Annotated in this window: 87 protein-coding genes and 2 riboswitches (1 of these 89 cut by a window edge); of the genes, 60 read left to right on the top strand and 27 right to left on the bottom strand. The window is 57.4% G+C overall.

The window, feature by feature from the left end; translation table 11 throughout:
* The 6 genes from IE151_RS14875 to IE151_RS14900 all read left to right on the top strand — a co-directional run.
* Window positions 1–247, top strand: the final stretch of a protein-coding gene (locus tag IE151_RS14875) for an Ldh family oxidoreductase (protein WP_189491855.1). It extends 761 nt beyond the left edge of the window; 247 of the gene's 1,008 nt are visible here — the last part of the coding sequence; its start codon lies beyond the left edge, outside the window; the stop codon is at window positions 245–247.
* Between the two features lie 178 nt (window positions 248–425).
* Window positions 426–1,391: a branched-chain amino acid ABC transporter permease gene (locus IE151_RS14880; RefSeq protein WP_244636806.1), complete on the top strand. Its 966-nt coding sequence runs from the start codon at window positions 426–428 to the stop codon at window positions 1,389–1,391.
* The gene (locus IE151_RS14885) at window positions 1,391–3,187 is read left to right on the top strand and encodes a branched-chain amino acid ABC transporter ATP-binding protein/permease (protein WP_244636808.1); all 1,797 of its coding nucleotides are present in this window, start codon (window positions 1,391–1,393) and stop codon (window positions 3,185–3,187) included. Before IE151_RS14880 ends, IE151_RS14885 begins: the two co-directional genes overlap by 1 nt.
* Complete coding sequence (locus IE151_RS14890) at window positions 3,180–3,887, top strand: ABC transporter ATP-binding protein (protein ID WP_189491858.1); 708 nt, start codon at window positions 3,180–3,182, stop codon at window positions 3,885–3,887. Before IE151_RS14885 ends, IE151_RS14890 begins: the two co-directional genes overlap by 8 nt.
* A gap of 45 nt (window positions 3,888–3,932) precedes the next feature.
* On the top strand, window positions 3,933–5,186 hold the full coding sequence (locus IE151_RS14895) for an ABC transporter substrate-binding protein (RefSeq protein ID WP_189491861.1): 1,254 nt from the start codon (window positions 3,933–3,935) through the stop codon (window positions 5,184–5,186).
* Window positions 5,187–5,255: 69 nt separating this feature from the next.
* Window positions 5,256–6,140, top strand: a complete 885-nt coding sequence (locus IE151_RS14900) for an SMP-30/gluconolactonase/LRE family protein (protein WP_189491864.1) — start codon at window positions 5,256–5,258, stop codon at window positions 6,138–6,140.
* Here IE151_RS14900 and IE151_RS14905 read toward each other — a convergent pair whose 3' ends face one another.
* The 5 genes from IE151_RS14905 to IE151_RS14925 are packed head-to-tail and all read right to left on the bottom strand — an operon-like array spanning window position 6,141 to window position 10,389.
* Window positions 6,141–6,560, bottom strand: coding sequence for a Zn-ribbon domain-containing OB-fold protein (locus tag IE151_RS14905; RefSeq protein ID WP_189491867.1), 420 nt, complete (start codon window positions 6,558–6,560; stop codon window positions 6,141–6,143).
* Window positions 6,561–6,605: 45 nt separating this feature from the next.
* Complete coding sequence (locus IE151_RS14910; RefSeq protein WP_189491868.1) at window positions 6,606–7,769, bottom strand: thiolase C-terminal domain-containing protein; 1,164 nt, start codon at window positions 7,767–7,769, stop codon at window positions 6,606–6,608.
* 12 nt (window positions 7,770–7,781) lie between these two features.
* The gene (locus IE151_RS14915; RefSeq protein WP_189491871.1) at window positions 7,782–8,825 is read right to left on the bottom strand and encodes a quinone oxidoreductase family protein; all 1,044 of its coding nucleotides are present in this window, start codon (window positions 8,823–8,825) and stop codon (window positions 7,782–7,784) included.
* Window positions 8,822–9,259, bottom strand: a complete 438-nt coding sequence (locus IE151_RS14920; protein ID WP_189491874.1) for a Zn-ribbon domain-containing OB-fold protein — start codon at window positions 9,257–9,259, stop codon at window positions 8,822–8,824. Before IE151_RS14920 ends, IE151_RS14915 begins: the two co-directional genes overlap by 4 nt.
* Window positions 9,256–10,389 (bottom strand): thiolase family protein, encoded by a 1,134-nt coding sequence (locus IE151_RS14925; protein WP_189491877.1) that lies wholly within the window; start codon window positions 10,387–10,389, stop codon window positions 9,256–9,258. Before IE151_RS14925 ends, IE151_RS14920 begins: the two co-directional genes overlap by 4 nt.
* 157 nt (window positions 10,390–10,546) lie before the next feature.
* Here IE151_RS14925 and IE151_RS14930 point away from each other — a divergent pair, with 157 nt between their 5' ends.
* On the top strand, window positions 10,547–11,383 hold the full coding sequence (locus IE151_RS14930; protein ID WP_189491880.1) for an HTD2 family dehydratase: 837 nt from the start codon (window positions 10,547–10,549) through the stop codon (window positions 11,381–11,383).
* 6 nt (window positions 11,384–11,389) lie between these two features.
* Here IE151_RS14930 and IE151_RS14935 read toward each other — a convergent pair whose 3' ends face one another.
* Complete coding sequence (locus IE151_RS14935; RefSeq protein ID WP_189491885.1) at window positions 11,390–12,571, bottom strand: CaiB/BaiF CoA transferase family protein; 1,182 nt, start codon at window positions 12,569–12,571, stop codon at window positions 11,390–11,392.
* On the bottom strand, window positions 12,568–13,932 hold the full coding sequence (locus IE151_RS14940) for an MmgE/PrpD family protein (RefSeq protein WP_189491888.1): 1,365 nt from the start codon (window positions 13,930–13,932) through the stop codon (window positions 12,568–12,570). Before IE151_RS14940 ends, IE151_RS14935 begins: the two co-directional genes overlap by 4 nt.
* Before the next feature lie 195 nt (window positions 13,933–14,127).
* Here IE151_RS14940 and IE151_RS14945 point away from each other — a divergent pair, with 195 nt between their 5' ends.
* Genes IE151_RS14945 through IE151_RS14980 form a run of 8 tightly spaced genes read left to right on the top strand, consistent with a single transcriptional unit; the run spans window position 14,128 to window position 22,604 of the window.
* Window positions 14,128–15,366 carry a CoA transferase gene (locus IE151_RS14945; protein WP_189491891.1) on the top strand — a complete coding sequence of 413 codons (1,239 nt, stop codon included), beginning with the start codon at window positions 14,128–14,130 and terminating at the stop codon, window positions 15,364–15,366.
* A 10-nt stretch (window positions 15,367–15,376) separates the two neighbouring features.
* Window positions 15,377–17,047, top strand: coding sequence for an acyl-CoA dehydrogenase family protein (locus tag IE151_RS14950; protein WP_189491894.1), 1,671 nt, complete (start codon window positions 15,377–15,379; stop codon window positions 17,045–17,047).
* Window positions 17,047–18,198: a CaiB/BaiF CoA transferase family protein gene (locus tag IE151_RS14955; RefSeq protein ID WP_210310900.1), complete on the top strand. Its 1,152-nt coding sequence runs from the start codon at window positions 17,047–17,049 to the stop codon at window positions 18,196–18,198. Before IE151_RS14950 ends, IE151_RS14955 begins: the two co-directional genes overlap by 1 nt.
* Window positions 18,195–19,661, top strand: coding sequence for an aldehyde dehydrogenase (locus IE151_RS14960; RefSeq protein WP_189491897.1), 1,467 nt, complete (start codon window positions 18,195–18,197; stop codon window positions 19,659–19,661). The genes IE151_RS14955 and IE151_RS14960 overlap by 4 nt, the downstream gene beginning before the upstream one ends.
* A complete protein-coding gene (locus tag IE151_RS14965; RefSeq protein ID WP_189491900.1) occupies window positions 19,658–20,455 on the top strand; it encodes an HpcH/HpaI aldolase/citrate lyase family protein in 798 nt (265 codons plus the stop codon). Before IE151_RS14960 ends, IE151_RS14965 begins: the two co-directional genes overlap by 4 nt.
* Window positions 20,456–20,485: 30 nt before the next feature.
* Window positions 20,486–20,869, top strand: coding sequence for a carboxymuconolactone decarboxylase family protein (locus tag IE151_RS14970; RefSeq protein ID WP_189491904.1), 384 nt, complete (start codon window positions 20,486–20,488; stop codon window positions 20,867–20,869).
* A 28-nt stretch (window positions 20,870–20,897) separates the two neighbouring features.
* The gene (locus tag IE151_RS14975) at window positions 20,898–21,800 is read left to right on the top strand and encodes an NAD(P)-dependent oxidoreductase (protein WP_189491907.1); all 903 of its coding nucleotides are present in this window, start codon (window positions 20,898–20,900) and stop codon (window positions 21,798–21,800) included.
* A gap of 9 nt (window positions 21,801–21,809) precedes the next feature.
* Window positions 21,810–22,604, top strand: coding sequence for an N-acyl homoserine lactonase family protein (locus IE151_RS14980; RefSeq protein WP_189491910.1), 795 nt, complete (start codon window positions 21,810–21,812; stop codon window positions 22,602–22,604).
* A gap of 55 nt (window positions 22,605–22,659) precedes the next feature.
* On the opposite strand, the gene IE151_RS14985 is transcribed toward IE151_RS14980, so the two are convergent.
* Window positions 22,660–23,823 carry an acyl-CoA dehydrogenase family protein gene (locus tag IE151_RS14985; protein WP_189491913.1) on the bottom strand — a complete coding sequence of 388 codons (1,164 nt, stop codon included), beginning with the start codon at window positions 23,821–23,823 and terminating at the stop codon, window positions 22,660–22,662.
* A gap of 202 nt (window positions 23,824–24,025) precedes the next feature.
* Here IE151_RS14985 and IE151_RS14990 point away from each other — a divergent pair, with 202 nt between their 5' ends.
* The 3 genes from IE151_RS14990 to IE151_RS15000 all read left to right on the top strand — a co-directional run bounded on the left by IE151_RS14990 (window position 24,026) and on the right by IE151_RS15000 (window position 27,779).
* Entirely contained in the window at window positions 24,026–25,042 is a 1,017-nt protein-coding gene (locus IE151_RS14990) for a LysR substrate-binding domain-containing protein (RefSeq protein ID WP_189491916.1), read from the top strand.
* Window positions 25,043–25,217: 175 nt separating this feature from the next.
* A complete protein-coding gene (locus IE151_RS14995) occupies window positions 25,218–26,195 on the top strand; it encodes an amidohydrolase family protein (RefSeq protein WP_189491919.1) in 978 nt (325 codons plus the stop codon).
* Window positions 26,196–26,198: 3 nt separating this feature from the next.
* Window positions 26,199–27,779 carry a class I adenylate-forming enzyme family protein gene (locus IE151_RS15000; protein ID WP_189491923.1) on the top strand — a complete coding sequence of 527 codons (1,581 nt, stop codon included), beginning with the start codon at window positions 26,199–26,201 and terminating at the stop codon, window positions 27,777–27,779.
* A 62-nt stretch (window positions 27,780–27,841) separates the two neighbouring features.
* Here the strand turns inward: IE151_RS15000 and IE151_RS15005 are convergent, their stop codons facing one another.
* Window positions 27,842–28,558 carry a fumarylacetoacetate hydrolase family protein gene (locus IE151_RS15005; protein WP_189492108.1) on the bottom strand — a complete coding sequence of 239 codons (717 nt, stop codon included), beginning with the start codon at window positions 28,556–28,558 and terminating at the stop codon, window positions 27,842–27,844.
* 158 nt (window positions 28,559–28,716) lie between these two features.
* Between IE151_RS15005 and IE151_RS15010 the strand changes: the two genes are divergently transcribed.
* The 6 genes from IE151_RS15010 to IE151_RS15035 all read left to right on the top strand — a co-directional run bounded on the left by IE151_RS15010 (window position 28,717) and on the right by IE151_RS15035 (window position 34,636).
* Entirely contained in the window at window positions 28,717–29,727 is a 1,011-nt protein-coding gene (locus IE151_RS15010; protein ID WP_244636810.1) for an ABC transporter substrate-binding protein, read from the top strand.
* Window positions 29,724–30,533 (top strand): ABC transporter ATP-binding protein, encoded by an 810-nt coding sequence (locus IE151_RS15015; RefSeq protein ID WP_189491926.1) that lies wholly within the window; start codon window positions 29,724–29,726, stop codon window positions 30,531–30,533. The genes IE151_RS15010 and IE151_RS15015 overlap by 4 nt, the downstream gene beginning before the upstream one ends.
* Window positions 30,530–31,396 (top strand): ABC transporter permease, encoded by an 867-nt coding sequence (locus tag IE151_RS15020; protein WP_189491929.1) that lies wholly within the window; start codon window positions 30,530–30,532, stop codon window positions 31,394–31,396. Before IE151_RS15015 ends, IE151_RS15020 begins: the two co-directional genes overlap by 4 nt.
* Window positions 31,397–31,433: 37 nt before the next feature.
* A complete protein-coding gene (locus IE151_RS15025; protein ID WP_189491932.1) occupies window positions 31,434–32,156 on the top strand; it encodes a GntR family transcriptional regulator in 723 nt (240 codons plus the stop codon).
* A gap of 3 nt (window positions 32,157–32,159) precedes the next feature.
* Window positions 32,160–33,752 carry a gamma-glutamyltransferase family protein gene (locus IE151_RS15030; protein ID WP_189491935.1) on the top strand — a complete coding sequence of 531 codons (1,593 nt, stop codon included), beginning with the start codon at window positions 32,160–32,162 and terminating at the stop codon, window positions 33,750–33,752.
* Window positions 33,753–34,495: 743 nt separating this feature from the next.
* Window positions 34,496–34,636, top strand: a complete 141-nt coding sequence (locus tag IE151_RS15035) for a DUF1127 domain-containing protein (protein ID WP_189489797.1) — start codon at window positions 34,496–34,498, stop codon at window positions 34,634–34,636.
* A gap of 179 nt (window positions 34,637–34,815) precedes the next feature.
* On the opposite strand, the gene IE151_RS15040 is transcribed toward IE151_RS15035, so the two are convergent.
* Window positions 34,816–35,553 carry an IclR family transcriptional regulator gene (locus IE151_RS15040; RefSeq protein WP_189491938.1) on the bottom strand — a complete coding sequence of 246 codons (738 nt, stop codon included), beginning with the start codon at window positions 35,551–35,553 and terminating at the stop codon, window positions 34,816–34,818.
* A 230-nt stretch (window positions 35,554–35,783) separates the two neighbouring features.
* Between IE151_RS15040 and IE151_RS15045 the strand changes: the two genes are divergently transcribed.
* The 7 genes from IE151_RS15045 (at window position 35,784) to IE151_RS15075 (ending at window position 45,494) form a co-directional block, all read left to right on the top strand.
* Window positions 35,784–39,617 (top strand): hydantoinase B/oxoprolinase family protein, encoded by a 3,834-nt coding sequence (locus tag IE151_RS15045; protein WP_189491941.1) that lies wholly within the window; start codon window positions 35,784–35,786, stop codon window positions 39,615–39,617.
* A gap of 70 nt (window positions 39,618–39,687) precedes the next feature.
* Window positions 39,688–41,244: an ABC transporter substrate-binding protein gene (locus IE151_RS15050; RefSeq protein ID WP_189491944.1), complete on the top strand. Its 1,557-nt coding sequence runs from the start codon at window positions 39,688–39,690 to the stop codon at window positions 41,242–41,244.
* Window positions 41,245–41,304: 60 nt separating this feature from the next.
* Window positions 41,305–42,312 carry an ABC transporter permease gene (locus tag IE151_RS15055; protein WP_189491947.1) on the top strand — a complete coding sequence of 336 codons (1,008 nt, stop codon included), beginning with the start codon at window positions 41,305–41,307 and terminating at the stop codon, window positions 42,310–42,312.
* Window positions 42,309–43,205: an ABC transporter permease gene (locus IE151_RS15060; RefSeq protein ID WP_189491950.1), complete on the top strand. Its 897-nt coding sequence runs from the start codon at window positions 42,309–42,311 to the stop codon at window positions 43,203–43,205. Before IE151_RS15055 ends, IE151_RS15060 begins: the two co-directional genes overlap by 4 nt.
* An 11-nt stretch (window positions 43,206–43,216) precedes the next feature.
* A complete protein-coding gene (locus tag IE151_RS15065) occupies window positions 43,217–44,104 on the top strand; it encodes an ABC transporter ATP-binding protein (protein WP_189491953.1) in 888 nt (295 codons plus the stop codon).
* On the top strand, window positions 44,101–44,928 hold the full coding sequence (locus tag IE151_RS15070) for an ATP-binding cassette domain-containing protein (RefSeq protein WP_189491956.1): 828 nt from the start codon (window positions 44,101–44,103) through the stop codon (window positions 44,926–44,928). The genes IE151_RS15065 and IE151_RS15070 overlap by 4 nt, the downstream gene beginning before the upstream one ends.
* 386 nt (window positions 44,929–45,314) lie before the next feature.
* The gene (locus IE151_RS15075) at window positions 45,315–45,494 is read left to right on the top strand and encodes a helix-turn-helix domain-containing protein (protein ID WP_189491959.1); all 180 of its coding nucleotides are present in this window, start codon (window positions 45,315–45,317) and stop codon (window positions 45,492–45,494) included.
* A gap of 139 nt (window positions 45,495–45,633) precedes the next feature.
* On the opposite strand, the gene IE151_RS15080 is transcribed toward IE151_RS15075, so the two are convergent.
* On the bottom strand, window positions 45,634–46,380 hold the full coding sequence (locus tag IE151_RS15080; protein WP_189491962.1) for an SDR family NAD(P)-dependent oxidoreductase: 747 nt from the start codon (window positions 46,378–46,380) through the stop codon (window positions 45,634–45,636).
* A 98-nt stretch (window positions 46,381–46,478) separates the two neighbouring features.
* Between IE151_RS15080 and IE151_RS15085 the strand changes: the two genes are divergently transcribed.
* A complete protein-coding gene (locus IE151_RS15085) occupies window positions 46,479–46,844 on the top strand; it encodes a winged helix-turn-helix transcriptional regulator (protein ID WP_189491965.1) in 366 nt (121 codons plus the stop codon).
* 347 nt (window positions 46,845–47,191) lie between these two features.
* Here the strand turns inward: IE151_RS15085 and IE151_RS15090 are convergent, their stop codons facing one another.
* Window positions 47,192–48,592 carry a helix-turn-helix domain-containing protein gene (locus tag IE151_RS15090; protein WP_189491967.1) on the bottom strand — a complete coding sequence of 467 codons (1,401 nt, stop codon included), beginning with the start codon at window positions 48,590–48,592 and terminating at the stop codon, window positions 47,192–47,194.
* Window positions 48,593–48,709: 117 nt separating this feature from the next.
* On the opposite strand from IE151_RS15090, the gene IE151_RS15095 reads away from it, so the two are divergent.
* The 3 genes from IE151_RS15095 to scpA all read left to right on the top strand — a co-directional run bounded on the left by IE151_RS15095 (window position 48,710) and on the right by scpA (window position 54,568).
* Window positions 48,710–50,242 (top strand): acyl-CoA carboxylase subunit beta, encoded by a 1,533-nt coding sequence (locus IE151_RS15095; protein ID WP_189491969.1) that lies wholly within the window; start codon window positions 48,710–48,712, stop codon window positions 50,240–50,242.
* 144 nt (window positions 50,243–50,386) lie between these two features.
* Window positions 50,387–52,393 carry an acetyl-CoA carboxylase biotin carboxylase subunit gene (locus tag IE151_RS15100; protein WP_189491972.1) on the top strand — a complete coding sequence of 669 codons (2,007 nt, stop codon included), beginning with the start codon at window positions 50,387–50,389 and terminating at the stop codon, window positions 52,391–52,393.
* 39 nt (window positions 52,394–52,432) lie between these two features.
* Entirely contained in the window at window positions 52,433–54,568 is a 2,136-nt protein-coding gene (gene scpA, locus IE151_RS15105) for a methylmalonyl-CoA mutase (protein ID WP_189491973.1), read from the top strand.
* A gap of 24 nt (window positions 54,569–54,592) precedes the next feature.
* Here scpA and IE151_RS15110 read toward each other — a convergent pair whose 3' ends face one another.
* The 3 genes from IE151_RS15110 to hglS form a co-directional block, all read right to left on the bottom strand.
* Window positions 54,593–55,825, bottom strand: a complete 1,233-nt coding sequence (locus tag IE151_RS15110; RefSeq protein WP_189491976.1) for a pyridoxal phosphate-dependent aminotransferase — start codon at window positions 55,823–55,825, stop codon at window positions 54,593–54,595.
* Between the two features lie 12 nt (window positions 55,826–55,837).
* Window positions 55,838–57,364: an L-piperidine-6-carboxylate dehydrogenase gene (gene amaB / locus IE151_RS15115; RefSeq protein WP_382345009.1), complete on the bottom strand. Its 1,527-nt coding sequence runs from the start codon at window positions 57,362–57,364 to the stop codon at window positions 55,838–55,840.
* Window positions 57,365–57,522: 158 nt separating this feature from the next.
* Window positions 57,523–58,920: a 2-oxoadipate dioxygenase/decarboxylase HglS gene (gene hglS / locus IE151_RS15120; RefSeq protein ID WP_189491981.1), complete on the bottom strand. Its 1,398-nt coding sequence runs from the start codon at window positions 58,918–58,920 to the stop codon at window positions 57,523–57,525.
* Between the two features lie 104 nt (window positions 58,921–59,024).
* Here hglS and IE151_RS15125 point away from each other — a divergent pair, with 104 nt between their 5' ends.
* The 4 genes from IE151_RS15125 to sdhD all read left to right on the top strand — a co-directional run bounded on the left by IE151_RS15125 (window position 59,025) and on the right by sdhD (window position 61,337).
* Entirely contained in the window at window positions 59,025–59,927 is a 903-nt protein-coding gene (locus tag IE151_RS15125; protein ID WP_189491984.1) for a LysR family transcriptional regulator, read from the top strand.
* Between the two features lie 299 nt (window positions 59,928–60,226).
* A complete protein-coding gene (locus tag IE151_RS15130; RefSeq protein WP_189491987.1) occupies window positions 60,227–60,742 on the top strand; it encodes a ferritin-like domain-containing protein in 516 nt (171 codons plus the stop codon).
* A gap of 41 nt (window positions 60,743–60,783) precedes the next feature.
* The gene (locus tag IE151_RS15135) at window positions 60,784–60,963 is read left to right on the top strand and encodes a hypothetical protein (protein ID WP_382345014.1); all 180 of its coding nucleotides are present in this window, start codon (window positions 60,784–60,786) and stop codon (window positions 60,961–60,963) included.
* Window positions 60,960–61,337 (top strand): succinate dehydrogenase, hydrophobic membrane anchor protein, encoded by a 378-nt coding sequence (sdhD, locus tag IE151_RS15140; protein ID WP_189491993.1) that lies wholly within the window; start codon window positions 60,960–60,962, stop codon window positions 61,335–61,337. Before IE151_RS15135 ends, sdhD begins: the two co-directional genes overlap by 4 nt.
* A gap of 26 nt (window positions 61,338–61,363) precedes the next feature.
* Here sdhD and IE151_RS15145 read toward each other — a convergent pair whose 3' ends face one another.
* Both IE151_RS15145 and cobD read right to left on the bottom strand, forming a co-directional pair.
* Entirely contained in the window at window positions 61,364–61,921 is a 558-nt protein-coding gene (locus tag IE151_RS15145) for a tyrosine phosphatase family protein (protein WP_244636812.1), read from the bottom strand.
* Window positions 61,888–62,910: a threonine-phosphate decarboxylase CobD gene (cobD, locus tag IE151_RS15150; protein ID WP_244636814.1), complete on the bottom strand. Its 1,023-nt coding sequence runs from the start codon at window positions 62,908–62,910 to the stop codon at window positions 61,888–61,890. The genes IE151_RS15145 and cobD overlap by 34 nt, the downstream gene beginning before the upstream one ends.
* Between cobD and cbiB the strand changes: the two genes are divergently transcribed.
* Both cbiB and IE151_RS15160 read left to right on the top strand, forming a co-directional pair.
* Window positions 62,903–63,868 carry an adenosylcobinamide-phosphate synthase CbiB gene (cbiB, locus tag IE151_RS15155; RefSeq protein ID WP_189491996.1) on the top strand — a complete coding sequence of 322 codons (966 nt, stop codon included), beginning with the start codon at window positions 62,903–62,905 and terminating at the stop codon, window positions 63,866–63,868. The genes cobD and cbiB overlap by 8 nt on opposite strands.
* A gap of 486 nt (window positions 63,869–64,354) precedes the next feature.
* On the top strand, window positions 64,355–66,016 hold the full coding sequence (locus tag IE151_RS15160) for an MFS transporter (protein WP_244636815.1): 1,662 nt from the start codon (window positions 64,355–64,357) through the stop codon (window positions 66,014–66,016).
* Here IE151_RS15160 and IE151_RS15165 read toward each other — a convergent pair whose 3' ends face one another.
* Entirely contained in the window at window positions 66,017–67,018 is a 1,002-nt protein-coding gene (locus IE151_RS15165; RefSeq protein ID WP_189491999.1) for an AbrB family transcriptional regulator, read from the bottom strand.
* A 370-nt stretch (window positions 67,019–67,388) separates the two neighbouring features.
* On the opposite strand from IE151_RS15165, the gene IE151_RS15170 reads away from it, so the two are divergent.
* On the top strand, window positions 67,389–68,534 hold the full coding sequence (locus IE151_RS15170) for an AI-2E family transporter (RefSeq protein WP_244636817.1): 1,146 nt from the start codon (window positions 67,389–67,391) through the stop codon (window positions 68,532–68,534).
* A gap of 11 nt (window positions 68,535–68,545) precedes the next feature.
* Here the strand turns inward: IE151_RS15170 and IE151_RS15175 are convergent, their stop codons facing one another.
* Genes IE151_RS15175 through cobU form a run of 3 tightly spaced genes read right to left on the bottom strand, consistent with a single transcriptional unit; the run spans window position 68,546 to window position 71,151 of the window.
* Entirely contained in the window at window positions 68,546–70,012 is a 1,467-nt protein-coding gene (locus IE151_RS15175) for a cobyric acid synthase (RefSeq protein ID WP_189492005.1), read from the bottom strand.
* On the bottom strand, window positions 70,012–70,626 hold the full coding sequence (cobO, locus tag IE151_RS15180; RefSeq protein WP_189492007.1) for a cob(I)yrinic acid a,c-diamide adenosyltransferase: 615 nt from the start codon (window positions 70,624–70,626) through the stop codon (window positions 70,012–70,014). The genes IE151_RS15175 and cobO overlap by 1 nt, the downstream gene beginning before the upstream one ends.
* A 12-nt stretch (window positions 70,627–70,638) precedes the next feature.
* Window positions 70,639–71,151 carry a bifunctional adenosylcobinamide kinase/adenosylcobinamide-phosphate guanylyltransferase gene (gene cobU, locus IE151_RS15185; RefSeq protein ID WP_189492010.1) on the bottom strand — a complete coding sequence of 171 codons (513 nt, stop codon included), beginning with the start codon at window positions 71,149–71,151 and terminating at the stop codon, window positions 70,639–70,641.
* Window positions 71,152–71,299: 148 nt separating this feature from the next.
* A riboswitch (cobalamin riboswitch) is annotated at window positions 71,300–71,513 on the bottom strand.
* A gap of 136 nt (window positions 71,514–71,649) precedes the next feature.
* Window positions 71,650–71,860, top strand: a riboswitch (cobalamin riboswitch).
* A 118-nt stretch (window positions 71,861–71,978) separates the two neighbouring features.
* Between cobU and IE151_RS15190 the strand changes: the two genes are divergently transcribed.
* Genes IE151_RS15190 through IE151_RS15220 form a run of 7 tightly spaced genes read left to right on the top strand, consistent with a single transcriptional unit; the run spans window position 71,979 to window position 80,183 of the window.
* Window positions 71,979–72,398, top strand: a complete 420-nt coding sequence (locus IE151_RS15190; RefSeq protein WP_189492013.1) for a DUF1636 family protein — start codon at window positions 71,979–71,981, stop codon at window positions 72,396–72,398.
* Window positions 72,395–73,450 carry a cobalamin biosynthesis protein CobW gene (gene cobW, locus IE151_RS15195; protein ID WP_189492015.1) on the top strand — a complete coding sequence of 352 codons (1,056 nt, stop codon included), beginning with the start codon at window positions 72,395–72,397 and terminating at the stop codon, window positions 73,448–73,450. Before IE151_RS15190 ends, cobW begins: the two co-directional genes overlap by 4 nt.
* 7 nt (window positions 73,451–73,457) lie before the next feature.
* Window positions 73,458–76,790, top strand: coding sequence for a cobaltochelatase subunit CobN (gene cobN / locus IE151_RS15200; RefSeq protein WP_189492020.1), 3,333 nt, complete (start codon window positions 73,458–73,460; stop codon window positions 76,788–76,790).
* Window positions 76,783–78,048, top strand: coding sequence for a hypothetical protein (locus tag IE151_RS15205; RefSeq protein ID WP_189492023.1), 1,266 nt, complete (start codon window positions 76,783–76,785; stop codon window positions 78,046–78,048). The genes cobN and IE151_RS15205 overlap by 8 nt, the downstream gene beginning before the upstream one ends.
* A gap of 1 nt (window position 78,049) precedes the next feature.
* Window positions 78,050–78,679: a precorrin-8X methylmutase gene (locus IE151_RS15210; protein WP_189492025.1), complete on the top strand. Its 630-nt coding sequence runs from the start codon at window positions 78,050–78,052 to the stop codon at window positions 78,677–78,679.
* Window positions 78,676–79,422: a precorrin-2 C(20)-methyltransferase gene (locus IE151_RS15215; RefSeq protein ID WP_189492028.1), complete on the top strand. Its 747-nt coding sequence runs from the start codon at window positions 78,676–78,678 to the stop codon at window positions 79,420–79,422. The genes IE151_RS15210 and IE151_RS15215 overlap by 4 nt, the downstream gene beginning before the upstream one ends.
* Complete coding sequence (locus tag IE151_RS15220; RefSeq protein WP_189492030.1) at window positions 79,419–80,183, top strand: precorrin-3B C(17)-methyltransferase; 765 nt, start codon at window positions 79,419–79,421, stop codon at window positions 80,181–80,183. Before IE151_RS15215 ends, IE151_RS15220 begins: the two co-directional genes overlap by 4 nt.
* On the opposite strand, the gene IE151_RS15225 is transcribed toward IE151_RS15220, so the two are convergent.
* Window positions 80,147–80,938: a cobalt-precorrin-6A reductase gene (locus IE151_RS15225; RefSeq protein ID WP_189492032.1), complete on the bottom strand. Its 792-nt coding sequence runs from the start codon at window positions 80,936–80,938 to the stop codon at window positions 80,147–80,149. The two genes, IE151_RS15220 and IE151_RS15225, sit on opposite strands and share 37 nt — an antisense overlap.
* Window positions 80,939–80,942: 4 nt before the next feature.
* Here IE151_RS15225 and cbiE point away from each other — a divergent pair, with 4 nt between their 5' ends.
* The 3 genes from cbiE to cobM are packed head-to-tail and all read left to right on the top strand — an operon-like array spanning window position 80,943 to window position 83,355.
* Window positions 80,943–82,193: a precorrin-6y C5,15-methyltransferase (decarboxylating) subunit CbiE gene (gene cbiE, locus IE151_RS15230; RefSeq protein WP_189492035.1), complete on the top strand. Its 1,251-nt coding sequence runs from the start codon at window positions 80,943–80,945 to the stop codon at window positions 82,191–82,193.
* Window positions 82,190–82,600: a cobalamin biosynthesis protein gene (locus tag IE151_RS15235; protein ID WP_189492038.1), complete on the top strand. Its 411-nt coding sequence runs from the start codon at window positions 82,190–82,192 to the stop codon at window positions 82,598–82,600. The genes cbiE and IE151_RS15235 overlap by 4 nt, the downstream gene beginning before the upstream one ends.
* Window positions 82,597–83,355, top strand: a complete 759-nt coding sequence (gene cobM / locus IE151_RS15240) for a precorrin-4 C(11)-methyltransferase (RefSeq protein ID WP_189492041.1) — start codon at window positions 82,597–82,599, stop codon at window positions 83,353–83,355. The genes IE151_RS15235 and cobM overlap by 4 nt, the downstream gene beginning before the upstream one ends.
* Here cobM and IE151_RS15245 read toward each other — a convergent pair.
* Window positions 83,328–84,449 (bottom strand): cobalt-precorrin-5B (C(1))-methyltransferase, encoded by a 1,122-nt coding sequence (locus tag IE151_RS15245; protein ID WP_189492123.1) that lies wholly within the window; start codon window positions 84,447–84,449, stop codon window positions 83,328–83,330. The genes cobM and IE151_RS15245 overlap by 28 nt on opposite strands.
* A gap of 77 nt (window positions 84,450–84,526) precedes the next feature.
* On the opposite strand from IE151_RS15245, the gene cobA reads away from it, so the two are divergent.
* The 6 genes from cobA to IE151_RS15275 all read left to right on the top strand — a co-directional run bounded on the left by cobA (window position 84,527) and on the right by IE151_RS15275 (window position 89,380).
* A complete protein-coding gene (gene cobA, locus IE151_RS15250) occupies window positions 84,527–85,312 on the top strand; it encodes a uroporphyrinogen-III C-methyltransferase (RefSeq protein ID WP_189492126.1) in 786 nt (261 codons plus the stop codon).
* A complete protein-coding gene (locus tag IE151_RS15255; protein ID WP_189492043.1) occupies window positions 85,309–86,619 on the top strand; it encodes a cobyrinic acid a,c-diamide synthase CobB in 1,311 nt (436 codons plus the stop codon). Before cobA ends, IE151_RS15255 begins: the two co-directional genes overlap by 4 nt.
* Entirely contained in the window at window positions 86,619–87,377 is a 759-nt protein-coding gene (locus IE151_RS15260) for an adenosylcobinamide-GDP ribazoletransferase (RefSeq protein ID WP_189492046.1), read from the top strand. The genes IE151_RS15255 and IE151_RS15260 overlap by 1 nt, the downstream gene beginning before the upstream one ends.
* A gap of 12 nt (window positions 87,378–87,389) precedes the next feature.
* Window positions 87,390–88,415, top strand: coding sequence for a nicotinate-nucleotide--dimethylbenzimidazole phosphoribosyltransferase (gene cobT, locus IE151_RS15265; RefSeq protein WP_189492049.1), 1,026 nt, complete (start codon window positions 87,390–87,392; stop codon window positions 88,413–88,415).
* Between the two features lie 93 nt (window positions 88,416–88,508).
* A complete protein-coding gene (locus IE151_RS15270; RefSeq protein ID WP_189492128.1) occupies window positions 88,509–88,877 on the top strand; it encodes an MbcA/ParS/Xre antitoxin family protein in 369 nt (122 codons plus the stop codon).
* Window positions 88,874–89,380 carry an RES family NAD+ phosphorylase gene (locus IE151_RS15275; protein ID WP_189492052.1) on the top strand — a complete coding sequence of 169 codons (507 nt, stop codon included), beginning with the start codon at window positions 88,874–88,876 and terminating at the stop codon, window positions 89,378–89,380. The genes IE151_RS15270 and IE151_RS15275 overlap by 4 nt, the downstream gene beginning before the upstream one ends.
* Window positions 89,381–89,384: 4 nt before the next feature.
* Here IE151_RS15275 and IE151_RS15280 read toward each other — a convergent pair whose 3' ends face one another.
* From IE151_RS15280 to IE151_RS15290, 3 genes are all read right to left on the bottom strand, one after another.
* Window positions 89,385–90,320, bottom strand: coding sequence for an AEC family transporter (locus IE151_RS15280; RefSeq protein WP_189492055.1), 936 nt, complete (start codon window positions 90,318–90,320; stop codon window positions 89,385–89,387).
* Between the two features lie 90 nt (window positions 90,321–90,410).
* Entirely contained in the window at window positions 90,411–93,413 is a 3,003-nt protein-coding gene (locus IE151_RS15285; RefSeq protein WP_189492058.1) for a hybrid sensor histidine kinase/response regulator, read from the bottom strand.
* Window positions 93,414–93,522: 109 nt separating this feature from the next.
* Window positions 93,523–94,638 (bottom strand): alkene reductase, encoded by a 1,116-nt coding sequence (locus tag IE151_RS15290; protein ID WP_189492060.1) that lies wholly within the window; start codon window positions 94,636–94,638, stop codon window positions 93,523–93,525.
* A 190-nt stretch (window positions 94,639–94,828) separates the two neighbouring features.
* On the opposite strand from IE151_RS15290, the gene IE151_RS15295 reads away from it, so the two are divergent.
* Window positions 94,829–95,323: a GAF domain-containing protein gene (locus IE151_RS15295; RefSeq protein ID WP_189492063.1), complete on the top strand. Its 495-nt coding sequence runs from the start codon at window positions 94,829–94,831 to the stop codon at window positions 95,321–95,323.
* A gap of 88 nt (window positions 95,324–95,411) precedes the next feature.
* Entirely contained in the window at window positions 95,412–97,103 is a 1,692-nt protein-coding gene (locus tag IE151_RS15300) for a YyaL domain-containing protein (RefSeq protein WP_189492066.1), read from the top strand.
* 48 nt (window positions 97,104–97,151) lie between these two features.
* On the opposite strand, the gene IE151_RS15305 is transcribed toward IE151_RS15300, so the two are convergent.
* Window positions 97,152–100,470, bottom strand: a 3,319-nt coding sequence (locus IE151_RS15305) for a BapA/Bap/LapF family large adhesin (RefSeq protein WP_194523925.1), incomplete at its 5' end; no start/stop codon positions are given.

The following is a 100,470-nucleotide window of genomic DNA, read 5'->3' on the forward strand; positions in this document are numbered from 1 at the left end:
GGCGATCGCCGTCAAACCTGATCTTCTCACTCCGCTTGATGCATTCAAACGCGAGGTGGCAGCTTACTCGGAGCTGGTGCGTGAAACACGGCCTGCCGACCCGAACGATCCGGTGCGTATGCCTTTCGATCGTTCGCGTGCTGACCGAGATGCGCAAAAGAGCATGAATTTTATCGAGATACCTGACCCGATCCACGCCGCGGTTCTTCAGATTGCGGACGGCAAGGTTGGTGAACGCGATAAGTAGGCGAAGACTATAGCAGGTATGCGTCTGGAGGACGTTGTTTCCCGGCTCCGGACTTGAAACTCTGCACTCGGGAGAACTGACAAATAATTGTGCAGTGGGAGGAACATGCCATGCCTATGTTTCCGCCTCGCCAGATCTTGGCGAACGTAACCGGCCCGTTTTCGTGGAGGGTTGTCCGATGATGACACCCGGCATGATGATGGCGGAAAATTTCCTGCAAGCACTTGCAGCAGGTCTGATGGTCGGTTGCCTCTATGGTCTCATGTGTACGGGGCTTGGCATGATCTTCGGGATCATGCGGGTAATCAATTTCGCGCAGGGCGACCTGATGATGCTCGGCATGTATTCCGCGTGGTATCTGTTCGCCGGTTTCGGAGTTCTGGCTTTTCTCGGTCCCTATTTTGGGCCGGTGGTGGCAGCTGTCCTGACGGGCCCCATTCTCTTCGTGATTGGGTATTTTCTGCACCAGTTTCTGGTTTCGAGAGTAACCGGGGTGAAAGTCGCGGCGACCGAGGGGGCGGGCCACTATGCGCAGCTTATTTTGACGCTCGGTATCGCCCTCATTCTCCAGAATGGCGGCCTGATCACGTTCGGTTCCGAACCTGTGTCGATGCGCACACCCATGTCGTCCAGCGCGTGGGAGCTTGGACCGTTTTGGGGAGATTTCGTCTCCATCTTCGTCAACAAGGCACGTGCGGTCGGTGCAATCGTCTCGGTGGTGGTTGCCGTCGGTCTTTTCATGTTTGTGACGCGGTCCCGTCTCGGCAAAGCGTTACGTGCTTCCGCAGACAACCCGGAGGCAGCACTTTACATGGGGGTAAATGTCGATAAGGCGCATCGCATCGCATTCGGTATAGGCACGGCTGTGACGGCCATAAGCGGCGGTCTCGTTGCGATGTATTATCCCTTTCAACCGTATGTCGGACTTGAATTCGTCATCGTTATGTATGCGGGAGTCGTGCTCGGGGGCCTTGGCTCGATTATAGGTGCCTTCTGGGGTGGCATGACCATTGGCCTTGTACAACAGCTGTCGACGCTACTGCTGCCAATCCAACTGCAAAACACCGCGATCTTCGCCGTATTTCTTCTAGTCATCTTCTTCCGTCCGCAGGGCCTGTTCGGCACCAATGTGGAGCGAGTCTGATGAATGATCAAAAATCGACACGCAATACAATGGTAACGATCGGGCTACTCAGCCTGGTCTATCTGGCGCTGGTTTTCATGGCACCGGATCGTTATTACCAACTCATGCTGGCCTTGGTCGGCGTCTGGGCAATCATGGGAATTTCCTGGAATATTCTTTCAGGCTATTCAGGCCTCGTCTCCTTCGGGCACGCTGCTTTCTTTGGACTTGGTGCCTATACCGTCATTCTGTCGCTGGTGCATTTCGACCTGACGCCCTGGATCGGCCTGCCTCTGGCAGCAGTGGTTGGGGCTGTCGCCGGCATCATCGTGGGTTTACCCACTTTTCGGCTGCGCGGGCACTACTTTGCTCTTGCCATGCTCGCCTATCCGCTCGCGCTGCTATATGTCTTCGAGTGGATGGGGTATCAGGAAGTAGCGCTGCCGATGAAGCGCGAAAATCCAATCCTCTACATGCAATTCAGCGACACGCGCATCTATTGCTTGATCGTACTGGCTATGTTGGTCGCTGCGATCTACATCTCACGCAAAATCGAAACCTCCCGCTTCGGCATGTCGCTTCTGGCGATCAAGCAAAACGAGTTAGCGGCTGAAGCAGCCGGTATCGAAACACGAAAGTGGAAGCTGCGGGCAATTGCAGTTTCTGGTGCCATCGCCGGCATGATAGGTGGTTTTTATGCCATCCTGCTCATCGTCGTGACACCCCCTAGCGTGTTCTCCATGCTTACCTCGGCACAGGCGCTCATCGTTGCTTTGTTCGGCGGCATTGGCACGGTCTGGGGCCCGGTCATTGGCGCTTCAATTCTCATCCCGTTGTCGGAAACCCTGCATGCGGAGCTCGGAAATGTTCTTCCGGGCATTCAGGGCGTGGTGTTCGGTGTTGCCATCGTGCTCGTTATTCTTCTGGCACCTGAGGGTATTTACTGGAAGGTGCGGGATTTGCTGCGCAAACGGACGAACCGTGACACACCGGCAAATGGCCCTGCTTTGCCTAATGTCGAACCTCTTGCCAACAATCTGGTATCCGATGTCTTCAAGGTCGAGGATATGGAAGAAGCTGCGGCAGGTAAGATCATTCTTGAAGTCCGCAATTTGTCAAAGTCCTTTGGCGGGCTGAAGGCGGTGCAGGACGTCTCCTTCACAGTTACGGAGGGGCGCATCGTCGGCATTATAGGCCCAAATGGTGCCGGCAAGACGACCTTGTTCAACGTTCTTAACGGCTTTTATGCGCCCAGTTCCGGCGAAGTCATCTACGAAGGCGAGAACATTGCGGGACTCCAGCCGAGCGCGATCTGCAAGCGTGGCATCGGTCGAACTTTTCAGGTCGCACGTCCGTTCACGCGGCTTTCGATCCTGGACAATGTGCTTGTCGGCGCATTCGTTGGGGCCGATACTGACGCTGAGGCGCTCACAAACGCACGCCAGGCGCTCGATCTTGTTGGCTTGGAAAACAATCACGACCGCATAGCCGACGGCCTGACGGGCATGGAGCAGCGCCTGATGGAGCTGGCACGCGCGCTGGCAGGGCGCCCACGCATTCTTTTTCTCGATGAAATTCTGGCAGGCCTTGGCTCTACCGAAGTGGCCGAGATGATCGGTGTTCTCAAGCGCCTGACCAAGTCAGGCATCACCATCATCATCATCGAGCACACCATGCAGGCAATGCTGCAACTGGCCGATCATTTCGTCGTGCTCGATCATGGTGCGTTGCTCGTTGAGGGCAGGCCGCAAGACGTGATCCGTGAGCCGGCCGTTATTGAGGCGTATCTGGGAAAAAGGTGGCGGGAACGTGCTTGAAATCAGCAATATCGAAGCCGCCTATGGCGGCGTGAAAGCGTTGTCAGGCGTCTCGCTTTTGGTCAAACCGGGCGAGTTCGTGTCGGTAGTCGGTCCCAATGGAGCCGGCAAAACCACGCTCTTCAAGGTAATTGCCGGAACGGTCCCGAACAAGGCCGGGCAAATCCGGTTTGGCGGTCGAGACCTGGGAAGGGTGCCGCCACATGAGCGACCGCATCTGGGAATTGCTCATGTTCCAGAGGGGCGGCAAGTTTTTCCTAATCTGACAGTCGAAGAAAATCTCCAAATGGGGGCCTACACAAAAGCGGGCCGCCGGGACTGGAAGGAGAATTTCGATTACATCGTCAACCTTTTCCCGATCCTCAAGGAACGCCGTAAGCAACAGGCGGGTACTCTGTCCGGAGGCCAGCAGCAGATGCTGGCCATCGGACGGGGATTAGCTTCCTCACCAAAGCTCCTGATGCTTGATGAGCCATCCATGGGGCTTGCGCCCACCGTAGCGGATTCGATCTTCGAAGCGGTGGTTGACATCCGAGCGGCTAAGAACGTCTCAGTGCTTCTGGTTGAGCAGCGGGCCGTGGAAGCCCTGGAGTCCTGTGATCGGGGTTATGTAATCGAGACGGGACGCGTCGTTCTGGAGGGAAAACAATCAGAACTCTTGTCGGACGATCGTGTCCGTCAGGCCTATCTCGGCATGTGAGGATATGCCGTGACATGAATGCTGAATTGTAACTGGGAGGAAACCATGTTCACACGCAGACGCATGCTTACGACAGCGCTAGCAGCCACGGTGGCCCTCGGCGCTCTCGGCACATCTCCGGCAATACTAATGGCGCAGGACGCGGAGAAGACCGTCAAGGTAGGGCTAATAGCCCCTATGTCGGGTCCCTGGGCGCGACAGGGCGATCTGATGCTCAAAGGTGCACGGCTGGCCATTAAGGATGTTAACGACGCCGGGGGCATCAAAAGCCTTGGGGGAGCCAAGCTCGAACTTGTCGAGGTGGACACGGGCGATACCGCCGAAAAGGCCAAGAATGCGGCCCAGCGGATGGTGTCGCAATATCCTGACCTGGTTGCCGTGACCGGTGCTTGGCTCTCATCGTTTACACTTTCGGTATCGGAAGTGACTGAACGTGCAGAACTGCCGATGTTGACACTGTCCTATTCGGATCAGATCACCTCTCGTGGGTTCAAATACATCTTCCAGCTGCCACCCACAGGTGTGATCCAGGCACAGACCGCCATGCCGGCCTTGATGAAGGTGGCTGAGACGGCCGGCGCCAAGCCAATGACGACGGGCATCATTTCCGACAACACGGCCTCCTCAACCAGTTTCGCCAAACCCATCCGCGAGGGTGCTTTGAAGGAACTGGGTATAGAATTGAAATTTGACCAGACCTTCACGCCACCTCTGGCGGATGCAACGGCACTGGTTCAGCAGGCACGCTCGCACCGTCCCAACTTTCTGATCATGCTGGGAACTGCCGTTCCCGACGATAAGTTGCTCCTTGAGAAGGTCAACGAGTTCAATCTCGGCGGCGGGCGCATGCCGATCATCTCTTCTGGCGCGCATATGGGTGCACCGGAACTCCTGAAGAATGTGGGAGCGGAATTGCTTGAAGGCGTGATGACGGTCGTCGGCAATTGGGGTGCCAAAGGGCAGGAAGAGATTATTCAGCGTTTCAAGGAAGAAACCGGTGAGCCGTGGATGACGCAGGACTCGATTTCAGCCTATGGCGATATCCAGCTGATGGCCTATGCGCTGGAACAGGCGAAGGAGGCGGACAAGAGGAAAGTTGCCGAAGCGTTGCGCTCGGTCGATTTGGAAGGGTCCGATGGTCCGGCGGCCTTCTATCCGGGGTCTGGCATCAAGTTCGACGAGGCGGGCCACAATACTCGCGCCAACCTGATTATTGTGCAGTGGCAGGCGGGGGAACCGGTTCCGATCTATCCACCGGAGTCGGCGCTTGCTGAACCGATCTGGCCGAGCGGCGGCTAGACCGTAAATGTTCAGGATCGACGCTTGCAAACAACAGGCGTCGGTCTGGATTTCTCAACGGAGAAAGCGATGCCTGTCAAAATTGGGGATTTCGAAATAGCGGCACAAACGCTGGATATTATCGGCGAGGTGCCGCTATGGGACCATCGCATCCAGCGACTAAGCTGGATAGATATCTTCAAGCCGGCGCTGCATCGTCTTGATCCGGTAAGCGGCGAGGTGGAGAGCTTCACCCCTCCCGAAAAGCTTGGAGCCTACGCGTTAACCAAAGGGGATGACGTTCTAACCGGCGGACGAGGCGGCATCGGCAGGTGGATCCCGCGAACGGGCGAATTTCTCCGTCTTGCCGAGCCGGAAACCGACATGCCCGATAACATTCTCAATGATGGGCGTACCGATCCGCGTGGCCGGTTTCTGATAGGCAGCATGAACAAACGGCTCTCAGGCGCAACTGGTAAGCTATGGCGTATCGATCCGGACGAGCGTGTCGTCTTGCTGCAAGACGAGGACATATGGTTGCCGAACTCGATCTGCTGGAGTCCTGATGGCAGCACGTTTTATATGGGAGATAGTCATTCCAATACTATATTCGCGTATGATTATGATCTGACCGAAGGAGCGATTTCCAACAGGCGGGTCTTTGCGGAGACCGCGGATCTTCCGGGCGATGTCGATGGCTCCAGCGTTGATGCCGAAGGTTATGTCTGGAATGCCCGCTTCGGCGGTGGTTGCATCGTGCGTTTCGCACCTGACGGAAGTGTCGATCAGATTATCGAGACGCCCGTCTCGCGTCCTGCACATTTGGCTTTTGGTGGTCCGGATCTGAAAACCATCTATTTGACGACAGCAACTTTCCGTCTTTCGCCCGAAGAATTGGCAAAAGAACCCTGGGCGGGCGCTGTTCTGCGCTGCGAATGCGGGGTGAGCGGGCTGAAGGAAACGATCTGGGGCTAATTATATCTTCCTGAAGCAAGGAAGGGTTAGGTCGTCATCGATCTTCTGGAACGCGACCTGAACCTTATCTCCCACGGCAGGAGACTGGCTGCCTTCTCCAACCAGCTTCGCGGTGAGACGCGGGCCTTCCTCCAGCTCCACCTGCACGACATTGTATGGCACATCAGCGGCAAAAGCCGGAAACCAGACCTTGTGCACAATGACGAATGTCGAAATCGTGCCGCGTCCGGTAGCTTCTCGCCATTGCAGCCGATCACTGAAGCAGAACGGGCAGACAGGCCCCGGGACAAGATGGGGCTTGCCGCAATCTTCGCAGAAGGGCAGGACCAGTTTTTCTTCCTGACAGGCATCCCAGAATGGCTTGTTGTCCGGGCTGATGCGGGGGCGAGGTTTCTCGGTTACGCCTTGATGCAAGCTCATCTTAGTCTCCTGGTCATTGTTGCTGCAATTGAGGATGGGGGTGCCTCAAGCGGTCATGATGACGGAGTCGCCCCAGACGGTGCCCCATTGCAGGACCTCCGCTTTTGGCAATTGCCGCGAACCTGCCGTACCCCGTATCTGCCGCACCATTTCGCGGATATGATTCCAGCCGGCAACATGAGCCTCCGATAATAGTCCTCCGCTTGTGTTTACCGGAAGCTCACCATCGGGACCGATCGTGCCATTCTGCACAAAATCGGCTGCTTCACCCGCACCGCAGAAGCCGTAACGCTCCAACACGAACAGGACGAGAGGCGAAAAGGCGTCGTAGGTATAAAGGGCATTGACGTCGCCGCGTTCGATGCCAGCCTGTCCATACACCGCGCGATCAATGGGGCGAGAATGTACGTCACTGGTCGGTTGTTGGCCGATCCCCAACCCGGGCGGGGCAAAGATGAATTCGTCGCGACCGCTGCGGATGCCCTGCATGCCAGCAATCTTGACCGGTTTTTGCCTCATGTCACGCGCGCGTTCCGCCGTAGTGACAAGTGTCACGACGGCACCGTCGGTGATCAGGCAACAATCGAACAGGTGCAGCGGATCGACCACCATACGGGACGTCTGATGCGCATCGAGCGTCAGTTCCTGTTTCATTATCGCATCCGGGTTACGCAATGCGTGTTTCCGGATTGACATTGGTACGGCAGCAAGTTTTTCGCTCGTTGCGCCATAACGGGCCATGTAGCGCTGCATGCTGAGCGCTGCACCACCTGCCGGTGCGGTCAGGCCGTAGACCGGGCTTTCTCCATGCGTCCCACCCTCCTCGCGGTGACCCTCGATATCGCCCGGACCGCCTAGAATGTCGCGCTCGCGTGTGAAACTGATGGCGGTCACGCACGCGACCACATCGGCTAGACCAGCCGAGACGGCGAGGGCAGCGTGCTGCAAGGCGTTGGTCACGAAGCGACCGTGCAGCCACGACTGGTTGACATAACGCACATTGAGGCCGAGCCCTTCGGCAACCCGGTCATAGTCGAGTCCGACGGGCCAGCCCATATGGATCGACAATCCGTCAACATCTTCTCGCTTCAACCCCGCATCCTCGAGCGCGGCTCGCAATGCTTTCGAGGCAAGTTTGAGCTGACTATCAGGAAGAAAGCGTCCGAACTCCGAGGAGCCTATGCCTGCGATAGCGGCGTTGATCTTCATAGGAATATCCTTCTAGAGGCGAGGTTGCAGGACTATTCGCCCCGCGACGTTGCCCGCCTCCACAAGCTCATGCGCGCGTTTTGCCTCGTGGAGAGGCAGCCGGTCCGCGACGATGGGCTTGATCTGCTTTCGCGCGACAAGATCGAGACATTGGCGCAATTGCTCCCGGGTGGTGGAGGTGGCGGAAAGCATCGAGATGTTTTTCAGAAACAACTGGGCGGGGTTGAACGGAACGAAATCGCCAGTCAATTGACCGATGAGTAGCCAACGTCCCCCAACCGCTATGGATTTCCGGATTGGGTCGAACAGCAAATTGCCAACATTGTCGACGGCGACATCCACGCCCTGGCCATTAGTAAGTTGGCGTACGGTCCTCGAGAAATCCTCGCCACGCTCGTGGATGACAACCTCGTGTGCTCCAAGCTCCCGCAATTGCTCGGCTTTGGCTTTCGACGTGGTTTGCGCAATGACGCGAGCACCCTGTAAACGGGCAAACTGAATTGCGGCCATGCCAAGCCCGCCGCCCGAACCGGTGATCAGCACCGTTTCGCCAGCCTGTACCTGCCCCACCCGGCGCATGGCGTTGAAGATTGTACCGATAGTGCAGGCGGTGATTGCCGCCTCAGCCATATCGACCCCCTCTGGTACCAGGACGACATTGTCGTTCTCGACCGCAACATACTCGGCGTAGCCCCCGACAAGGCCATAGTCGCCGAGGAACTTGCGATCATCACACAGCGGCTCATAACCTGTACGACAATGAGCGCATCCCCCGCATATGTGATAGCGTTGGGTAGTGGCTACCCGGTCTCCCGGCCTGAAATCGTGTACGCCGGGCCCGGTACCCACCACGGTTCCTGAGATTTCATGTCCGAGAATGAGCGGCATCTTCACGCCGGCTTTCAAGGTGCCATTGCGCGTCACGATGTCATGGAAACAGACACCACAGCTATCGACTCTGATGACGACATCTTTGTAACCAGCGATTGGTTCGTCGATATCGCACATTTTGAGGACGTCGATGCCGCCCGGATTCTCCACGACGACGGCTTTCATCGCCTTGCCTCCAGCGGTTTGAATTTCAGCAAGGTGAGTTCATCGTCGATACGCTCGAAGACGGCTTCCATCGTCATGCCTGAACGCAGTTCATCATCGTCGATACCGATCGGGTTCGAGTAGAACCGTAGATCTGCATCATCCATTCGCACCTGAATGACCGCATAGGGCATGTCTTTCACAAATCCAGGAAAGTAGCACTTGTGAAAGACGCAGAAGCTTTCGATGGTGCCCTGCGTACCGGTTGCCTCCCATGAAAATTCGGGGCTATGGCAATGAGGACAATAGCGGCTCACAGGAAAGCGTTTGCGCTTGCAATGGCTGCACTGCTGAACGCGGATTTCACCTTCGCGGAGGCCCTGCCAGAAGGGGCGCTCCGGCCCGTCAAGACGTGGGCGCGGGCGCGGCGGTAGAGCGGTTCCGGACGCGATCATGACGGCTCCTTCGAATAAACGATTGAGGAACAGACGGGTGCGGCGGCCGCGTAGTGAATATTTTTGGCGTCATCGACCTGCCGATCCCCGCATTCGCCGCGCAATTGACGAACTGCTTCGACATTGAGCGCCCAGCCTTGCATATAACTCTCTGAGAGATGTCCACCCGACGTGTTGGTGGGAAACCGCCCGCCGAGCCGCAAATGGCCCTCACCGACGAAGGGACCGCTCTCGCCCTTGCCGCAATAGCCGCAGCCTTCCAGACTGAAGAGCACAGTAGGCGAAAAATTGTCGTAGATCATTAAGGCCGACATGTCCTCATGTCGCACTCCGGCCGCCAAAAAACTGCGTTTCGTCACGCTCTCCATGGCGCCGAACCAGAAATCGTCTGGAGGAAAGGTCGAGTCGGAAAAAACTGTCTGCAACGCTGAGCCACGAATATGAACGGGGGGTTTGCGCAGATCTCTTGCACGCTCGGGCGTTGTTATGATGATCGCGACCCCTCCATCATTGATCAGACAATAATCGAGAAGACGGAGCGGATCGCAGATCATGCGGGCGTCGAGATAGGCGTCGAGGTCGAAGCGTTCGCGCATCACGGCTTTTGGATTGCGAGCGGCATGATTGCGAAACGCAATGGCTACCTCGGCCAGATGCTCCGCTTTGGTTCCATAGAGTTCCATGTGCCGGCGCATCATCAGCGCATGGAAGGCGCCGGGTGACGTCATGCCATAAGGAAACCAGAGACCGTTGCCCCCAGACCCATAACTGTCCTCTGCGCCGCCATACGCCACGCCGGCAGACCGGCCATTATTACCATAGACCAGTGCGACGGTCTTATGCCGGCCACTCATGACAAGCGAGATTGCAGTGTCGATGCAGATGGCGGCGAAGCGTCCGTGTCCGGGGGTGATCGTCACATATTCCGGATCGATGCCCGCAATTTCACAAAAACGCTGATAATCCGGGATACGGTTGATGATTAGCGCGTCAATGTCAGAAAAGCCGAGACCTGCGTCGTCGAGCGCTTCGGTGAGAGCCCACATGCCAAGGTCATATGCATCATGATCGGGCATGCGCCCCCAATCGGTTGTCCCAACGCCGGCGACGGCGGCACTGATGCCGGCCATGCTTTTCCTCCCATATGCGTTCATGAGACGAAGGTGCGGCAAGTAGCGAGCGAGGGGAAGTGCGATCCGTCGATAGCTGTTATTCCATGTATCCGCGAAGCTAAGTCTCGACCAAAGAAAGCCATTGCCGTTAGAAACCGATAAACGGAGACGATCGATGACCGACATCACTGAATGGGTTGGCAAGTCACAGGAGCAGGTCGACACGGCTTGGCAGTTAACCGCAGACCGGATCGCTGGCCTGCTTGATCGCGACGTGCTGAATACCGGTGAGACTTGGCCTGCGGCTTGGGTCTGGAGCCTATTTGGCCACAGTGTGCGCCATGATCAGGTCGGTCCGGACGGACATCCGGCGCGGGGCGGCTTCCTGCCACCTGTCGCTCTGCCACGACGCATGTGGGCAAGTTCTCATGTCGAGGTGCACCAAGGTATCCAAACCGGTGAAAGATTAAAACGGGTTTCCACCATCAAGGACGTAACTGAAAAGGACGGACGCAGCGGGCGGCTCTGCTTCGTGATCGTTGATCACGAAATCACGGGCGAGAAAGGAGCTAAGCTGCATGATCGGCACACGATCGTTTATCGCGGTATCGAGGAAAAGCAGGAGCAACAAAATCCCCGGACAGGGGAAGAGATCGGTTTCGCGCCGCAATGGAAGACCCGCGTGCAGCCTGATCCTGTCATGCTCTTTCAGTATTCCGCAGTAACTTATAATACGCACCGCATTCATTACGATGATCCATATGTACGCGAAAAAGAAGGCTACCCCGGTCTCGTGATTCACGGTCCTTTGACGGCGACGCTCCTTCTGGAAACAGTGCCGGCTAATATTAAAGCTGCGCGGGTGAAGAGTTTTTCCATGCGCGCCCGACGTCCTCTCTTCGTGCCGGAAGCCTACGATCTCGCCGGTCGCGTCGATGGCAAAAGTTTCAGGCTTGCAGCTATCAACGCACAGAATCGGATCGCAATGGAGATCGAGGGCGAGCTCGCCTGAAGCTGCTCAGGTCACGCCAGCCTCTCGAAAATTATGGATGACGTTATCAGGGTAACCCAGCTCGGTAAGAATTTCCGACGTATGCTGCCCGAGTGTGGGCGGCGGTCGCGTGATCTGGCCTGGAGTGTCGGAAAATTTCACGGGAAAACCGATTTGCGGCAAACTTCCTTCGACGGGATGATCGACGTGTAGCAGCATTTCGCGCGCTATCATTTGCGGGTCGGCAAAGGCTTCGCTGAGCGAGTTGACGGGCCCCGCTGGAATGTCCAGATCCCAGAGTATCTTTACCCATTCATCACGCGGTTTCGTTGCGAAGAAGTCATTGAGAACGCGCTTGGCCTTCGTCGTTTCTTCTGGCGAAGGGAAGGGGGTCGCTGGAAAGTCCTCGTGCGCGACAAGCTTATGCAGACGCTCCCAGAAATGGTCTTCGATGATGCCGAGCGTAATATGTTTATCGTCGGCACATCTGTAGACATTATAGGCGGCCGATCCTCCGGCCACGCGCTGCACCCCGCCCGCCGGCTCGGTGCCGGCCAAAAGATAATCAGAGGCATGCGAGTGCATGAAATGCATCGCACCGTCGGTCATCGAGACGTCGATGAATTGCCCCTTGCCGGTGGTCTGGCGCGCGACGATCGCCGCCAGGATGCCAAACACGGCCATCATCGATCCGCCGCCAATGTCAGCAAATAAGGGACCTGGTACAAGCGGCCCGATTTCCGGTCGCGCAATCAACTGCATCATACCCGTGATACCAAGATAATTCATGTCATGGCCAGGAACGTCCCGATAAGGACCGCTCTGGCCATAACCGGAAATCGAGCAATAGATGAGACGGGGATTGATTTCCTGCAGCGTTTCGTAACCCATGCCGAGCCGATCGGCGATACCCGGGCGAAAACCCTCAACGATCACATCGGCTCGAGCAGCGAGCTTGCCAACCACTTCCTTGCCCATCTCGCTTTTTAGGTTGAGAGTGATCGAGCGCTTGTTGCGATTGCCTATCAGGAACGTGCCTGAATCTTGTTTTCCCATCGGGGGAAAGGTACGCATCAGGTCGCCCACACCGGGCTGCTCGATCTTGATGACGTCGGCGCCGAGATCGCCGAGCATCTGAGTTGCCAGTCCTCCTGGTAGAAAGCGGCTGAGTTCAAGAATACGAATGCCGCCGAGTGCTGTTTTGTTCATGATCGTGTCACCGCTGCAAGAACGTCTCCGACCGCTCCACCCGTCTCCAATGTTTCGATTGCCGCGATCGCCGCATCGGCCTTGCAGGTGCCGAGATGCGACGAGACGGTCTTGTGCAGACGCGTACGTACACCCTCGTAATCGACGGCGTGCACGTCATCGCGTCTCTCGGTGTGTCGCGTGCCGTCCTTGAGAACCACCATTATTTCGACGCCCTGTTTTTGCGGATAATTTTTCTCCAGGTCATCGTCGACAAGAAGGCGCATTGCCTGTGCAAGCCGCAGGACCCGGGGATCCTTCAGCAACGCATAGTTGCTTTCCTCAATCCGCCCAGACACCAACGTTGCGGCAACAGAGTACTGGATGCTCATCTTGGCTTCCAGAATACCTGGATAGGGGCCGGAGTGATCGCAACCTGGGTACCTAATCGCTGCGTTAAAGCTCCTGACTTCCACCCGGCTTATATCGTCGGGACGAATTCCTTGATTTGCCAGCGCAAGTGCTGCCTGACACGGCGTCTGCACGTAATTACACGCAGGCGCCGGTTTCCAGTAAACGGAAAGTATCTCGTAGTTCCCATCAGCAAGAGGTATGATCTTTTCCGCCTCGGCGCGTCGTCCGTAAACCGCAAAAAGCCCCGCACGCCCATCAATTGCAGTCGGAGACGCGAAGGCTCCGGTCTTGGCAAGAAGCACGGCCGTAACCGCATTGCGTGAGGCAAACCCGGCGTGGAAGAACACATCGGTTCCGCCGGCCCAGGGCCATTCGTTGACGCCGCAGGCGCAATTTGCGCCGAAACCAAGCGCCGAAATCGCTTCGCCTTCGCTCAGGGCGAGGAGGCGCGCAGCACCAGCTGCCCCTGCCATTGCTCCGACCGTACCGGTTGGCCGTATGCGCGTGGCGAGTTCAGTATTGATCAGCGCGCGACCTATGCGGGCACCGGTTTCATAGCCGACGATCAAGCTCGTCAGAAAGTCGCGCCCCGTTTGGGTGCTGGCGAGAGCGAGCAGCGGCGGAATGACGACAGTGCCGAGATGCGAGCAGCTCGGCACGTGCATGTCTTCTCGGATCAGGCCGTGGCTGAGCGCTCCATTGGCGAAAGCCGCCTCGGCTGGGGACGTTCTGATACTGGTTCCCACGATGGCTGCGCCGCCGCCTGCCATCGAGGATGCGTAGGCAATAGTCTGTTCCCCCCAGGGAAGCGTTCCCGCCTCGATGCTGCAGGCGAGGAAGTCCATCAGACATCCCTTGGCTTTCTCAACCACGCTGTCGGGCATATCAGAGAGATCCGCACTGAGCGCAAAATTGGCGAGCCGTGCGGCAGCATGGGCCGCCGTCTTACCATGTTGAACGATCGTCATGACGCACTCCTTCGGGTAGCGCTGCCGGACCGCCATTGTTGATCAGCCAATATACGAAGGGGAGGCATCAATCCCGCATAACAGGTTTTGGAATGTTGACGGTCGTCAGACTGCACTCGTTGGTGGACAGTGGCCTCTCGATGCCGAACGCGTTTCAGCGCGGGAAGTACGATGGTATCTGTAGGATTGGATGTAATGTACAGTCTTCTTTCCGGTATGCGAGTGGTAGAAGGCGCAGCCTTCGTCGCGGCTCCGACCTGCTGTCTGCACTTGCAACAGATGGGAGCCGAGGTCATTCGCTTCGACACGATCGGCGGGGGACCCGACTTTCGTCGCTGGCCGCGTGCGAAAGGGAGCGTCGGCGGCGCGAGCCTCTACTGGGAGGGGCTTAACAAAGGCAAGAAATCCATAGCGATTGATCTTGGCCGCCCGGAGGGACGCGAACTCGCAACCCTGATCGCCACCGCTCCTGGAGACGGCGGTGGTATCTTCGTGACGAATTACCCGGTCACTGGATTTCTCTCCCATGAAAAGTTGAAGGCCAGACGTGCCGACATGATCACTGTGCGTGTGATGGGTTGGGCGGATGGTTCGAACGCTGTCGATTATACGGTCAACAGCGCGCTTGGTGTGCCGATGATGACCGGCCCCGACAAGCTGGGCGACGAGCCGGTAAACAATGTTTTGCCTGCCTGGGACTTCGCCACGGGTAATTATGCAGCCTTCGTCACGCTTGCGGCAGAAAGACATCGTTCGCGTCATAATGAGGGACTGGAAGTACGAGTGCCACTTGGCGATATCGCCATGGCAACGCTCGGCAATCTTGGTCAGGTGGCGGAAGTGGCGCTGTCGGGCGCAGATCGCCCTCGCTACGGAAACGACATTTTCGGTGCGTTCGGTCGTGACTATAAAACAGCAGACGGTCGCAGGCTGATGATTGTCGGCCTGACGCAGCGTCACTGGCGCGACCTGGTAACGGCGCTCGGGATCGGTGACGAAGTGCAGCGGCTCGAAACCGAACTTGATCTTGATCTGTCAAAAGATGAGGGACTGCGCTTTCAGCATCGGGATCGGCTCAACCCGATCATTGCTGCGGTCATTGAGCGAAAATCCGCTGCTGAATGGGCGCGGGTATTCAGCGGGACCGGCGTCTGCTGGAGCGACTACAATTCCCTGAAGGAAGCTATTTCCGACCCGAGATTATTTATGGGCGCAGAATCAATCTTTGAGCCCGTGACGCATGGTAGCGGCGAGACCTACCTGACACCTGGTTCTGCTGCCACCATCGTTGATCTCACACGTGAGATGCCAGGACGCGCACCCTGTCTCGGCGAACATACGGAAGAAGTTTTGGCAAGCGTGCTGGGGCTTTCTTCCGGCGCCATTGCCCACCTCCATGACGAGGGCGTGGTGGCGAGTAGCGCAACGGCCTGACGAGGAACGCATGACAGCGACAGCGACCAGAAAAGCGGAAAGCCAGACAATGTTGCTCATAGCGGCAGAACAGGCGGTTGAGCAGGCCGAACGCTATCAGGCGGCGGCCCGCCGGGCAGTATCGCAGCTCGTCGTGCGCGATGGGAAGTTCGACGCGGCGTGTGGCGATGCGCATCAGCATGGAGTGCATGGTCTTGCCTGGATCGCAACCACTGTCAGCGCGCTCAGGGCAACTGTTAGCTGGGCGCAGCATTTGCAGGTGCTTGGGAAGCTGGGCGAAAACGAGCAGGCAGTGTTGATCATCGGTGCCGCGGAATATCTGGGCCAGTTGATTGGCGGCGTACCCATGAGCCAGAGCGAGTTCATTCGCCCGCATGAGCTGGGCATCGATGCGGAAGCTACGAATCTGCGACGCAGCGCTGCCTATTTTCTTGAGATGCCTGACATGCATGTGGTCCGCGCCGACCTTGTTGCCCGCCTTGCCGAAGGTGGTAGCATCGATGAGACGCTCGATGACGATATGCTCGATCTTATCCGCGACCAGTTTCGCAAGTTCACGGATGTACATGTGGCACCGAATGCCCACCGCTGGCATCTCGCTGACAGCCTGATTCCGATGAGCGTCGTGGATGCGTTGTGCGAGCTCGGTGTTTTCGGCATCTGCATCGACGAGAAGTACGGTGGGCTCGGCCTGGGCAAGCTAGCCATGTGCATCGTGACGGAAGAGTTGAGCCGGGGGTGGATTGCCGCAGGTTCGCTCGGCACCCGCTCGGAAATTGCCGGCGAATTGATCGCCACTGCCGGAACAGAGGCTCAGAAGGATCAATGGTTGCCAGGAATTGCATCAGGCGAAATCCTTCCAACCGCTGTGTTCACCGAACCCGATACAGGGTCGGATTTAGGCAGCCTACGCACCAAGGCAGAAAGGAATGAGGACGGCTCCTGGCGTATTAACGGCAACAAGACATGGATCACTCATGCTGCTCGCAGCGATTTGATGACGCTGCTTGTACGCACCGATCTCAAATCCAGGAGCTATGAAGGATTATCATTGTTCCTGGCGCCGAAAATTCGGGGAACGGAAAGTGATCCATTTCCTACCCGCGGCATGCGAGGGAGTGACATAGAGGTCCTGGGATACCGCGGAATGCGGGAATACGAGATTGCCTTCGAGGATTTTCTCATACCCGGTGACGCCCTGCTTGGGGGCACGGAAGGGCAGGGATTCAAGCAGTTGATGCAGACTTTCGAAGCCGCGCGCATCCAGACTGCTGCGCGTGCCATCGGCGTTGCACGGACTGCTTTCGATCTTGCCTTGCGCTATGCCAAAGAACGACGTCAGTTTGGGCGAACCTTGCTGGCATTCCCCCGCGTGTCCGACAAGTTAGCGCTCATGCTGGTTGAAATCGTCATGGCGCGGCAGCTCACCTATTTCGCAGCGCGCGAGAAAGACAAGGGGCGGCGGTGCGATATTGAAGCTGGCATGGCAAAGCTTCTTGCCGCTCGTGTTGCGTGGTCGAACGCCGATAACAGCCTGCAAATTCATGGCGGTATCGGTTACGCGCTGGAAACGGAGATCAGTCGTGTCCTGTGCGACGCACGCATCCTCAATATTTTCGAGGGCGCTGCGGAAATCCAGGCGCAGGTCATCGGTCGCGGTCTTCTGTCGAGGGTCAACTGATGCTGGCGTTGGGGCAGGAGCTTGAAGGCATCACGGTGGTTTCGCTGGAGCAGGCGGTCGCAGCTCCCTATTGCGGCTTGTTGCTAGCCGACGCCGGCGCCCGCGTCATCAAGGTCGAACGTGAGGGCGGTGATTTCTCTCGCACCTATGATCATGCGGCGAATGGCGAAAGCGCTTATTTCATCTGGCTGAACGGGGGCAAGGAATCAATTGTACTCGATATAGATAAGCCGGAAGACGCAGCTTTGCTGCGACAGATGCTGGAAAAGGCTGATGTGCTCTTGCAGAACCTCGCGCCGGGCTCGCTTGAAAAGCGAGGGTTGTCGGGGGAGGTGCTGCGCAGGACAAATCCGGCACTCATCACGCTGGAGATTACCGGCTATGGCCGTACCGGCCCCTACGCGAATATGAAAGCTTACGATCTTCTGGTGCAGGCAGAGAGCGGCCTTTGTTCGATCACTGGCGGCCCGGAAGAACCATCGCGCGTTGGCATTTCAATTTGCGATATCGCAACCGGCCTCACAGCGTTTTCCGCAATCCTGCGTGCGCTTCTACTGCGAGGGCGAACTGGTACGGGTGTCGACATTTCCATTTCCATGTTCGATGTGCTTGCGGACTGGATGAACGTACCCTTGGCCTTTCAGCGCTATCTTCACCGTGCGCCGTCGCGGCTCGGTGTTGCCCATGCAACCCTTGCCCCGTACGGGGTTTATCGTGCGGCTGACGGCGACGTCCTGATTGCGGTGCAGTCAAACCGGGAATGGGTGCTCCTGTGCGAGCGGATTCTCGACATGCCCGAACTGGCAAGCGATCCGCGTTTCCTCACCAATATGAACCGGGTCGAAAATCGCGACGCAATGAACATAATTCTTAACGCTGTTTTCGAAACGCACACGCGTGAGGAATTGATGGCGCGGCTGCGGAAGGGGCGTATTGCCTGTGCCAGTCTCAATAGTGTGGCTGATCTGCTGCATCATCCGCATTTGCAAACCAGTGCGGCAGCTTTTGCAGACAGTACGATCGAACTGGCGCGACTGCCGGTCTCCGGCCGGATGCGCGAACTGCGTAAAGTACCCACACTTGACCAAGATGGCCCCGCCATCCGGCGGGAATTTGCTGCGTCGATCAGAATGACGGGAGGACAGGCATGAAGACCTACGGACTGTATATCGATGGCGCGTTTACCGAAGCGGAAGGTGGCCGCGTCTTTGATACGGTCAATCCTTATACTGGAGAAGTCTGGGCCAGAATTGCTGAAGCCGGAGCAGTCGACATCGACCGCGCCGTGCGAACGGCAAAAAAGGCCGCGGAAGGGGAATGGGGCGCAATGCCGGCCTCGAAACGTGGTCGCATGATGTTGCGCCTTGCCGATCTGATCGAGGAAAACTCGACCCACCTTGCCGAGATCGAGGTTCGAGATAATGGCAAGCTCTTTGCCGAGATGGCCTCGCAAACGAGATATCTGGCGGAATGGTATCGTTATTTCGGTGGACTGGCCGATAAGATCGAAGGCGCTGTCATTCCGTCAGACAAGCCGGGCGTGCTGAATTTCACGCGGCGAGAGCCGCTCGGCGTTATTGCGATGATCACTCCCTGGAACTCGCCGCTGCTGCTTCTTGCCTGGAAGCTCGCTCCAGCGCTTGCTGCGGGAAATACGGCAGTCATTAAGCCTTCGGAGTTCACCTCCGCATCCACTCTTGAGTTCATGCCCTTGTTTGAGAAGGCAGGCTTTCCGAAAGGCGTTGTCAATACGGTGACGGGGTTTGGCAAGGAGGCAGGCGCAGCACTGGTCGAGCACAAGATGGTTTCGAAAGTCGCGTTCACGGGCTCGGACCTGTCTGGGCAGAAGATTTATGAAACTGCGGCTCGCGATCTCAAACACGTGACGCTGGAGCTGGGCGGCAAATCTCCGAATATCGTGTTCGAGGATGCCGATATGGAAGCCGCCGTCATGGGGGCGATATCCGGAATTTTCGCAGCTTCCGGTCAGACTTGCATCGCCGGCTCGCGCCTGCTTCTGCAACGCTCGATCCATGACGCATTCATGGATCGGCTGATCGAGGTGGCCGGGGCCGCGAAGATCGGCGACCCTATGGATGCTGACACCAATGTGGGGCCGGTAACGACGCCGCCGCAATACAAAAAAGTGCTCGACTATATCGATATTGCCCGCAATGAGGGCGCGACGTGCGTGCTAGGGGGCAAACCGCACGATGGGCCGGGAGGGCAATTCGTCGAACCAACGATCTTTACCAATGTGAAGAATAATATGCGTATCGCGCAGGAAGAGGTATTCGGACCAATTCTCTCGGTTATTCCCTTTGAGGACGAGGCCGAGGCGATAGAGATCGCCAATGACGTCGATTTCGGACTGGCGGCAGGGGTCTGGACAAGGGATGTCAGTCGCGCAATTCGCATGTCGGCAAAGCTCCAGGTCGGGACCGTGTGGGTTAATACGTACCGGTCCGTCAGTTACAGCTCACCCTTTGGCGGCTATAAGCGCAGCGGCATCGGGCGCGAAAGCGGCATGGAAGCGGTCAATGATTATCTCCAGACGAAATCGGTCTGGATCGCTACTGAACCGAGCACTTCAAACCCCTTCGTGATCCGATGACGCTGCTCGCTCCTCTGTTTGTGCCGGGCGACAGGCCCGATCGTTTTGCCAAGGCACTCGCTACCCCGGCGTCGGCTGTGATTATCGACCTGGAGGACGCGGTCGATCCGGCTCGCAAGGATGAGGCACGTGGCAATCTCGTGGGTCACGGTCTGTCAAACAAGCCTGTCTTTGGACGGCTGAATGCTGCTGATACCCGCTGGTGGGATGACGATATGCGCGCTGCCGTTGAGGCAAGGCTGGCCGGCGTGCTGATCCCCAAGGCTGAGAGTATCGAGGCATTATATGAGGCGCGCGCCAAATTGCGACCAGACAGCCACATCATTCCTCTGGTCGAGACAGCCGTAGGACTTTCCCGGCTGCGCGACATGCTGATGGTGCCGGGGGTGCTTTGTGCGGGGTTTGGATCGCTCGATTTCGGCCTTGATCTCGGCTGTGAGCCCGAGTGGGAGCCGCTGCTTTATGCGCGCAGTGAGATTGTCCTTGCATCGCGTCTGGCAAATGTGTCCGCGCCCATTGACGGGGTAACACCGTCTTTTGACGACCCTGAGCGGGTTGAGGCGGATGCAAGACGCGCGCGCTCTATGGGTTTTGCTGGCAAGTTGCTTATTCATCCCAAACAGATAGCGCCCGTTCTCGCTGCCTTCCGTCCAAGCTCGCAGGACATTGAGTGGGCGCGACGCGTTGTCGAGGCTGCGACGTCGGACGCGGCGATCAAGGTAGATGGGCAGATGATCGATAAGCCGCTGGTTGAAAAAGCACGGCGAATTCTCAGCGCAGGCCATGTGGCTTGAACGCTTCGTGTCAAAAAGGGAGAGAGAAATATGGACAAGGCAACCTATGAAAAGGGATTGGAAATTCGCTCGGCCGTCCTGGGCAAGGAATATGTCGAGAATTCCATTCGTACCGCGGATGATTTCAACCGGCCGCTGCAACAGCTCGTCACGGAATATTGCTGGGGCGAGGTCTGGGGCCGTCCCGGCCTTGATCGAAAGACGCGATCCTTCCTCAATCTGGCGATGCTTTCCGCATTGAACCGTCCACACGAGATTGAGATGCACCTGAAGGGTGCACTCAATAATGGACTGACACGTGAGGAAATCTGCGAAGTCTTTCTCCAGGTGGCGATTTATTGCGGCGTTCCTGCTGCCGTCGATAGTTTTCGTATCGCCCGCAAGGTGTTTGCTGAGATCGACGGCAAGAAGTGATTGAAACCGGTCCTTGAAAGGAAAGATCATGAACGAGGAAATCGGGTTCGTCGGCTTAGGGAACATGGGCGCGCCAATGGCGAAGCGTCTTCTCGATGCGGGTTACAGACTCGTCGTGACCGATATGCGTGAAGATGCACGTCGTGCGTTCGAAGAACTTGGCGCACGTGCTGTCGGATCTGCGCGAGAGGTGGCGGATGCGGCTGAAACCATTTTCATCAGCCTGCCAACACCTGTCATCGTCGAGGCGGTGGCGACGGAGGCGGGAGGTCTCATCGATGGCGGAGCGATCAAACGCGTCATTGACCTTTCCACCACCGGCGCAACAACCTCGGCGCGCGTCGCCGAAAAACTGGCCGAAAAGCGGATTGCGCATCTCGATGCGCCGGTATCCGGGGGCAAGCATGGCGCCGAAAAAGGCACACTTGCTGTCATGGCATCAGGCCCTAAGGCTCATTTCGAGCTTGTGCAAGCTATGCTGCGAAATATTGGCAAAGTGTTCTTTATTGGTGAAGCCGCAGGTCTCGCCCAGACCATGAAACTGGTTAATAACCTGCTATCCGCAACGGCCATGGCGGCAACATCGGAAGCGGTGGTGATGGCGGTGAAGGCCGGGATAGATCCCTCTATTGCCGTCGATGTCATCAATGTGGGGTCGGGCCGCAACAGTGCCTCCCAAGACAAGTTTCCGAAGGCAATTATTCCTCGCAGTTTCGATTACGGCTTCACGACAGGACTTATGTACAAGGATCTGAAACTGTGCATGCAGGAGGCGGAAGCGCTCGGCGTGCAGATGCTGGTCGCCAACTCCGTCAAACAACTCTGGCAAATCGTTCATACGGAACTCGGTCCCGATTCCGATTTCACGCAGGTCGTACAGGTTCCGGAACAATGGGCGGGCGTCACGGTCGGCACGCCAGCGGACAAGTGAGGGGCGGTCATGAGCGATGAAAAATATAAGATCTTCATGATCCGCTATGGCCGTGCGGATCGCAACCGGCCGGCCAATTTTTTCGATGGCGACCCGCACGACACCCCGATGCCGATCGACTATTTCAACTGGGTGATTACCAATGAGAAGCGCACATTCGTCGTGGATACAGGATTCAGCGAAGAGACGGCCAGGAAGCGCGTCCGGGAGGTGATCAAACCTGTGCCCCTCGGGTTGAAGGCTGTCGGCGTTGATCCCGACAAGGTGTCCGACGTGATCATTACTCATATGCATTATGATCACGCCGGCAACCAGGATCTGTTACCCTGCGCACGGTATCATATTCAGGACAGCGAGATGGCGTTCGTGACCGGTCGGTGCATGTGCCATCACCTGCTCAATCATGCTTTCGAAGAAGAAGACGTGGTGTCGATGGTGCGTAACGTCTTTGCCGGCCGGGTCGAGTTTTACGACGGTGAGGCACAGATTGCGCCCGGCATCTCTGTGCACCGGGTTGGCGGACATTCGCGGGGATTACAGGTCGTGCGTGTCGATACTGAGCGGGGGCCGGTGGTTCTGGCTTCGGATGCCTCACATTATTACGAGCATATCGAACAGAACCGTGCTTTCTCCGTCTTTGAAAACCTGTCCGATCTCATGGAAGGCTATCGCACCGTGAAACGCCTTGCACCCAGCATGCAACATATCGTGCCTGGACATGATCCCAAGGTCTTCGAACGTTACCCGGCCGTGCAGGGGATGGAAGGATGGGCGATACGCGTCGATCTTCCGCCGTCGAAATAAGCCGTGGAAGCATAGCATGAGAGAGACCGTTATCCGGCTTTCTCATGCTATCCGCTCAGTAGGAGCGTGGCATGCCGAGTACATGCTCCGCGACATAAGCCAGGATAAGATTGGTCGAAATCGGCGCGACCTGATAAAGCCGCGTTTCGCGAAACTTGCGCTCTATGTCATACTCCTCAGCAAAACCGAATCCGCCATGCGTCTGCAAGCAGGCTTCAGCGGCCTGCCAGGCACTCTCCGACGCAAGCAGCTTGGCGATGTTGGCTTCCTTTCCGCAAGGCTCGTGATGGTCATATAGCTCTGCCCCCCGATAGACCATGAGGCGAGCGGCCGACATTTCCGCATAGCTGCGGGCAATCGGGAACTGTACACCCTGATTTTGACCGATGGGGCGATTGAAAACGATGCGTTCGCCGGAATATTTAGCGGCGCGACCAATGAACCAGAGTGCATCGCCGATACATTCGGATGCAATCAGCAATCGTTCGGCATTCATTCCGTCGAGGACATAACGAAACCCCTTTCCTTCTTCACCGATCAGGTGATCCGCGGGTATCTCCATGTTATCGAAAAAGACTTCCGTCGTGGCATGATTCATCATGGTACGGATCGGGTGGATGGTCAGGCCGTTTCCGAGCGCTTTCTTCATGTCGACGACAAAGATAGAGAGGCCGTCGGAACGCTTTTTTACCTCTTCCTTCGGGGTCGTACGCGCCAGCAGAATCATCAGGTCGGAATGTTCGGCTCGCGATGTCCAGATCTTCTGGCCGTTGACAATATACGTGTCGCCCTTGCGTACGGCTATGGTTTTGATAGAGGTGGTGTCCGTTCCAGCGGTCGGTTCCGTCACGCCGAAGGCCTGCAGGCGGAGCGAGCCGTCGGCAATTTTCGGCAGCCAGCGCTTTTTCTGTTCTTCCGATCCGTGGCGCAGAATGATGCCCATGACATACATCTGCGCATGGCACGCGCCGCCATTGCCTCCGCTCGCATGGACGGTTTCGAGAATCGTCACCGCGTCACGTAGCCCTAGGCCAGACCCGCCATATTCTTCGGGAATGAGGGCAGCCAGGTAACCTGCTTCTGTCATTGCCCTAACAAACTCAGTCGGATAGCGCCTTTCGCGATCAACCTCGCGCCAGTAGGTGTCAGGAAAGCGCTCACAAAGCGAGAGCACTGCGTCCCGGATTTCCGACCCGTAGGAAATGTCGTCAGCATACATGGTAATGTCCCTGATCACAGCGGCAATGAACCGATGCTGCAATCATAGGGTAATTGTTTGCTCCGAGCAGAGCGTGGAAAATCCTATCTGCTATACGCTTAATGGCGTTGAGAGTTGCTTTTCCGCTGCGATACTTCATGATCGGCGAAGATGGCTGGAGGAGCCATTTTCCTTGGTATGTTCACGGGAGGGAACGTTCCAGATGGAAATCAAGCAATTGAGGTACTTTTTAGCCGTATCGGAACTTGGGAGTTTCTCTAAAGCGGCGGTCGTTTTGTCGGTCGCTCAACCTGTTCTGTCTCGGCAAATCCGTAGCTTGGAAGAGGAACTAGGTTCCGAACTTCTCTATCGCAATGGTAGGGGCATTGTTGTCACGGAAGCTGGCGAAATGCTCGTCGATAAGGCGCGAACCATTCTGAATGCCGCTGATTGCGTTGCCAATGAAATGAATTCGCTGCGGGCTTCTCCAAGTGGCAAGCTCGTCATTGGGCTGCCCCCAACAGCAGGTTCCGTTATCGCGGTTCCGCTCATTCAGCGCTTCCGCGAGAGCTTTCCCCGCGTAAAGCTCAAGGTTCAGGAAGGGTATAGCGGTCATGTACTGGAATGGTTGTCGACAGGCCGCATAGACGTGGCCGTGCTTTACGATGCGCCGAAGACCTCCACGTTAATCACACAGCCCCTGATCGAGGAAGAGCTTCTTTTGATCGGCCCTCGCACGACCCCTCTGGAACTGCGGGACAGACCGGTAACGGGTGCTGTGCTCGGAGAGTTGCCACTGATCCTGCCCTCGCATCCGCACGGCCTGCGTGTTCTGATTGAGTCTTTGCTCGGGGCCGAAAAAATTTATCCCGAAGTCGACTATGAGATCGACAGCCTCAGGGCGACGATGGAACTTGTGGAAGACGGGATTGGCTATACGATCCTCCCTTATGCCAGCGTTCATCGCAAGGTTCTGGCAGGGGATCTGGTCGCCATGCCGATCATCGAGCCACGCCTCAGCCGTCAGCTTGTGCTTGCGACATCGACGCAACGTCCAACCACCGTGGTGACCCGCGCATTGGCGCAGGCGGTCAAGACACTCGTTCGCGATCTGGTGGATCAGGGTGTCTGGGTGCCCAGAATCGCAGATGCCGAACTGAAAATAGCGACGGTTGCACCGCGCCGGACGGTGGCTGCGGTGAACGGCGCGGGTAGTGCCGAACAGCAGAAGCTGCACTAAGCGGACAGCTGCTGGGATCACGCCGCGCTCTCGATGAGACGGCAGCTTTGCTGCGTGCCTCATCTCTCCAGAGCCATACCTGATATAACAAGGTCAGGCCTTTTTAAGCGTTGAGAAAACTGCGCTTCCCGACACAATCGGCATAGTTTACGAACGCTTCGAATTGGATTTAGACGTGCCCGTCATCGATTCCCATGCACATATCTGGGGGGAAGGTTTCGTTCCTCCCGCTTTTTTTGCTAAGGCGGCGAAAGAGTGGGCTGCCAAGGCCACCGATCGTAGGGCAGATATGATCATGCCCAAGCTGCTCAATGGCATCGTTGACCCGGATGGCGACGACTTCATCGCCAATATGGATCGTGCCGGTGTGGATGCCAGCATGGTCATGATGATCGATGTGGGCGCACCTGTGTTTGGCGAAGATGCGAAAACACCGCCAGAAGCGCAGATCGAATTTTACGCGGCCCTACAGAAGCGCCATCCCAAGCGCCTGCATTGTCACGTTGCAGTCGACTTTCGGAGGCCAGACCATCTCGACCTTATTCGCCGCGGAGTGGTTCATGGTGGATTGAAGGGTATCGGGGAAATCACTCCGGATGGTTTTTCTGCGGCGGACGACGCTATCCGTCCCGTGATGATGCTTGCCAACGACCTCGGCGTTCCTGTTCAGATCCATACACGCACCGGCGTCTGGACGGACTTCGCGGGAACGGATTTCTCCGAACGGAATCCTGTTCATCCCGTGCATATCGCGCGGTTGGCGAAAGCGCTTCCAGAACTGAAAATAATCTTGTGCCACGCCGGCTTCCCTCATTGGTGGCACCGGGCCGCCGAATTGATAGCCGATCTACCCAACTGCGTTCTCGACATCTCGAATTGGAACGAGGTCTTTCATCACGATGAAGCAGAAATGATTGCGAGGCTGGCGGCATGGCGCGGTCTCGTTGGCGCCGAGCGCATTCTTTTTGCCTCAGATCAGGCGTCGGGCCCGCGATTTACAGGCGAGCGGTCGAAACTTCCGGACTGGGTAAGCTTCATTCGCGCCTTGCCTGAGAACGCGACGCAATGGGGCTACTGTTTCAGCGAGGCGGAAGCGAAAGCGATCCTCGGCGAAAACGCCGCGCGTATATACGGATTTTCGCAGGGAGAGTAGGCGATGCAGATGCCAGAAAGCCGGACGATTCCGGCACTATTGCTCGAACAGGAAACGCGCTTTGGCGACAGGGAGGCGCTCGTCGGTGGCGATCTTCGCCTGACCTACAGACAACTGCGCGAAAAGGTGCGCGCTTTTGCAAAGGGATTATCCGCGCATGGTGTAGGGAAGGGGACGCGTGTTGCAATCCTGATGGGCAATAAGCCGGAATGGGTCATTGCCGACTTGGCCATCTGCAGCCTCGGCGGCATCATGGTGGCTGTCAACACATGGGTAACGGCCCGCGAGTTGGGCTATATTCTCAAACATTCCGACGCAGACATGCTGATCCTCGGTAGGCGGTTCTTGAAATATGATTATTTCAACATGCTCGGCGAGCTTCAGCCGCACGCCGAGAACCTGCCGGCGCTTAAGACGATTATCCATGTGGGTCCGGAACCTTATCAGGACAGCATTCCATTCGAAGCGGTCTATTCGCGGGGACGAGGCGTCCCAGACCATACTCTGGAGAAAGCGGAAGCTGCTATTAGTCCTCGGGACGTAACCTATTTGCTCTATACTTCCGGTTCGACTTCGACGCCCAAAGGTGTTCAGCTTCAGCATTACGCGTTGATTGAGAATATGTGGCACCTTGGCAACCGCATGCACGTGACCGAGCAGGACCGATTGTGGCTGGCCGTTTCCCTCTATTGGGGCCTTGGGTGCGAAAACGCGCTGTTCAATCTCCTGACCCATGGTGGCTGCATTGTTTTGCAGGAATTTTTTGAAGCAGGAGAAGCCCTGCGGCTAATCCATGAGGAGCGGTGCACCCTCTACTACGGCACGCCGAACATGGCCCAAGCGATGATGGAACATCCCGACAGACCAAAGCGCGACCTGAGTTCGCTGCGTTCAGGCGGTGCGACTGGCACGCCGGCGCAATTGCAACGGGTTGCCGAGTTGGGGGCAAAGGAGATCTGTCATATTTACGGACTCACCGAAACCTACGGCAATTGTAACGTTTCAGATGGCAAGCTTGATCCGCGAGACAAGGTGTTCGAGACGGTCGGGCGGCCTCTCGACGGCGTTATTCAGCGCATAGTGCACCCGGAAACGCTGGCTCCGCTTCAAGCTGGCGAGGTCGGTGAAATTCAGGTCAAACGCTATGTAACCATCGGTTATTACAAGGACGAGGACAAAAACGCGGCGGCCTTCACGTCGGATGGCTTCTTCCGCACCGGCGACCTGGGCTTTGTTGATGAGGACGGCTATCTTCATTTCCGCGGACGTATCAAGGAAATGATCAAGACCGGTGGCATCAATGTGGCGCCAGCGGAGGTCGAGGAAATTCTCGTTCGGCAGGCCGGTGTGAAGCTTGCTTTCGTAGTGGGCGTGCCGGACACGACGCGTGATGAAATCATAGGCGCGGTTGTCGTGGCCGAAGGTAAGGTAGGCGACGATTTCGAGGAACGTCTGAGGGAAGCGTTGCGTGCAGAACTTGCGTCCTACAAGCTTCCTCGCGAATTTCGCTTTGTTGAAGAAAGCGCGCTACCTTTGACCTCAACAGGCAAGCTGCATAAGGACAAGCTGGTCACTTTCTTCTGAGGAATATGGCGCTGCCTTCGGAAAGAACTGGCAGCGCCCTCGTTTTACCTGCGCGACACATGTCAGGAAGACTGGATCGGGTCACCGATAGTGATCGTGAGGCTTCCCAAGCCAGCGATAGTGCCCACCATTACTTCTCCCGGTTTGACCGGGCCGACGCCGTCCGGCGTTCCTGTCATAATGATATCTCCAGGTTCCAGGGAATAAAATTTTGACAGCGTCGCAATGATCTCAGGAACCTTCCAGATCATCAAACTGAGATCCGAATTCTGTCTCGTCTTGCCGTCAACATTGAGTTGGATAGGCCCCTGGTCAATGTGACCGACGTCCTGGACACGATGAACGGGACCACACGGCGCCGAAAAATCGAACGACTTCTTCAACTCCCACGGGATACGTGGCCCATCCAAAGCATCGAGAACGCGTCGGCGTGTCATGTCGAGGCATATGCCGTAACCATAGATGTGAGACAGTGCCTCGTCTTTCGGGATGTCGTAGCCTCCCGATTTCATGGCAACCATCAGCTCCAACTCGAAATGAAAATCATCGGTCTTTGGCGGGTACGGTATCGTCGCGCCATCCTGGACGATCGAATCTAGCGGCTTTTGGAAAATCAAAGGAAAGTCGCGCGTCTCATCGCCACCCATCTCTCTTACATGGGCTACGTAGTTCCGCCCGATGCAATAAATGCGGCGCACTGGGAAGCGGTCGGTCAAGCCGACAACCGGGAGTGTTGGTTGGAGGGGCGCAGGCACAGCAAAAGTCACATCGGTTTTCATTGGATCGCCTTCTAAAATCGCTATCAGCATCATATGCAGAAAAATGACGTGTTCAATAAAAATATGCATAAAATATAGATATTGATAAAAAAGAGAATTTTATTGACGGACGGCAGTTTTGGTGCATTCATCATGGATGCAAACAAAAAATAAGGGGAATGATGATGAAGCGCAGAGCATTTCTCGCAGCCGCGTGCCTGCCATTCTTGATAATGGGAGGAGTTCAGGCGCAACAGCCGACGACGCTGACCATCGCCTATCCGAGCCCTGGCGGATTGGGCTATTTCGGCGTGTATAACGCGATTGGAGAGGGGTATTTCGAAGCCGAGAATATAAAGATCCAAACTCAAAGCGTGAATGGATCCGGACAGGTACTTCAAGCTCTTTTGGCGGGGCAGGCGCAACTTGGCCACCCCGGACCAGGCCCGCTTCTGAACGCGCGGAAGAATGGCGGTGATCTCGTCTACATCTTCAATTATTTCACGCGCAGCCAGTTCAATCTCGTCGTACCTGAAGAGTCCGAATTCCAGTCTCCGACCGATCTTAAAGGCAAAGTGATCGGCGTTGGTACATCGGACGGCGCTGAGGTTGCGTTTGTTCGTTCAATTTTCGACTCCGTCGGAATGAAGGAAGGCGATGACTATACCTTCATCACCGTTGGCGAAGGCGGGATGGCTGTGGCAGGTTTCATGCAGAAATCGATAGATGCATATGCCTCGGACACGGCCGGTGTTGCCACGCTGAACTTGAGGGGAGTTAAACTGCGTACGCTTACGCCCCCGGAGTTTCAAAGCTACTTTGGCAATGGTTACGTCGTAACGCGCGAATATCTCGAAGAGAATAAAGACACGCTAGAGCGGTTCGGCCGAGCCTTGGTGAAAGGGATCAAATTCGGTCTCGATCCGGCGAATAAAGACAAGACCTTAGAGCACGCAAAAATGGGTAACCCCCAACAGTTGGAAGACATGAAGTATGCCGATGCTCTCATGGATGTATATTACAGTCTCACCACTCCTTTGAATGCCGAAAAGGGTTTCGGCTACAATAACCCCGCCGCGTGGGACAAGTGGCAAGCCACTCTCGTTTCTTCCGGAGATATGGACAAACCGCTTCCTGACCTTACTCAAGCCTATTCAAATGAGTTCATTGAAGTCTGGAATGCGGAATGAACAAAGCCGTAACCGATATTCGCCCTGTCATTAAACTGGGTAAGCCAGTTTATGAGCTGTCGAACGTATCCAAATATTATGGGGACGGAGGCGTTGTTGCCTTGGAGGGCGTGAACCTCTCGCTCACCAAGGGCGCGTTCCATTCGGTAATTGGCTCGAGCGGTTGCGGAAAATCCACACTGTTGAAGATCATGGCTGGACTCACGCCCCCATCCAAGGGACGCGTTGTTCTCTCTGGCAAGCCTGTCAGGGGGCCACGCGCCGACATTGGGATGATGTTTCAGCAGGCGACGCTTTTTCCCTGGCGAACAACGGTTCAGAACATCTTGCTGCCGGTTGAACTCAGAGAGGGAAAGAAGGCGGCGGAGGCTGCTAAACCACGTGCCCTGGCCCTTCTCGATCTTGTTGGGCTCAAGGGGTTTTCCGAAGCATATCCTTCTCAATTATCAGGGGGGATGGCACAACGCGCAGCCATCTGTCGCATGCTTGTTTCAGAGCCGGATGTTCTCCTGCTCGACGAACCTTTCAGCGCCCTCGACGAAATAACCCGCGACTTTATGAACATGGAGCTCCAGCGCATTGTCTTGGAGAGGGAAGCGTCGGCGTTTCTCGTCACTCATTCCATCTCCGAGGCAGTAATTTTGTCGGACATTGTGCACGTCATGTCCGCAAGACCCGGTCGGGTCATCCGCAGTATCAAAATTGATCTTCCCCGACCGAGAACACTCGAAATGGCGATAATGCCCGAATTCGGGCGGTACGTAAGCGAGATTAGAGACCTGCTGGACAAGGGCGCATTCCTATGACGGATGTTACGTGGAATTCAGAAAAACCTTCCTCCGAAGAGGATACAGTCTGGGTCGAGAAGGTGTCGTGGGTTTCCCGAGTTCCTCGTTGGATGTCTATGCTTGCTTTGCTCATCGCCTTTCTGGCCGTTTGGCAACTCGCTACGGCCTCGGGCATTGTCTCGCAGCTAATCCTGCCCAGTCCCGTGTCGACGATTTCCGACCTTGGTTTCGTGGGTCGTAATCTGTTCAGCGGAGGATACATGCTTCCGGCGTTTTGGGTTACGGCATCCGAAGTTCTCTGGGGCTTTATCTTCGCGCTGATAATCGGCGTTGCGCTTGGTATTCTGGTTGGGGAAACCAGTTTCGGTGAACGCGCCGTCATGCCCTACATCGTTGCCATAGACACAATGCCTAAATTGGCTTTTGCGCCGTTATTCGTCGCATGGCTGGGGTTTGGGATCATGTCAAAAGTTGCCCTCGCCACATTTATCTCAGTGTTTCCCATCATTGTAGGAACCGCCGCAGGACTGCATGCGACTGATGAAAATGCACGCATGCTTTTCAGAAGTATAGGTGCCTCCCGTTTCCAAACTTTGCTCAAGTTGAAAATTCCGACAGGGCTGCCTCATTTCTTCACCGGGCTGAAGATCGCGTCCATCAGCGTCGTTTCCGGCGCTATTGCGGGTGAGTTTCTCGGCGGCGGACAGGGTTTTGGGGAACTCATACGCGTCGCCGCTTCTCAGTTGGATACGCCACGGGTCTTTTCCCTGATAATCTATCTGAGTTTCCTGGGCTTGGTAATGTTTGGGATAGTGTCCTGGATGCAGCACAAGTTCGTTTTCTGGCACCGTTCGAGTACATCTATTAGGAATAAAATCTGATGCCATCTCGGACAAGTTGCTGACGGGTGAATGAATAATGACAGAAAAAACCACGCTTACGACGGCGGTCTACCAAAAGCTGCGGTCTGATATCATTCAAGGTGTGTTCAGACCCGGAGAAAAGCTGCGCATCGAAAGCATAGCGGCATCATACGAAGTCGGAAGCAACGCGGTCAGAGAGGCCCTGTCCAGACTCTCTTCCGAGCGGCTGGTCGACCGTCACGAGCAAAGAGGCTTCGCAGCTCCAAGCGTGGGAATCGAGGATTGGAGAACGCTCGTTCGGACACGTTGCTGGCTAGAGACACGCGCACTGCAGGAATCCATGCAAAATCGCACGGACGCTTGGGAAGAAAACATAGTCGTTTCATTTCACAGACTATCCAAATGCCGGTCCGACAGTCCCGAACATCGTCCGATGTGGGAGGATGGGCATCGCAATTTCCATCGTGCTTTGATTGCCAATTGCGGCTCACCATGGCTTATCGAATTCTGCGATATCCTCGCAGATCACGCAGCGCGGTATGTTTTCATCTCCAACTCTTATCAAAAGAGTCCGCGTGATGGAAAATCTGAACATGAAATTCTGATGCGTGCCGTTCTTGACGGTCCTATCAAGGATGCATGCGAAATGCTGGTGCGTCACTACTGCAAGACGCTCAATTTAATCGAAGAGATTTTTGGCGGCGAACGATCTCAGATAACGGTTCAGGGCCTGGAAATCGACGCCGGAATTTTTCCCGCTTTTTTTGCGAAAGGCTGATCTATGCACTTTGAGAATGCAAGGCAGTATCCATCGGGACGTTCACCCGTCTTTGCACGCAATATCGTCACAACTTCCCATCCTCTTGCAACCCAGGCTGGCCTCGCAATGTTGAAGATCGGTGGCAACGCGGTAGATGCCGCGCTCGCTGCCGCCATTGCTCTTCCAGTAGTGGAACCAACCGGGAATGGCTTGGGTTCCGATGCTTTCGCAATCATCTGGGATGGCAAGGAGCTTCATGGATTGAACGCTTCTGGAAGATCTCCGGCGGCGTGGACCTCCAAACGGTTCGCAGGTCTTGCGTCCATGCCGCAACGGGGATGGGAAAGTGTCACCGTGCCAGGCGCTGTTTCTGCGTGGCGGGATTTGTCTGCCAAGTTCGGCCGTCTTCCCTTCGAGAAGCTTTTCGAGCCGGCCATCGACTATGCGAGGCATGGCCATCATGTCGCTCCGATTATAGCCGAGCAGTGGAGACGTGGCGGGGAACTTCTTAAAGACAAGCCCGGATTTGCGGAAGCGTTTCTCCCTGGCGGAAGAGCGCCGAAGGCCGGCGAACTCTTTCGGTCGCCCGCTATGGCAAAATCCCTGGAACTTATCGCTCGAACCAAAGGCGCCGCTTTTTATCGCGGCGAACTGGCACAAAGCATCGCTGCGTTCGCGGCCGCACATGGCGCAGCCCTAACTCTTGACGACCTTGCGGCGCATAAAAACGAGTGGTGCGGCACGATCAAGAAAACGTTCGGAAATACGTCTCTTTGTGAGATTCCGCCAAATGGTCAGGGCATCGCCGCTTTAATGGCACTCGGAATCGTCCAAGAGACCGACATTGCGCGCCACGATCCGGACAGTGCCGACGCCATCCATATTCAGATTGAGGCAATGAAGCTCGCATTCATGGATATCCACGCCTTCGTTGCCGATGGCATGAGCGCGAATGAGGTGACTGAATCGCATCTGTTAAATCAGGATTATCTCGCATCGCGAGCGGCCTTGATCGACAAGCAGAAAGCGAAGGAGTTTGCAACCGGAGCGCCAACAGCGGGGGGGACGGTCTGTCTCGCAGCCGCTGATGCCGATGGGATGATGGTGTCGTATATTCAATCAAATTATTCGGGATTTGGATCCGGTGTCGTCGTCCCCGATACGGGTATTAGCCTTCAAAATCGCGGTTTTGGCTTCACTCTCGAAGAGGGGCATCCCAATCAGGTCGCACCGCGGAAAAGGCCGTTTCATACCATTATTCCGGGTTTCGTTATGCAGGACGATGAGCCTCTTATGGCCTTTGGTCTCATGGGTGGTCCAATGCAAGCTCAGGGTCATTTGCAGATGATGCTGAGAACGCAGCTATGGAAACAGGACCCTCAGTCTGCATCCGATGCGCCTCGCTGGCGTGTCCTGAAGGGGCTCGACGTCGCCTTGGAGGATACGACAAGCAAGGAAGTCGTTCACGAGCTTGAAAGACGAGGCCACCAGGTGTCGGTCGAAAGCCCCGATGCCAGTTTTGGATTTGGCGGGGCGCAGATAATACACAGAATCGAGGGCGGGTACGTTGCCGGATCAGACCATAGGAAAGATGGATGTGCGGGTGGCTACTAAAGTTTCGCCAATTCCTTCCTAATAAGCATTGAACAGTCGTGGCCGCCAGTGGCAGTTAACCGTCCATTAAGCCGGCTGCGTCGCGCTGCCAGTAGCCGGCAATCAAGGTGCGATCGCGCCCCAATCCCAGATCGCTGCGCCAATATTGGCGGATACGTTAGCCATGCTTGCTTCCGCTGCAAACCAGCAGAGTATGTTGGTGTTGGTGGGGATTGGCTGAGATCGGGCGAGACCTACGTGATTGCGTCCGCCGTTTGCGCTATTGCGGAAGAGCCATTGGGCGACGACACTGGTGCTCGATGCGACTGCATCGTCGCGGTAATGATGATGGTGTCGAGCAGCGTGACCTTGTCGTCCTCCAAGCGCGTTTGTTCGACCGCAGCCGGAGGCGCGCCGGCGGGGGCTTGTTGTACCGAGGCAGCGTCGGGGAGGTGAGGGCAGTGCCAGCTGCGAGCAACCGGCCAGATGGCGAAAGGCCAGCCATGGATTCTCCGCAAGGTGCGACGGCTGGCTGCGAGGCTGCTGGCAAATGTCGAAAAGATGTCTTTGGCTAGAATTCCTGAATTCAGATGTTCACAATCGTTACCGGAATCTTATTCGTGCTTTTCATGGGCCACTCAAAAGGGCCTCGTCTTTGCAAGGCTGCCCTGCATTCTTGTATATTTTCCGCATAGCTCTAAGCGTCTATATAGTTCGCATACAAAGAACGAACGCGTACAACGCAATAAACGAGAGCCATGACGATGAACCTGATCCGTAACTACCGTAACTGGCGCCGTTACCGCGACACCGTTACCGAATTGAACCGTCTTTCGAACCGCGAGCTGAGCGACATCGGTATTTCGCGTGGCGACATCGCCTTCGTCGCACGCCGTTCGATCTAACAGATTTTGCAGAGCCACTCCTCCTCCCAGGCTCTGTAAATACGACCAGCATCTCCTCCTCCCGATCGCTGGTCGGACCCAAACGATGCCCGCCGGATCTCCTCCCCGGCGGGTATTGTTTTATGGACAAGATTCTCCTGCCGAGCCGTCAATCCGCCAGAGAGCGCTTATCCTGCTTCCTATTCCAGGCCGCGTTTCAGGTCCGTCTGCATGTGATCGAGCAGGACGGCGATTTTTTCCTTCAACTCGGGCGTTCCCATGCTGGCCGGATAGGAAATTGCCACGCCGATGATTTCCATAGTGTCGGGATCGCGCATCGCGACGCCCTGCGAAGAAACACCCTCGAGAATTTCATTGGACGAATAGGACCGGCCGGTTGCGCGAATGCGTCCGATCCGTTCCATCAACTCGACATGATTGGCAGGAACGTTCGGAGAAACGTACGGCAAGGGTTCAGGTACACGCTTTTTCCAGGCGTCATCGTCGAGCATGGCAAGCATCGCACGTCCGTTCGATGTTGCGTAGGCCGCGGTCTTGTAGCCCGGGGTTGACGCAATAGCCATCGGGCTGGATCCCCGGACTACCCGCAGGACCATCAGGTCCGGTCCATCGAAGGCTGTAATATACCCCGTATGCCCACCGATCTCGCATATCTGCAACACACGTTTGTAGACGAGGTCGAGGAAGTGATTCCGCGACCGCGAAATCTGTCCCAGCTCGAACAGCCTCATCCCCGGAGCATAAAGCCGACTTACTTCATCATACTCGAGAAGACCAGACTCCTTCAGGCTCTTTAGCGCCCTGTGGACGGTTGCCTTCGGGCGATCGAGTCGGCGCGCTAGCTCGGCTTGGCTTAAGGCAGGTTCTTCAAGGGTGTAGCAGCCTAGAATTGAAATTGCGTCATCAAGCGCGCCCATAAATCAACCTCCGATCCCCAATTACCATTCTTTTTGTTCCATTATTGAAACTTAATGTCAATTTTGAAACTGCTCTGGACATTATGTTTTTTTCTGCCTAGAAATCGATCAACAAAACGAGAAGCTGAAAATCTGGACACTGCCTAAGAGCGTAGTGAAACTGGCAACGGCTCGGGAACATCGTCTTCGATTTCATCTCGGATCGAACTGCAAAAATTAGGACAGACGACATGCAGAGCACTGCAAAGCATTTCCGCGCGGGTATCGATATTGGCGGCACCTTCACCGACTTCATCCTCTTCGACGGAGACGCATCTGCAATACGCCTGCATAAATGCCTGACTACGCCACGCGACCCCTCGCAGGGGGCGCTGGGCGGATTGGCCGATCTTGTTGCCGCAGCTGAAATTTCCGTTGCCGATCTGTCGGAAATTGTTCACGGCACGACACTCGTCACCAACGCTGTGATTGAGCGCAAGGGCGCGGCGGTCGGCATGATTACCACCGAGGGCTTCCGCGACATTTTGGAAATCGGCACCGAGCAGCGCTATGATATCTACGATCTGACGCTATCCTATCCCGACCCGCTGGTTGAGCGTTCCCGTCGTCTGGAAGTGTCCGAACGTGTCGGTGCGGATGGAGAAGTCATTCTTGAACTCGACGAAGTCGCAGTTCTGCGTGCAGCCGAAGCTTTGAAGAAGGACGGTGTTGAAGCCATTGCGATCTGCTTCATGCACTCCTATCGCAATCCGGCGCATGAGCGCCGCGCCCGCGATATCATAGTCAAGTCAATGCCGGAAATTTCCGTCTCCATCTCCTCGGAAGTCGTTGCCGAAATCTCCGAATATCAGCGTTTTGTCACCACTTGCGCGAATGCCTATGTGCAACCGCTGATGGATCGCTATCTGCGCCGTTTCGAAGGCGAGCTGGATAAGCTCGGCTTCAAGGGGGATTTCCGCATGATGCATTCGGCCGGCGGCTTGGTTTCGTTGGAAACTGCACGCGCCTTCCCTATCCGCCTGCTGGAATCCGGTCCTGCCGGTGGCGCACTGGCAACTGCCTGGTTCGGCAAGAATGCCGGCCATGATAACGTGATCGCCTTTGACATGGGCGGCACGACCGCCAAGGCATGCTTGATCGAAGACGGCAAGGCCGATATCGCCTCCTACCTCGAAGCCGGGCGCGTCCATCGCTTCAAGAACGGCTCCGGCCTGCCCATCAAGGCGCCTGTGGTCGACATGATCGAAATAGGAGCGGGTGGAGGATCTATCGCCTCCATCGACGATGTCGGTCTTATGCAGGTCGGTCCGCATTCAGCCAGTTCCGAACCCGGTCCGGCCTGCTACGGTCGTGGCGGCAAAAAGCCTACCGTGACGGATGCCAGCGTGGCGCTGGGCTATTACGACCCGACCTTCTTCCTTGGCGGTCGCATGAAACTTGACCTCGATGCTGCCGAGATCGCACTGAACACGATTGCAAAGCCTCTTGATATTTCCGCTGTCGAAGCCGCTTGGGGCATCCACCAGGTGGTTGGCGAGAGCATGGCGAATGCTGCTCGCATTCATCTGGTTGAAAAAGGCAAGGATCCACGCGGCTATTCGATGATTGGATTCGGCGGTGCAGGTCCCGCTTTCGCAGCGAAAGTCGCGCGTATTCTGGGCGTCAGGGAAGTGATCGTGCCACCCGCCAGCGGTGCAGCCTCCGCCTTTGGGTTTCTGACTGCGCCACTCTCCTATGACATTGTACGTTCGCACCCTATTGTCCTCGACGAGAAGCTCGACGCGGCCAAGATCAATGCGCTCCTTGAGGAGATCGCTGAGGAGGGCCGCGTTCAGCTACGTAGCGCCGGCGTTTCGGACGCTGAAATCGGCATCGAGTATTCTGCCGACATGCGTTTGGTCGGCCAGTTGCACGAAATCACGGTGCCGTTGCCCGGCGGAAGCCTCAATGCCGATGCGTATGACGCAATCCGCGCAGCATTCGAAGGCGTCTACAACGCCCGTTACGCGCGCGTTCCGACCGATGCCACGCTGGAAGTGCTCTCCTTCCGCGTTCGTGCCAGCGGCGCTACACCCCAGTTGACCGTGCGTCAGGCCGATATTGACGGCGGCATAGCCGATGCACGCAAGGGCACTCGCAAAACCTATTTTGGCAATGGCTGGGTCGATGCCGGAATCTATGATCGTTACGCCATGCGACCCGGTATCAGGGTAGAAGGCCCGGCGATCATCGAGGAGCGTGAATCCACCACGATCGTCCCACCCGGCGACACGGTGACGGTCGATGAGACCGGCAACCTGCGCATCGCCATTGCAGCGGTCGAAAAGGGGGCAACCATCGTCGACGAAACCATGTCGATGGAACAGGCGATGGCCCGCATTCAGGCCGATCCGATCGCTCTGGAAGTCATGTGGAGCCGTCTGGTGAATGTGGCGGAAGAGATGTGGTCTACCGTCTGCCGCACGGCTTTCTCCCTTATCATTTCCGAGAGTCAGGATTTCGGCTGCGCAATTCTTGATACGGATGGGGAAACGCTGGCACACTCTGCCCGCGTCATGCCGGTCTTCAACCTGACCCTGCCAATGGCGGTTAAGGCAATCATCAAGCGTTATCCGGTAGAAACGATGAAGCCGGGTGATGTTTATATAACGAATGACCCTTGGCTCTGTGCCGGTCACCTGTTCGATCTGGCGATCGTCACACCCGTCTTCCATCGCGGCCGCGTCGTCGCGTTGATGGGCACTGTTGGTCATGTTGGTGATATCGGCGGATCGCGTGATGGCCTTTCAGTAAGCGAACTTTACGAGGAGGGCCTGCAAATCCCTGCCATGAAGCTCGTGATCGAAGGCAACGAGAATGAAGACCTCTTCCGCTTGATGGCCGACAATATTCGTGACAGCGATCAGGTTCTGGGTGATGTTCGCTCCTTCATCTCCGCCAACGAAACCGGCTCGATCCGCATGCGCACATTCATGGAAGAATATGGCATGCACGACCTGAAGGCCTTCTCGAAGGTTGTTCAGAACCTGTCGGAAAAGGCCATGCGTGAAGCTGTGCGGGGCCTCAAGGACGGCGTTTATCACTCGGAGATTTCCAACAATCCGATGGGTGAGCGCATGACCTTTCCGCTCCAGATCACGGTCAAGGACGATGAGATTGAACTCGATTTCGAGGGTGCACCGCCTCAAACGGTCAAAGGTGGCATCAATTGCACGCTCTCCTACACGACCGCGCATGCAACCTACCCGATCAAATGCATGCTAACGCCTGGCGTCCGTGGCAATGCTGGTTGCTATCGCCCGTTCACGGTCAAAGCGCCAAAAGGGTCGATCCTCAATTGCGAGAAGCCGGCAGCCGTATCGTTGCGTACTCGCACGGGCTGGTATCTTGCTCCGAACGTCTTCCGCGCACTCTCGGAAGCTGCTCCCGATGTTGCGCAGTCCTTCTCAGGCCTGCCAAGCCTGATGAGTTTCTACGGCAAGAACGACAAGGGATCGCTGTTCTACGAACTGCTGCTGCTCGGCGGCGGGCAGGGCGCTTCCGCAACCCAGGACGGCAAGTCTTCGCTTCTGTGGCCCACTTCGGCCGCAACCTCATCGCTCGAGATGCTGGAAAGCCGCTCGCCTATCGTCGTCTGGGAAAAGTCGCTCGTCACCGATAGCGGCGGTGCTGGCCAGAATCGCGGCGGCCTGGGCGTCCGCGTTCGCATCTCGCGTCGCTTCGATGAAGGCAACCCTATCAAGGCAATCATATCGCCGGAAGGCGTCGATCTGCCGGTCGAAGGTCTTTTCGGCGGGTTGGCCGGGAAGACCGCGGCAGGAACAATCCTGAGCCGCAGGGATAGGACGGTCGCAGAAGACTGCGGTACTGGCCGCATCATTGATCTGAGGGACGCCGACGCGACGGTAGAGCTCTTCCTGTCAGGCGGTTCGGGCTTCGGCGATCCGGCCAAGCGCGACCTTGCAAAACTCGATGAGGACGTCAAGCAGGGTTATGTCAGCGAGAAGGCGGCAGAAGAGATTTACGGGCGTTCAGGGCGTGCGGCAGAGCGCAAGACAGCTTGAAACAGACGAGATATTGCGCCGCCTCTGAGGGGAGGCGGATGGCATAATGGACAATAAGGAGACCATACGCATGACCATCAGCAGAAGGCTCTTCATGGGAGCGACCGTGTCGGCTGCCGCACTGGCTGCGATGCCCTTCGAAGCATTCGCACAAGGGCGCAAGATCCTGATCATGGCCAGCAGCGTCGACATTCCGAATTTCGACCCGCACGTCGCCACCGGCTATGCGCCGGCAATGCTCTTCCGCAACACCTACGATGCGCTGGTCCGCGTTGTTGGCACTCCGCCGGAGATCAAACCAGGTCTTGCGACCGAATGGAGCGTTTCGGAGGACCAGAAGCGTTACGAATTCAAATTGAATCCCAGCGCCAAGTTCCAGGATGGAACGCCCGTCACTGCGGAGGCGGTCGTCTATTCCTTCAAGCGTATTCTCAAGCTTGAGCGCGGCCCGTCATGGATGATCAATGGTATCGTCAGCGAGAACGGCATCAAGGCGATCGATGCACAAACGGTCGCTTTCGAGCTGGATGCTCCCTTTGCGCCCTTCTTGCAGGTGCTGCCGTGGATGTTCATCGTCAATCCCGCTGTCGTTGAGGCCAATATTGGTTCAGACGAGGGCCAGGTCTACCTGATGACCAACACTGCTGGCTCCGGCCCGTTCAAGATGGGCCGTGTGCTGCCAGGCAACATGTATGAATTCATCCGTGTGGAGGATGACTGGCATGAGGGTGGAGGCAATCTTCAGGGCGCTATCTGGAAGATCGTGCGTGAAGCCTCTACCGAACGCATGATGATCCAGCGCGGCGAAGCTCATATCGCGCTTGAGCTCTACGCTGAGGATATGACTGCGCTCGAGGGCCGACCGGGTGTCGTCAATGTGATCGAACCGGAATATCGCACTTTCTCGATCAAGATGAACACGGCCAAGGGGCCACTTGCAGACAAGAACCTGCGCAAAGCCATCTCCTATGCCTATAATTATCAGGCGATGCTGGACGCTTCGGGTCCTGCAGAATTGATGGTTGGTCCGCTGCCTACGGGTATTTTCGGACACGATCCGGAACTGGCAGTCTATCGCCAGGATATGGAGAAGGCCAAGGAATTCCTTGCTAAATCCGAGTACAAGGACGGCGGGTTCACGCTCAGCGTCATTCATGCCACCGGCTATGAAAATCAGCGCCGCTGGAGCCTGATTCTGCTCGAGGCCCTGAAGGCGCTAAACATCGAACTGGACATCCGTCCCGCAACATGGCCGGACACCGTGGCTGCCGCACAATCGCCCGACACGATGCCCGATTTTATGTGCCTTTTCCAGACGGCGAACTATGCGGATCCGGATAACATCGCCTATGCGGCCTACCATTCCTCGCGCAATGGCCAGTGGCAGAACCCGGTATACAATAATCCGGAGGTCGATAAACTCATTGAAGCTGCCCGCGTCGAAACAGATGAAACAAAGCGCGCACAGCTTTATCAACAATTCCAGGAGCTTATTGTCGAGGACGCACCGGATATCTTCGGCGTGCTCGAAAAGCGCAAGCTCGGCATGCGCGACAGTGTCAAGAACTTCGTGTTCACGCCCGTCGCCGCTAATGCCATTGAGCTCCTTCCGCTGTCGCTCGACTAAGCCTGATGCCCAAAGGGGCGCGCGTGAATGCGCGTCCCGATCTGATGACCGGAGCCGTCAATGCTACTTTACGCCGTCAGACGCCTTATCTTCCTGATTCCGATGCTGATCGGCCTGACGATCATCGTATTTGCGATCGCACGTCTTTTGCCAGGCGATCCGGTAGCACTTGCCGCCGGGCCGAACGCAACGCCTGCTGTCATCGAAAGCGTACGCAAGGAGTTTGGCCTCGATAAGCCAATCCCGATGCAATACTGGGACTATGTTACTGGTCTTGTGCAGGGTGACTGGGGCGTCTCCATCTTCACGCGCCGTCCGGTGTTTGAAGATATAATGACCTTTCTGCCAGCAACGCTGGAGCTGGTGGCAGCTGCCATGCTGCTCGCGATCGTCATTGGCATTCCACTTGGCCTTGCGGCTGCCGTCTATCGCAATGGCTTCATTGATTATCTGACGCGAACCGTGGCGCTGGGCGGGATCGCTATGCCACGCTTCTTTCTCGGTCTCCTGCTGCAGCTTATGTTCGTGGCCTGGCTCGACCTTCTGCCACTGTCAGGGCGCTATCCGCTGATCGAGATCGCGCCAGAGCACATAACCGGTTTTTATACGATCGATTCCATTTTGGCAGGTGATTGGTATGCGCTATCACTCAGCCTGCAATATCTGGCGCTACCGGCCTTCGCCATGTGTCTGTCGCCGCTCGCGACCATCATGCGTATGATGCGTGCCTCTACGATCGAAGTCATGCAGCAGGATTTTGTCCTGACCGAACGTGCCCTTGGCATTTCGCAGCACCGTATTCTGTTCAAGTACGTCCTGAAGAATGCGATGACCTCAACCTTGACCGTCATCGGCCTCTATGTCTCTTGGCTGCTTGGCGGCACCGTTCTTGTCGAAACCGTGTTCGATTGGCCGGGGCTTGGCCTTTATGCCACCCAGGCAATTCTCAGCCAGGATTTCATGCCTGTCATTGGCGTCACTCTGGTAATTGCCGTCATCTATCTCCTCACCATGCTGATCGTCGATCTGCTCTACGGCGTCTTCAATCCAAGGGTTCGCTACGCATGACCACGACTTCGACCGCTCTCCCCCGGCGCGACCAGTCGGCAAGACTGGAAAACTGGTCGCGCGCCTTCTATCGTTTCCGCCAGAGCTGGCTTTCCGTTGTCGGGCTGGTGCTCGTCATCGCTCTCATCGTGCTGGCGCTGCTTGCTCCCGTCATCGTGCCCCATCCCGAGCACGTCGCAGGTGGCACCAATACGGCAGAGCGTTTCCTCGCGCCCGGCTCCGATTATTGGTTCGGCACCAACGCTTTGGGCCAGGACATGTTTTCGCTGACGCTGGTCGGCGCCCAGGTCTCGCTTTTCTCGGGTCTTGCCGTCGTGGTCATCGCCATTGTCGTAGGCGGTATTATCGGCGCGATAGCCGGCTATTTCGGCGGCTGGATCGACGAAATCCTGATGCGGATCACCGATCTGCTGCTGACCATTCCAAGTCTTATTCTCGCCATGGCCGTTGCGGCTGCCCTTGGCACAGGTGTCGGCAACATGATTATCGCCATTGCTATCACCTGGTGGCCCGCTTATGCGCGTCTGGTTCGTGGCGAGGTGCTGGGCAAGAAAGAAGAGCAATTCATCACGGCTGCAAAGGCGTTGGGCGCAGGTTGGCCGCGCATTCTCGGTCGCCACATCCTGCCCAATATTGTCTCCCCCATCATTGTCAAGGCGTCGCTCGACATGGGTTTTGCCATTCTCACAGTTGCCTCGCTGGGCTTCGTCGGAATCGGCGTGAAAGCCCCGACGCCAGAGTGGGGCACGTTGCTTTCCATAGCTCGCGCCGACATGCCGGATTATTGGTGGACGGCAGTATTCCCTGGCATGGCCATCTTCATCGCCGTTCTGGCCTTCAACCTTCTGGGTGATGGTTTGCGGGACGTGATGGACCCGCAGGCCAGGCGCTGAGGAGAGATGTCATGACGCTTCTGAAAATTGAAAATCTCAATCTCTCCATGCGCAGTTTCGAAGGCGAGACGCAGATTCTGCACGGCATCGATCTTAAGATCGAGCGCGGCGAAATTTGGGGCATGGTCGGTGAAACGGGCAGCGGCAAATCGCTGACCGGGCTTTCCATTTCGCGCCTTATCCCTTCGGCTACCGGACGCTATCTCGCTGGCTCGATTGCGTTTGAAGGCCGCGATATGCTGAAAGCCTCCGAAAGGGAGATGCGTCCTTTGCGTGGGCGCAAGATCGGCATGATCTTCCAGGATCCGACGACCAATCTCAATCCGGTGTTTCGCATCGGCACCCAACTTGTCGATGTCGCACTGCATGCAGGGGCAGGGGACCCTTCCGTTCTGGGCTTGGAGCCTGGAGCTTCTCGCGCCCAACGCAAGAAGGCCGCGCTCAAGGTCGCGATCGACATGCTGGACAAGGTTGGCATTCCAGACCCGGAAAAGCGAATCCACGATTACCCGCATCAGTTTTCCGGCGGTATGCGCCAGCGCGTATTGATAGCGATGGCAATGATAGGCAAGCCCGATCTGCTGATTGCCGACGAGCCAACCACCGCCTTGGACGTTTCGGTGCAGGCACAGATACTGAAGCTCATCCACGATCTGGTCGAGGAGCGCAACATCGGCGTTTTGTTGATTACGCATAATCTGGGCGTCGTCGCGCAGATTTGTACGCATGTGGCGGTCATGTACCGCGGCCGCATTCTGGAAACCGGCCCCGTCATGCAGGTGCTCAAGAAACCTTCGCACGTCTATACGCAGGCGCTGCTCGACTCCATTCCGACGGCCCAGACCAAGCGCGGCGAGTTGCGCGGTCTCGGCGGCATCATGCCGGAGCTGCAATCATGATTTTGGACATTCGCCACGTCACCAAGATTTTCCCCGGTCAGCGCAAGGGCATCTTCGGCCGCACGGAGGACTTCAAGGCGCTCGACAATGTCAACCTGTCGATCGCCAAGGGCAAGAGCTACGGTCTTGTTGGTGAATCCGGTTCTGGCAAGACGACGCTGACGCGCTGTATCCTGCGTCTGGAGGACCTGACCAGCGGTCATATTCAGTATGACGGGCAGGATATTCATAAGCTTTCGGCAACGGACATGCGCCATCTGCGCTCGAAGCTGCAGATCGTCTTCCAGGATCCCTATGCGTCACTTGATCCGCGCATGACAATCCATGACATCGTCGCCGAGCCGCTCGTCATCCACAAGGACATCGTGCCTATGACGCCGCGACAGCGCACCGAGCGCGTGCTTGAACTACTGCTGCAGGTCGGCCTTCACCAACAACATCTGTTCCGCTATCCGCACGAATTTTCCGGAGGCCAGCGCCAACGCATCGGCATTGCACGCGCGCTTGCGGTAAATCCCGAGTTCCTAATTCTCGATGAGCCGACGTCGGCACTCGACGTATCGGTGCAGGCGGATGTGCTCAATCTCCTGCATCGTCTGCAACAGGAACTTGGTTTGACCTATTTCTTCATCAGCCACGATCTCGGCGTCATTCGCTATATTTGTGACGATGTTGCGGTCATCTACCGTGGTAAACTCGTCGAGGCAGAGCAGGTCGATCAGATTTTCGACAACCCTTCTAGCGACTATACGCGCATGCTTCTTGATGCCATGCCCAATCCAGATCCGGAATCGTCACCGTTCCGACGCGCCTCATCCCTCTGAAAGCTGCCTGTGACGTGCATTGATACGCCCGTCATAGGCTTTGTGACGCTCCCCTCACTTGCACAGTGACTCAGTGAGCCAATCCCGCGCCTGATTCATTGGCCGCTATTGTCATTCGGCCGGCGGCCACCTTCGATAAATCTCGATCCGCTGCAGATCGCGCTCACTCATCGCAATCAATCCCATCTGCAATCTCCCAGGCATGGTTCAGACCGGGAAGTGTGACATTCCAATCTTGCAGAAACAAGAAATTGTGACTTTGCGGCTACACAAATAGGAACTCATAATGTGCATTATGGAACAATCAACGTCGTTTGAAGAATGCCGGAGGTCAATGAACCGGAAGCGGCTCGTGCCCTTGGTCGCAATGGCGGGCGCCCTTTAAAATGACGCCGGCAAAACTGCGCCCCGCCCGCGCTGCCATGGGCCAGCCGGAGACGAAGGTCGCCGGTCTTTGCGCTGAGCTCGGCGTCACCAGGCAGACGCTGTATCGATTTATCGGCCCTAATGGCGAATTGCGAGCCGATGGGGAGAAATTGCTCGCCCGGCACAAGCGCGGAATCTGAGTCATGTGGGGCAGAGAGCTTCGCGCCTCCTCCGGCCGCTCTCGAGCCCCAGATTACTGGAGCGTAGAATCCGCGTTTCCCGTGTCGCTGGAGGAAAGGCCCAAGCAGATAGAGCTCGGGGCCGGGATTTGATCTGCCGTCAGACTTGTGCGGCTCCGCCGTCAACGAAGACCTCGCTACCGGTCATGAAGCTGCTTTCATCCGAGGCAAGAAAGAGCGCCACAGCCGCCGTCTCCTCGGGGCGTCCGACACGCCCGAGCGGCGCCTGAGCGGCGAAGCCCGCCACCAACGCATCCTCTTCTCCCGGCGCCGCCAAGCCCTTGAGGCCGGGGGTCTCGGTGGCGCCGGGAGAGAGCACGTTCACGCGGATGCCGGTCCCCTTCAGGTCCAGTGCCCAGCTTCGTGCAAAATTGCGGATTGCGGCCTTGGTCGCGCTGTAGACGCTGAACGCAGGCGTTCCCATCGAGCCCGTTGTCGACCCGGTAAGGATGATGGATCCGCCGGCCCGCATAAGCGGCAGCGCCTTTTGCACGGTGAACAGCGTTCCCTTGACGTTGACGTTGAACGTCAAATCGAACGACGTCTCGTCGATAGCGCCAAGCGGAGCCAGTTTTCCGAGCCCGGCATTCGCGAAGAGAATGTCTATTCGTCCGCTCTTCGCGCGTACCGTCGCGAACAGCCGATCAAGGTCGTCCATACGCGAAACGTCGCCTTGCACCGCCGTCACGCCTGAGCCCATCACTTCTACCGCCCTGTCCAGCTCCTCCTGGCGACGGCCGGCGATGAAAACCTCGGCGCCTTCCGCCACAAACCGCTTGGCGGTCGCGAGACCAATGCCGCTGTTACCGCCGGTTATGACGGCGATTTTACCTTCAAGTCTGCCCATTTCGATCTCCTAGAGAATGATGATTGTTTCGAAATAGAGGCTTGCTTTTCTTTCTTCCAGTATGCACCTTTTGGTAAGTATCAATTGGAGCATACGAAATGACCACATCTGGCTTTATCTGCGGGCTGGACGCTGCGTTGGCTGTCATCGGCGGCAAATGGAAACCTTTGATCCTGTTCCATCTTTCCCACGAAGCCCGACGCTATGGTGACCTGAGGCGCGCCATCGGCAACGTCAGTGACAAAATGCTTATCCAGCAACTCAAGGAACTGGAGGCTGATGGGATCGTCGATCGGTTAGACTTCAAGGAAATTCCGCCGAAAGTCGAATATTCCCTCACTGCGTTCGGTCAGACCCTCGCCGAAGCTTTGAAGCCGCTCTGCGCCTGGGGTACAGAACATATGATCGAAGTCGAAAAACTCATGTCACGCCGCGGCGCGTCCGAGGTGGAGAAAGTCGCCTAACCTTCCGAATAGCTTGCCGACAAGCTATGGCGCGCCCCAGGTGGCTGTAGCGCAGACATAGTGCCCATCTTCATCGTTCCCGGCCCGCCGGGTGAGATTCGAACCCTGGTTGGCTAGGACGCATACATAGTCTGCTTTCTTGGCCTCGCTCACCAGCAGCGTCAGTCTCCTTTCGGCCCGGATACGTGGCGACGACCGGTTTGCCCGCTATGCCGCCCTTCGACACCCTAGTTATAAACACCCGATTGCGAGCTTGCCGGTGCGCGCCAATCGACCGCGAGTTCACCCTTTGATCTTCCTGTCATATATCTGTGCCCCTTTATGTTCGGGGGCCACCTGGCCCTCGGTTAGACCAGTTCATAGGGCAGCACACCTCGCTGAGCATGATTTACCTCGATACGGCGTTTGACAGGCGGCGTGGCGCGGGCATGACAGCCCTGGCGCTCGCAGACCCTGCACGAGACGCCGATCGGCTCGTAATGAGCACCACCCTTTATGTCGAGCCCATCTGCGTACACGAAGGCGTCAGCAACCGAGATGTCGCAGCCGAAGGCAAGAACATAGACCGTTTCCGCTGATCGATATCCGCCGTTTCGCTTGGTAACCTGCACCGCCATCGAAAGGTAGCGTGACCCGTCCGGCATTTGAGCAAGTTGCCTGATGATGCGCCCTTGCGTTTCGAAGGCAGTATGCGCGTTCCAGAGGGGGCATGCTGCACCATATCGGGCAAATTGCAGCCTGGTAGCGCTATGGCGTTTGGTGATATTTCCCGCTCTATCGATACGCGCGAAGAAGACGGGTACACCCTTGTTTCCCGGTCGCTGCAGCGTCGACAGCCTGTGACAGGTCTGCTCTAGAGACGTCCCGAACCGCAGCGCGATCAGTTCGACATCATGGCGCAACTCGCTCGCGGATCGCGCAAATTTTTCATAGGGCATGAGGAGTGCGCCTGCAAAATAGTTCTGCAACCCGACACGACAGATCTCAACGGCTTCCTGGGTTCGGAAGCTGGCGCGCGAGAGAATGGCATCGATTGCCGGCGAGGCTTCAAGTTGCGCCAACTGTATCGCAAGCTGAAACTGCTGCGTAACCAATGGGGAATTACCGCTGAGATACAGTGTTCTGTTTGAGCGATCGAACCGGCGCAGTTCCCCATCCTGAGTCAGTTGCCGGACGCTGACGCCGTGCTTGCCTTCTAGTCTTGCCTTCAGAGCCACGAAACTATCGTACGGGATGCCCGTTTCAACGGCAATTGTCTCGGCCACAATGTCCAGTTCGTGAATATAATTATCGGTGAAATGAAAGAAATCACGCACTTCTTCATACGGTGTGGGGTCGGACGCTCCTTTGGCAAGTTCACGGTCTATGCTTGCTAATTGCTCACTCGTGCGTCGGTACGCCTGATGCGCGGCGATAAGCGCATGGGCCAAGCCCGGTGCATTCTGGACAATCATCTTGAGTTCCTGGATTCCGGGCGCGTAGCCCTGGAACAGCGGATCCGACAATGCTTCCGAAAACGCCGACAGCAGACGATCTGTTTCACCGGCTCCCAGTTCCGCCACGTTCAATCCGCATTTGTCAACCAAGGCTAGCAAGACCGTTGCCGAGACCGGACGCTGGTTGCTCTCGATCTGGTTGAGATAGCTGGTCGAGATGCCAATCCGCTCGGCAAATTGGGCCTGCGTCGCACCGTTTTCCTGCCTGAGTTCCCTGACGCGCTTTCCGATGAAAAGTTTTCCGGTCGACATTTTCACATTTTCACAATTTACTATTCTCAAATTTTGTATTTCTACTTCTCCACACGATCAAGCCTTTTTGCCTGCGATATTTCTTTATAACGCTGAACAAGCAACAGGTGAGGAACAATGCAAAACGTACTTGAGCAGCTCGAGCAAAGGCGGACCGAGGCGAGAGCTGGCGGGGGTGAACGCCGGGTGGCGGCGCAACATGCCAAGGGCAAGCTGACCGCGCGGGAACGTATTGATGTTCTGCTTGATGAAGACTCCTTCGAGGAGTTCGACATGTATGTGACGCATCGTTGCACCGATTTCGACATGCAGGAGCAGAAGGTTCCGGGCGATGGTGTGGTGACGGGCTGGGGCACGATCAATGGTCGTCAGGTCTATATCTTCAGCCAGGATTTCACGGTTCTCGGCGGCTCCCTCTCTGAAACGCACGCGCAGAAGATCTGCAAGATCATGGATATGGCGGTGCGGAACGGCGCCCCAGTGATTGGCCTCAACGATTCCGGTGGCGCCCGAATTCAGGAAGGCGTTTCCTCTCTCGCAGGCTATGCGGAGGTATTCCGACGCAATGCGGAAGCTTCCGGCGTCATACCCCAGATCTCCGTCATCATGGGGCCTTGCGCCGGGGGTGCGGTGTACTCACCCGCGATGACCGATTTCATCTTCATGGTACGCGATACGTCCTACATGTTCGTCACCGGACCGGATGTCGTGAAAACCGTCACCAACGAAATCGTGACAGCGGAGGAACTTGGAGGTGCAGCGACGCACACTCAGAAATCCTCCGTCGCGGATGCCGCCTTCGAAAACGATGTCGAAGCGCTTGAGGCCGTTCGGCTTCTGGTTGATTTCCTGCCTCTTAACAACCGCCAGCCAGCGCCCACCCGGCCCTTCCACGACGATCCCTCACGGATCGAGATGAAGCTCGACACGCTTGTTCCCGCTTCTTCGACGAAGCCTTATGACATGAAGGAACTTATTCTGACTATTGCAGATGAGGGCGAATTCTTCGAAATACAGGCGGCGTTTGCCAAGAATATCATCACAGGGCTGATCCGCATTGAAGGGCAGACGGTCGGGGTCGTTGCCAACCAACCCATGGTGCTTGCTGGCTGCCTCGACATCGATTCCTCGAGAAAAGCGGCGCGCTTCGTGCGTTTTTGCGACGCATTCAGCATTCCGATCCTGACACTGGTGGACGTACCGGGCTTTTTACCCGGCACGTCGCAGGAGTATGGCGGCGTTATCAAGCATGGCGCCAAGCTGCTCTTCGCTTATAGTCAGGCGACCGTGCCCATGGTCACGCTGATCACCCGCAAAGCCTATGGCGGGGCTTATGACGTGATGGCCTCGAAGCACATTGGCGCGGATATCAACTATGCCTGGCCAACCGCCGAGATTGCCGTCATGGGAGCAAAAGGGGCGACCGAAATCCTGTATCGCTCCGAACTGGGCGACCCTGAGAGAATCGCCGCACGTACGGCAGAATACGAGAACCGCTTCGCAAATCCTTTCGTCGCAGCCGAACGGGGGTTCATTGACGAAGTGATCATGCCGCATTCGTCAAGGCGTCGCATCGCCCGGGCCTTCGCTTCCTTGCGCAACAAAAGGGTCGAGACGCCATGGAAAAAGCACGACACGATACCGCTGTGAGCCAAAGACGCGCGGCTGCCCGGAATGGCATTGACTTGATCACAATCCGACGAGAACCTTTCGACATGCTCGAGGATTGAGACTGGAAAGACATGGAGCCATTCCATTCCAAGTGTAAATTCATTCGTAGTGCAAGAGACCTGAATGCCACCGTTCAAGAAAATCCTGATCGCCAATCGCGGCGAAATTGCCTGCCGGATTATCAAGACCGCGCGCCGCATGGGGATCCAGACAGTTGCTGTTTACTCCGAGGCCGATAAGAATGCTCTACATGTCAAGATGGCGGATGAAGCTTTCCTGATCGGTCCAGCGCCGTCGAGCGAATCCTATATCGTCATCGAAAAGGTGATGGAGGCCGTCGCGGCGTCCGGAGCGGATGCGGTTCACCCCGGCTATGGCTTTCTTTCCGAAAATCCGGCTTTCGCGGCCGCTCTGGAAGCTGCGGGGGTGATTTTTATCGGCCCGCCGGTGAAGGCGATCGAAGCCATGGGCGACAAGATCACCTCGAAGAAGATTGCCGCGGAAGCCGGCGTTTCCACGGTTCCCGGTCATTTAGGTCTGATAGAGGACGCTGAGGAAGCGGTCCGGATCGCCGGGCAAATCGGCTACCCCGTCATGATCAAGGCTTCGGCGGGCGGCGGCGGCAAAGGCATGCGTATTGCCTGGAACGAGACCGAGGCGAACGAAGGCTTCACGTCGTCGCGAAACGAGGCTCGTGCTTCTTTCGGCGACGAGCGTATTTTCATCGAGAAATTCGTTACCGAGCCGCGCCATATCGAAATCCAGGTTCTAGGCGATCGTCATGGCAATGTCGTGTATCTGGGGGAGCGTGAGTGCTCGATACAGCGGCGCAACCAGAAAGTCATCGAGGAAGCCCCCTCGCCTTTCCTGGATGCGGCCACGCGTGAAGCAATGGGTACTCAAGCCGTCGCACTAGCGCGAACGGTCGGATACTATTCGGCAGGAACCGTCGAATTTATCGTCGACCGCGACAGGAATTTCTATTTCCTCGAAATGAATACCCGTCTGCAGGTCGAGCATCCTGTGACGGAACTCATCACCGGAATTGATCTCGTCGAACAGATGATCAGAATCGCCGCAGGCGAGCAACTTTCATTGGAGCAGAAGGATGTCGCGCTGAACGGATGGGCGATCGAAAGCCGTATCTATGCGGAAGACCCTTACAGAAGCTTCCTGCCCTCGATCGGTCGCCTGAGCCGCTACCGCCCGCCCCGTGAGGGAACATCGGAAGACGGGACCATCGTAAGAAACGATACCGGAACGTTCGAGGGCGGCGAAATCTCGATGCATTACGATCCTATGATCGCCAAGCTGTGCAGCTGGGCACCGACACGCGACAAGGCCATTTCAGTCATGGCGGACGCATTGGACAGTTTCGAACTGGAAGGGATCGGACACAACCTGCCCTTCCTGTCGACGGTCATGGGGCAATCGCGTTTCCAGGACGGGCGCCTCACCACCGCTTATATTGCCGAGGAGTTCCCGGAAGGCTTCGGCGGGGTCACAGCCACGCAAAGCCAGACGCAGATCCTTTCAGTGGTCGCGGCGGTGGTGAATTACAGGCTCCAGGATCGCGCGGCAAATATCTCCGGAACGATCGGAAACCGTCGGCGTGAGCTGCCAAAACAATGGGTCGTACGGCTGGCCGGGACAGAAACGGAAGTCTCCATGCTTGGCGAGGAACCCCAGATCGTTTCATGCGCGGATGGCCCGGCGGTGGAGGTTCAAAGCAACTGGATCCCCGGAAAGACACTTGCCTGGTTCAAGGTCGGCCAGGAACAGCTTACTGTGAAAGTGGACGTTGTCGGAACAGCAATTCGCCTTCGCTGGCGCGGAATCGATACCGTCTGTCATGTCAGAACACCACATGTCGCAGCGCTTGCGCGCCTGATGCCGGAGAAGACGCCACCGGATCTGTCCAGGATGCTATTGTGTCCCATGCCAGGCATCGTAACATCTATCGTCGTGAAGGAAGGAGACGCCGTCGAACTCGGCCAGTCTCTGGCCACGGTCGAAGCCATGAAGATGGAAAACGTCCTGAAGGCGGAAAGAAAAGGTGTCGTGAAGCGCATCGTGGCCAGCCCTGGTGTCAGCATGGCGGTCGATGATGTGATCATGGAATTCGAGTAAGGCCTGACTAGCTGGCATTTGCGGGGGAGCGAGAGCTGTATGACCGAGGATAAGACAAAACAGTGGCGATCGCTCGCGGAAAAGGAGCTCAAGACCTCTCCGGACGAACTGATCTGGCGCACCCCTGAAGGCATCGACGTCAAGCCGCTTTATACCGCAGAGGATCTGGCGACCGTAAACCATCTCGATACGATCCCGGGACTCAAGCCCTTTGTCCGTGGCCCTCGTGCAACGATGTACGCGGGAAGGCCCTGGACGATTCGGCAATATGCCGGCTTCTCGACGGCACAAGAATCCAACGCCTTCTATCGCCGCAACCTGGCTGGCGGGCAAAAAGGGCTGTCGGTCGCCTTTGATCTAGCCACTCATCGCGGCTATGATTCCGATCATCCGCGCGTGGAAGGCGATGTAGGCAAGGCAGGCGTCGCTATCGATTCAGTCGAGGACATGAAGATTCTGTTCGACGGCATTCCACTCAGGGAAATGTCCGTTTCCATGACGATGAATGGCGCGGTGATCCCCATCCTCGCGAGCTTCATCGTCGCGGGCGAGGAGCAGGGTTGTTCGCGTGCCGAGCTTTCCGGGACGATCCAGAACGACATCCTCAAGGAATTCATGGTCCGCAACACTTATATCTACCCGCCTGAACCTTCCATGCGGATCGTTGCCGATATCATTGCCTACACCTCGAAAGAGATGCCGCGGTTCAACTCGATCTCGATTTCCGGCTATCATATGCAGGAAGCGGGCGCGACGCTGGTCCAGGAACTGGCCTTCACGCTGGCGGACGGCCGTGAGTATGTCCGCGCGGCTCTGGCCAAGGGACTCGATGTCGATGAATTCGCCGGGCGTCTCTCATTCTTCTTCGCCATTGGCATGAATTTTTTCATGGAAGCAGCCAAGCTGCGGGCTGCGCGCCTCCTCTGGACACGCATCATGGAGGAGTTCGAACCAAAGAAGCCCGGCTCATTGATGCTGAGAACGCATTGTCAGACCTCCGGCGTCTCGTTGCAGGAGCAGGATCCGTATAACAACGTGATCCGGACCGCGTATGAAGCCCTGTCTGCCGTGCTGGGCGGAACCCAATCCCTCCACACCAACGCTCTGGATGAGGCAATAGCCCTTCCCACGGAGTTCTCCGCCCGCATCGCCCGCAACACGCAGCTGATCCTTCAACATGAAACGGGCATTACCAAGGTGGTCGATCCCCTCGCCGGCTCCTATTACGTGGAGAGCCTGACGCACGAATTGGCGGACAAGGCCTGGGCTCTGATCGAAGAAGTCGAAGCGATGGGCGGAATGACCAAGGCTGTTGCGGAAGGTCTTCCCAAGCGGCTCATCGAAGAAGCTGCGACGCTTCGGCAAGCGAAGGTAGACCGCGGCGAGGAAGTGATCGTCGGGGTGAACAGATTTCGTCTCGAGAACGAGGACGAACTCGACATTCTGGCAATCGACAACTCGGCCGTGCGTGATGCACAAGTCAAAAGATTGCAGGAAATTCGGCGTCAACGTGATCCGGAAAAGGTCAACGTCACGCTTGAGCGGCTATATGAATTTGCAAAAACCGGCCAAGGCAATCTGCTCGAGGCAGCTGTCGAGGCAGCGCGTGCCCGAGCCACTGTAGGGGAAATTTCGGACGCAATGAGGCGGGCCTTTGGCGACCATGCCGCTATTCCCGAAGTCGTGAATGAGATTTACGGCCCGGCTTATGGTGACGATCCGGAATTCAGCACTATCCAGGCGCGTGTCGAAGATCATGCGCGCAAATCGGGGAAACCGAAGATTCTCGTCTGCAAGCTCGGGCAGGATGGCCATGACCGTGGCGCGAAAGTCATTGCTTCCGCATTCGGAGATATTGGCTTCGAGGTTTTGGCAGGCCCCTTGTTCCAGACACCGGAAGAGGCCGCCGATCTTGCCATTGCCGAGCGGGTTCAAATCGTCGGCATGTCGTCCCTGGCAGCAGGGCATCGAACGCTTGCGCCGCAACTTGTCCAGGCTCTGCGAAACAAGGGTGCCGCGCATGTCGTCGTCGTCGTGGGCGGCGTCATCCCCCGTCAAGACTACCAGTTCCTGCTCGATTGCGGCGTATCGGCGGTCTTCGGACCAGGCACCAATGTTCTTGAGGCCGCGAACTCGATCATCGACGTTCTTGAAGGAAAACGCCGCAATACATGAGAATTTCAAAGCAGCATGTTCCGCTCAACGTAACGCGGAACATGCCCTTTCGATGCGCGAAAGCGCCTCCTTCAATTCATTCATCGATGTGGCATAGGAAATGCGGAAATAGGGCGACAGCCCGAACGCGGATCCTGGAACAACCGCAACATTCGCGTCTTCCAAAAGATAGTCGGTAAAATCGGCATCCATACCAATAATATTGCCGGCCGGTGTCGTGCGTCCGATCATGCCTTCGCAACTGGCGAACGTATAGAATGCTCCCTCCGGCGTCCGGCAGGAAATGCCATCAATGGCATTCAGGGCCGAGACAACGAAGTCGCGACGTTGCCTGAAGCTTTCGCGGCGTTCCTCGAGAATCGCCTGGTCGCCGTTTAGCGCGGCCACGGAAGCGGCTTGGCTGATAGATGAGGGACACGATGTAGACTGGCTCTGAATGACGGCCATGGCCTTTATCAGGGCTTTCGGCCCCCCAGCATAGCCGATGCGCCAACCGGTCATGGCATAGGCCTTGGAGACGCCATTGATCGTCAGAGTGCGTTCCTTGAGCCGAGGCTCGAGGGCGGCCGGCGTAACGAAGGCAAAATCATCATAGACGATGTGTTCGTACATGTCGTCGACCATCAGCCAGACCTGCGGATTGGCCAGAAGAACGTCGAGCAACGGACGATAATCTGTTTCGGTATAGGCAGCACCGGACGGGTTGGAAGGTGAGTTCAAGAGCAACCAGCGTGTCTTCGGCGTGATCGCTGCCTCCAGCTGCGCGGCCGTCATCTTGAAGCCGGCCCCCGCATCGCAAGGGACGAGAACAGGCACGCCGCCGCAGATTTCCACAATATCGGAATAAGACGTCCAGTACGGGGTCGGAATGACGATCTCGTCCCCCGGATTGATCGTCGCCATGAACGCATTGAAGAGAATTTGCTTGGCTCCGGCGCCAACGGTAATCTCGTCAATGGCGTAGTCGACGCCGTTCTCGCGACGAAACTTGTCACACACTGCCTGCTTCAACACCGGCGTGCCGTCAAGGGCGGTATATTTGGTTTCGCCGTGATCGATCGCCTGCTTTGCAGCTTCCTTGATATGCGCGGGCGTGTCGAAATCCGGTTCGCCGGCACCAAGGATTATGACCGGCGATCCACTTCGCTTCATCGCTGCGGCACGCGCACCGATCTGCAGAATTTTCGACACGCCTACCGAGGCGATGCGTTCGGCGGGTTTGAAACCCGCCTCGACAATCTTCGTCACCTTCGTCATCTCTTCGACGCCTCAATCGATGTCGAAAGAGACGCCCTGCGCCAACGGCAGAGCCTTCGAATAGTTCACCGTATTGGTGGCGCGGCGCATATAAGCGCGCCAGGCATCCGATCCAGATTCACGACCGCCGCCGGTTTCCTTCTCGCCGCCGAACGCACCACCGATTTCAGCTCCCGAGGTGCCGATATTGACGTTCGCGATGCCGCAGTCAGAGCCGTCCGCAGAAAGAAACCGTTCGGCTTCCTGCATGTTGAGCGTGAAAATTGAGGAGGAAAGGCCCGCCGCCACCGCATTATGCTCTTCCAATACGCTGTCGAAATCACTGTATTTCATGACGTAGAGGATCGGCGCGAAGGTTTCCTCAAGAACCGGCCCGATCTGCTTCGGCATTTCCACGAGAGACGGCTTTACATAATAGGCCGTTTCCTTGCCGGCACTCTCAACGCGCTCGCCACCTGTCACGATGCCGCCTTCGGCCTGCGCCGCTGCAAGCGCTTTCTGCATGGCATCGAAGGCGCTCTTGTCCACCAGAGGGCCGACGAGAGCCGTCGTTTCCAGGGGATTGCCTACCGACACGCTCTCATAAGCCTTCTTCAGGCGTGGCACGATCTGGTCATATACGCTTTCATGAACGAACAGGCGGCGCAGGGTCGTGCAGCGCTGGCCGGCAGTGCCCATTGCCCCGAAGGCGATGGCGCGCAACGCCATGTCCAGATCGGCCGATGGGCACACTATGCCGGCATTGTTGCCACCCAGTTCAAGGATCGAACGGGCAAAACGTTTGGCCAGCCGCGGCCCCACTTCGCGCCCCATTCGCGTCGAACCGGTGGCCGATACGAGAGCGACCTTCTCGTGATCGACCAGAATTTCGCCGATCGCGCGATCGCCAATCAGCACCTGCGCAAGATTTGCCGGGGCGTCACCGAACCGCGCAAGCGCCCGCTCAAGAATCGCCTGCGATGCGAGCGCCGTCAGCGGCGTCTTTTCGGAAGGCTTCCAGACAATCGAATTGCCGCAGACCAACGCCAAAGCCGCGTTCCACGACCAGACAGCTACAGGGAAGTTGAAGGCCGAGATGATGCCTACGACACCAAGCGGATGCCACGTCTCCATCATGCGGTGCCCCGGACGCTCGGTGGCAATGGTAAGACCGTAAAGCTGCCGTGAAAGGCCCACGGCAAAATCGCAGATGTCGATCATCTCCTGCACTTCGCCCAGCCCTTCCGAAGCGATTTTGCCAGCTTCGATCGAAACGAGACGACCAAGATCAGCCTTGGCAGCACGCAGTTCTTCGCCCAACAGGCGGACAAGTTCGCCCCGACGCGGGGCCGGAACCAAGCGCCATGCCTTGAATGCCTCGTGTGCATTGTCGATGGCCTTGGCAGCATTCGCAGCAGAAACGGCCTTGAGCTTGCCGACTTCCTCGCCGCTCACGGGGCTGAAGACAGGCATGTTGCCCTCGGTCCAATCGGCGCGTGTGACGCCAAGCCTGTCGAGAATGGCTGCCGTTTCCTGCTTTACATCGACCGTCTTGCTCATTTTCAACTCCATTGCTTTCGGACATACGCGTCCGCGATCGTTAAAATGTCGCCGCCCCCAAAGGGCACGACACAAATGATATTCGGTGGCGGCTGCGAGTAGGCCAATGCGCTTAGGGTGCAAATATCTCCATAGAACCCGCTTTTGTCTCGCTTTTGTTACTCTGCGACGACTGCCGTATCGATCACCCCGGAACAGGCTTCCAGAGAAGCCCGCTCGATTGCTGAATAATGCGCGAATTCATCCAGGACAGAGACGCCCAGATCGCGCTCGAAAACGATCTGATTGGGGCTAGCCACGAATTCCTGCGCAGCATCATCGCCCAGATTGGACTGGAAGATGCCTGCCGCGCTCACCGGAAGAAAATCCTCGTAGACGATTGGGTCAAACTGAACCAGCCCTTGCCCTATCGCTGCTTCGAGCTCGATCTCCCCTCCTGTATAGGCTCTTCCCTTTTCGGTCAGCGTATAGGTGAAATAGCCTAGTCCTGCCCTGCGAATGGAACCCCAATCGTCCGGAAACTTCTTGAATATATCTGCCAAAGCGGCCTCATATGCGACAGCGTTCGAACCATCCGCAGCAGGGCGAACGCGGGCTCTTGTCTCGTTCAGCAACTGATCGTAAAGCGCCCGTCCCTTTGGCGTCAATGCAACGCCGCGCTGCTCGATCTCGCCAAAACGCGCCGTGTGCGACCCGACATCCCAGCCATTTGTGTCGTTCCTAAAGGACACCGATTCCTGGAGCGCCTTGAACGATGTCTGGCGCAGAAGAATCGGGCATTTGCGAGTGGGCGGTCCTTCCACGACGGCTTTGGGCGCGATGCCTTCTTCCGGCATGCGATCCTGAACCTTATCAATGTCCAGCGTCCGCGGAGTGAGATGGTTGATATGGGGTCCCTTGAATGAAACCACGTCGGCGATCAGACGGTGGGCATCGTGAAGCCGCTTATACATGTCAGCACTGACGATCGCCTGATTATGCCAACGGAACGTTTCGAGTACTTCCTTGACGAACTGCGCAGCACCGTCTGCGTCAAGTCCACCGTCCTGCTCGGCCTTTTCCACCAGAGCGACTGCGCGATCGGTAAAAATCTTGCGTCCAGCGAGGATAGCGGCAGCTTCATTGCGCAGCGCCTCATCATTGATCAGGTCAAGACGAAGCAACGAGGTGAAGACGCGAAACGGATTGCGGCTCAAGCTCTCTTTGCCCACCGGCCTGAACGCCGTCGAATGAACGGGAACGCCAGCGGTGGACAAGTCGTAATAACCGACCGGGAACATGCCCATAATGGCGAAGACGCGGCGCATCATCGCAAGTTCTTCCGGCGTGCCGAGGCGGATCGCGCCATGTCGTTCTTCGCAGATGCGGTCCAGCGTGTCAGTTGCTACAAGACGCTCCCGAAGCGCCGGCTGGCCGGCCAGCGTCTCTTCATTGACCTGCGCGACCAGCGCCATCAAGGTTCCATAGGCGGGGACTTCCTCCCGGTACATCGCCGACATGGCAGCGGAAAATGCAGCGCGGATGTCATCGGAAGACGTGAAACTTTCAGTTGCCATGAACGGCGCCTCATGAAACATGCATTCATACGTGTTATGCATGGATAGCGCATCCTGCAGCAAATTTCATGCGCTGAATGCGACTATGTTGATGCGAGGACGGAATGCATATCGGACGAAATCTCATTCCCGACATATGGATCCTTCAGGCATTTGTGAGTGCGGCCCACCATAGCAGCTTTACCATGGCCGCCGCAGAACTGAATCTGACGCAAAGCGCCGTCAGCAGACAAATCCGTGCACTCGAGGAACAGCTTGGCGTGGCTCTTTTCGAGCGTGTCCGCAAGAAAGTCGTCCTTTCGACAGCGGGACGGGCCCTGCTGCCGGATGCGATCCGCCTCCTGAATCAGACCGAAGAACTGGTCTTGCGGGCAAAGACCTCCTCCGACGGCCGCAGGACACTATCGATCGCCACACTACCGACCTTTGGCAGTCGGTGGCTCATTCCGCGCCTGCCCGATTTCTTTCGTCTCAATCCAGAATGTGGCGTGAAATTGAGTTCGCGTTCCGAGCCATTCGATCTCGTGGCAGACGAATTCGACCTTGCTATTCACTACGGCCAGCCATACTGGCCGCGGGCCGTGTGCACCTATCTCTGCAGCGAGATAGTGGTTCCGGTGGCAAGCCCCGACTTACTTTCCTCTCGCCCAGTCACCGCTACATCGAATCTCGAAAATGCGCCGCTGCTGCATCTGATGACCCGTCCCAAATTGTGGAGCGAGTGGATGCAGACCTACCAATGCGATGCTTCCAACGCCTTCAGCGGCAATACGTTCGACCAGTTCAACATGCTTATCGAAGCGGCAGTAGCCGGGCTGGGTTTCGCCCTTCTGCCGAAATATTTGATCGAGACGGAGTTACGCGAAAGCGCTCTGCAGATCGTTCTGGACCATTCTATCGAGACCGACAATCATTACTACCTCGTCGTGCCCGAGAGCAAAGCTCAGGATCTCGCGACAAAGCGCTTTCTCGATTGGATGATCTCAATGGTTCCCAGCCGCTGGTAAAGTTGATGGACGCGCATCACGCGTGAGATTTCGCATTTTTGCCAGGATCCTCCTCTCTCTCATGCGCCAGCAGGGCGGAGTTTCCCGCGCGTGCTTGCAGCCGACACCGCTGCTAGCAGCGGTGATAACCATGATCTGATCGCGTACAGGCTTTAGGATCGATCGGCATGACATTCTCCTCGCATCGTAGATTCGAACCACCGAATGTTCGTGCTCCCGGTAAAATCCATGACCATCATGCGGAACTTTCACCCATTCCCTTTGTTGGGTCAGCCTCTTCATTGCGAAAGGACGCATCCATGACCATTCCGACCGAAACGCGATCCATCTTCATCACTGGACTGAAGAACGCCCACGCCATGGAAAACCAGGCGCTGTCCATAATGAAGCCGCAGGTCTCGCGCATCGAGAATTATCCGCAGGTGGCACGCCGTCTGGAGGCACATATTGGCGAGACGGAAGATCAGATTCGCCGTCTGGAGACTATACTCGGAGACTTCGACGAGGACCATTCCACGCTGAAAGACTGGGCTTTGTCGATGACAGGGGCGATGGCCGCTATGGGACACTCGATGGCGGGCGACGAGATACTGAAGAATTCCTTCGCCAATTTTGCCTTCGAGAATTATGAAATCGCCGCCTATAATTCGCTGGTCACCATCGCCGAACTCGGTGGCTTTACCAACGCGACGGCCTCGTTGGAAGCAAATCTGCGCGAAGAACAGGCCATGGCCCAATGGCTTGAGGATAATCTCCGCGACGTGACCATCCAGTTCGCATCCCTGCGGGACATGAATGAGGACGCCAAGATCTGACGGAGGAAACCATGTCTTCGGAAAAAGACAGAAGCGCGGGCATGACAGATCAAGCCCCGCGGTGGGAGGGACCGCCTGAAAACCGCCCCTCCGGCTACAAACCTGCAAAAGACAACCCGAATCGCGATCGCGATGCTGCGGGCGAGAACAATGAAGATCCCGGCCGTCCGCATGTGACGGATGTCGGCGAAAAGCCGAATACGGAAAGACCGGAGGAATGAAAACGCCACTCGGCCGTGTCCGGGGCCTTGGTTCAAACAGGGGCGGAACGATCGGCTATCTCGTCAAGCAATTGTCGGGGATGCTGCTCTTGCTGCTTACCTTCGCGATCCTTGCCATCATTCTATACCTCGCAGGGCGAGAGCGCGTCTTTGTTATCGAGGCGATGGGCAGCGTCTGGATCAGCGTGCCCCTCGTGGCGTTCCTTTTCCTCTCGGCGTTGCACATGGAACTTGGAATGCGCGCCATTCTCGAAGATTATGTCACTGACGTGCATCGCCGCATTCCGCTCATGCTTCTGAGCTGGGCGTTTAGCTGGGGGCTTTTCCTGATTGCCTTGTTCGCCATTATCAAGATGATCTTTGCGGGGAACTAATACTGGGAACCGCCTGCGAACGCCAATTACAGAGACAGCGTAAAAACCGTTCCTTCGAATGTTTCCGCGCCGCGACCGATGGCCTTGATTGCGGCGACCATGCGGCCTTCCCTGCCAAGCAGATCGTCCGCAAGTGCGACGATAAGGGGATTTGGCGTCGCGACTGACGAGGCATCGCGCAACTGCTGCGCCAGTTCCCTCTCGTCAATATCCGCCCGAAGCGCGCAGGCAATGGCATAGGCGCTGGCGGGGGAGCGGCTTACACCCGCATAGCAGTGAACGAGTAGGTCGCCTTTACTCTCTGATGCCCAGTCGCGTGCGAACTGCAACATTCGCGCCACTTGGTCCTGCGCCGGAGCGCTCATTCCATGCAGAGGTCGATGAATATCGTGCATCTGCAAGAGCAAATGATCCTCCGCCGCGATTTTCTCAGGGCGAACCATCTCAGTCCCCTGCGTTAGAAGAGACAAAAGTCGCGAGGGTGGATTTCTGTCGATACACTGCGGCAGCTTCGCGAGCGGGCAGACGCGGATTGTCAGGCCAAGCGGCATCATCCAGCGAGTGCCGATGCCAGACGTTCCCATGCCGTCTCATTACCGGGGAGGCCAAAGCGCAAGACGTGCGGACGATCGGCAAAATTGCGAACGATCACGCCGTTGCGTCCCAGGCGACGGAAAAGGCTGACAGCATCCGGCGCCTGGACGAGCCGGAAAAGATTTGTGCCCCCGAGAATTTCCAGGCCATGCTGCTCAAGCAGCGCATCCATGCGCAGGGCTTCGAGTGCCAGTTGTTCGCGCATCTTGGTCTGCCATTCGCCGTCGGCAAAGGCTTCCAGCGCGATTGTCTGGGCAGGACCCGATATCGCCCACGGTCCGAGCGAAGCCGTAATATCGGCTGCAATTTCCTGCGAAGCGAGCGCAAAACCCAGCCGAACCCCCGCGAGGCCGAAAAACTTGCCGAAGGAGCGCAAAACAATGATCGCACCCTTGCGAACGTCGAAAGACAGGCTCTCCTCGCGCGGACCTATATCCATGAATGCCTCATCGACAATCAGCAGCCCGCCCTTGCGACGCAGATGGTGGGCGAGGTCGAGCAGGCTGGTCCGAGCGGTCACCTTTCCATCCGGGTTGTTCGGATTGACGACGATAGCGAGGTCGGCGTCATAAAGCTGTTCGAAAGCCCGTACTTCCGAAACTTCGTGACCGGCAAGACGTGCTGCGCGTGCATGTTCGGCATAGGTTGGCGAGAGTATCGCTGCCTTGCCAGGTTTCACCCGCCCACAGAGCAATGGTAGAAGGATCTGCGTGCCCGGTGCTGCAACTATGTGAAAGGGCGAAGGCGCGCCGTAGATCGGCGCCGCCAGCGTCAACAGGTGGCGTGCTTCGTCTTGCTCCGGCAAGCGTGAGAAATGGCTGGAGGCGAGCGGCGAATAGGGATAGCTATGCGGGTTGATGCCCGTCGAAAGATCGACCCACGGCTGCGGCGCATTTCCAAACAATGCCCGCGCCCGCGATAGACTTCCGCCATGCGCAATTATATCCTTCGTCGCTTCGAAACGCCTGTCCATGTTCATTCTTGCCCTCTTCGCCACGCTGATCGAACGATATACCGGCTATCCGCAATGGCTATTTGCGCAAATCGGTCACCCCGTTACGTGGATGGGTACGCTTATCACTTGGTTGGAAAAACAACTCAACCGGCAAAGCGACACATTTGCGCGAAGACGGCTTCTTGGCCTGTTCACGCTGTTGGTTCTTCTGGTTGCGACGCTCCTGGCGACCTTCCTGGCGGAAGTTCTCCTGCATCTTCTTCTTCCATGGCCGCTGGTCATTCTGAGCCTTGTGTTCCTCGCTTCCAGCCTGATCGCCCAAAACAGTCTGTTCAGACATGTCGAAGCGGTAGCTGATGCGTTGGAAACCAATGGAGTTGTGGCCGGACAAGAAGCCGTTTCGCTTATCGTCGGCCGTGATACCAGTGTTCTGGACGAGGCGGGGGTCGCCCGCGCGGCCATTGAAAGCCTGGCAGAAAACTTCTCGGATGGGATTACAGCGCCCGTTTTCTGGCTGGCTATGCTAGGGGTGCCGGGGGCTGCGGTCTACAAGGCGATCAACACCGCCGATAGCATGATCGGTCATAAGAACGATCGGTATCGGGCTTTCGGTTGGGCTGCTGCGCGCCTTGATGATTTTGTCAATCTCCCTGCATCGCGCATAACCGCATTCCTGTTCATCGCCGCAGCCTATATGCGCGGCGCGGACTGGCGGGGCGCATATATTTCCATGAAGAGGGACGCGGGCCGTCACCGCTCGCCCAATGCGGGTTGGCCGGAAAGCACCATGGCCGGCGCGCTTGGATTGAGCCTTGCCGGCCCTCGCCATTATGCGGGCACGATAGTCGAAGATGCTTTCATGAATGACAGCGGACGACGCGACGCAAATGCCGCCGATATCCGCGCCGCCTTGCGGCTGGCACGCCACGCTTCCACGCTTCTGATAATGCTTCTTGTCGCATTGGCGGTTGTTATCGGGTAGCGCAAAATCCCGCCACGGCTCTCGCCGCGCGGTTGATAAGGAAGAAGATCGTCAGTTCCAGGGAAGCCGGTTCTCGCTTCCCCGGAAACTGCCGCATTTCATGAGGGGAAGAGCGCATGTGGCCCGTAATCTCATAAATTGCGTATGCTTCCACATGCGCTTTTGCAGGCCGGATGCGAAGATTTGTCACGTCCCGCAGCCACCGCCCACCGGAAGATCCCGGCACACAGCTTGCCCTCGCGCCTTCGATGCCACGGGTGCGCAACCAAAGCCCCTCGACGCGTGAGAGGGATTATCCGCCAGCCATACCCGGGTGTGGACAATTGCTGAGATCTTGCCGCGCAAGAAAACGACAAGCGCTTGAACTTGCAAAAGGAAAAGATTTCTTGGCAAAATTTTTTTCCACGCTGAACGATTGCCATAAAATCATTTGGCACCTTTTACCGGATCGCGCATTCGTGCTCTATTGACTTTAAGGCAAATCACTTGCCGCGATATCGAACGGAACTCCACATCGTGCAGCTATCCTCGTCTCCAACGCTGGCTCCCTTCAGGCATGAAGTGTTCCGTACGATCTGGCTTGCAAGCCTCGCTTCCAATTTTGGCGGATTGGTTCAGGCCGTCGGCGCTGCCTGGATGATGACGTCGATCTCCGATTCAGTAAATATGGTTGCGCTGGTGCAGGCATCCACTTCGCTGCCGATCATGCTCTTCTCGCTGATCTCGGGAGCCTTGGCCGACAATTTCGATCGCCGTCGCGTTATGCTCACCGCTCAAGGCTTTATGCTCGTCATATCCGTGACACTGACGATATTCGCCTATCTCGGTTTCCTGACGCCTTGGCTGCTCCTCAGCTTCACGTTTCTGATCGGCTGCGGCACTGCGCTCAACAACCCATCATGGCAAGCGTCCGTCGGGGATATGGTTCCACGCGACGACCTGCCGGCTGCCGTCGCGCTAAACTCGATGGGGTTCAACATGACCCGCTCGGTGGGTCCGGCCATCGGCGGCGTGATCGTCGCGACGGCCGGTGCAGCTGCGGCTTTCGCGGCCAATTCGCTGAGCTATTTCGCACTGATCTACGCGCTTCTTCGCTGGAAACCGGGCGTCCGGGCCAATACGCTTCCCCGCGAAACCCTTGGGCGCGCCATCGGCGCTGGCATACGCTACGTCAGCATGTCGCCCAATATCCTCAAGGTATTGTTCCGCGGTTTTGTGTTCGGCCTGACGGCAAGTGCCACGCTCGCCCTTTTACCGCTTGTCGCGCGTGATCTCGTGGCGGGCGGCCCCCTCACCTATGGCTTCATGTTGGGTTCTTTCGGCATTGGCGCCGTCGGGGGCGCACTGCTGAGCAGCCGGCTGCGTCAACATCTTTCTGGCGAGGGCATCGTGCGCCTTGCCTTCATCGCCTTTGCCGCGAGTTCGACACTGACCGGCATTTCCGGCTACACTTTCTTGACCTGCCTTGCACTGCTTGTTTCGGGAGCCTGCTGGGTGCTGGCTTTGTCGCTGTTCAACGTCACCGTACAATTGTCAACTCCGCGCTGGGTCGTGGGCCGCGCCTTGTCGCTCTACCAGACCACAACGTTTGGCGGCTTGGCCGGCGGTAGCTGGATGTGGGGCGTCATCGCCGACGAGATAGGGCCGGGCGACGCGCTGCTGGTTTCCTCTGCCCTCATGCTCGTCGGCGCTCTGGTCGGTTTGCGCTACGCCCTACCGGAGTTCAAAAGCCTTGATCTCGATCCGCTCAATCAGTTCAACGAACCGTTATTGGCACTCGACCTGAAACCACGCTCCGGCCCGATCGCCGTCTTCATCGAGTACGAAATCGCCGAAGAGGATACGGTCGAATTTCTCAACGCCATGTCAATCCGTCGGCGCATTCGCATTCGGGACGGCGCACAGCAATGGGTACTCCTGCGCGATCTTGAAAATCCGACGCTGTGGACCGAGAGCTATCACGTGGCCACATGGGTCGAATATGTGCGTCACAACCAGCGACGCACGAAGTCTGATGCCGACGTCTTCCTGAAAATTCGCGCGTTGCACCGCGGTGATCGTCCTCCGGTCGTCCATCGGATGATCGAGCGACAGACGGTCGAGCCGACCGATGTGGAGACATATAAGCCCACGCTCGACATGCATTGACTATCGGTCGCTGGTGGCGCGGAAGAAAATAACCGATCCCGAGACGACAAGAAACACGCGCACTACGTGATGCAGCACGACGAAAGGCACTTCGACGCCAAGAGCAAGTGCTGCCAGGCTCATTTCAGCCAATCCACCTGGCGAATAAGCCAGCAGCACACCCTGAAGCGAAATCCCTGACAGCCACGAAACGATTTCCGCAAAGACGAAGGTGATCGACAAAAGCAGAAAGGTCGCGCCGATGGAAATTGCCATTATGCGCGCCATGAGCTTTGGAGCGGTGCCCGCGAAGCGACAGCCGACAATGCAGCCAATAGCGATCTGCGCGGCGGCGACAGCCATGGATGGGAGCGTAAAGTCGCTCAACCCCGTCAAGTGCAGCGCGGCGCTGACCAACATTGGGCCAATCAGCACATAAGCCGGGAGTCGCAACCAGCGCCCAAGCAGAACGCCGGTGACGCCAGCGACGAATAACCAGAACAGATCGATAGCCTCGAGGACTGACCAGGGCCGCCATGCGCCCGGCATGGCGGATATTTCTTCACCCGTGGAGAATTCGATAAGTAGCGGCAGGCAAAGCACGACCAGGAAGATGCGTGAGCCGTGAATAAGCGCAATCATACGATCATCGCCACCGCGCTCACCACCCAAGGTTACCATTTCCATCAGCCCCCCCGGCATGCCGGCGAAATAGGCGGTAGGCTTGTCAAAGCCGGCAACGCGGCGGAAATAAACGCTGCAAAGCGACCCGCTGACGAACAGGAACGCTACGAGACCCAACAGCGGCAGCCACCAGCTCGCAGCGCCCGTGAGTATATCTGTCGTAAATGACGTGCCAAGCATCGTGCCGATAATCATTGTCATCGGCGGGCGAATTCGAGGCGGCATGATGACGGGAAGCCCAAAAACCGCGGCCAGGCCGCACGCGCTCATGGACCCAAGCATCCATGCGAGCGGCATGTTGAAATGATTGAACAGCGCGCCGCCGCAGAGACCAAGCATTAGAGCAAAGGCCAATCGCAGCGCGAGTTGAACCCTGTTCAGTTTCGTTTTCGGTAAATCGGGCATCGACTTGGCATGCCTTTTGAAGAGATGCTCCTCGCTATCGTTCGGCGCGAGGTTTTACAATCCCTGCTAAAAGGAAAAGCGGCTTAAAGACAAGACGATAACGGACAAACGTTTTCCCGAGGGATTTACTGACGGAAGTCTTTTCCTCACCGAACCCCCCATTATATTCATCAAACGAAAACAGTGCCTCGCTATCGTCGTATAAAACGTGCAAAACAAATTGACGAAGGCCCTTTATCACGAGCGTTCCATGCCGATAGCCGACCCCAGAGATCCGAAAATTGTCCGTCGCGAGCCCAGGTGGATGGGACCGCCGTCGCCGACGCGAATGGCGCTCATCCAGCCGATCTCGGCCGCACGCTGGCTGCTCGTTCTGATTCTCATCGCCGGTATCTACTTCTTCCATGGCTTCGTTGTCCCGGTTCTTGCTGCCCTGGTAATCGCCTTCGCCAGCTGGCCGCTTTTCGTACGCCTGCGCGCGAGGCTCGGCGGCTCAAGGACGATTGCAGCCAGTGTCGCAATTTTGCTGATACTTTCGTTCCTGATCATCCCGGTTGCGATCGCCATTTCCTATGCTGCGAAGGAATTGCATACCTGGTTCGACTGGGCCTATCAGACAAACCGGATCGGCGCCCCGACTCCGGAGTGGCTCCTGAACATTCCGCGGATCGGCTCGTGGCTTGACGAACAGTGGGTCCGCTACGTCGGTCACCCGGGCGCGATCGGTGAACTCATCCAGCTCGCCAGCGGCGCCAATATCGGCAACATCTCGCGCGCCCTGCTCGCGGCAGGCGGCGGCGCATTCAACCTGTTCCTGACACTGCTTTTCATGCTGATCGCACTGTTCTTCGTCTATCGCGATGGCGAAGCATTTACAGCCCAGCTCGACAAGCTGGGGGAGCGCCTCCTGCCAACACGCTGGGAACGTCTTTCGGGGGTCGTACCTGCGACAATCAGCTCGACTGTGACCGGCATGACCCTGATCGCCATCGGTGAGGGCGTACTGCTCGGCTTCTGCTATTGGTTGGCGGGCGTGCCATCGCCCGTAACGCTCGGCGTTCTGACGGGAATAATGGCGCTTATTCCCGGTGGCGCACCGCTTTCCTTCACGCTCGTATCGATCTATCTGGTGGCGAGCGGATCGCTCTTTGCCGGTATCGCACTCTTTATGTGGGGTAGTGTCGAGCTTTTCATCGTCGACAAGACCTTGCGACCGCGCCTCGTCGGGGGGCCGATAAAGCTGCCTTTCCTGCCAACCTTCTTCGGACTGGTGGGTGGCGTGAAGACGATGGGCTTCCTCGGCCTGTTCATCGGCCCGGTGCTTATGGCCTTGCTTGTCGCCATCTGGCGCGAGTGGTTGCGCGAGGCGGAAATTGTGGAGGCACGCGAGCAGGCATTGGAGGCCGAGGCCGAAAAGGAATTGCCGACGCCAACGCGCAAAACGGGTTGACAACGCCTAGCCTAACCCGCGATCTCGAGCATCGCCTCAATATTGAGATGCTTTTCGAGATGGCCGGCAAGACCGTCCAGCACGGCATCAACCCCTTCTTCATAATTCAGGCGCGTAGCTTCTCCACCAAGTCGTGTGAGCCATATGCTGCGCTGCGCATCATCTGAAAAAAGCCCGTGCAGATAGGTGCCTGTCACGCGCCCATTAGGTGAGCGCGCACCGTCTCGATGCGCGTACGGATGATTGAGTTGCGCAAAATGGCGGGCGCAATCCGGTCCGGAGGTATGCCCCATATGCATCTCATACCCACAGATGGAACCGCCATCGAAACTCTTGCCCGAGACAGAAACAAGCCGCTTCTCTCCGGAAAGTACGGTATCTACCTCGAGAAGACCAAGCCCGTCGGTCATCCCTGCTGCGCCCTCGACGCCGCCCGGGTCGGAGATTGTCCTTCCCAGCATCTGATAGCCGCCACAAAGACCAAGAACTTCACCGCCGCGCCGAGCATGCGAAATTATATCGTAATGCAAACCGCCGGCACGCAAGGCAGCCAGATCCCCAATGGTCGATTTCGATCCCGGGAGAAGGACAAGGTCAGTACTGATCGGTAGAGTTTCATGCGGGTGCAAGAGCAGGAGATTGACCTGCGGCTCGGCAGCCAACGGATCAAGATCGTCGAAGTTCGAAACATGGGGAAGAATCGGAACTGCGATGTTCAACCGTCCGGCTCTGCGTTGTCCAGCCAAGGTCCGCAGCCCAAGCGCATCTTCTGCCGGCAGACGGTGCGCGTCGGCAAAATGCGGAACAAGGCCCAAGCTGCGCCATCCTGTTTCATGGGCAATCATGCTCATCCCGCTTTCGAACAGGCTCGGATCGCCACGAAATCGGTTGACGATGAAACCCTTGATCATGGCCGCATCAGCAGGATCAACCACGTGCCGCGTCCCAACCAGACTGGCAATCACCCCCCCGCGATCAATATCGCCAATCAATATGACCGGTACATCGGCTGCCCGCGCAAAGCCCATATTGGCAATGTCGTTCACGCGCAGATTGACCTCTGACGCGCTACCTGCACCCTCGACCAGAACGATGTCACATTGCTGGCGCAGGATTTCGAAACTTTCCAACACACGCGGCATCAGTTGCGTCTTGATCTTCTGGTAATCGGCAGCCTTTGCCGACCCCTCGACCTTGCCCTGCACGACGATCTGCGCGCCGGTCTGGCTCTGTGGCTTGAGCAGAACGGGATTCATGTGCACTGACAGCGGCACCCCGGCTGCGCGCGCCTGAAGAGCCTGCGCCCTCCCGATCTCGCCACCATCGGCAGTGACCGCCGCGTTGTTTGACATGTTCTGCGGCTTGAAAGGAAGGACGCGCATTCCTCGCAGCGTCAGCGCCCGCGCCAGTCCCGCAACCAACAACGACTTCCCAACATCTGAACCAGTCCCTTGGAACATAAGGCTTTTTACGGGCATTAAAACTCGATGCCCTGCTGTGCCTTCACCCCGGCGGCGAAATGATGCTTGACGAGCGTCATCTCCGTGACGAGATCGGCAGCCTCCAGCAATTGCGGCTTGGCATTGCGCCCGGTGACAACACAGTGAAGATCAGGCCGCCGCGCAAGCAAGGCCTGCGCCACGTCGTCGATAGGCAGATAATCATAACGCAGCGCGATGTTCAGCTCATCCAGGATCACCAGGCCTATGGTCTCATCAGCCATTAATGCGAGCGCTTCTTTCCATGCGCGCTCCGCTGCCGCAACATCGCGTGCCAGGTCCTGCGTCTCCCAGGTGAAGCCTTCGCCCATGGTGCGCCAGACCACGCGGTCACCGAAAGTTTCCAGAGCGTCCTTCTCGCCCGTATGCCATGCGCCCTTGATAAATTGCACGACGCCTACACGACGCCCGTGCCCGAGCATACGCAGAGCAAGGCCGAAGGCAGCCGTGGACTTGCCCTTTCCCGGTCCTGTATTGACGATGAGCAGACCTTTCTCGACCGTCTTTTGCGCCACCTCCGCATCTTGTACGGCCTTGCGTCTGGCCATCTTGTCACGATGGCGGGCGGCTTTCGTTTCGTCGATTTCGTTCACTTCTTCACTTTCTCATTTCAATTGCAGCGGCAATCCCGCCGCCACCAAAAAAACGCGATCCGCAACCGCGGCAATACGCTGGTTCAGGCGACCCGCCTCGTCGCGAAACCGTCTCGCCAGCGGGTTCTCCGGCACGATGCCGTAGCCAACTTCGTTCGACACGACCACCCAGGGTCCACGCGGATTGGCGAGACAATCCGCCAGGCGCATGATTTCGAATTCAAGGTCACTTTCGGCCAGCATATGATTTGTCAGCCACAGCGTCAGGCAATCCACCAGAAGCGGGCAGCCTTCGGTGACGGTTTCCAGCGCCGTGACGAGATCGAACGGCGCATCCACGGTGCGCCAGTCATTTTCCGCGCGTCCTGCCCGATGATGAGCAATCCGCTCCTGCATTTCCTCGTCAAACGCCTGTGCCGTCGCAATATAAACCCATGGCGCCGGTGAGTGGCGGACCTGCTTTTCCGCAAAGGCACTTTTACCCGAACGCGCGCCGCCGATGATGAAATCGAGTGTCCCGGTCACGAGGCGGCTACCTGACGGAACCGCGCAAAAATCCCCGACGTCCCGGGGATCTTGACGATCTGAATACCCCGACAAACCAGGAGCCCCCGCTCTTGTGCAAAACTACTCATGATCCCGGACCTCTCTTCCCTCCACCCGAGGGAGATAGAACAATATTCCGTCGCAGGCAGGCGTCCCGGCTCGTCAGTCACTGCTTCGGCCCGGCCTTTCCCGGGACGATCCCCACGGACGGCTCGATCGCAGTGGCAAGTTGAGGCAAAGCTTGCCGCTTACAGTTGCAAGGCGGCTACGGCTTATCCGGATATGAAACCGAACCTCATTCCTTCCGATCGCTGCCGAGAACCCACGACAGGCGCGACTATACGGTGCTCCCCCAAAAAGGAAAGAGCCTGCACCTTGGGATGACGATCGAGAACAAAAAAGGAACAATCGTGGCTATATCTTCTATTGTATTTCTGCTCTAGCCTCATGATGCGATTGACATGGACAGTCGCAACGGCCTACTGAAATGTGAACGGTCATCGTCTGCCTGCAGGCGATGTGAAAAGGGAATGCGGTGTTTTCCGGTAGGAGAACGACAAGCCGCAGCTGCCCCCGCAACTGTGAGCGGCGAGCCTTCGAAACAAGAGCCACTGGAGCAATCCGGGAAGGCGTTTTCGAAAGGCAATGACCCGCAAGCCAGGAGACCTGCCGTTCAAGAAGATACCTGCAAACCGGGCGGGGTGCCTCGGGATTGCGCGCGACCGCAAGCTGCGGTCGCATGTCCGCACCCTGGGTGATGTTGCCTTTATAGGGCAACAACATCGCAATGTAATCGGGAGCGGAGCTTGACGATAGAGATCACCGTAGACGTCCCTTCGACGGAAGTGCCCGAGACAGATCCGGTGACGGTATTTGTCTGCACGAGCTGCCGCAATGCCGAAGGTTCCAGTATAGAGCCCCTTCCCGGTCAGGATCTTGCCCGCGCCACGATAGCCGCAGGTAAGGCCGCTGGCGTGCCTGTGCGAGCGGTAAGCTGCCTGGGTAATTGCAATAGACGGCTATCGGCAGCTCTCATGCGCGAGGGCGGCTGGTCCTATGTCTTTGGCGATCTTCGTGTTGAACAGGCAGCTGACCTGATCGCAGCAGCGCAACTTTTTGCCACCTCGCCGAATGGCGTTCTGCCCTGGCGAGGTCGTCCCGACAGTCTCAAGCGTGGGCTTGTCGCGCGCATTCCTCCCATAGATCATTTGGAGAATTTTTCATGACCACCTCGTTTGACCGCATTCCCTGTACGGTAATCACTGGTTTTCTAGGAGCGGGTAAGACCACCCTCCTGCGCCATGTGCTGGAAAACGCCGGCGATAAACGTCTTGCGATCATCGTCAATGAGTTCGGCGATGTGGGCGTCGATGGGGATATTTTGCGTGGATGCGGCCTCGACAACTGCCCGGAGGAGAACATCGTCGAGCTTGCCAATGGCTGTCTGTGCTGCACCGTGGCGGACGACTTCGTGCCCGCGCTCGATCAGATCCTCGCACGCGAACCGCGTGTCGATCATATTCTGATCGAAACATCCGGTCTTGCCCTGCCAAAGCCTCTCGTCCAGGCTTTCAACTGGCCGGCTGTAAAGAGCCGCGTTACGGTTGACGGGGTCATTGCAGTCGTGGACGGACCGGCCCTCGCAGAGGGTCGTGTTGCGCATGACATGGAAGCCTTGGCCGACCAGCGCGCACAGGATGAAACACTCGATCATGACGACCCAATCGAGGAAGTCTTCGAGGATCAGATTGCGTGCGCCGATCTCATCGTCCTCTCCAAGGCCGACCTGATCGACGCGGTTTCCCGCCAGCGCGCAACGGCAATCGTCGAGGCGCATCTACCCCGCGCCGTCAAGATCGTCGAGGCGGAGCATGGCAAGCTGGACGTTGCCGTGCTGCTTGGACTGGGCCTCAGCGTCGAGGACGACATCGAGAACCGCAAGACGCATCATGACGGCGAACATGATCACGATCACGACGATTTCGACAGTTTCGTGATCGAGATTCCCGCACTGGCAAGCGCTGACGACGTCACTGCGCGCGTCAAGGCTGTGACCGCGCTTGACGGGGTGCTGCGCGTCAAGGGCTTCGTCGAGATTCAGGGCAAGCCGATGCGTCTTCTGGTGCAGGCGGTCGGCCCCCGGGTCAACCATTATTTCGATCGTGCCTGGGCGGTCGGCGAAGCACGCGGCGGGCGCCTCGTAGTGATCGGCGAACATGACATGGATCGCATCATGATCGAGCGGCATCTCCGCGCCGAACTGGTTGAAGGCGCCTGAGGCATTCATGCATATTCTGGCTGCCACCAGCGCCTCGCTCGACGAACTGATCGAACCGGTAGACCTTAACCAGCGGCCGGCCGATATCGTCGCGCTGTCCTTTACCGATAGTGATCTGGCGGGAATGGCGCGGGCTTGGCAGTCGGAACGATCACATGACCCGGCTTTTCCAACTCTTCGTCTGGCGAACCTGCGGGACCTGCGTCATCCCATGTCTGTCGATCTATGGATCGAAAAGGTCGCCCGACATGCGAAACTCATTCTCGTACGCGTGCTGGGCGGGTATGATTGGTGGCGGTACGGCTGCGAGGAGCTTGCCCGACTGGCCGGCGACCGTGGTCTGCACCTCATCCTATTGCCGGGCGAGTGCCGCGAAAACGATCCGCGCCTTGCCGCATGCTCGACCCTGCCGAGCGACCAACAGGCAATCATTCTCAGTTATTTTCGCGAGGGCGGGCCGCAGAATATGCGCCGTCTGATGAGAACTATCGCCCGAAATACACGCGGGGAGCAGTTTTTCGCGGAGCCGGCTTTGCCAGTTGGAAAAGCCGGATTTTACAGACGCGATAATGGTGATTCCAAAAAATCGGATGCAAGCGCGCGTGTCGCGGTCATTTTCTATCGTTCGATGCTACTCGCTTCCGACATTGCACCGATTGATGCGTTGCTGGACGCCTTGCAAACAAACGGCCTGGAACCGGTCGCGCTTTACGTGACGAGCCTTCGCGACCGCGATGCCCGTTCTTTTGTCGAAACGGAACTCAGCCGCCTCGCACCTGCGGCGATTATCACAACGACGGCGTTCGCGAGCGGTCTGGACGATGATGGCAGCATCTTCGACCGGCTTGGCGCGCCGGTTTTTCAGGCGATCATCGCCACTACGCGGCAAGAGGCATGGGCTGAAAATCAGCGTGGGCTGGCGCCTGCCGATCTTGCCATGCATGTCGTCCTCCCGGAACTGGACGGGCGTGTTCTGGCGGGAGCACTATCCTTCAAGGGTACACAGCCGGACGATGCGAACCTCGGTTTCCAACCTATGATCAATGCGCCGGTGAAAGACCGGATTGCTGCGGTCGTTGATAGGGTCGCCAAAACCATCCGCCTGCGAAAGACGCCACGCGCCGAACGCCGTATCGTCATTCTGATACCCGATTATCCAGGCGCGCCAGGACATACCGGCTACGCCGTCGGGCTGAACGTGCCGCAAAGCGTGCTTGAAATACTCAATGATCTGAAGGCCGAAGGATATCATATCGAACGCATTCCGCAAAACGCCCGCGATCTGCTTGATCTGCTGGAAATAGAGCAGCCGGGGCTTTCGCGATCCGAATACAGGGTTCAGTTCTGCCGGCTGCCCCATGAATTGCAGGCCGCAGTGAAAAATGCCTGGGAAGATGAGAATGAACTGGACCACGCTTTTCGTGCAGCCTCTTTCGGAAATATCACCGTCGCCCTTGCGCCCGACCGCGGCCGTAATGCGGACCGTCGCAGCGATTATCATGATCCCTTCCTGCCGCCGCATCCGTCGCTTCTAGCTTTCGGGTTTTATTTGCGGCATCAACTTGATGCCCATGCCATCATCCATGTCGGCGCGCATGGCACGCTGGAATGGCTGCCCGGCAAGACGGTTGCTCTCAGCAAGGATTGTTTTCCGGAAGCAGTCATCGGTCGTTTGCCGGTGATCTATCCGTTCATCGTTTCCAATCCCGGTGAGGCCGCTGTTGCGAAACGGCGAATTTCGGCAGTCACGCTGGGCCATTTGCCGCCGCCCCTTGAAGGGGCGGGACTGAACGAGGCCGAACAGAAACTGGAGCGGCTGGTCGATGAATATGCGCAGGCCGACGGCCTCGACCGGCGCCGGCGCGACAGACTTGCAGCCGAGATCGTCGCGACAGCGCAAGACACCGGCCTGGCAGGCAATGCCGGCGTTGGCGAGGATGATGATCCGGATGCGGCATTGGCACGGATCGACGCCTGGCTATGCGACTTGAAAGACTTCGCCATAAAGGACGGACAACACGTCTATGGTCGCTCGGCACCTGGCGAGACTGACACGCTGCGAAAGAAGAGCGCCTACACGGAACGGGAGGCGCTGATCGGGGCGCTTGAGGGGCGCCACATTCCGCCGGGTCCTGCCGGTGCTCCGACGCGCGGCCGCCGCGACGTCATGCCCACGGGGCGCAATCTTTATGCCTCCGACCCGCGCACCATGCCTACCCCGACGGCGTATGACCTCGGCAAGCGGGCGGCAGATGAAGTTCTCCGGCGCTATCTGCAGGACCACGGTGAGTGGCCACAGAACCTCGTATTCGATCTCTGGGGCAGTGCTTCGTTGCGAACCGGCGGCGAAGAGATCGCGCAAGGGCTCTGGTTGATGGGTGCAAAGCCGGTCTGGGACCCGGCGACGGGGCGCGTGACGGGGATAGAAGTCATGCCATGCGCGGTCCTTGGGCGACCGCGTGTCGATGTGACCTTCCGCATATCGGGTTTGTTCCGCGACATGTTCGGCGCAACCATCGCCCTCATCGACGCGGCGATGCGTGCCGTAGCCGCCCGCGACGAAGCGGAGGGAGACAACCCGCTCGCCCTTGCGGCGCAACGCAATGGCGGCATGCCGCCGCGTATTTTCGGATCAAAACCCGGGCTTTACGGCGCCGGCATCGAGGATGCTCTTGCCTCCGGCACCTGGACCGACCGCACAGAGATCGCTGAAGCCTATCTTGCAGCGACCAACCATGCCTTCGGAGGTGCGGAGGGAGAAAGCGTCGGAGAGAGCGATCAGTTCGCCGAACAAATTGCATCGGCTCAGATCCTCATCCACACCGGCGATGACCCGGGGCGGGATATTCTGGAGGGATCCTCTGATGCTGCATTCATCGGTGGTTTTGCCGCAGCGATGGAGAAACTCGGGTCAAGAGCCGACCTCATAATACTCGATACGACCAATCCGGACCGGCCGCGTGCACGCTTGTTGAAGGAAACCATCAACCTGGTCGTCAGGGCGCGAGCAACCAATCCCCGTTTCATTTCGGGGCAGATGCGCCATGGACCGCGTGGTGCCGCGGAATTCGCCGAAACCGTGGACCGTCTTATTTCGTTCGCGGAAACGACAGGACAGGTGGATGAGGCGTTGATCGGCGCGCTTTTTGACGCCTACATAGACGACAAGGCTGTGCGCACATTCCTGATCGACCAAAATCCAAAGGCGGCAGCTCACATGGCGCGTCGCTTCGAGGATGCCTTGCGTCGCGGTCTCTGGCATCCGCTGCGTAACAGCGTTGCGGTTCAGCTAGATCTGTTGCGGCACGCCCCGGACGGGAGGCCCTGCGTCGATGATTGACGATTTTCGCCGTAATGCTTGCCCGAGCCTTCATGCGCCCATGCAAACGGGCGATGGATTGCTGGTGCGCATGCACATGACCGAACCTTGCGATCCCACCGACTTTGCGGCCCTATGTGAACTGGCAGGTCAGCACGGCAATGGCATCATGGAGGTGACCAATCGCGGCAGCCTGCAATTTCGTGGCTTTGGCGATGCATCGGTCGCGAAATTCGCTGATGATGCCATCTCTCTTAAACTGCCCATCAGCATCGGCGTCGACGTGGAAACAGGCCCGTTCGCGAGCATGATTGCGCGACAATTGGCAAAGGAGATCAGGCGTGCACTTGCAGAAGAACAACTGAACCTCGCGCCGAAACTCGTCATCGCGGTCAATGATGGCTCTATCGGTGCATCAGCTGATTTGTCCGCTGATATCCGTGTCGACCTTTCCATCGACAAACGCTGGCGCATTGCGCTCGGCGGCACTGAAGAAAGCGCGCATATTGTTGATTTCGTTGAATTCAACGAAGTCGGATCGCGCGTGATTGGCCTTTGCCGTCAAATCGCCGCACATGGCCCCGCTACCCGCGGCCGCGATCTTGTTATTCCAACGTCTCCCGGCCTGCTCAAAGGACCTCAGCTCCTGAAGGGGGAAAATGCGTCTGTGGGGCTTTTTTCGTGGGGTGTGGACGGCGAAGGATCCGCATTGGGACTGCGTCTTTCGCCTACGGTGCAGGATGCTCGGCTTTTTGCACAATTGTGCCGCACTGCGGCTCATCATCAAGGCGATCTGCGTTTCGGAGGCGGGAAAGCAGTCTACTTTACGGGCTCTCGGCAGCACTGCACTTCTCTACTTGAACAAGCACGCGAATTCGGTTTCGTCATCGATAGCTGCGATCCTCGCCTGGCCATCGCTGCATGCGCGGGTGCGCCTGCTTGTGCTTCTGCGCACTATATCACAAAGGACCTTGCGGAAACGATGGCCGCAGAAGCAACTCCGTTTTTGGACGGGTCGGTGAAGTTGCATCTTTCGGGTTGTGAAAAGCGATGTGGCTGCCGCGAAACGAGGGATTTTCTTCTTATGGGTAGTCCTGAGGAGCTATCGCTTTCACTTGACGGTGAAATGCTGGCCACCTTCAGTCAAGCCGACGCGCGCCGCGAGATGGCGAAGTTACAGCGTTTCGTGGCTGATCGGCGACAAGCCAGCGAAACGACAAGAATGACGATAACGCGAATTGGCCGGGCAGGTTTGGCCGCAGCATTCGAACGGAATTGAAATGGCGTATGGGTATATCAAGAACGGGACCGAAATTTACGAGCAGTCCTTCGCGACGATCCGGGCGGAGGCCGACCTCTCGCGCTTTTCGGAGGCAGAAGCCGATATTGCGGTACGTATGATCCATGCGTGCGGATTGATCGAGGCGGCAAGCTCCTTCGTTTTCTCGACCGGCTTTGCGGAGACAGCGCGCACAGCGCTGCAAGCAGGCGCACCGATCTTCTGCGATGCCGAAATGGTGGCACGGGGGGTCACTGTTGCGCGGCTACCTGCCAAAAACGAGGTGATCTGCACGCTGCGCCATCCGAAAACGGCCGAGATCGCCGCGCATATCGGCAATACACGTTCTGCGGCGGCAATCGATCTTTGGGGTGAACGCATGTCCGGCTCGGTGATTGCAATCGGCAATGCGCCGACCGCTCTTTTTCGCCTGCTCGAACTGCTGGCAACCGGGGCCCCGCGTCCGGCAGCTATTCTTGGCATGCCAGTCGGGTTCGTCGGCGCAGCGGAATCCAAGGCAGCGCTCGAACAGTCTGACCTGGGCATCCCGTTTGCCATCGTGCGCGGGCGACTTGGGGGGTCCGCGATGACCGCGGCTGCAATTAATGCAATTGCGCGGAGCGGCATATGAGCAAGAAAGGCACTCTTTACGGTGTCGGCACGGGTCCTGGCGATCCCGAACTCCTGACGCTGAAGGCTGTTCGCGTTCTGCGGGAAGCGGATGTGCTGGCTTATTTCTGCAAGGAAGGACGGCGCGGAAACGCGCGCGCCATCGTGGATACGCATATAGGCGAGGATATGATCGAACTTGCCTTGCCCTATCCGGTTACCACCGAGATCGACGCCAAACATGATGATTATCGGGCAGCGATCGATGCTTTTTACGAGCGATCAGCGCGCGCTGTCATGGAGCATCTCGACCAGGGGCGCTCTGTCGCCGTGCTTTCTGAAGGCGACCCGTTGCTTTATGGTTCCTATATGCATCTCCATGTCCGGCTTGCGCATCGCTATCCGGCGCTCGTCATTCCCGGCGTCACCGCCATGTCGGGTAGCTGGTCGATGGCCGGTCTTCCCCTCGTGCAAGGCGACGAAATCCTGCGTGTTCTTCCCGGAACCCTGCCGCTCGATCGACTGACGAAGGAGATCGCGGAGGCGGATGGCGCCGTCATTATGAAGGTTGGGCGTAACCTGTCGAAGATCGAAGAAGCACTAGCGGCCTGCGGCAAGCTCGATACGGCTGTCTATGTGGAACGGGCGACGATGGAAAATGCGGTGGTAGAGAAGCTGGACAGTCGTAATGGCCGACCTGCACCCTATTTCTCGACAATCCTCGTGCCCGGCTGGCCCGCGCGACCGCTGGAGATGCCCTCATGAGCGGTCGACTGATCATCGTAGGGCTGGGCCCTGGCAATCCAGACCAGATGACACCGGAAGCGCGGGCTGCAATTGACGCATCCTCTGATTTCTTCGGCTATTTTCCCTATGTCGAACGGCTGAACCTGCGTACCGACCAGACCGCGCATGCGTCCGACAATCGCGAAGAATTGGCGCGTGCGGCCGCAGCCCTCGATCTGGCGCTGCAAGGCCGCAATGTCTGCATGGTCTCTGGCGGTGATCCGGGCGTGTTTGCAATGGCGGCGGCGGTAATCGAGGCGATCGATAGAGGCAAACCGGAATGGAAGACGGTCGAAATGTCGGTCCTGCCCGGAATTACTGCCATGCTGGCCGTCGCAGCCCGGGTCGGCGCACCGCTTGGCCATGATTTCTGCGCGATTTCGCTCTCTGACAATCTCAAGCCATGGGGAATCATCGAAAAGCGGCTGGCCCTCGCCGCACAAGCGGGCCTAGTGATGGCGTTTTACAATCCTGTTTCCAAGGCTCGGCCCTGGCAGCTCGGGAGGGCCTTCGACATACTGCGTGAGCATCTGAGCGCAGATGTGCCCGTCGTGTTCGGTCGCGCCGCCGGGCGACCTGATGAAATCATGCTCGTCAAGAGCCTTGCGGATGCTCGCCCCGAAATGGCCGATATGGCAACCTGTGTCATAGTCGGCACCGCAGAGACACGTATCGTCGAGCGCGGCACAAAACCGTCCTTGGTCTACACGCCGCGTTTCCTGAAATCAGAGACGCATTGATGAACGTGCGCAACTGCATCCGTAACCGTTCGAACCCTCGTGGTTTTACCCTGCAATGCCGGGAGCGGGCGGGCAACCATGATGACGGGCAGGCGCAAATGCCGCGCGGCCGCTATCTTGCCGTAACTCGCCGCGCCGCCGCTGTTTTTGCAGACGATTACATCCACGCGGTGCGTTTGCAGCAATGCAAGCTCATCTTCTTCATTAAAGGGACCCCGCGCGGTGATATAATCGATCCGTGGCAGATCAAGAGGCGGCTCAACCGGATCGACGCTGCGCACGACGTAAGCGTGCTGCGGCGCGGCTTCGAAGGGCAAAAGCTCCTGGCGACCAAGCGCCAGAAACGCGCGACGCGGCTTGTCGCCCAGCAGATCACGCGCCTGCACGATTGTCGCGGCCGAATGCCAGATATCTCCATCTACGGCCCGCCAGGCATCGCGCTCCAGGCGCAGGAGAGGCACGTTCGCCAAAGCAGCGGCCTGCACCGCATTCATCGAGATCTGCGCGGCATAAGGATGCGTGGCATCGACCAGAAGATCGATTCTGTTCTTGCTAAGATAGGCTGCGAGGCCCGCCGCGCCGCCGAAACCGCCGACGCGGGTCGGTACGGGTTGTGCGACTGGCTCCCGCGTGCGCCCCGCCAGAGACAGTGTCAGGTCGAGCGTGGTGTTTTCGGCCAGTTGCGCAGCCATTCGTCGCGCCTCCGTCGTGCCGCCGAGGATGAGAACGCGAAGAACTTTGTCGGAAAGGATCATTGCCATGACCTCTGATAGAGCTGCGGCTCCCGCTGCACAACAACTGAATGCGCCGTGGCTTTCGATCGTCGGGATCGGCGAAGATGGCGTGCACGGGCTTTCCGAGTCGGCCATGAAGATGATTGCGGATGCAGCCGTCGTGTTCGGCGGAAAACGGCATCTGCATCTGGCCCAGTCGCTGATACGGGGCGAAGCGCGGCCCTGGCCGAAACCATTCGATCCGGAAATGCGCGATGTGCTGGCGTTACGGGGAACCCGCGTTTGCGTTCTGGCCTCGGGCGACCCCTTCTTCTTTGGTGCCGGTGCAACATTGGCACGCCATCTCTCCCGCGACGAGTTTCAAGCGCATCCCGCCCCTTCGGCCTTTAGCTTGGCCTGCGCCCGCCAGGGTTGGTCGGTGCACGAAACGCAGTTCGTTTCCGTGCATGGCCGGGCGATGGAGCGGGTGCGTCCGCATCTGCATCAAGGAGTACGATTGGTTATTCTGACCTCGGATGAAGATGGCCCGGCAGAGCTTGCCGCACTCCTCGTGCGCGAGGGCTTCGAAGCGAGCGAACTGACGCTTCTGGAAGCTCTCGGCGGCCCGCGGGAAAGAATCCGCCACGCAATCGCCGGCAGTTTCGCATTAGACAATATCGACGCGCTCAATGTGGTTGCCATCCAGGTGCAGGCTGGCCCGAAGGCCGCAATCATACCCTATGCGAGTGGTCGATCCGACGATCTGTTCGAGCATGACGGGCAGATCACCAAACGCGAAATCCGCGCTCTGACATTAGCGGCCCTCAGCCCGCGTTACGGGGAGATATTGTGGGACGTCGGCGCAGGATCAGGTTCCATCGGAATCGAATGGATGCTGGCGCACCCATCACTAAAGGCAATCGCAATTGAGAAGAACGGCGAGCGCGTTGAGCGCATCCATCGCAACGCGCTGCGATTAGGGGTGCCTGAGCTTGAGATTGTATATGGTGCGGCCCCCGAGGCACTGAAAGGTTTGGCACAGCCGGACGCGATCTTCATCGGCGGCGGAGGGAGCGAACCGGGCGTTCTGCAAGCGGCAATCGACGCTCTGAAACACGGAGGCAGGCTGGTCGCCAACGCCGTAACGCTTGAAATGGAAGCTATGCTTCTGTCACGACATGAATGGCTCGGCGGCGACCTGCTGCGTCTTTCGATCTCGCGCGCGGAGCCCATCGGCACGATGCAAGGCTGGCGTCCAGCCATGCCGCTCACGCAGTGGGTATGGACGAAGAGATGAGCGCAAGGAAGGCATTTATTGCCGGAATCGGCTGCGGCAAAGGTGCGGGTGGCAACGAAATCCGGGCGACGCTCGATAGGGCCATGGCCATACACAATCTCGGATATGAGGATCTTAAGTGCCTGGCAACCGGTGTTGGAAAGATGGAGGAGCACGGATTGCGTGACGCTGCCGACGCACTGAAACTCGACATTGCCTATATTGAGGAGGCAGTGCTTGCCGCCTGCGACGATCGGCTTCTGTCACGCTCGCCGGTAAGTTTGCGCGAAACTGGTACTGCTTCCTTAAGCGAAGCGGCAGCCCTGGCCGCCGGTGGTCCGTCTGCTGCTTTGCTCGGTCCGCGCGTCGCGCTCGGCAAGGTCACCTGCGCGCTGGCCCAAATCGATGTTTCGGAGGATCCCTCATGACCGTTCACTTCATCGGCGCAGGTCCCGGAGCCGTCGATCTCATAACGGTGCGCGGCCGAGATCTGCTGGCACGCTGCCCCGTCTGCTTGTACGCGGGTTCGATCGTGCCACGCGAGATGCTGGATTATTGCGCGCCAGGAACACGTCGGATCGACACGGCGTACTTGTCGCTTGAGGAGATCGACAGAGAATATGTTCGCGCCGATCGGGCGGGACAGGATGTAGCTCGGTTGCACTCGGGCGATCTTTCCGTGTGGAGTGCGGTTGCAGAACAGATGCGTAGACTGGATGCGCTGGGCATCGACTATACATTGACGCCGGGTGTGCCGTCTTTTGCCGCTGCCGCGGCTGCCCTCAAACGCGAACTGACCATTCCGGAAGTAGCGCAAAGCCTCATCTTGACGCGCGTTTCCGGCCGCGCCTCAAAAATGCCGGAACGCGAGACGCTTGCTCATTTCGGCAAAACGGGTGCTACTCTAGCAATTCATCTGGCCATCCACGCGCTCGACCAGATCGTGCACGAACTTTCTCCACTCTATGGCGAGGATTGCCCGGTTGCCATCGTCGTGCACGCATCCTGGCCGCAAGAGCGCATCGTGCGGGGAACTCTAGCCGACATTGCCGAAAGGATGCGTGCCGAGCCCGCGGAACGTACAGCCCTGATTTTCGTCGGACGGAGTTTGGAGGCAGAAAATTTTCGAAACAGCGCGCTCTACAATGCCGATTATCAACGCCGATTTCGGAACCGCGCGTGATGAGAGGCTTCAAAAGGCGTTTGCGCCAAAAGATTACCTGTCCGGTCAAATATGAGGACTTCCAGTGCGATGTCCTCGTGGTCGAGCACACTCGCGGCAGTCACCCAGGCGCGCGCGGCAACTTCGTCAGCCAGCGCAAGATCAGCCTCGGCGCACAGGGCGAAGACTTCAGCAACCGTATTAGCCGCGGTGATGCTGGCACACAACGTCGCGTCCGCTCCAAGCTCGGCGGCAATGGTCGACAACCCAACAAGGTCCGCCATGCCCTGTCTGGAATGCAGATCGAGCCTCCCTTGTGCCAGCTTTGTCATCTTGGCCATCCCACCGGCAATGGTGACCTTCGAGACGGGGTGACGGCGCAGATATTTCAGCATGCCACCGGCGAAATCGCCCATATCAATGAGCGCTGTTTCCGGCAGGCCGTGCAAAGCCTGGGCGGCTTTCTCGGAGATGTTGCCGGTAGCACCCGAAACATGATCCAGACCCGCTGCGCGCGCAACATCGATGCCGCGATAGATGGAATGTATCCAGGACGAACAGGAATAGGGAATGACAATGCCCGTCGTGCCGAGGATGGAAAGACCCCCGATAATGCCAAGACGGCCGTTAAGGGTCTTTTCGGCTATCTTCCGTCCGTTCTCCACGGCGATCTCGATTTCGAAACCTGTTTCGTCGGTCACGTCGGCAAGCGCCTGCGCGATGATCCTGCGCGGCATCGGGTTGATTGCCGGTTCACCTGGGGGAACTGGCAATCCGGCGCGGGTGACCATGCCGACCCCCTCACCTGCCCGAAAAACCAATATGTTCCCGCGGTGACGCCGGATCGTGACGCGGATCAGGGCGCCGTGCGTGACGTCGGGATCATCGCCGGCATCCTTGACGATGGATGCCGTGGCGAAATCCTCTCCACGCTCCCAACCTGCCAAGGCAAAGGCAGGTGTCTGGCCGCCTGGCAGCGTGATCGCCACCGGGTCGGGAAAATTCCCGCTCAGCAAGGCCGCACACGCCGCCTTGGCAGCCGCAGCCGCGCAAGCGCCTGTCGTCCAGCCGCGCCGAAGCGTCCTGCCCGATTGATCGGAAAACTCTTCTTCCATGCTCATCAACCTGTCTATATCGGCAAGCGCGACGCTTGGCGATATAGACAGTGTCTTCACCTTCGAGAAATGCCATGATGTCTGCTCCGCTCATCGATCATATTGCCCGGACCATGCCGGACTTTATGCCGGGCCATGTCTGGCTCGCAGGAGCCGGTCCGGGTGATCCGCGCCACCTGACCTTAGAGGTAGTGGCGGCGCTCTCCCAGGCCGACGTCATCGTGCATGATGCGCTGGTGGATGCTTCAGTGCTCGATCTTGCGCCACAGGCTCAAAAAATATTTGCCGGCAAGCGTGGTGGCCAGCCCTCGACCGCTCAGGACGAGATCATCGATCGGCTGATTGCCCTGGCGCGGCAGGACCTGCGTGTACTGCGTTTAAAGGGTGGCGATCCGTTTATCTTCGGACGCGGCGGCGAGGAGGCAGAAGCACTAGCGACGGAAGGAATCTCATTCCGTGTCCTTCCCGGCCTGACCTCCGCGCTGGCAGCACTCGCCAACGCCAATATCCCCGCCACAATGCGCGGTATCAACAAGGCCGTGACGTTCGCGACCGGCCATGCGGCGGGCACCGCAGATGATCTGGACTGGTCCAGGCTTGCGGCTGCCGATCAGCCGATCATCGTCTACATGGGTATGAAAGCCTTGCCAACAATCGTTGAAGAACTGCGCGCAGGCGGAGCGGCGGCCGATTTGCCCGTCGCGATCATCATGGCAGCCACAACCGGCAAGGAGCGCGTATTGACGGGCACACTCGCAACCATCGTGACGGAGGCCATACGCGAAAAGATAGGTTCCCCCGCTCTAATCGTGATCGGAGAGATCGTCTCGATGCGCGCCAGACTTTGCCGGGCTTCGATATGACTAAAGCTATCGTCATTGGCGCACCGCGCTCCGGGTCGGGCAAGACCAGCGTAACGATCGGCCTGCTGCGCGCTTTCGCGCGACGGGGCCTGCGCGTTCGCGGTATAAAATCGGGTCCCGATTATATCGATCCTGGTTTTCATGCGGCAGCAACAGGCAGGAGCGGGCTCAATCTGGACAGTTGGGCAATGCATCCCGATCTTCTTGCAGGACTGGCAGCAGAGGCGACGGAAGACTGCGACTTGATTATAATCGAGAGCGCCATGGGACTGTTTGACGGTATCGCCGCCGAGCCAGGGCGTAGCGGCGCTGCATCCGACATTGCCTGCCTTCTCTCGCTTAACGTACTTCTGGTGCTCGACATATCGGGACAATCACAGACGGCTGCGGCGATAGCAAAGGGCTTCGCCGTCTACGACGACAGTGTAAAAATCGCAGGTGTGGTGCTCAACAAGGTTGCAAGCCCCCGGCACGAAACGCTGTGCGCCGACGCCATCCGCCGCACCGGTCTGACTGTTGCCGGTGCGATCCGTCGCGACGATGCTGTGCTCCTGCCCGAACGACATCTCGGCCTCGTGCAGGCAAGCGAGAACCCTGCCCTCGATGCCCACATCGACCGTTTGGCCGATCTGATTGAAAACGCGGTTGATCTTGATACCGTCCTTTCTCTGGCATCGCCTTTCAATCCTCAGAGGGGCAGGCTCGATTTGGCGATTGATCCGCCGGGGCAGCGCATCGCGCTTGCCAAGGACGCGGCCTTCACCTTCCTCTACCCCCATCTCGAAAAGCATTGGCGCGACCGCGGAGCGGAGATTTTACCGTTCTCACCTCTCGCCAACGAAGCACCCAATGCTTCTTGCGACATATGCTGGCTGCCCGGCGGCTACCCGGAATTGCATGTGAGCCAGCTTGCAGCCGCGGATCGCTTTCAGGCAGGCATGCACAGCTTCGCGGCGAAGAACCCGGTTCATGGCGAGTGCGGCGGCTTCATGGTGCTTGGAGAAGCAATCGAAGACGTTAGTGGCGTGATGCATCCGATGCTTGGGCTTTTGTCGCACGCAACGAGCTTTGCCAAACGCAAGATGAACCTTGGTTATCGGCAGGCACGATTGCTAGACGATCATGCCTTCGGCAAAGCAGGCACAGTGCTGCGCGGTCACGAATTCCACTATGCGCGTGTAATCGAAGCCGGCCATGACATAGCGCTCGCACAACTCGCAGACGGACTGGGCAATGATCTGGGTCCCAGTGGCGCCCGTCGAGGCACGGTAAGCGGTACGTTCTTTCACGCTATTGCGAAAGCCTGATGATGAATCACAAGTCTCTGCTGATCGACCTGCAAGCGTGCATTTCCTTCTTCACCCGTATTCCCCTGCCCCAGGCGGCGATGCCGAAGAACTTCGCACAGAGCCTCTGGGCAGCGCCTATAGCGGGCATTCCTGTTGCCTTGATTGGTGGCATCATGTTTGTCCTGACTGCCTCCCTAGACCTTCCTCCCCTCGCTTGCGGACTGATCGCCATCGCAGCCACGATCCTGGCAACGGGTGCACTGCATGAAGACGGATTTGCCGACATAGCCGATTCATTTGGTGGGCGGGACATGGAACATCGCCTCGGGATCATGCATGACAGCCGTATTGGCACCTATGGCGCGATTGCACTAATCATTACCGTATTGCTACGGGCTTCGGCCCTTGCAGCCTTTGTGGATCAGCCTGGCCTGGGTGTTCTGGTCCTTGTCGCAGCCTTCGTTGCGGCACGCGCGCTGATGCCCGCTTTCATGTGCAAGGCGCCCCTTTCGCCCCACGCGGGCTTGGTTGCTAAAATCGGGCGCGTACCGGATCAGACTGCCTATGCTGCCCTCGGCACCGGCGTTCTCGGCCTTGTCCTTCTGCTGGGTATCGGGACGGCCTTCATCTGTATCGCCCTTCTTATGCTTTGGAGCGCCTTTATACACTGGCTCTGCATACGCCAAATCCAAGGTATCAATGGCGACTTCCTGGGTATGCTCGGACAGGGAGCCGAAATTCTTGTGCTGCTCTGCGCCAGCGCGCTGCTTTTGTAATTCGGAGTTTTCATGACTTTTTCCTCTCTTCAAGCGTTGCGCGAAGCAATTACGTCCCTGCCTCTGCCCCTGTCCGACGCAGATGCCGAAAAGGCTGTTTGGGCGCGCCAGGACAGTTTGACCAAGCCGCCCAGAAGTCTAGGCATGCTGGAGGATTCCGTTGCGTTCCTTGGTCGATGGCAGAGGAAGGCCAAGCCGACTCTTGAACGGATCGACATTTTGCTTTTTGCCGGCTCGCATGGCGTAACCGCCAGGGGCGTTTCGGCCTTTCCCTCAAGCGTCACGGGGCAAATGGTAGCAAATTTCGAGCATGGTGGCGCCGCGATCAATCAGCTTGCAGCGCTCGCCGGTGCCAGCCTCAGCATTCATTCGCTTGATATTGACAAGCCGACTGGCGATTTCACGGAACATGCGGCGCTGGACGATGATGAATTCCTCGATGCAGTGAATGCAGGTTATACCGCTGTGAAAGACGACTGCGATCTTCTTGTGCTTGGCGAGATGGGGATCGGCAACACGACACCTGCCGCAGCAATTTGTTCGGCTTTGTTCGGCGGCGCGGTGGAAGATTGGACAGGACGTGGCACGGGTATTGATGATCAAGGTTTGCGGCGCAAGATCGAAACGGTGCGGGCGGGTCTAACGCGCCATCTCGACAAGATATCCGACCCGCTGGCAATCGCGGCAGCGTTGGGGGGGCGTGAACTCGCGGCTATATTGGGTGCGGCACTAGCTGCGCGTCATCGCCGTGTTCCATTATTACTCGACGGGTTCGTCGTCAGTGCTGCAATCGCACCGCTTCACGTCCTTAATCCCCCAATCCTTGACCATGTGCTCGCGGGGCATGTATCCGCGGAAGCCGGACATGGAAGATTGCTTGAGAAGCTCAACAAAAGCCCTCTTCTGTCACTCGGCATGAGGCTTGGCGAGGGGTCGGGCGCTGCTACCGCCATCATGATCCTGAAAGCGGCACTGGCCTGCTTCCACGGCATGGCGAGTTTCGCGGAAGCGGGAATCCAGGATAAGCACGACACTTGATTGAAATCGAAGGATGTCATATATTACGCCCATAAAAAGAGACATTTTTCATGACAGGAGCTGCGAAAAATGGTTGCGTTGCACTCGCCGATAATGCCGACGCGCATGCCCCTGGCAACGCGCTTTTTTACAGCAAACGGCAAAATTGCCATGGACGATGTAGCCGATGCCTTCGGCATGTCCAAAGGCCAGCTCGCTGAAACGATCGGCGTCGCGCAAGAAACGCTACATCGCGCTGCCCGCGCTCATGCCCCCCGCACGCAGCAGCGGGCTCTGGAAATGCTGGAGATCGTCGGGCGCATCGCAGACTGGGCAGGCGGAGAAAAGCAGGCCATGGCCTGGTATCGCAGCGAACCGATCCCCGCCTTTGGCGGTCGCACCGCAGAAGCTCTCGTTAAGGACGGGAAGGCAAGTGCCGTTCGCGACTATCTCGATCATATTGCAACAGGCGGCTTTGCGTGAAATGGCAAGGGATTGCCTATCGGGCGCATGACCCACGCTGGAGTTGGGCACCTCTTTCAGGCGAAGGCGCGCGCCTGCATGGCGGCCGCTTCAACCCGAAAGGCAGGGCCGCCCTCTATCTTGCTCTGACGATCGAAGGAATGTTTCTCGAAATGGGCCATGGCTTTGGTCACAGGCTCGATCCGGTCACCGTTGTGAGCTATGCGATCGACATGGACGGCTTGGTCGATTTGCGCACAGAAAGCGCACGGCGAGATGCAGGTGTCACGTTTGACGACATGGCGGCATCGTGGATGCTCGACCGTGCAGAAGGACGCGAACCCGCGAGCTGGACAATTGCCCGGCGTTTGATCGCAACCGGAGCTACGGGCGCTCTTGTGCCCTCCTTTGCCAATGGCGGGTACGGGCAGATGGCCAATCTCGTACTCTGGAATTGGTCGAAAGGCGTCGAAGTCATCGATCCGCAACGTCGTCTGCCCCAAAACCCCTCCTCTTGGGAATAGTTTCTCAGACGACGCCGAGCACCCAAAGCCAGAGCGACACGGTAAATATGGACAATGCGGTGGAGAGAGCGATAGCAGCAGACGTTGCCCGTTCACCGGATTTATAGCGCGCCGCGATGAGATAGGCATTCACACCCGATGGCATGGCCGCAAAAAGCACCGCCACGCCAGCCCATACTGGCTGAACGTGAAGGACATGAAAGGCCAGAACCCAGACGATAAAGGGATGAACGAGCAGCTTTTGAAAGCTGATCGACAGCACTGGCCCGACATCTCCCTTGAGGCCATACCGTTTCAGTGCCAGCCCCATGCTGATGAGGGCACAAGGAGAAGCCGTCGCAGCAAGCGTATCCAGTACATCCTTGATTTGCCCTGACGGCGCGAACGCAGTCACTTTGGCGAGATACCCCGCAATCAACGCCAAAACGATCGGGTGCGTGAAGATTGTCTTTGCGAGGCGCTTCACGAGATCAATACGACCGGTGCCGGTGACGCTGGTTTCTATCAGGATGGAAGCAACCGTCATCATGATAGGCAGATGAATCGCCAGTAGCAGAAAAAGCGGCGTCGCTCCCTGGTTGCCGTAGGCGTTCAAGATGACTGGCACGCCGACCAGAACGGTATTCGACTGCGCGGCTGCGAATCCATGAATAGCCGCTGTTTGCTTATTGCGGCCGAAGACCCGGCGCGCGGTAATAATGGCTGATATCCACGCGACAGCCACGCCGCTGAAATATGAAATCCAGTACCCCCACGGATTCTCTCCGCTGGGATGGCTCGACGCGATCGTGCTAAAAATCAGTGCAGGTATGGCGATGACGAAGATGTATTCCGTCAGACCATCACTCGCCCGCTCAGTCAGAAGCCTTGCCTGTGCCGCCGCGTAACCGAGGCCAATCAGACCGAACGTAGGCAGGAGAATAGTGAGAAGGCCGGACATGCAAAGCTCTACGTCTGATCAAATCATATTTCTTTAGACGTAGAGCATTTCATCCCAAACAAGCCATGCAAAATTCACAGTACAGACGCGCTAAACCTTGTCCGTCTGCTCCTCCGCCTTTTCGCTGACGGCCCGCGCATGCCACACTGCCTCGATTGCCCTCTGCAGGTCATCCTCACCATATGGCTTTGGAAGCAGATAGACATCTTCGGGGGAGCCCTCAGGCACAGTGTCGCGCCCGGTGGCAAAGATCAAACCGACTGCGGGTCGCAACTCACGCGCCTTACGGGCAAGTGCAGCACCGGACATGCCGGGGAGGCCGAGATCGGTGACGAGGACCTGGACCCCGGTCGCCTGCAGCGCAGATATTGCATCTTCGGCATTTCCTGCTTCAATAACGACGTAACCTAGATCCTGCAGCATATCCGACGTGTTCATGCGGATCATGGCATCGTCCTCAACCAGAAGAATCGTGACGCCCTTCGTCTGCCCCACCGGGACCTGCGACTGCGCGATCTCCGGCGCTGGCTTGTTTTCGGAGGCGGTTTTCTCAGGAGCCTGCATCTGCTCACGCTGTCCTTGGTTGGCCAGAACGTGGCGCACCTTGCGCGCCAACGCATCTCGGCTGTATGGCTTGGATAGAAGCTCGACACCCGCGTCGAGTCTTCCACCATGGACGATAGAATTTTCAGTGTAGCCCGAAGTGAAAAGAACAGCGACATTCGGCAGGCGTTCACGTGCCTTGCGGGCAAGCTCCGGGCTTTTCAACGTCCCCGGCATCACCACATCGGTAAACAGAAGGTCTATCGGCATACCGCTGTCGATAACGTTGAGCGCACTCTGCGCATCGACGGCTTTCAATACAGAATAGCCGAGATCGGTCAAAAGCTCCACGACGGTCGCACGAACCTCGTCATCATCCTCGACCACGAGAACGGTCTCCGTGCCTCCCTGGACTGGTCCGCGTTCCGTACGAACCTCGACATCTTCAGCTTCCAGTGCACGTGGAAGATAGAGCTTTACCGTAGTGCCGTAACCAGGTTCACTGTAGATCTTGACGTGGCCGTTTGACTGCTTGACGAAGCCATAAACCATGGAAAGCCCGAGACCTGTGCCTTTGTTTTCCGGCTTGGTCGTGAAAAATGGCTCGAATACCTGCTCCAGGACGTCGGGCGTCATGCCTTCGCCCGTATCGGAAACGGCAAGCATGACATATTGCCCCGGCTCTACTTCCGCATGCGAGCGGGCATAGGCGTCGTCGAGGGAAGCATTCCCCACTTCTATAGTCAGCTTGCCGGTGCCATTCATGGCGTCGCGCGCATTGATGGCAAGGTTGAGCAGAGCGTTCTCAACCTGATTGGGATCGATAAAGGTATTCCAGAGGCCACCGGAAATGATCGTCTCGATCTCGACCGCTTCGCCCAGGGAACTGCGCAGAAGATCATCCATGCCCGTAACGAAACGGCCAATATTGACGACTTTGGGTTCCAACGCCTGACGCCGCCCGAACGCCAGCAACTGACTAGCGAGCTTCGCGCCTCGATTGACGCCCGCCAGCGCATTGATCACGCGCTGTTCGGCACGTTCATTGCCGACCACATCCTTGGCGAGCAAATGCAGATTACCTGAAACAACCTGCAAAAGATTATTGAAATCATGCGCGATCCCGCCGGTGAGCTTTCCGATGCTTTCCATCTTCTGCGCTTGCACGAGAGCCACTTCCGCCTGCCGGCGAACCGCGATCTCTTCGATCACACGCGCTTCCAGCGTCTCATTAAGTTGGCGCAACTGCTCCTCGGCGCGCTCACGGTGACGCACCTGCCGCTCAAGTTGTTCAGCTTTCTCCATCACCTCGATCTGGGCTCTGCGATGATCGGTGATATCGGTATGGACGCCAACCCACTCCACGACGGCTCCTGCCGCATTCCGAATAGGTACGGCGCGAATCTGAAAGGTACGCCAGAAACCGTCGAACCGACGCACGCGGTGCTCGAAAATATAGGGTTCAGCATCGGCGACAGCATTTTTCCAACTGGTAGCCGTAGATTCCTGGTCTTCGGGATGGACTGCATCCAGCCAGCCATCGCCCTGATACTCATTGTACGATTGGCCGGTCAGTGCCGCCCAGCTCGGCTGTGGACCCGTCATCTTCCCGTCAGCATTATTCGTCCAGAGAACGCCATGAACGGCGTCCACTGCTGCTCGGAAGCGACTGTTGCTAATTTCGAGCGCGATCTCCGAACGCTTTCGCTCGTCCATGTCGACAAGTACAACGAAGACGCCATCGACTTTTCCATTCAACGCGCGGCGCGGTGTGTAGCGTATTTCCACGGCACGCTCTTCAGCATCCGCTCGCCGGATCACCATATCGACAACAAGCGGTTCCCCAGAAAGCGCTTTGGCGAGATTGGCGCTATGGCGCTGGAACGCCTCGTTGCCAATAACGTCGCGGACATGCTTGCCGATGATCGCGCTATTGTCGATACCAAACCACTCCTGACAAGCGCTGTTGCCAAAGCGATAAATCAGATCACGATCTATAAAGCCTATGAGAAGGGGCACGGCGTCAGTCATACTGACAATGTCGGCCTTGCTTTCGCGTAAGCCCTGCTGGGCAAGATGCTTGCCGGTATTATCTACGACCGTGCAGAGAACTCCTGCGATTTCTCCCGATACCCCTCGGACGGGGGTATAGTAGAGATCGAAATAGAACAGCTCCGGCGTACCGTCTCTCTCCAGCATCATGGGCTGCTCAAGAAACGACTGAGCCTCCCCCTCAAAGCCGCTACGCAATCTCTCTCTGTTCCAGTCCCAGATTTCCGGCCATATTTCCGATACGAGCTTTCCAAGCGCCTCCGGGTGGTTGGCGCCGGCAATCTCGCGGTAGCCATCATTGTAGATCATGGTGCCTTCGCGGCCCCACATGAGAACCTGCGCCACCGGGGTGTTAACGAGCTGATCAACAAGAAAACGCAGATTGTCCGGCCATTTTTTGATGGGACCAAGTCTTGTAGAGCTCCAGTCGAAACTGCGTATGCGCTCACCCATTTCCCCGCCGCCGATTGGCAACAAGTTTACATGCTTCGTGGTCATCGACCGGACTTCCTGAAAAAGCCGGCCAGATTTGTCCGGCCGGCAATGCCGCGTTACGAACCAGGTGTTTAGGTAGAAATCCCGGTTCTTTCAATTATAAAATATCGAATCAAGCCGAGGCCGGATAGTCGATATAGCCCTCTTTGCCGCCACCATAGAACGTCTTCTTATCCGGCTCGTTCAACGCAGCCCCTTCCTTGAGACGACGCGGCAAATCCGGGTTGGAGATGAACAGACGACCGAATGCAACGAGGTCGACGTCTCCTTGTTCCACTGCTTTCTCGGAAAGTTGCTTGTCATAGCCATTATTGCCCATCCAGGCTGCTTTTCCACCCGCATCGCGATAGGCTTTTTTCAGTGCATCCCAGTCAAACGGCTTCTCGCCCTGACGGAAGTCACGCGGGCCTCCGGTCGCACCTTCGATCAAATGGATATAAGCGAGATCATAGGATGCCAACTTGCGCACGACATACTCGAAAAGCGGCTGCGGATCATTGTCGGAAGCGTCGTTAGCCGGCGTGACCGGCGAGATACGGATACCAACCTTGCCGGCTCCGATGGCATCGACGATCGCCTCCACGACTTCGAACAGAAGCCGCGCCCGATTTTCGATCGAACCGCCATAATCATCATCCCGCTGATTGCTTCCGGAGCGGAGGAACTGATCTATGAGATATCCGTTCGCCGCGTGAATTTCGACGCCATCGAACCCCGCTACCTCAACAGCATCCTTGGCGGCGTTGCGATAAGTCTCGACAATATCCGGAAGTTCGCTACGTTCAAGCGCGCGTGGCTCGGAAGTATCCGTGAACTCGCCGCTGCCATCCGGATGAATGATATAAGTCTTGGCTTTTGCACGGATAGCGGAAGGTGCCACGGGTTTACCGCCGCCCGGCTGCAGGAGATTGTGCGAAATTCGGCCGACATGCCAGAGCTGGACCACGATTTTCCCGCCCTGTGCATGCACCGCATCCGTAACCCCTTTCCATCCCTCGAGCTGTTCAGGCGCATAGAGGCCGGGAACGTCAGCGTACCCTTGACCCTGATGGCTGATTGCTGTCGCTTCCGTGATGATCAGACCGGCGTCGGCGCGCTGGCGATAGTAGGTCGCCGTCATCTCGCCTGGTATTGCATTGGGCGAACGGTTTCGCGTGAGTGGCGCCATGACGACGCGGTTTTTCAGCGAAAGATCACCGATCTCGATCGGATCGTAAAGCGTTGGCATCGGCAACATCCTTTCCGGCAGCAATCTGCCTCTCCTTGGGTCAGTTATCTCATTTAGGTCGGAAGCGCGCTTCGTAAAGAGAAAGATTTTGCTCATTTCACGGGTAATGCCGAATTGGGTTCCGCAGGAGATCTTGTCCTTGCCATCGGCAGGCGGGAGCGCTACGTCGAAGGCAATCCGGAGAATAATCATGTCTTTTCACATCCAACCCATCGACGTGGCTGATAAGTCAAGCTTCTACAAGGAGCTGGCGATCCAACTGAGAGGATTGCTCGAGGGCGAACGCGACGCTGTCGCCAACGCGGCAAATTGCTCCGCGCTGATTAATCAGTCTCTGGCGGATCTGAACTGGGCCGGGTTTTATATAATGCGCAACGGCGAATTGGTGCTCGGCCCATTCCAGGGCAAAACCGCCTGTGTGCGCATCGCTGTGGGACGCGGTGTGTGCGGTGCTGCTGTAGAGCGCAAAATCTCCATCCTCGTCGAGGATGTGCACGCTTTTCCGGGGCACATCGCCTGCGACGCTGCGTCACGTTCGGAACTGGTCGTCCCGCTTATTCGCGCCGGCGAGATCATCGGGGTAATCGACCTCGATAGCCCCTCCCCGGGCCGCTTCGATGAAGACGATCGTCTGGGTATCGAAACATTGGCGAGAATCTTCGTTGAGGCCAGCGACCCGTTTTAACGGACCGGTGTCACCAACTGCTCTTGCCTAGAATATTAGGTAATCGTTATATTCACTCCCAAAAGCGGGGCGTTTCAGCAAGAGTGAGATGGGTTTGTTCGCGGATAAGGTTTCGGCGCTAAGACAGATTACTGAAGCTGCAATCCCCGAGAACCTTCGGTTCGTCTGCATATTCCTTTCAATTTCAGACGGCGCAGAGCGTGCCCGTACTGTGCACGCCTGTGGAACAGGTTTCGAAACCGTATGGCGGCAAGTTCTCGACAATGCCGCAGTCGTGATGGAAAGGCACAAGCTCAGGGGGAATTGGCTGCGCGTCGACTGGGTCAATGGCTTCGAGCAAGTAACCTTCCAGGATCTGCGGCGGCATCTGGGGCAAACCAAGCGCAACTATTTCCGCCACGGTTTGTCGCTCGATCCCGGCTTCGAACATGCCTTCCTTAGCGAAGAGCTGAATGCAAACGGCATGCTCGACGGCGGCAACCGGATTGATCATGCCGTCATCAATGAGAAGAATTTCTCCGTTTACGCATTGAAAAGGTTCGGGCCGAATTTCAGGGCGGATTATTCCGACGACAAGACGGTCGTCATCTTTTCCACCGCTGGTTTTTTCAGCGATGAAGAGGAGAGAGTTTACGAGTTGAACCCGTCCGGCGTCGACGGCGGACGCCGGCGAGTGAACAAGCTTTCACCCAACACTACCAACGCGCTTATCCACGCCGGTTCAAATTATCTCGCCAGACAGGTTGGTGAAGACGGCCGCTTCATTTATGGGATGCATCCCTGCTTCGACCGCCCAATCAAAACCTACAATACGCTTCGCCACGCGAGCTCCACCTACGCCATGATCGAAGCCTGGGAAGTTACGCGCAGTGCGGATCTTAAAGCGGCCATTGAACGATCCCTTGCTTTCATCCGAGGCGAACTCATCCAGAACAATACCCTTCCTGATGGCTCCGAAGCCAGCTTCCTTGTCGAGAGCAATCATGAAATCAAGCTAGGTGGAAATGCTGTGACGATCCTTGCGCTGGTACAGTACGCACATGCGACCGGCGATCGATCCGATCTGCCTCTGCTGGAACGCCTGGCCAACGGCATTCGCCATATGCAGGACCCGATCATCGGCAGCTTCATTCACGTGCTTGACGCTGCCAATCTTTCGGTACGCGCACCGTTTCGAACCATTTACTATGATGGCGAAGCGGCGTTCGCGTTGATGCGATTATACGGTCTGACTGGAGATCCGCGCTGGCTTGAAACAGTGGAACTCGCCTTCGAGCACTTCTTAAGAGAAAATTATTGGCAGCACCACGATCATTGGCTCGGCTACTGCGTGAACGAATTGACGCGATACAGGCCGAAAGAGAAGTATTTTCGATTCGGAATACGGAACGTGGCCGATCATCTCCAGTTTGTGGCGACGCGCATTACTACTTTCCCTACGCTTCTCGAATTGATGATGGCAGCAAGCGACATGCTGGCGCGCCTCGCCGAAAAGCCGGAGCTACGGCATCTTCTGCTGGAAATCGACCTTGAGGAATTCAAAGATGCGCTGCAATTTCGAGCGCATTATCTGTTGAACGGCCATTTTTATCCGGAACAGGCGATGTTCTTCCGGTCACCGAAGAAGATCGCTGGCTCATTCTTCATCCGGCACCACGGATTCCGCGTCCGTATTGATGATGTCGAGCATTATCTGTCGGGGTTCGTTGCCTACCTGAAACATCTTAGAGACGACCCATTCTCCCAGCTATCCGTGAGAAAGAAACAGCCTCCGTCGTAAACGAGGGCGTGCGCCGGAATTTTCGTCCGGCGCACGCCCTTAAATGGGCTAGATAACGTGATGCTGCGGCTCTTCCTCAACAGGCGTCACCGTCAGATGACCGAGTGGATCAAGGGACGAAGCAACGTCCGCTGGATCAGAGGTCACCTCCTCCAGAGCGCTTGTTTCAGACAAAACGCCGCCAGTGTGCTCATCTTCGAACGTAATAGTCGGCGAACTTTCCTCCGATAGGAGAGCCGACAAATCGACACTATCGTCAGCTTCACCTAATTGCATCGATCGAGCATCTGTTTGGTCGCCCGTTGCTTCCTCCGCAAGAAACCCAAGCGGTACAACATCATCCGCGGCAAACATTTCCACCGGAGCAGGATCAGGAATCGGAGTGCCTTCCAGCGTTGCGTCGATGTTGACGGTAAGCGTTGCCTCCTGCACCTCGTCACCGATCGTTACCCGATACGTAAAAGTATCAGTCAAGCCGCCGGACGCTGCCCGGTCATCAGGCGTATAAGTATAGCTGCCGTCGGCGTTAATCGACAAGGAGCCATAGCTGCCCGAGATCGTCAGCGGTGTGTCTGCACTGACGGTTTCGAACGAAGCGCCATCGGTCGACACTGACAAGCTGAAGGGCTCGGCAAAGGGTAGATCATTTGCAAATATATTACCTTCAGCGTCGAAGGCGGTGCCCACTTCCGTCTGATCGAGATGTGTCACGGTAGAAGCGAGATCGATATTGACGCCACCGGCAACACTCACTAGCCCAAAGTTCAAACCGATCCGGATTTGATAATCCCCTGCCGGCACATCCCTAATGATGACATCGCCTGCTCCGCTACTGCCAAGCAAGCTCAGCAACTGTGAAGCATTGTATTCGGCAAAGACCTGGCCATCCGTCGTCTCCACAAAAACGGTCACGGCTTCACCCAACCCGACGAGGCTACCGAGACTGATGGAAAGTGTCAGATCTTGGGTCGTGCCGGGATCGACCGTGAAGCTTTGGCTTACCGGCGATCCGACCGCGCCAACGGGTGCGCCGAGCAAGACGGAAAGCCAGGAATAGTCGACAGCATCCTCAATATTTTCGCCGGCCGTCACCACATACTGATAATCAATACCTGCCTGTGCAATATCATTAGCGACGCTCTGTCCCGAAATGTCGATCGTGATATCGGCGGTTACAGAGTTCGTTCCGTCGGAAACGGTGTAGGTGAAGGTTTCGGAGTTTCCTATGGAAGCCACAGAACCATTCGGAGCATAGGCGTAAGACCCGTCGGCGTTGATAACTAGAGTGCCATACTCACCAGCAATCGTCGCGCTGCCGTCGACAAGTTCAACGACATCGCCATTACTGTTTGCAACCTGTGTGATGGCAGATCCAGGCACGAGACCGTCTTCCCCAGCTTCGCCGACTGCATCGGGATCCGGGTCAATAACATTACCCGTGACAGGATCTCCGGCACCGGAGAATGTGTGTTCCGTCAAGGTGACGCTCACCGACGTGTCCTGAATGAGAGTCAGCGTGTTATTGAGAAGCGCATCGGTTACCGCGCCCAACACCTGATCGAGCGCGCTGGTGAGGCCTAACGCGCCGAGGGCACTGGAAAGAGTTCCAACCAGATCCCCGGCGCCAATCGATGTTGTGACGCCCAGGACCGTCTCCAGAATGCCCCTGACCGTCGTCCCCAGAACGGGTCCTAATGCGTCTTCAACAGCATCAAGCACAAGTTCCTGATTTTCTGCGCCGAGAACAACCCCGCCCTGCCCAAGCTCTTCGAGTGAGATGCCGTTGCCGTCGGTATCCAGCAAGGTGCCAAGCGCGCTATCGCCCTTGCGAACAAGAACAGTGTAATTACCAGGAGCAAGGCCGCTGACATTGGCGACCAAGGTATTGTCGCTCGTGAGGCCAAGAAGCCCCAGCCCGGCGACATCCCCCAACAGAGGATCATTGCCCGTCGTCAGCACCCGAACGAGATTGCCTTCGGCATCATAGATTTCGACGTTGAAAGCATCGGCAACCGCAACGAGAGCACTCTGGCTTACCTGAATGAGCAGATCACCGCTCGCCCCGTCGGCAACCGTAATCGGGATGGCATTGGCGGCTGTATCATTATCCAGCAGACCAAGAACCTGCAACGATTCATCAGCAACAGGGGCCTGAGTTACGGAAGTGCGGCTTCCAAGATTGGCAGCACCGACGTCACCATTAGCCGATAGTTCCACATAGGTAACAGGACCAAGTGAACCAACGAGACTTTGATTGCCGGCAGCATCAGTCTGGCGAACGAGGATATCGCCGTCGACATAGGCCCCGAGAGGCAACTCGAAGCTTGTTCCATTGCCCGAGAGCCAGTTCTCACCACCATCGATACTATATTGCCAAAGAGCGCCGTCTTCGAGACCACTGACGTTGACCGTGCCTTCGCTGGTAATGCCGTCCCCGTCGATACCGGTGTCAATCGCGAGTTCCACGAGCGGCGCAGTCGGTGCCAACGTGTCGGGAAGCGTTGCGAGCGCCCCCGCCGATTCATTGCTTGCCGCATCTGTCAGCGTTACCGTCACCTCCTGACCATTGCTTGGGTCAAGCGTGAAGCTCCCGCTACCTCCTTCCAACACAACAGTACCTAGAACGGTCGTGCCATCCTCGGCATAGATCGTCGCCGTGGCGCCATCCTCACCTGTGATAGTCAGCGTCACACCGTCTTCACCCACCGTAACAAGCGGCAACTCAGGGGCAAGCGTGTCGGGAAGCGTTGCGAGCGCCCCCGCCGATTCATTGCTTGCCGCATCTGTCAGCGTTACCGTCACCTCCTGACCATTGCTTGGGTCAAGCGTGAAGCTCCCGCTACCTCCTTCCAACACAACAGTGCCTAGAACGGTCGTGCCATCCTCGGCATAGATCGTCGCCGTGGCGCCATCCTCACCTGTGATAGTCAGCGTCACACCGTCTTCACCCACCGTAACAAGCGGCGGCTCGGGGGCAAGCGTGTCGGGAAGCGTAATCGCGGTCTCGTCGGACTCATTACCACTGGCATCAGTTAGTGTAACGGTAACGTCCTGACCGTCGCTGGGCTCTAGAACAAAGGTTGCTGTGCCTTCCGGAGAAAGCTCAACCGTCCCCAAGACATCCCCATTTTCGTCATAGATCGTAGCAGTCGTTCCTGGCTCGCCGGTGATTTCAAGCGTTCTTCCATCGGCACCGATCGTAACGCCGGGTGCGTCTGGCGCATCGGCGTCAGCATCCGCGTCAGCATCGGCATCGGCATCAGCGTCGGCGTCAGCATCAGCGTCCGCATCGGCATCGGCATCAGCGTCGGCGTCGGCATCGGCGTCAGCGTCAGCATCCGCGTCGGCGTCGGCGTCGGCGTCAGCA

The sequence above is a fragment of the Limoniibacter endophyticus genome, assembly GCF_014652835.1.
In the GTDB taxonomy this organism is placed as follows: domain Bacteria; phylum Pseudomonadota; class Alphaproteobacteria; order Rhizobiales; family Rhizobiaceae; genus Limoniibacter; species Limoniibacter endophyticus.

What these genes read in the sequence shown, in the direction of transcription:
- IE151_RS14880 (WP_244636806.1), top strand. Translation starts at nt 426, where the DNA reads ATGATGACACCCGGCATGATGATGGCGGAAAATTTCCTGCAAGCACTT.
- IE151_RS14885 (WP_244636808.1), top strand. Translation starts at nt 1,391, where the DNA reads ATGAATGATCAAAAATCGACACGCAATACAATGGTAACGATCGGGCTA.
- IE151_RS14895 (WP_189491861.1), top strand. Translation starts at nt 3,933, where the DNA reads ATGTTCACACGCAGACGCATGCTTACGACAGCGCTAGCAGCCACGGTG.
- IE151_RS14900 (WP_189491864.1), top strand. Translation starts at nt 5,256, where the DNA reads ATGCCTGTCAAAATTGGGGATTTCGAAATAGCGGCACAAACGCTGGAT.
- IE151_RS14905 (WP_189491867.1), bottom strand. Translation starts at nt 6,560, where the DNA reads ATGAGCTTGCATCAAGGCGTAACCGAGAAACCTCGCCCCCGCATCAGC.
- IE151_RS14910 (WP_189491868.1), bottom strand. Translation starts at nt 7,769, where the DNA reads ATGAAGATCAACGCCGCTATCGCAGGCATAGGCTCCTCGGAGTTCGGA.
- IE151_RS14915 (WP_189491871.1), bottom strand. Translation starts at nt 8,825, where the DNA reads ATGAAAGCCGTCGTCGTGGAGAATCCGGGCGGCATCGACGTCCTCAAA.
- IE151_RS14920 (WP_189491874.1), bottom strand. Translation starts at nt 9,259, where the DNA reads ATGATCGCGTCCGGAACCGCTCTACCGCCGCGCCCGCGCCCACGTCTT.
- IE151_RS14925 (WP_189491877.1), bottom strand. Translation starts at nt 10,389, where the DNA reads ATGGCCGGCATCAGTGCCGCCGTCGCCGGCGTTGGGACAACCGATTGG.
- IE151_RS14930 (WP_189491880.1), top strand. Translation starts at nt 10,547, where the DNA reads ATGACCGACATCACTGAATGGGTTGGCAAGTCACAGGAGCAGGTCGAC.
- IE151_RS14935 (WP_189491885.1), bottom strand. Translation starts at nt 12,571, where the DNA reads ATGAACAAAACAGCACTCGGCGGCATTCGTATTCTTGAACTCAGCCGC.
- IE151_RS14940 (WP_189491888.1), bottom strand. Translation starts at nt 13,932, where the DNA reads ATGACGATCGTTCAACATGGTAAGACGGCGGCCCATGCTGCCGCACGG.
- IE151_RS14945 (WP_189491891.1), top strand. Translation starts at nt 14,128, where the DNA reads ATGTACAGTCTTCTTTCCGGTATGCGAGTGGTAGAAGGCGCAGCCTTC.
- IE151_RS14950 (WP_189491894.1), top strand. Translation starts at nt 15,377, where the DNA reads ATGACAGCGACAGCGACCAGAAAAGCGGAAAGCCAGACAATGTTGCTC.
- IE151_RS14955 (WP_210310900.1), top strand. Translation starts at nt 17,047, where the DNA reads ATGCTGGCGTTGGGGCAGGAGCTTGAAGGCATCACGGTGGTTTCGCTG.
- IE151_RS14960 (WP_189491897.1), top strand. Translation starts at nt 18,195, where the DNA reads ATGAAGACCTACGGACTGTATATCGATGGCGCGTTTACCGAAGCGGAA.
- IE151_RS14965 (WP_189491900.1), top strand. Translation starts at nt 19,658, where the DNA reads ATGACGCTGCTCGCTCCTCTGTTTGTGCCGGGCGACAGGCCCGATCGT.
- IE151_RS14970 (WP_189491904.1), top strand. Translation starts at nt 20,486, where the DNA reads ATGGACAAGGCAACCTATGAAAAGGGATTGGAAATTCGCTCGGCCGTC.
- IE151_RS14975 (WP_189491907.1), top strand. Translation starts at nt 20,898, where the DNA reads ATGAACGAGGAAATCGGGTTCGTCGGCTTAGGGAACATGGGCGCGCCA.
- IE151_RS14980 (WP_189491910.1), top strand. Translation starts at nt 21,810, where the DNA reads ATGAGCGATGAAAAATATAAGATCTTCATGATCCGCTATGGCCGTGCG.
- IE151_RS14985 (WP_189491913.1), bottom strand. Translation starts at nt 23,823, where the DNA reads ATGTATGCTGACGACATTTCCTACGGGTCGGAAATCCGGGACGCAGTG.
- IE151_RS14990 (WP_189491916.1), top strand. Translation starts at nt 24,026, where the DNA reads ATGGAAATCAAGCAATTGAGGTACTTTTTAGCCGTATCGGAACTTGGG.
- IE151_RS15000 (WP_189491923.1), top strand. Translation starts at nt 26,199, where the DNA reads ATGCAGATGCCAGAAAGCCGGACGATTCCGGCACTATTGCTCGAACAG.
- IE151_RS15005 (WP_189492108.1), bottom strand. Translation starts at nt 28,558, where the DNA reads ATGAAAACCGATGTGACTTTTGCTGTGCCTGCGCCCCTCCAACCAACA.
- IE151_RS15010 (WP_244636810.1), top strand. Translation starts at nt 28,717, where the DNA reads ATGATGATGAAGCGCAGAGCATTTCTCGCAGCCGCGTGCCTGCCATTC.
- IE151_RS15015 (WP_189491926.1), top strand. Translation starts at nt 29,724, where the DNA reads ATGAACAAAGCCGTAACCGATATTCGCCCTGTCATTAAACTGGGTAAG.
- IE151_RS15020 (WP_189491929.1), top strand. Translation starts at nt 30,530, where the DNA reads ATGACGGATGTTACGTGGAATTCAGAAAAACCTTCCTCCGAAGAGGAT.
- IE151_RS15025 (WP_189491932.1), top strand. Translation starts at nt 31,434, where the DNA reads ATGACAGAAAAAACCACGCTTACGACGGCGGTCTACCAAAAGCTGCGG.
- IE151_RS15030 (WP_189491935.1), top strand. Translation starts at nt 32,160, where the DNA reads ATGCACTTTGAGAATGCAAGGCAGTATCCATCGGGACGTTCACCCGTC.
- IE151_RS15035 (WP_189489797.1), top strand. Translation starts at nt 34,496, where the DNA reads ATGAACCTGATCCGTAACTACCGTAACTGGCGCCGTTACCGCGACACC.
- IE151_RS15040 (WP_189491938.1), bottom strand. Translation starts at nt 35,553, where the DNA reads ATGGGCGCGCTTGATGACGCAATTTCAATTCTAGGCTGCTACACCCTT.
- IE151_RS15045 (WP_189491941.1), top strand. Translation starts at nt 35,784, where the DNA reads ATGCAGAGCACTGCAAAGCATTTCCGCGCGGGTATCGATATTGGCGGC.
- IE151_RS15050 (WP_189491944.1), top strand. Translation starts at nt 39,688, where the DNA reads ATGACCATCAGCAGAAGGCTCTTCATGGGAGCGACCGTGTCGGCTGCC.
- IE151_RS15055 (WP_189491947.1), top strand. Translation starts at nt 41,305, where the DNA reads ATGCTACTTTACGCCGTCAGACGCCTTATCTTCCTGATTCCGATGCTG.
- IE151_RS15060 (WP_189491950.1), top strand. Translation starts at nt 42,309, where the DNA reads ATGACCACGACTTCGACCGCTCTCCCCCGGCGCGACCAGTCGGCAAGA.
- IE151_RS15065 (WP_189491953.1), top strand. Translation starts at nt 43,217, where the DNA reads ATGACGCTTCTGAAAATTGAAAATCTCAATCTCTCCATGCGCAGTTTC.
- IE151_RS15070 (WP_189491956.1), top strand. Translation starts at nt 44,101, where the DNA reads ATGATTTTGGACATTCGCCACGTCACCAAGATTTTCCCCGGTCAGCGC.
- IE151_RS15075 (WP_189491959.1), top strand. Translation starts at nt 45,315, where the DNA reads ATGACGCCGGCAAAACTGCGCCCCGCCCGCGCTGCCATGGGCCAGCCG.
- IE151_RS15080 (WP_189491962.1), bottom strand. Translation starts at nt 46,380, where the DNA reads ATGGGCAGACTTGAAGGTAAAATCGCCGTCATAACCGGCGGTAACAGC.
- IE151_RS15085 (WP_189491965.1), top strand. Translation starts at nt 46,479, where the DNA reads ATGACCACATCTGGCTTTATCTGCGGGCTGGACGCTGCGTTGGCTGTC.
- IE151_RS15090 (WP_189491967.1), bottom strand. Translation starts at nt 48,592, where the DNA reads ATGTCGACCGGAAAACTTTTCATCGGAAAGCGCGTCAGGGAACTCAGG.
- IE151_RS15095 (WP_189491969.1), top strand. Translation starts at nt 48,710, where the DNA reads ATGCAAAACGTACTTGAGCAGCTCGAGCAAAGGCGGACCGAGGCGAGA.
- IE151_RS15100 (WP_189491972.1), top strand. Translation starts at nt 50,387, where the DNA reads ATGCCACCGTTCAAGAAAATCCTGATCGCCAATCGCGGCGAAATTGCC.
- scpA (WP_189491973.1), top strand. Translation starts at nt 52,433, where the DNA reads ATGACCGAGGATAAGACAAAACAGTGGCGATCGCTCGCGGAAAAGGAG.
- IE151_RS15110 (WP_189491976.1), bottom strand. Translation starts at nt 55,825, where the DNA reads ATGACGAAGGTGACGAAGATTGTCGAGGCGGGTTTCAAACCCGCCGAA.
- amaB (WP_382345009.1), bottom strand. Translation starts at nt 57,364, where the DNA reads ATGAGCAAGACGGTCGATGTAAAGCAGGAAACGGCAGCCATTCTCGAC.
- hglS (WP_189491981.1), bottom strand. Translation starts at nt 58,920, where the DNA reads ATGGCAACTGAAAGTTTCACGTCTTCCGATGACATCCGCGCTGCATTT.
- IE151_RS15125 (WP_189491984.1), top strand. Translation starts at nt 59,025, where the DNA reads ATGCATATCGGACGAAATCTCATTCCCGACATATGGATCCTTCAGGCA.
- IE151_RS15130 (WP_189491987.1), top strand. Translation starts at nt 60,227, where the DNA reads ATGACCATTCCGACCGAAACGCGATCCATCTTCATCACTGGACTGAAG.
- IE151_RS15135 (WP_382345014.1), top strand. Translation starts at nt 60,784, where the DNA reads ATGACAGATCAAGCCCCGCGGTGGGAGGGACCGCCTGAAAACCGCCCC.
- sdhD (WP_189491993.1), top strand. Translation starts at nt 60,960, where the DNA reads ATGAAAACGCCACTCGGCCGTGTCCGGGGCCTTGGTTCAAACAGGGGC.
- IE151_RS15145 (WP_244636812.1), bottom strand. Translation starts at nt 61,921, where the DNA reads ATGGGAACGTCTGGCATCGGCACTCGCTGGATGATGCCGCTTGGCCTG.
- cbiB (WP_189491996.1), top strand. Translation starts at nt 62,903, where the DNA reads ATGTTCATTCTTGCCCTCTTCGCCACGCTGATCGAACGATATACCGGC.
- cobD (WP_244636814.1), bottom strand. Translation starts at nt 62,910, where the DNA reads ATGAACATGGACAGGCGTTTCGAAGCGACGAAGGATATAATTGCGCAT.
- IE151_RS15165 (WP_189491999.1), bottom strand. Translation starts at nt 67,018, where the DNA reads ATGCTTGGTCTCTGCGGCGGCGCGCTGTTCAATCATTTCAACATGCCG.
- IE151_RS15170 (WP_244636817.1), top strand. Translation starts at nt 67,389, where the DNA reads ATGGGACCGCCGTCGCCGACGCGAATGGCGCTCATCCAGCCGATCTCG.
- IE151_RS15175 (WP_189492005.1), bottom strand. Translation starts at nt 70,012, where the DNA reads ATGCCCGTAAAAAGCCTTATGTTCCAAGGGACTGGTTCAGATGTTGGG.
- cobW (WP_189492015.1), top strand. Translation starts at nt 72,395, where the DNA reads ATGACCACCTCGTTTGACCGCATTCCCTGTACGGTAATCACTGGTTTT.
- cobN (WP_189492020.1), top strand. Translation starts at nt 73,458, where the DNA reads ATGCATATTCTGGCTGCCACCAGCGCCTCGCTCGACGAACTGATCGAA.
- IE151_RS15205 (WP_189492023.1), top strand. Translation starts at nt 76,783, where the DNA reads ATGATTGACGATTTTCGCCGTAATGCTTGCCCGAGCCTTCATGCGCCC.
- IE151_RS15210 (WP_189492025.1), top strand. Translation starts at nt 78,050, where the DNA reads ATGGCGTATGGGTATATCAAGAACGGGACCGAAATTTACGAGCAGTCC.
- IE151_RS15215 (WP_189492028.1), top strand. Translation starts at nt 78,676, where the DNA reads ATGAGCAAGAAAGGCACTCTTTACGGTGTCGGCACGGGTCCTGGCGAT.
- IE151_RS15220 (WP_189492030.1), top strand. Translation starts at nt 79,419, where the DNA reads ATGAGCGGTCGACTGATCATCGTAGGGCTGGGCCCTGGCAATCCAGAC.
- IE151_RS15225 (WP_189492032.1), bottom strand. Translation starts at nt 80,938, where the DNA reads ATGATCCTTTCCGACAAAGTTCTTCGCGTTCTCATCCTCGGCGGCACG.
- cbiE (WP_189492035.1), top strand. Translation starts at nt 80,943, where the DNA reads ATGACCTCTGATAGAGCTGCGGCTCCCGCTGCACAACAACTGAATGCG.
- IE151_RS15235 (WP_189492038.1), top strand. Translation starts at nt 82,190, where the DNA reads ATGAGCGCAAGGAAGGCATTTATTGCCGGAATCGGCTGCGGCAAAGGT.
- cobM (WP_189492041.1), top strand. Translation starts at nt 82,597, where the DNA reads ATGACCGTTCACTTCATCGGCGCAGGTCCCGGAGCCGTCGATCTCATA.
- IE151_RS15245 (WP_189492123.1), bottom strand. Translation starts at nt 84,449, where the DNA reads ATGGAAGAAGAGTTTTCCGATCAATCGGGCAGGACGCTTCGGCGCGGC.
- cobA (WP_189492126.1), top strand. Translation starts at nt 84,527, where the DNA reads ATGTCTGCTCCGCTCATCGATCATATTGCCCGGACCATGCCGGACTTT.
- IE151_RS15255 (WP_189492043.1), top strand. Translation starts at nt 85,309, where the DNA reads ATGACTAAAGCTATCGTCATTGGCGCACCGCGCTCCGGGTCGGGCAAG.
- IE151_RS15260 (WP_189492046.1), top strand. Translation starts at nt 86,619, where the DNA reads ATGATGAATCACAAGTCTCTGCTGATCGACCTGCAAGCGTGCATTTCC.
- cobT (WP_189492049.1), top strand. Translation starts at nt 87,390, where the DNA reads ATGACTTTTTCCTCTCTTCAAGCGTTGCGCGAAGCAATTACGTCCCTG.
- IE151_RS15270 (WP_189492128.1), top strand. Translation starts at nt 88,509, where the DNA reads ATGCCGACGCGCATGCCCCTGGCAACGCGCTTTTTTACAGCAAACGGC.
- IE151_RS15280 (WP_189492055.1), bottom strand. Translation starts at nt 90,320, where the DNA reads ATGTCCGGCCTTCTCACTATTCTCCTGCCTACGTTCGGTCTGATTGGC.
- IE151_RS15285 (WP_189492058.1), bottom strand. Translation starts at nt 93,413, where the DNA reads ATGACCACGAAGCATGTAAACTTGTTGCCAATCGGCGGCGGGGAAATG.
- IE151_RS15290 (WP_189492060.1), bottom strand. Translation starts at nt 94,638, where the DNA reads ATGCCAACGCTTTACGATCCGATCGAGATCGGTGATCTTTCGCTGAAA.
- IE151_RS15295 (WP_189492063.1), top strand. Translation starts at nt 94,829, where the DNA reads ATGTCTTTTCACATCCAACCCATCGACGTGGCTGATAAGTCAAGCTTC.
- IE151_RS15300 (WP_189492066.1), top strand. Translation starts at nt 95,412, where the DNA reads ATGGGTTTGTTCGCGGATAAGGTTTCGGCGCTAAGACAGATTACTGAA.